The organism is Streptomyces sp. YJ-C3, assembly GCF_053891275.1.
Genome location: NZ_CM132685.1, coordinates 398687 through 511068 on the forward strand (window position 1 = coordinate 398687; position 112382 = coordinate 511068).

A 112382-nucleotide genomic window follows, 5' to 3' on the forward strand; every position below is an offset into this window, starting at 1 on the left:
GAGACGGTGACGACTCGGATGAGAGGGGTCACCGATGCGGCGGGGTGGGACCAGGGGGTGGCGGCGGCGGAGCGGGCCCGTGTCGGGGAGCCGTGAGCCGATCCACCCGCGAGGGATAGGCTGTTCGTTGCTCAGCGAACAGTCGATGAGGAGGCCGACATGACGACGCGGGTGACACAGGCGACGAGTCACCGCCCGGCGCCGGTGCACACCGACCCGGCCGACGTGCCCCTGGAGGCCGCGCTGCTCGCGCTCGCCGACCCGGTCCGCCGCACGCTCGTACGCGAACTGGCGGGCGCCGCCGACTGGGAGCGCGCGTGCGGCACCTTCGACGTGCCGGTCACCAAAGCGACGCTGAGCAGGCACTTCTCCGTGCTGCGCGAGTCGGGCCTGCTGGAGCAGCGGGACGCGGGGCCCAAGCGGTTCAACCGGCTGCGGCGCGCCGAGTTCGAGGAGCGGTTTCCCGGTCTGCTGGACCTGGTCCTCCGGGGCGACACGGAAGACTGACCGTATTGACGGGGAATGACCGTATTCTTACGGAGTGAGCTGGTTCCGGGCGCTGAAGGACACCACCCGCTCGGGCCTGACCGTCGAGCGGAAACGCCTGGAACCCCTGATCGCCCTGCGCGGCGCCGCCGGGCTCGCGATCGTCGTCGCCGTCAGCCTCACGCTGTTCGGGCCCGCGGTGGCGGCCGGCTCGGCGTTCGGCGCGTTCCAGGCGGCGATCGCCACGTTCCAGCGCAGCTGGCGGCCCCGCCCGGAACTGGCGCTGGCCTCCGGCGCGAGCCTCGGCATCTCCACCTTCCTCGGCTACCTCACCGGCTCCCACCTGGTGCTCTTCCTGCCGCTCCTCGCGGTCTGGACGTTCCTGGCGGGCCTGTCCTGGGCCGCGGGCCCGACCATCGGCATCATCGCCTCGTCGAACGTCGCGATGATGCTGGTCACCATCACCCTGCCGACGACGATCGGCGAGGCGGCCGGACACGCGGCGATGATGGTCTTCGGCGGCCTGGTCCAGGCGACCCTGGTGATCCTCTTCCCCGTACGCCGCTGGGGAGCGCACCGCGACGCCCTCGCCGACGCGCTCGCCGCCGAGGCCGACTACGCCCGCCGCCTGCGCCACGACCCGGTCGCCGAGTTCGACCCGGCCCCGCTCATGCTGGCCCGCAACGCGGCCGCGCTCACCCCGCGCCAGGCCCGCACCCGCCCCGCCCAGCTGCACGGCACCCGCGGCCTCGCCGAGCGCATCCGGCCGGTCCTCGCCTCGCTCGCCGACCCGGCGGTCGGCGTCCCCGCCGAGGGCCCCGAGCGCGACCGGGTCCGTGAGCTGCTGGCCGCCGCCGGTTCCATCCTGGACGCGGCGGCCCGCGCCATCCGCCACGGCACCCCGGTCGACCTCCCCTCGGGCGCGATCGCGGCCTTCCGCACCCCGGACACCGGGGCGATCCTCTCGGGCCCGGCGCAACGCGCCGCGACCCGGCTGGGCTCACTCCTGCGGGACGTGGTGGAGACGGCGGGCGGGGTCCCGGAGCGGGAGCCGGCGCCCTGGAAGCGGGTGACCATCGGCGCCGGACTGCGGGACCGGCTCTCCCCGTCCCGGCGGGTCCCGGACCGGCCGGCGCCCCCGGACCGGCCCGCCCGGCCGCTGAGCCGCCCCACCCTGCTCCAGCTGGTCCCCGTCGCCGTACGGGCCATCCGGCGGGAGGCCCGGCCCGGTTCACCGATCCTGCGGCACGCCACCCGCGTGTCCACGGTCGCCGTCGCCGGCTACCTCATCGGCAACGCCCTCCCCTTCGGCCACGGCTACTGGGCCCCCATGTCGGCCGTCATGGTCATGCGCCCCGACTTCTCGCAGACGTACTCCCGCGCGGTCGCCCGCTTCGGCGGCACCCTCGTCGGCGTCGCCCTGGCCACCGCCGTCGTCCAGCTCGCCCACCCCGGCACGGGGCTGTCCGCCACCCTGGCCGTCCTGTGCGCGGGCCTGATGTACCTGCTCATGCGCACCGGCCAGCTCGCGGCCCAGGCCTGCGTCGCCGCGTACGTCGTCTTCCTGCTCGGCATGGGCGGCCAGACCTGGGACCAGACCGTCCCCGAGCGCGTCGTGCTCACCCTCGTCGGCGGCCTCCTCGCGATGCTGGCGTACGCCCTCTACCCGGCCTGGGAGACCCCCCGGCTGCGCACCCGCCTCGCCGACTGGCTCGTCGCGCTCGGCGCGTACGCGGCCGTCGTCGTCGACCACTACGCCCACCCGGCCGGCAAGGCCTGCCCGGACGTCCGCGAGGCGCTGCTCAGGGCCCGGGACGCGCACATCGCCTGGCAGGACGCCGCGGCCCGGGCCAGGACCGAACCCGTACGCCACCGGGGCCTGTCCAACGCCGCCGCCGACGACGCCGCGCACGCCCTGCACCACCTGGGCCGCGTCGCGATGCTGATGGAGGCGCACCTCCCGGAGCGCGACGCCACCCCCGTCCCGGCCGCGGCCGCCCTCGCCGACGCGCTGCGCGCCGCGACCCGCGACGGCGCCCGGGCCATCCGTGAACGCCGCGTCCCCGGCTGGAAACCGGTCCGCGAGGCCCTCGACGCCTGGGACGGCGAGGGCGTCCCGGACCGCGTCGTCCGGCGCGGCGCGGGCATGCTCGTGGAGACCCTGGAGGAACTCTCCGACGCCCTCGACACCGTCGCACCGCCGATGACGCTGAAGCCCGCGGAGAAACCGGACGGGCCACAGCACCCCTAGCGCGTGCGCAGAGCCGTCCTCAGTTCGTCGGCAGCCCGCTCGGCAGGCCCGTCGGCAGCCCCGTGGGCAGCTTCCCGTCCGCCGACTTCGTGAACGTGTCCGTCGTCCCGGCCTTCCAGGACACCTTCATCGTCTTGCCGTCGTTGGACTCGATCGCCCCCGTGGTGCGGTCGGTGTTCCCGTCCGCGCACTTCAGGTCGAGCGTCGGCTTGCCCGCGGCGGTCACGGTCCCGCTGCACAGATGCCCGTCGCCCGAGCTCAGCGACGCCTGCTCGCCGCCGATGACGAGAACGACGGCCTGCCCGCCGGTGGTGGCGCTCCAGATGCCCTCGGCGTCCTTCGCGGACCCGGCCGAACCGGACGACCCGCCGTCGGGCGCCGCCGAGGACGACGAGCCGCCGTCCGACGCCTTGTCCTTGCCGTCCGTGCCGTCCGTGCCGTCCTTGGCGTCGTCACTGCTGCAGCCGCCGACGGCCAGCACCGCCACGACGGCCGCGGCCCCCGCCACGATCCGCACGTTCCTGCCGTTCCCGCTGCCGTTCCTGATGCGCACAACATCCCCCTACGTCACTGCTGTTGTCCTGAATCGCCGCTGCAAGTTACCAGCCGTCACACGGGCGGTTCGTCCGACCGGGGCAGGAAGTACCCGGACAGGGGAGTGACGCATCTCTCAGCGGGAGCGGCTCATCCCTTATTGAAAACGGTAGCCATTTTCATATAATGGCGGCATGGCTCGCAACGAACTCCGTCCAGTGATCAGGCTCAGGTCCACCGCGGGGACCGGCTACACGTACGTGACCCGCAAGAACCGCCGCAACGACCCCGACCGCGTGACCCTGCGCAAGTACGACCCCGTCGCCGGCCGTCACGTCGACTTCCGAGAGGAGCGCTGACCCATGAACAACGCCATCCACCCCGCCTACGGACCGGTCGTGTTCCGCGACCGCGCCGCGGACCACGCCTTCCTCACCCGCTCCACCATGACGAGCGAGCGGACGATCGAGTGGGAGGACGGGAACACGTACCCCGTCGTCGACATCGAGATCTCGAACGTCAGCCACCCCTTCTACACCGGCAACCAGCGGGTCCTGGACACCGCCGGCCGGGTGGAGCGCTTCGAGCGCCGCTACGGGAAGCAGTCCGGGGACGAGCCCGGGAAGACGTCCGGCCGGTGAGCCGGCTCCCCGTCGTGATCGTCGGCGGCCTGCACGCGGATGCGCGGCGGGCCGCCGTCGACGAGCTGCTCACCGCCGTCCCCGGCAGTGCGGCCCTCCATCACGACCTCTCCACCGCCGCGCGGGGCACGGTCCTGCGCACCCTGCGCGACGCCGACGGCACCTTCGCCACCGACGAGGTGCCGCTCGCCGGCGACTGCGCGTGCTGCACGCTGCGCGAGGACCTCGTCCCGGAACTGCGGCGCCTCGCCGACGACGGCCGCACCACGCTCGCCGTCGTCGACCTCTGGGACTCCGTCGAGCCGAGGGCGACCGCCGAGGCCGTCGCGGCGCACGGCCCGGACCTGCCGGTCATGACCGTCGTCACAGCCGTCGACCCGGCGCTGCTCCTGCCCTTCCTCGGCAACGGCGACGACCTCGCGGACACCGGACTCGCCGTGGCCGGCACCGACCGGCGCACCGTGGCCGACACCTGGGCCCGCCAGCTGGAGTACGCCCCCGTGCTCGCGGTCGCCGACTCCCCGGAGGCCGACGACGCGGACCGCGCGCTGCTCGCCCAGCTGCACCCCACCGCCCACCAAGTCGTCCTCGGCAGCGGCACGTTGGCGGCGGCCGCGCTCACCGGGACCTTCGACACCGAGGCCGCCGCGGCCGCCCAGCACCCGGCCTGCGCCCTGCTGCCCACCGACGCGGACGAGGCCGGGATCGGCACGCTGGTGTGGCACGCGCGCCGCCCGTTCCACCCCGAGCGCCTCTACGCGGCCCTGGAGGACCTCACCGTCGCGGCCGCCCGCAGCCGGGGCCGCTTCTGGCTCGCCGACCGCCCGGACACGCTGCTGCACTGGGACGCGGCCGGCGGCGCCCTGTGCGTGGAGAGCGCGGGCCCCTGGCTCGCCTCGCTGCCCGACGCGGCCTGGGACCTGGTCCCGCCGGTCCGCCGCGCGGCCGCCGCGCTCGACTGGCACCCCGAGCACGGCGACTGCTGCCAGCACCTGGTCTTCACCTCACCGGGCCTGGACCGCGACGGCCTCGAACTCCTGCTGTGCTCCTGCCTGTTGACGGACGCCGAGTACGCCTCCGGCCGCGCCGCCTGGCAGCGGCTGAAGACGACGCCCGCCTTCGACACGTTCCTGGGCGCGGCCTAGGCCGTGTGCCGAAAGTGGATCTTGGGCTGTGAATGATCACAGGTCATGGGACGGGGAGATCTCACGGACGAGCAGTGGGCGGTGCTGGGGCCGTTGTTGCCGAAGGGGACGAAGGCGGGGCGACCGCCTGTCTGGCCTCGGCGTCTGCTGATCGACGGCATACGGTTCCGGGTCCGGACCGGTGTTCCGTGGCGGGACGTGCCCGTCGAGTACGGTCCGTGGAACCGGGTCTACGACCTCTTCCGTCGATGGCAGCGGAACGGCACCTGGCACCGGATCCTCACCCGGCTCCAGTCCCTGGCCGATGCGAAAGGTGCGATCACATGGGACCTGAGCGTCGACTCCACGGTGTGCCGCGCTCATCAGCATGCGGCCGGTGCCCGCAAGCAGGGTGATCTACAGAAGGAACCGCCGGGTGGCGTGTTCACCGAGCCTCGTGATCACGGGCTGGGACGCTCGCGCGGCGGGTTCACCACCAAGCTCCACCTGGCCGTCGAGCAGGGTCAGAAGCCCCTGTCGATCGTGGTGACGGCAGGGCAGCGCGGGGACTCGCCGCAGTTCGAACCGGTGCTGGAGAAGATTCGCGTGCCCCGTCTCGGGCCCGGCCGGCCACGCGTTCGCCCCGACCGGGTGCGGGCGGACAAGGCGTACTCCTCCCGCATGAACCGCGCCTACCTGCGCCGCCGCGGAATCCGATGCACCATCCCGGACAAGGCCGACCAGGCGCGCAATCGCCAGAAGCTCGGCTCTCGCGGCGGTCGGCCGCCGCACTTCGACCCGGTCGACTACCGCGAACGTCACGCGGTCGAGTGCGGGATCAACCGGCTCAAGAGGCACCGCGCTGTCGCCACGCGATACGACAAGCTCGCGGTCCGCTACGAGGCGACTGTCCTTATCGCTGCCATAAGCGAGTGGCTGTGACCCTCGACCGTTACACGTTGGGATCCACGTTCCACGTCTCCGGCAGATCGTTGCCGCAGAAGACGCAGACGAAGTCGTCCTCGCGCACGATGTTGTGCTCCTGGCAGTCAGGGCACCGCCGGAACACCACCTCGTGGGTGAAGCCGGAGGGCCGCCCAAGCTCTACACGGTCCAGAGCACGGGCGACCGCCGACCAGGAGGTCACGTCCGGGCAGTAACCGGTGGACTGGTTGCTGACCTCGTCCACGGTCCACCAGTCCGCCTCACGCACGAAGCCGATCTCGCCGGCACTCAGAACCATGTCCCCGCCGGCGCAGGCCACGTGCTCGCTTCGCCGCGGCGCCAGCCGAAGGACACCATCCATGCCGACCACGAAGGTGAACGGTTCGGTCAGTTCTGCCGCCGATCGCCCAGCGATCCAGCCGTCGAAGTCAGCCGCCGAGCCGATCCGGCGCCCGCCGCTGCCAGGCCGGACCGCAGCTTTCAGCTCAACCGGTCCGACATATCGGTAACTCTGCCCCCGCGCACTCACGTCAGCCAACCTAAAGCACTTCCGACACACGCCCTAGGTCGTGTCCGCAAAGTCGTTGGCTCGTTGGTCTGTTCATGGTGCGTCGTCATGAACTGACCGATGAATCCTGGGCGGTGATCGAGCCGTTACTGGCTCCGCCCCGGATGGGCCGTCCGGTGCGGGACCGACGTCAGGTCGTCAACGGAATCCTGTGGAAGCTGTCGACCGGGGCGGCCTGGCGGGACCTGCCGGAACGCTATGGCCCGTGGAAGACGGTCTACGAACGCTTCCGCCGCTGGTCGGCCGATGGAACCTGGGACCGCCTGCTGGCCCACGTCCAGCAGCATTCCGACGCCGTGGGCGCTGTCGACTGGTCGATCGTGTGTGTCGACTCCACGACGGTGCGAGCCCATCAGCATGCGGCCGGGGCACGAAAAGGGGGCTCTGGCCGGGCGAGGCGATCGGCCGCTCCCGCGGCGGACTGACCACGAAGATCCACCTTGCCTGCGACGGACTCGGCCGGCCCCTGGCCTTCACCCTGACCGCTGGGAACGTCAACGACTGCACCCAGTTCGAGGCGGTGATGGCCCGCATCCGGGTCGCCCGATGCGGTCCGGGCCGCCCACGCACCAGACCGGAGCGGGTGGCCGCAGACAAGGGTTACTCGTCCGTCAAGATCCGCGCCTACCTGCGCGGACGCGGCATCAAAGCAGCGATCCCGGAACGAATCGACCAGATCAACGGCCGCATCCGCAGAGGCCAGAGCCGATGCAGACTCAACCGGGCCGCCTACCGGCGCCGCAACCTCGTCGAACGCTGCTTCAACAAGCTCAAGCACCACAAGGCCCTGGCCACCCGCTACGACAAACGAGCCCGCCACTACCAAGCCATGGTCACCCTCGCCTGCCTACAACTCTGGCTCCCATGACTTTGCGGACACGACCTAGGGCCCGGCCCGCCGGACAGGTCCTAGAACGGGAACCGGCTCCGGCCGTGCTGCACCGAGATCCACTTCTGCGTGGTGAAGGACTCCACGGTCGCGTCGCCGTTGAGGCGGCCGAGCCCGGACCGCTTCTCGCCGCCGAAGGCGACGAGCGGCTCGTCGTGCACGGTGCCGTCGTTGACATGGATCATGCCCGTGTCGATCTGCTGGGCGAACGCCACGCCCCGCTCGATGTCGCCGGTGTGCACGGCCCCGCTCAGCCCGTACGGGGTGTCGTTGGCGATCCGCACCGCCTCCTCGTCGCCGTCGAACGGGATGAGGAGCGCCACCGGGCCGAAGATCTCCTGGCGCAGCACCGGTGAGTCGGCGGGCAGCCCGGTCAGTACCACCGGCTCCACCAGGTTCCCGTCCACGGTGCCGCGCAGCAGCGCCGTCGCGCCCTCCGCGAGCGCCTGCTCGACGACGCCCGAGACCGCTTCCGCCTGCGTGGAGTTGATGACCGGGCCGATGACCGTCTCCGGGTCGCGCGGGTCGCCCGACTTGAGCGTCGCCACCTTCGCGACGAACTTCTGCGTGAACTCCTTCTCGACCTTGCGGTCCACGAGGATCCGGTTCGCGGCCATGCAGACCTGGCCCTGGTGGACGAACCGGCTGAAGACCGCCGCGTCCACGGCGTAGTCGATGTCGGCGTCGTCGAGCACGGTCAGCGCGCTGTTGCCGCCGAGTTCGAGCACCGCGTGCTTGAACTGCGAGGCGCACACCGTCGCGACGTGCTGGCCGACCTTGTCGGAGCCGGTGAAGGAGATGACCTTCGGCACGGGGTGCGTCAGCAGCGCGTCGCCGATCTCCGCGATGTCGGTGATGACCACGTTCAGCAGGCCGGCCGGCAGCCCCGCGTCCTCGAAGATCTTCGCGACCAGTGAGCCGCCGACGATCGGCGTGTTCTGGTGCGGCTTCAGCACGACGCCGTTGCCCAGCGCCAGGGCCGGGGCGACGGACTTGAGGGACAGCAGGAACGGGAAGTTGAACGGCGAGATCACGCCCACCACACCCACCGGCACCCGGTACAGGCGGTTCTCCTTGCCGTCCACGGGGGAGGGGATGACCCGGCCCTGCGGACGCAGCGCCAGCTGGATCGACTCGCGCAGGAACTCCTTGGCGAGGTGCAGCTCGAAGCCCGCCTTGGTGCGCGTGCCGCCGAGCTCGTCGACGATCGCCTCGGCTATCGCGTCCTCGCGCTCCTCTATCAGCCGCAGCGCCCGCTCGAAGACGAGGCGCCGCGTGTACGCGTTCGTCCTCGCCCAGTCCTTCTGCGCCCGCTCGGCGGCCCGGTACGCCTCGTCGATCTCCTCGACCGAGGCGACGGTGATGGAGGCGAGCTTGTCACCGCTGTACGGATTGAAGTCGATGATGTCCCACGACCCGCGCCCGGGGCGCCACGACCCGTCGATGTACTGCCGGTCCAGTTCCGAGAAGTAGACCTGTGAGGACTGTGACGACTGTGACGTCATGGGGAAATCCCTTGCTGCAGCGCCGGACACCTGATGTGACGTCATGGTACGGGCGGTACCTGTCAGCTGCCGTAAGGGGATCGTTCAACTGCCTTTGTATTTAAGCGAATTCGCTCAGAATGCGACGCAGCAGCGTCCGGCTCTCCTCCGGGGAGGGGCATTCGTCCTGAAGCTGGGCCATCGCCTTCTCGTACTGGGCGACGTCCTCGCGCTTGTCCAGGTACAGGGCGCTGGTGAGCTGTTCCAGGAACACGACGTCCGAGAGGTCGGACTCCGGGAAGGTGAGGATCGTGAACGTGCCGGACTCGCCGGAGTGCCAGCCGTGGCTGAACGGCATGATCTGCAGCGTCAGTTGGGGCAGCTCGGACACCGTGACGAGATGCTCCAGCTGTCCGCGCATCACCTCGGGGCTCCCGTGCACCCGGCGCAGCGCGGCCTCGTCCAGGACGATCCGGATGTCCGGCGCCCGCTCCGCGACCAGCAGCTTCTGCCGCTCCAGGCGCAGCGCCACGCGGCGGTCGATGTCCTCCCGGGCCGCGCCCCGCATGCCGCGCGCGACGACCGCGTGGGCGTACGCCTCGGTCTGCAACAGGCCGTGCACGAACTGCGCTTCGTACCCGCGGATCAGCGACGCGGCGCCTTCGAGGCCGATGTACGTCTGGAACCAGCCGGGCAGCACGTCGGAGTAACTGTGCCACCAGCCGGCGACGTTGGCCTCTTTCACGAGGGACAGCAGCGCCCCGCGCTCGGCCTCGTCGGTCACCCCGTACAGGGTCAGCAGGTCCTCGACGTCTCTCGCCTTGAAGCTCACCCGTCCCAACTCCAAGCGGCTGATCTTCGATTCGGAGGCGCGGATCGAGTAGCCGGCGGCCTCTCTCGTGATGCCGCGCGATTCCCTCAGGCGCCTCAGTTGTGAGCCCAGCAGAATGCGCCGCACCACCGAGCCGCTCGACTCCCCAGCGGTCACGTCTCTTCCTCCCCATCCGTTCAGGGGCCGAAGTCTGCCACTAAAACGCTCCGGCCCGTACTCGTTCGGTTACAGAAACGGAAAGATCACGAAAGACCTCCGCAAGAAGTCGTAGGAAGAAATGAGCAAGAAGCGGTGCGGGAACGTCCAAGTCGGGCGCGTGCACGTGCATCTGCCCTTGCATCCGGTGTACGCATTCGGAACGATGGTCGTCACCACCGCTCGCTACGTACTGCGAATCTGGGGAGTGCCTCGCATGGGGACGAACGGATCGACCATGCTCGAGCCATTACGGCAGGGCCTTCCCCCTCTCGACCCCTCGGCCGTCTCCAGTGCCGCCTCGTGCGCCCTGCCCGCCCGGTACGAAGCGGTGCGCAGCGCACGGGACTTCACGCGCAGGACACTCGCCGACTGGGACGTCCCCGAGCGCTTCGACGACATCTGTCTGGTGGTCTCGGAACTGGTCACGAACGCGCTGCGGCACGCACTGCCCGCGGGCACCCCGCACGACCAGGACCCGCCCGTGCGGCTGCACTTGATGCGCTGGGCGTCGCGGGTGGTGTGCGCGGTGCGCGACCCGAGCGACGAGAGTCCGGTGGCCCGGGAGACGGAGGACGACTTCGCGGCGGAGTCCGGGCGCGGCCTGTTCCTCGTCGACTCGTTCAGTGACAGCTGGGGCTGGCATCCGCTGGCCGGCGCGCTGGGCGGGAAGGTGGTCTGGGCCCTGTTCAGACTCTGAATACAGGCCCGTCCCGCCGTACGGACGGGTAGGCGGCGGCAGGTCCGGAATCTACGCGCGTCGGAGTCCTGTCGTCACGCGCCGGCTATCAGATGGTCGAACTCGCCGTCCTTCACGCCGAGCAGCATGGCCTCTATCTCGGCGGGCGTGTAGACGAGCGCGGGCCCGTCCGGGAAATTCGAGTTGCGCACGGCCACCGCGCCGCCGGGCAGTTTGGCGAACTCCACGCAGGATCCCTGCGAGTTGCTGTGCCTGCTCTTCTGCCAGACCACTCCGTGCAGGTCCGCGGCCGCCATGCCGTTGTACACGTGATGCACGGTTCGCTCCCCGGTGGTGCTGTAGCTGTGAACTGACCCGGTGACAGGTGAGAAAGCGGAGATCAACTGCCGCAACTGTCCAGGAGCATAGCTTCGTTCATCTGGCCATGCATGGGCAGATGCACGTGCACGCGGGGTGTTCCCCTGGTTACAGCCCCGCTGTCATCTGCCCCGACGGTCGCATGCCATGCAAACGCCGCGTCCGCCCATGGCCTTCCCGGCCATCGCCGGTAGGACGCCCCGCATCGAACATCGAGGAACTTTCCTCCGCGGACGAGATCCGAAGCGGTCAGCATCTGGCCTATATCCCCCGTACCTTCATCTGTGTCGGAACGCGACGTACCGGCACATTACGGAGACGAGAGGTGGCCGCCATGGTCATGCACGTGAACCCCGAGGCCCGCGGCGACGAGCGCGGGGCGCTGCTCGCCTTCATCGCCGAGCAGCGCGGCGGCATTCGCCGGGCCCTGCTCGGCCTGAGCGAGGAGCAGGCCACGTCCCGGCCGAGCGCCAGCGAGCTGTCCCTCGCGGGGCTGCTCAAGCACGTGGCCGAGGTCGAGCAGGGCTGGATCGCCCGGGCCCAGCAGATCGCGCCGGACACCGAGCGTGACGCCACGACCTGGGGCGACAGCTTCCGCCTCGTCGGTGACGAGTCGGTGAAGGAGGTCCTGGACTACTACGAGGACGTGGCCCGCCGCACCGAGGAGTTCTTCCACGCGGCGCCGAGCCTGGACGACACGTTCCCGCTGCCGGACCAGCCCTGGTTCCACGGCTGTCCCGCGGTCTCGCTGCGCTGGCTCGGGCTGCACCTGATCCGCGAGACGGCCCGGCACGCGGGTCACGCCGACATCATCCGCGAGTCCCTGGACGGCAAGACGGCCTTCGAGCTGGTGGCGCTGGCGCAGAACTGAGGTCCTACGCTGGGCGCATGTCAGCGATCCGCCTCCTGGTCCTCGGGGCCGTACGCCAGCACGGCCGCGCACACGGCTACCAAGTGCGCAACGACCTGGAGTACTGGGGCGCCCACGAGTGGTCGAACGCCAAGCCCGGTTCGATCTACCACGCCCTCAAGCAGATGGCGAAGCAGGGACTGCTGGTCGCGCACGAGATCGCCCCGTCGACGGCCGGCGGCCCGCCGCGCACCGAGTACGAGATCACGGAGCAGGGCACCGAGGAGTACCTCGCCCTGCTCCGTGAGTCCCTGACCGCGTACGACCAGCGCCCCGACATCCTCACCGCGGCGCTCGGCTTCATGGTGGACCTGCCGCGCGGGGAGGCCGTCGCCCTGCTCGAGGAGCGGGTGCGCCGGATCGAGGAGTGGCGCGGCTCCGTCACCGGCTACTACACACCCGAGGGCGGCCCCGGACAGCTCGGCCACATCGGCGAGATCATGAACTACTGGGTGTACTCGGCCGACACCGGCGCCGCGTGGACCCGGGGCCTGATCGGCCGCATCGAGGGCGGCGCCTACACCTTCGCGGGCGAGGGCGAGCCGTTCGTGGGGGTGCTCGCGGAGGGACAGGAGAACCCGTACGCGACGGGGGAGCGGCTGCCGGAGGACGACCGCTAATCAAGTTTGACGAATCGCATCGGCGGCGTTACTTTTGCTTCCTAGTCAAGTTTGACTAGGAAGTGTCAGGGGTGCCGGGAGCGAAGGAGTCGGATGACGGACGCGATCGTGACCGAGGGTGTACGCAAGCGGTACGGCGACAAGGCGGCGCTCGACGGTCTCGACCTGACGGTCGGCCGGGGCACCGTGCACGGCGTGCTCGGGCCGAACGGCGCGGGCAAGACCACCGCCGTGCGGATCATGACGACCCTGCTGCGCTGGGACGAGGGCCGTGTCGAGGTCGCGGGCCACGACGTGCGGCGCAGCCCCGACGCGGTGCGCCGCCGGATCGGCCTGCTCGGCCAGCACGCGGCGCTGGACGAGGAGCTGAGCGGGCGGCAGAACCTGGAGATGTTCGGCCGCCTCCACCATCTGGGCGCGCGGCGGGCCGGGGCCAGGGCCGACGAGCTGCTGGCCCGCTTCGGCCTCGAGGACACCGGCCGCAAGGCGGTCACGGCGTACAGCGGGGGCATGCGGCGCCGCCTCGACCTCGCGGCGTCGCTGATCACCGAGCCCGAGGTCCTCTTCCTCGACGAGCCCACGACGGGCCTCGACCCGCGCGGCCGCGCCGAGGTCTGGGACGCGGTGCGCTCGCTGGTCGGCGGCGGTACGACGGTGCTGCTCACCACGCAGTACCTGGAGGAGGCGGATCAGCTCGCCGACCGGATCTCGGTGGTCGACCGGGGGCGGGTCGTCGCGGCCGGCACCCCGGACGACCTGAAGGCGCGGCTCGGCGGCGACCGGATCGACGTCGTGGTCCGGGACGCCGGTCACCTGCCGCTCGTGGCGGGCCTGCTGCCGCCCGGAGCGACGGCCGACGCGGACCGGCGCCTGGTCAGTGCCCCGGTGACCGACCGGATGGCCGCGCTCGCCGACGTCGTACAGGCCCTGCGGGCGGCGGGGATCGACGTGGAGGACGTGGCGCTGCGGCGCCCCACGCTGGACGAGGTGTTCCTGCACCTCACGGACCGGACGACGGCGGAGGTGGCTGCATGAGCACGTCGTGGGGCTGGGCGGCCGGCGACTCCTGGACGATGACCCGGCGCGAACTCGCGCACTGGGCACGGCAGCCGGTGCGGATCGTCGTCGGCCTCGTCTTCCCCGTGATGCTGCTGGTGATGTTCGGCTACCTCATCGGCGGCGGCAAGGGCGTCGAGGGCGATTACGTGGACTTCCTGGTCCCCGGGATGCTCGCGCTGACCATGGCGTTCGGCCTGGAGTCGACGATGCTGGCCGTCACCCAGGATCTCAACAAGGGCGTGATCGACCGGTTCCGGTCCATGCCGATGGTCGACGGGGCGGTCCTGGTGGGCCGTTCGGTCGCCGACATGCTCCAGTCGGCGGCGGCCCTCGCGGTCATGGCGGGGGTCGGGTACGCGCTGGGCTGGCGGGCGCACGGGTCCCTCGGCGCGCTCGCCGGCGCCTTCGGACTGCTGTTGCTGCTGCGGTTCGCGATGCTGTGGATCGGTATCTGGCTGGCGATGGTGGCCGGCAAGCCGGAACTGGTGCAGGCCGTGCAGATCCTGGTGTGGCCGGTCGGGTTCCTCTCCAACGCGTTCACGGTGCCGGCGACCATGCCGGACTGGCTCGGCGCGGTGGTGGAGTGGAACCCGATGTCGGCGACGGCGTCCTCGGTGCGCCATCTCTTCGGCAACCCCGGCGGCGCGGACGAGGTGTGGCTCGCGGTGGTGTGGCCGGTCGGACTCCTCGCGGTGTTCTTCCCGCTGGCGGTACGGAGGTTCGCGTCACTCAGCAGGTAGACGCGTCCCGTCCGCCGGGTCCGGCTTCGTCGGCGGGTGCGGGTCGCGTTGTGCCCGGTCGCGCGACCAGGCCCCGCTCACCCGCACCCGGCAATGAGCCAGCAGCCCTATGGCGAGCTGCGCCTAGGGACTGTCCGGCGGATCGTGTCGCGGGCGCGGGGTCTGGCACGCCGACCTGCGGCACAGAAGAGCACGGGCCACCCGGACGCGACCTGACCCGCCGGACAGGCCCTAGTGATGGAACCCGGTGGCCGCCTCCCGGTCGCTCGTGAAGGGGTGCGGCTGGCTGCGCAGTTCCGGCAGCAGGCGGTTCAGGTCCTCGATCAGGAGCTGCGCCAGATCCGCCGAGAACCCGTTGCGGCACACCACCCGGAGCACCGCAAGATCCTCCCGGTGCGCCGGGAACGTGTACGCCGGGACGAGCCAGCCCCGCTCCCGCAGCCGCCGCGACACGTCGAACACGTCGTACGTCGTCACCTCCGGCGCCGTCGTGAACGCGAAGACCGGCAGATCGTCGCCCCGCGTGATGAGCTGGAAGTCGCCCAGCGCCTCGATGCGTTCGGCCAGGCCCCGGGCCACGTCGCGGGTCGCCTGCTGGACCGCGCGGTAGCCCTCGCGGCCCAGGCGCAGGAACGAGTAGTACTGCGCGACCACTTGGGCGCCGGGCCGCGAGAAGTTCAGCGCGAAGGTCGGCATGTCGCCGCCCAGGTAGTTGACCCGGAAGACGAGCTCCTCGGGCAGCGCCTCCGTGTCGCGCCACAGCGCCCAGCCGACCCCCGGGTACACCAGCCCGTACTTGTGCCCCGAGGTGTTGATGGACGCGACCCGCGGGAGCCGGAAGTCCCACACCAGGTCCGGGTCGAGGAACGGCGCCACCATCGCGCCCGACGCCCCGTCCACGTGCACGGGGATGTCGAGCCCCGTGCGCTCCTGGAGGGCGTCGAGCGCCGCGCACAGCTCGGCGATCGGCTCGTACGACCCGTCGAAGGTGGAGCCGAGGATCCCGACGACGCCGATCGTGTTCTCGTCGCACAGCTCGGCGGCGGCCGCCGGGTCGAGGTGGAAGCGGTCGCCCTCCATCGGCACCTGCCGCGCCTCCACCTCCCAGAAGTTGCAGAACTTCTCCCAGCAGACCTGCACGTTCACGCCCATGACGAGATTGGGCCGGGCCTCGCGCGAGGGGTAGCGGTCCGCGTTCTTCTGCGCCCAGCGCCGCTTGAGCGCCATCCCGGCGAGCATGCACGCCTCGCTGGACCCGGTCGTCGAACAGCCCACGGCGGCCGACGGGTCCGGTGCGTTCCACAGGTCGGCGAGCATCGCCACGCAGCGCCGCTCCAGCTCGGCGGTCCGCGGGTACTCGTCCTTGTCGATCATGTTCTTGTCCCGGCACTCACCCATGAGGACACCGGCCTGCGGCTCCATCCACGTGGTGACGAAGGTGGCCAGGTTCAGGCGCGCGTTGCCGTCCAGCATCAGCTCGTCGTGCACGAGCTGGTACGCCGTCATCGGCGCGAGCGGCTTGTCCGGCAGCCGGTGCTTGGGCGGCGCGTCCGCCATGCCGGCCGTCGGATCGGCCTCGGCGTAGAAGGGGTTGACGGCGAGGGTGTGCTCGCCGGGTTTCTCCGAAGGACTCTGATGCAGCGGCGACATGTCCGTGACTCCTTTGTCCGCTCCGAGAGTTCGTGAGGGCTCAGCGCAACGAGGCGCCGTCTTCCGACAGTTGCATCTGCGGCCGTCCGGTCACCAGGAGCCAAGCGGGCAATGACGCGATGCACATGAGGGCGATGATCGCGGGCGAGGCGACGAGCACGGCGGCCGTGAAGAGGCTGACCCAGCCCGACCGGGTGACGGCGAGCAGGACGCCCAGGACCCCCGCCGCGACGCCCACCGAGGCGTTCACGCCCGGCACCAGCGCGTGCGCGCACAGGCCGAACGCGGCGCCGACGAACACCGCCGGGAAGATCCGCCCGCCGCGGAACCCGCACGACGCCGCGATCAGCAGCGCCGCCAGCTTCACCACGGTCAGCACGGCGAACTCGCCGGCCGACCGGCCGTCCGGGTCCGCGGCGATCTCCTTTACCTCCTCCAGGCCCTTGAACAGCGTCAGATGGCCGCCCAGGGCGCCGAGCAGGCCGAGCACCAGTCCGCCGAGCGGCAGGATCAGCATCGGGTGGCCCAGGCGGCGGAAAGCGCCGTGCACGTACGGGAAGGCGTACACGGCGGCCATGGTGAGCGCGGCCGCCGCGCACGCGACCACGATCGCGGACAGCAGATCCGCCCAGCCCGGGTGATCGAACGGCGCGAGCCCCAGATCGAAGGAGGGGGAGGCGACCAGCGTGGTGGTCAGCGCGCCCGCCGAGGCGGCCAGCAGCGGCCCGAAGAGGTTGTCCCACAGCGAGCCCTTCAGCGGCATCGGCCGCCCCGCCAGCGCCTCGGAGACGAGCAGCGCGGCGGCGACGGGCGTGCCGAACAGGGCGCCGATGGTCGCGGCCGAGGCCAGGTTCGGCCACAGCGCGCCGGGCGACCTCGGCAGGAGCTTGCGGCCCAGCCAGAACGTCAGGCCCACGTTCACGGCGATGATCGGGTTCTCCGGACCGAGGCTCGGCCCGCCGGCCAGCATCAGGGCGGCGGCCAGCGCCAGCCCCGGCAGGACGTACGGCGGCAGCGGCTCCTCGCCGCCGAGCCCCATCGTCGCCGGGTCGGGGCCCGCGTGCCCCGGCACCTGCCAGATCACCAGGCCCACCAGGACGCCCGTCAGGGTGAGCATGACGATGATCCACAGGGATGAGTAGCGGCCGATCCCGAGCGCGTCGGGCAGATTCCCCCACAGCACGTCCTGCAGCCGCTCGGCGATCCAGCTGAGGGCGAGGAACAGCAGACTGCACGCGACCCCCACGACGAGCGCGGGCACGACCAGGGGCAGCAGGGCGCGAGCGGAAACAGCGGGGGGAGCTGCGGGGGCGGGCGGCGACGCCGCGGCGGCTTCATTGCTCACGTCGTCACCCTAAGCGGACATGCGCGGCATAACACCCGGAAGGGTCCTCGCCGTCCCGGCTTGCACCTCACGTGACGTGAGGGCCCAAGCTGATGCCCGTACGGCACGGAACGCACGCATCAGGAGGCGCGGCGGATGAGCTACGCGGTGGGCCAGGTGGCCGGATTCGCCGGCGTCACGGTGCGCACCCTGCACCACTACGACGAGATCGGCCTGCTCGTCCCGAGCGAGCGCAGCCACGCGGGCCACCGCCGCTACAACGAGGCCGACCTGGACCGGCTCCAGCAGATCCTCTTCTACCGGGAGCTCGGCTTCCCGCTGGACGAGGTCCAGACCCTGCTCGACGACCCGGCGACCGACCCGCGCGCCCACCTGCGGCGCCAGCACGACGTCCTGATCGCCCGCATCGAGAAGCTGCAGAAGATGGCCGACGCCGTCGAACACGCCATGGAGGCACAGAAGATGGGAATCCAGCTCACCCCCGAGGAGCGGTTCGAGGTCTTCGGGGACAAGGACCCCGAGCAGTACGCCGAGGAGGCCGAGCGGCGCTGGGGCGGCACCGCGTCGTACGCCGAGTCCCAGCGGCGGGCCGCGCGCTACACGAAGGCCGACTGGAAGCGCCTGCAGGCCGAGGTCGACGACTGGAGCGCGCGCTACGCCGCCCTCGTCGCGGCCGGCGAGCCCGCGACCGGCGAGCGGGCCATGGACCTCGCGGAGGAACACCGCCTGCACATCGACCGCTGGTTCTACGACCTCGCCTACGAGATGCACGTCTGTCTCGGCGACATGTATGTGGCCGACGAGCGCTTCAAGGCGTTCTACGACTCCCTGGGCGAGGGCGTCGCCGAACACCTGCGGGACGCGATCCACGCGAACGCGGCCCGCCACCAGGAGACGTGACTCACACCATCGGCTCCTGGGCGATGACGACGGCCGTCCCGTACGCGCACACCTCCGCGGCCCCGTCCAGCGCCTCGGTCACGTCGAAGCGGAACATGAGCACGGCGTTGGCGCCCCGCGCCCGCGCCTGCTCGACCAGCCGCTCCATGGCCTGATTGCGCGTCTCGACGAGCGTCTTGGTCAGGCCCTTCAGCTCGCCGCCGATCATCGACTTCAGACCGGCGCCGATCTGACTGCCGAGGTGACGCGAGCGCACGGTGAGGCCGAAGACCTCGCCGATGACCTGCTGGACCCGGTACCCGGGGACGTCGTTCGTGGTGACGACGAGCACATCCGCCTGCGGATTCTGGCCGCCGCCGAAGTCTTCGATACCCATACCGACAGGTTTGCCACAGATACGGCACAGTGCATCCTGAGAGGGCCACTGGAACCTGGCACGGACAACCGGCGTTGATAACTTTGCACCGCCATTGCTTTGCCACGCCTCTGTTTCTCAAGCCCCTCAGGAGCCCGGACCCGTGATGACGCTTGCTCTCGGACCAAGCTGGCTGGACCCGGACTACCTGCTGAACACGTTCGGCATCTGGGGCCTGCTCCTGATCGTCTTCGCCGAGTCCGGCCTGCTGATCGGCTTCTTCCTGCCGGGCGACTCCCTGCTCTTCACCTGCGGCCTGCTGATCACCTCGAAGCAGCTGGACTTCCCGCTGTGGGGCGCGATCGGCCTGATCTGCCTCGCCGCGATCCTCGGTGACCAGGCGGGCTACATGTTCGGCAAGAAGGTCGGTCCTTCGCTGTTCCGGCGCCCGGACTCCAAGCTGTTCAAGCAGGAGAACGTGCAGAAGGCGCACGAGTTCTTCGAGAAGCACGGCCCGAAGTCCCTGATCCTGGCCCGCTTCGTGCCGATCGTCCGCACGTTCACGCCGATCATCGCGGGCGTCTCCGGCATGAAGTACCGCTCGTTCATCACGTTCAACGTGATCGGCGGCGTCCTGTGGGGCGCGGGCGTGACGCTGCTCGGCTCCTGGCTGGGCAACATCGAGTTCGTCCACAAGAACATCGAGATGATCCTGATCCTGATCGTCCTGATCTCGGTGGTGCCGATCGTGATCGAGTTCCTGCGGGCCCGGAGCAAGTCCAAGAAGGCCGAGGCGGCGGAGCCGGGGGCGGTGCCGTCCGGCCAGGCGCCGGCGCAGCGCGGGCGGCACGCCAAGCGGTAGCGCTCCGCTCGGTGCGGGGTCGGTCGGTTCGGGTCGGTTCGGGTCGGTTCGTGTGCGTCGCCCGGTGCGGGGTGCGTCGTGGCTGGTCACGCAGTTCCCCGCGCCCCTCAGGGGTGCGGGGAACTGCGCGAGAAGACCCACCGGACCCTCACTCGGCGACGCGACAGCTACCCGGCAGACGAGAACTCCGGACCTAGAAGCCTCGCGTCCGCTTGGCCGCTCGGCGGTTCGAGGCCCCGGGGGAGCGGATGAACAGGCGGGCCATCTCGCCCCCCAGGTTCACCCCGATCGCGATGGCCATGGCGAGCGCCGCCGCCGTCGACAGCGACACCAGCCCCCGGACCACGTCGTTCTGGGCGATCGCCAGCAGCCCGAAGTACGTCGCGGAACCCGGTAGCAGCGGCCCGATCGCGGCCGTGACGTACGGCAGCGCCGAGGCGAACCGGTACCGCGAGAACAGCTGCCCGAACAGGCCGACGAGCCCGGCCGCCGCCGCGGTCGACGCCACCGGTGAGATCCCGCCCGTGTAGTGCATCGCCCCGTAGACGACCCAGGCGACACCGCCGTTCAGCGTCACGGCGAGGACCGTCGACCGCTCCTGCTGCAACAGCACGGCGAACGCCAGGGACAGCCCCATCGACGCGGCGATCTGCCACAGCCGCACGGGCTGCTCGATGACCTGCAGCCCGCCCTCGGGATTGAGGCTCGCGTGCAGCTGGACGCCCACGTACAGCATGATCAGCACGCCGATGACGATGCCCACGAAGAAGTACATGACTTCCAGCAGGCGGGCCGCCGCCGTGATGTAGAAACCGGTCAGACCGTCCTGCACTCCGGCCACGAGGGCCCGCCCCGGCAGCAGCGCGAACAGTCCACCGGTGATCACCGCGGACGCCCGCACGTCCACGTAGTCGTGCGCCAGGGTCAGCAGGATGCCGATCGCGGCGGGCGGCATCGCGGCCACCGTGAACTGGTAGAACTCCGGGAACCCGCGCCCCGCGCACAGCCACGCGAACCGGTCGCCCAGCATCGCGCCGATCGCCGCCGCGATGAACACGATGACGTCACCGCCGACCAGGATCGAGGCGGACCCGGCGAGCAGCCCGCTCGCCGCGGTGAGCGCCCAGCCGGGGTAGGGGTGCCGGTTGCGTCGGATCTCCGCGAGCCGCCGGTACGCCTCCTCGAGGGTGACCTCGCCCTCCTCGTCGCTGATGTCGTCCACCAGGGCGAACACGGCGGCGAGCCGCGTGTAGTCCGTCCCGCGCCGCCGCACCGTGCGCGAGGCCGTCACCGGGTCGTCCACGAGGGACGGCTGGAAGGTGATCGAGAGCAGCGTGAACGTCACCGTCGGCTCGCACCGGTCGAGCCCGAAGGACCGGCACACGGCGAACATCGCCGCCTCCACGTCCTCGGCGCCCTCACCGCCGGCCAGCAGCAGCTCCCCGATACGCAGCGTCAGGTCGAGCACGCGCGGCACGGCGGGCCCGGCGTCGTCCTGCTTCTGCGGGAGTTCGGGCGCGGGCCGCTCGGCGACCGGCATCCGCAGCATCGTGCGCATCCGGTCCTGCCACGGCGCCTCCTTGGTCAGTCTGACCATGGGGATACCGTGCGCGGGCGTGAACGCGGCCGGCGACTGCCGGGAGCTGTAGGTCTTCGGCGGCGTGAACGCGGAGCCCTCCGCGTCGGCCGCCTCGGACGCCTGCACGCTCAGCCCTTCGGGGAGCGCGAACTCCGACGTGGTCGACGACTCCTCGTCCACCACCGGAGGCGGCGACACCACCCCGATGGGCTGCGTGAACGCACTGCGGGCCTCGTCGGACTGCGGCTTGCGGTCCTCCGGGGCCTCCGACTCCCGCTCCGTCACGTCTGTGGCACCTCTGTGCTTCCTCGCCCTTCGCTCGACCGGGTGGGCGTCCGCCTCGTATGCGTCTGCCTCCCGTACGCCTCAGTATGCGCACGAATACGCGAACGGGCCGCACGACCCCGGCAGGGAGCGTGCGGCCCGTTCATGAACGCTCGGGGTCAGTGACCGCCCTGGTCCTGAGCGCGCTTGTAGGAACGCTCGATCTCGGCCTCGGCCTCGGTGCGGCCCACCCAGTCGGCGCCCTCGACGGACTTGCCGGGCTCCAGGTCCTTGTAGACCTCGAAGAAGTGCTGGATCTCCAGGCGGTCGAACTCGGAGACGTGGTGGATGTCGCGCAGGTGCTCCATCCGCGGGTCCGTCGCCGGGACGCACAGCAGCTTGTCGTCGCCGCCGGCCTCGTCCGTCATACGGAACATGCCGATGGCGCGGCACTTGATGAGGCAGCCCGGGAAGGTCGGCTCGTCCAGGATGACCAGCGCGTCCAGCGGGTCGCCGTCCTCGCCGAGAGTGTTCTCGACGAAGCCGTAGTCCGTCGGGTAGGCGGTCGACGTGAACAGACGACGGTCGAGACGGATGCGCCCGGTCTCGTGGTCGACCTCGTACTTGTTCCGCGATCCCTTCGGAATCTCGATCGTGACGTCGAACTCCACCGGTGGCTCCTCCATGATCAACACATACGACTGGTGATTAAGTGTCCCTCACGCAGGTGTGTGATCGCGAAAGGGGCTGGTCCGCGGTGCCGGAGCTGAAGGCTTCGCAGCTCTTGACGAGCGCGGCGAAGACCGCTGCCACGTCGGCTGCGAAGGCCAAGACCAAGCACGTCACGGTAGGTGCGACGGCGGTGGGTCTCGTCCTCGCGGCTGTCGTGGTGGCCACGGCCGGTCCCTGGGACGCTTCGGGTCAGCGTAAGGCCGAGGCGGACCGGGCGGCTTCCCAGGAGGCCGGGGGTGGCGCAGATCACGGGCGTACGCCCGCCGGGGCGCCGTCCGCGGCGCCCAGCGCCCCCGCCGTCCTCGCGGCCCCCGGGGCGTCCGTCCCGGGCCCGACGAAGCACGCCCTCGCCGACGTCCTGGACCCGCTCCTGAAGGACCCGGCGCTGGGCCCCCGCCGCACGGCCGCGGTCGTCGACGCCGTCACCGGAAAGAGGCTGTACGGAAAGTCCGCGGGTGACGCGCTCACCCCGGCGTCCACCATCAAGCTGGCCACGGCGGTCGCGGCCCTCACGGCGGCGGGCCCCGAGCACCGCATCGCCACCCGCACGGCCCTGGAGAAGGACGCGAAGGAACTCGTCCTCATCGGCGGCGGCGACCCGACCCTGACGGCCCGCGAGAAGAACCCCTACGGCGCCGCCAGCCTGCGCACCCTCGCCGACGAGACGGCGGCCGCCCTCAAGAAGAGCGACACCACCGAGGTCACGCTCTCCTACGACGCCTCGCTGTACTCCGGGCCGTCCACCCACCCCATCGGCCCCAACGAGAACCTCGCCCAGGTCACCGCCCTGATGGCCGACGAGGGCCGCACCGACGACTCCACCAGCGGACCGGCGCCGCGCGCCGCGGACCCGGCGGCGTCGGCGGCGCAGAAGTTCGCGGACCTGCTGCGCGAGCGCGGCATCCGGACCAAGGGCGGCGAGCCCGGCCCGAGCAAGGCCTCCGGACAGGCCGAGGACGTCGCGAAGGTCGAGTCCCCGCCGCTGTCCGCCCTCGTCGAGCGGATGCTGACGCACAGTGACAACGACATCGCCGAGGCGCTCGCCCGGCAGACCGCCGTCGCCGCCGACGAGAGCCATGACTTCGACGGCGCCGGCCGGGCCGTCAAGAAGGAACTGCACAAGCTCGGACTCCCGCTCTCCGGCGCCCACTTCTCCGACGGCAGCGGCCTCGACCGCACCGACAAGGTCTCCGCGGACCTGCTCACCGGACTGCTCGCCAAGGCCGCCGAGCCCGACAGCACCGCACTGCGCTCCGTCCTCACCGGCCTGCCCGTCGCCGGCTTCACCGGCACCCTCAGCAACCGCTACGGCGACCCGGCCGACGCCTCGGGCACCGGCCTCGTCCGCGCCAAGACCGGCACCCTCACCGGTGTGAACACCCTCGCGGGCACGGTCGTCGACGCCGACGGGCGGCTCCTCGTCTTCGCGTTCATGACGCAGGGCGCGCCCGGCCCCCAGTCGGCCCAGGCCGGCCTGGACCGCCTCGCCTCGTCCGTCGCCAACTGCGGCTGCCGCTGAGCCCCGCCGTCCCCCAGGGGACAGCCGGGGCCGAAGTGGGGGTCCGGTCCGGGTCCAACCCCCTCCGCGCAGGGAGGGGGTCACGTACCGTTGACGCATGACGAGCATCGGTGGTGTGGAGATGGTCGACTGGAACCTCGCGGTGGCGACCGCGACCCGACTCGTACGACCCGGCCCAGAGGTCAGCCGGGACGAGGCACGCGCCGTCGTCTCGGAGCTGCGCCGGCACGCCAAGGCCTCCGAGGAGCACGTGCGCGCCTACACGCGCATGGCCACGGAGGACGTGCACGACACCCCGATCCTCGTCGTGGACCGGCCCGGCTGGGTGAAGGCCAACGTCGCGGGCTTCCGGGAGATCCTCAAGCCCCTGCTCGACAAGATGCAGGAGCGCCGGTCGGGACCCGGCGGCGCCGTGCTCGGCGCGGTCGGCGGCAAGGTCACGGGCGTCGAGCTCGGCATGCTGCTCTCGTTCCTGTCCTCCCGGGTCCTCGGCCAGTACGAGACCTTCGCCCCCGCCACCCGCGACCTCCCGGCCGCCCCCGACGGCGGCGGCCGCCTCCTCCTCGTCGCGCCGAACATCGTGCACGTGGAGCGTGAACTCGACGTGGACCCGCACGACTTCAGGCTCTGGGTCTGCCTGCACGAGGAGACGCACCGCACCCAGTTCACCGCCGTGCCCTGGCTGCGGGACCACCTGGAGGGCGAAATCCAGTCGTTTCTCGGCGAGACCGAGGTCGACCCGACGACCTTCCTGGAGCGGATCAGAGAGGCCGCCCAGTCCCTCGCCGGCGGCCGCCCCGAGGGCGAGGAGGACGACGGCGGACGGTCCCTCGTGGAGCTCGTCCAGTCCCCGGCCCAGCGCGAGATCCTGGCCCGCCTCACCGCCGTCATGTCCCTGCTCGAAGGGCATGCGGACTACGTGATGGACGGCGTCGGCCCCGCGGTCGTACCGACGGTGGGGGAGATCCGCGAGAAGTTCCAGCAGCGCCGCCAGAAGGGCGCCTCCCGGCTCGACATGGCCCTGCGCAAGCTGCTCGGCCTCGACGCCAAGCTGCGCCAGTACCGCGACGGAGAGCGCTTCGTGCGCGCGGTCGTCGAGGAGGTCGGTATGGACGGCTTCAACCGGATCTGGACATCGCCCAACACGCTCCCGACCAAGGCGGAGATCGCCAAACCGGCGGACTGGGTCGCGAGGGTGCACAACAAGACAGGCGGCGCTCACGACGCCCCGTAAGCCACGCCCAAAATTGCTCAGGATCACCCATCCGAGGGACCGTAGGCCGTGGGCAGGCGTGCAATGCTCAGGGAATGGCTCGGCTCTGTCACCATCGACACACTCTGCGTGACCGAATTCACTGGATCACCGTTGAGCGACTGAGCCGTTTCAATTTCTGGCGCCCACCCCCCTAGACAACGGAATGAAGGGAACCGGACATGGGTCCCCATCCTGCGGTCGCGGCGATACGCCTGGCGGTCCGCCGCGTCCTCCACGACATCCTCAGCGCACATCCCCACGAGCCTCCCTCCGGTGAGCAGCCACTCGTGCTGGTCGCCTGCTCGGGCGGCGCCGACTCCATGGCGCTCGCCTCGGCCCTCGCCTTCGAAGCCCCCAAACTCGGCATCCGCGCCGGTGGCATCACCGTCGACCACGGTCTGCAGCCCGGCTCCGTGACCCGCGCCGAGGATGTCGTCCTGCGCCTGACCGCCCTCGGCATGACCCCCGTCGAGTCCGTCGCCGTCCAGGTCGGCCGCGACGGAGGCCCCGAGGCCGCCGCCCGCGACGCCCGCTACGCCGCCCTCGACGCCGCAGCGGAGCGCCACGGCGCCGCCGCCGTCCTGCTCGGCCACACCCGCGACGACCAAGCCGAAACCGTCCTGCTCGGCCTCGCCCGCGGCTCCGGCATCCGCTCCCTGTCCGGAATGGCCGCGGTCTCGGGGGCCGGCGGCCGTTACCGCCGCCCCTTCCTCCAGCTCGACCGGCAGACGGCCCGCAAGGCCTGCCTCGTGCAGCACCTGCCCGTCTGGGACGACCCGCACAACACCGATCCGGCCTATACGCGATCACGGCTGCGCCACGAGGGCCTGCCCGCCCTGGAGAAGGCGCTCGGCAAGGGCGTCGTCGAGGCCCTCGCCCGTACGGCCCAGTTGTCCCGCGACGACGCCGACGCGCTGGACACCTGGGCCAGGGAGGCCGCCGACTCCGTGCGGGACGCGGCCGGTCTCCTCGAATGCGCCAAGCTCTACGCGCTGCCGCCCGCCGTCCGCCGCCGCATCCTGCGCAAGGCGGCCATCGAGGCCGGCGCCCCCGCCGGAGCGCTCTTCGCCCGCCACATCGAAGAGGTCGACCGCCTGATCACCGGATGGCGCGGCCAGGGGGAGATCAATCTCCCGGGCAAAGTCGTCGCCCAGCGGCAGGGTGGCAGACTGGTCATCCGGCAAGGCTGAGTTCGCGGCTCACGTCGCGGCGGCCGGTGGGACGACCGAAAGTGATGCGGGTGGACGCGAAAGACATGGGCACCGACCTCAAGTCGGTGCTCATCACCAAGGAAGAGATCGACGCGAAGCTGGCCGAGCTGGCCGCGAAGGTCGACGCGGAGTACGCGGGCAAGGACCTGCTGATCGTCGGGGTGCTCAAGGGCGCCGTGATGGTCATGGCGGACCTGGCGCGTGCCCTGTCCACCCCCGTCACGATGGACTGGATGGCCGTGTCCTCGTACGGCGCGGGCACCCAGTCGTCCGGCGTCGTGCGGATCCTCAAGGACCTCGACACCGACATCAAGGGCAAGCACGTCCTGATCGTCGAGGACATCATCGACTCCGGTCTGACGCTGTCCTGGCTGCTGACCAACCTGGGTTCGCGCGAGCCCGCCTCCCTCGAGGTGTGCACGCTGCTGCGCAAGCCCGAGGCGGCCAAGGTCGACATCGACGTGAAGTGGGTCGGCTTCGACATCCCGAACGAGTTCGTGGTCGGGTACGGCCTGGACTACGCGGAGAAGTACCGCAACCTGCCGTTCGTCGGCACGCTCGCGCCGCACGTCTACGGCGGCTGAGTACGCGTCAGCCCCGCTCCGGCGGCCGGGAACCCTTGCGGGGTTCCCGCCGTTGGAGCATGCGAAGGCGCGTTTGTCGGTCGTCCCCTGCGGCGTCGGGTGACAATGCTGGGGTACCGTCCGAAGAACAGTTCTTCAAACAGCTTCAAACAGCCTTATCAAACTCACTATGGCAGGAGGGACGGGGCGGCACCGCTCCGTATGGATGGACGTGAAGCGATACTTCCGTGGGCCGGTCATGTGGATCGTGCTGGCCGTCCTTGCCGTGGTCGTGTTGATGCAGGTCGTCGGTTCGTCCGGCGGCTACAAGACGGTGGACACCGGCCAGGTCATTCAGGCCATTCACGACAACAAGGTGCAGTCGGCCAAGCTGACCACCGGCGATGAAAACACCATCAAGGTCGAGCTGAAGGACGGCCAGAAGGTCGAGGGCTCGGACAAGATCCAGGCCAGCTACATCGGCGACCAGGGCGTCGAGGTGGCCAAGGACCTGCAGGCCAGGTTCGAGGACAAGCAGATCACCGACGGGTACACCGTTTCCCCGTCGAAGCAGAACCCCTTCGTGGGCATCCTGCTGTCCCTGCTGCCCTTCGTCCTCATCGTGGTCGTCTTCCTGTTCCTGATGAATCAGATGCAGGGCGGCGGCTCCCGAGTGATGAACTTCGGGAAGTCCAAGGCCAAGCTCATCACCAAGGACACCCCGAAGACGACGTTCGCCGACGTGGCGGGCTCGGACGAGGCCGTCGAGGAACTCCACGAGATCAAGGAGTTCCTGCAGGAGCCGGCCAAGTTCCAGGCCGTCGGCGCCAAGATCCCCAAGGGCGTGCTGCTGTACGGCCCGCCCGGTACCGGTAAGACGCTGCTCGCGCGCGCCGTCGCCGGTGAGGCCGGGGTGCCGTTCTACTCGATCTCCGGTTCCGACTTCGTCGAGATGTTCGTCGGTGTCGGTGCCTCCCGTGTCCGTGACCTCTTCGAGCAGGCCAAGGCGAACGCTCCGGCGATCGTCTTCGTCGACGAGATCGACGCGGTCGGCCGTCACCGCGGCGCCGGCCTCGGCGGCGGTCACGACGAGCGCGAGCAGACGCTGAACCAGCTGCTCGTCGAGATGGACGGCTTCGACGTGAAGGGCGGCGTCATCCTGATCGCCGCCACGAACCGGCCCGACATCCTCGACCCGGCGCTGCTGCGTCCCGGCCGCTTCGACCGCCAGATCGCGGTCGACCGCCCGGACATGCAGGGCCGTCTGGAGATCCTCAAGGTTCACCAGAAGGGCAAGCCCGTCGCACCCGACGTCGACCTGTCGGCCGTCGCGCGCCGCACCCCGGGCTTCACGGGTGCCGATCTGTCGAACGTGCTGAACGAGGCCGCGCTGCTCACGGCCCGCTCGGACAAGAAGCTGATCGACAACGTGATGCTCGACGAGGCGATCGACCGTGTGGTCGCGGGCCCGCAGAAGCGGACCCGGATCATGTCGGACAAGGAGAAGAAGATCACCGCGTACCACGAGGGCGGTCACGCCCTGGTCGCGGCGGCTTCGCCGAACTCCGACCCGGTCCACAAGATCACGATCCTCTCCCGAGGCCGTGCTCTGGGCTACACGATGGTGCTGCCGGACGAGGACAAGTACTCGACCACGCGCAACGAGATGCTCGACCAGCTCGCCTACATGCTGGGCGGCCGCGCGGCCGAGGAGCTCGTCTTCCACGACCCGACGACCGGCGCCGCCAACGACATCGAGAAGGCCACCGGTACGGCCCGCGCGATGGTCACGCAGTACGGCATGACCGAGCGGCTCGGCGCGATCAAGTTCGGCGGTGACAACACCGAGCCCTTCCTGGGCCGCGAGATGGGTCACCAGCGCGACTACTCGGAAGAGGTCGCCGCGCTCGTCGACGAAGAGGTCAAGAAGCTCATCGAGACCGCGCACAACGAGGCCTGGGAGATCCTCGTCGAGAACCGCGACGTTCTCGACAACCTGGTCCTCGCGCTGCTCGAGAAGGAGACGCTGAACAAGGAGCAGATCGCCGAGATCTTCGCTCCGATCGTGAAGCGTCCGGCCCGCCCCGCGTGGACCGGCTCCTCCCGCCGCACCCCCTCGACCCGCCCGCCGGTGCTCTCCCCCAAGGAGCTGTCGCTGACGAACGGGGCGAACGGATCGGCGCCCGCCATCGAGACCACCACCCCGGTGGACACGGTGAAGGAAGAGCGTCCCGAGAGCTGACTCAGGGCCCGGAATGCATGCCGCGTCCCCCACGCTTTACGGTGTGGGGGACGCGGCTTTTTGCGCTGCCGCGCCGGTTCATACGAGAAGAGGCACCAGATGACCGACCCGGTGACGCTGGACGGCGAGGGCCCGATCGGCGAGTTCGACGAGAAGCGGGCCGAGAACGCTGTGCGCGAGTTGCTCATCGCGGTCGGTGAGGACCCGGACCGTGAGGGTCTGCTGGAGACCCCGGCGCGCGTCGCTCGCGCGTACAAGGAGATCTTCGCCGGTCTGTGGCAGAAGCCCGAGGACGTCCTGACGACGACGTTCGACCTGGGCCACGACGAGATGGTCCTGGTGAAGGACATCGAGGTCCAGTCGAGCTGTGAGCACCATCTGGTGCCGTTCGTGGGTGTCGCGCACGTCGGCTACATACCGTCGACCGACGGCAAGATCACGGGGCTGTCGAAGCTGGCCCGCCTCGTCGACGTCTACGCCCGCCGCCCGCAGGTCCAGGAGCGGCTGACGACGCAGATCGCGGACTCCCTGATGGAGATCCTGGAGCCGCGCGGCGTCATCGTCGTCGTGGAGTGCGAGCACATGTGCATGACGATGCGCGGGGTACGGAAGCCCGGCGCCAAGACCATCACGTCGGCGGTCCGCGGTCAGCTGCGTGATCCGGCCACTCGGGCCGAGGCGATGAGCCTGATCATCGGGCGCTGAGCGGAACCAGCCCCGCCGGCGCTTGAGGAGCGAGGGTCCGGGGCCGCAGCCCCGTCTCGCTCGCCGTCTCGGCGCCGCCGGGGCTGCTCACGCCGTCAGCCGCGCCCCTTCAGGGCGCGGCTCACGCAGTCGGCGCCGCGCTCTCCGTGTCGTCGTCCTCCGGCAGCCTGCACACCCGCTCCAGGAAGAGCGCGGCCGCTATCACCGCGATGCCGGCGAGGACCGAGAAGCCGGCGTAGATCGCCTGGTCGCGGCGGGACGGGATGTCGAGGGACTCCAGCAGGAACGCCCCGGCTCCGCCGTACATCCCCGCCACCAGCGCCGCGACCAGCGCGCTGGCCTGTCCGAAGACGAGCGCCCGGGCGGCCATCATCGGGTCGACGCCCTTCGCCTCCGGCCGGCGCTCGCGCTGGGCGCGCAGCCGGGAGCGGATGGACAGGGCCGTCGCGAGCAGCACGGCGGCGATCACCGCCAGCACGATGGGTGCCGCGAGCGGGACCCGTGGCAGTGTGCCGAGCGAGTCCCACAGCCGGGCGCCGGCCCAGGACAGGACCCCGGCGACCACGAAGAGGCCGGCCAGAGTCCTGATGCGCAGTTGCTTCATCCCCGTTGGTCGCCCCTCACGTGTGTCCTCGGCCCTGCCCGCTAGACCTTAACGATTACTCGGGCAGCCGGAGTTCCAGGTCGGCGCGCGGCGCCACCCCGTCGCGGGTCACGACGCCGAGCAGCTGGGCGACGGCGCCGCGGCCGGGCAGCTGGGCCTCCGGCTCCACGTCGTGCCAGGGCGCCAGCACGAACGCCCGCTCGTGGGCCCGCGGGTGCGGCAGCGTCAGCGTCGGGTCGTCCGAGACCACATCGGCGTACGCGACGATGTCGACGTCGATGGTGCGCGGTCCCCAGCGCTCGTCGCGCACGCGGTGGAAGGCCTCCTCGACCGCGTGGGCGCGCTCCAGGAGCGAGACGGGCGGGAGCGTCGTCTTCAGGACCACGACCGCGTTGAAGTAGGACGGCTGCGAGCCCGGCTCGACGCCCCAGGGCTCCGTCTCGTACACGGGGGAGACGGCTTTGACGCGGACGCCGGGGGTGTCCTCCAGGGCGTCGACGGCGCCCTGGAGGGTCTCCAGGCGGTTGCCCAGGTTCGAGCCGAGGGAGAGCACGGCCCGCTTCGGGTTGGAGAGCGTGGTGTCGGCGGCATCCACCTGCTCCACCACGGAGGTTGGAACCGGCTGGACGGTCGGGTCGCTGTGAGTCATGTTCATACTCGGCTCCGGGTGATGGTGACGGTCACGTCGTCGAAGGGCACGGTGATCGGTGCGTCCGGCTTGTGGACGCAGACCTCGACCTCCTGGACCCCTTCGTGCTTCAGGCAGGTCTGGGCGATGCGCTCGGAGAGCGTCTCGATGAGGTCGACGGGCTCGCCCTCCACGACGGCCACGACCTCCTCCGCCACGATGCCGTAGTGCACGGTCTTCGCCAGGTCGTCGTCGGCCGCCGCCGCCCGGGTGTCCAGTCCGAGCACCAGGTCCACGATGAAGGTCTGGCCCTCCTCGCGCTCCTTCGGGAAGACGCCATGGTGCCCGCGGGCCTTGAGGCCGCGCAGCGCGACACGATCCACGCGAATCACTCCTGCAGTCGTCGGTAGAGGCCGGTCCTGTCGATGTGCGGTCGACACGACGGCCTTCGATCGAATCTACCTGCGAGCACTGACATCGCTCGCCCGCGGGGGCTATGGACAAAGGCGGCCCCCGGCTGGTAGCCGCCCATACCCCTGCGTGCGGGAAACCAACCTCGCGCCGGGATTTCGGGCCCCTCCGGGGGCGCTTACCCACTCAGCCGGGTGACCCGTCGTCCTCCGCGTTGTCGGCGGTGTCGGATTCGTCATCCGCGTCCGCGAGCACCGGCGAGGCGTGGTGCGACCACAGCTTCCAGCCGTCGCGGGTGCGCCGGAACACATTCGTCGCGACGACGCGCTGGCCGACGAGCGGGCCGAGCTCGTCGCCCTCCTCGGGGGCGGGGCCGCCGCTGAGGATGTTCTCCGTGCAGGTCACCAGCGCGGTGTCGGCGACGACGCTGATGTGCACATCGGTGAGGAAGAACTGGATGTACTCGGTGTTCGCCATGATCAGCGCGTAGCTGCGCAGCACCTCGCCGCGTCCGGTGAGCACCGGCCAGCCGGGGTGGACGCAGCTGATGGAGGTGTCCTCGGCGTCGTCCGGGTCGGCGTCCTCGGCGTACGCGACGTCCTCGGGGGCCAGCCACAGGGACGTCAGCTCCTCGAAGTCGCCGCGCTCCATGGCCTCGTAGTAGGCGCGGTTGGCGTCGTCGACGGCCTGGGTGTCGGTCCCGGTCACAGGGCTCCCTCGACGGCGCGGGCCACCCTGACCGCGTCGGCGGTGGCCCGCACCTCGTGGACGCGGACCGCCCAGGCGCCGGTGTGCGCGGCGATCGCCGAGACGGCGGCGGTGGCGGCGTCGCGCTCGCGCGCGGGCGGCGGGGCGCCCTCCTCGCCGGCCAGTACGTGGCCGAGGAACCGCTTGCGGGAGGCCGCGACCAGGACCGGGTGACCCAGCGCGCGGAGCCGGTCGAGGTGGGCGAGGAGGGCGAGGTCGTGGTCGGCCTCCTTGGAGAAGCCGAGGCCCGGGTCGACGACGATGTGGTCGGGAGCGATGCCGCCCTCGATGATCGCCTCCACGCGCGCGTGCAGCTCGTTCACGACTTCGGAGACGACGTCCTTGTAGGTGCCCCGTACGGTGGCGCCCTCCAGGAAGCCGCGCCAGTGCATCACCACGAAGGGCGCGCCCGCCGCGGCCACGGTCGGGATCATCGCCGGGTCGGCGAGGCCGCCGCTGACGTCGTTGACCAGGGCCGCGCCCGCCGCGAGGGACTGTTCGGCGACGCAGGCGCGCATCGTGTCGACCGAGACCGTGACGCCTTCGGCGGCGAGTCCGCGGACGACGGGGATGACGCGCTTGAGCTCCTCGTCCTCGTCGACGCGGGTGGCGCCGGGGCGGGTGGACTCGCCGCCGACGTCCACGAGGTCGGCGCCCTGGGCGACCAGGTCCAGGCCGTGCTTGATGGCGGCGGTGGTGTCGAACCAGCGGCCCCCGTCCGAGAAGGAGTCGGGCGTCACATTGACGACTCCCATGACCGCGCAGCGGTCCCAGACGGGGAGGTGGGCTACGTGGCCGCGGTGGACCTGCGACGTGCTCATGTCTTCCAGCCTAGAGCCGGAAACGGGGTGCCTGCGCCGTGCGGGCGGCTTCCGGCTCGGGCGGTGGCCCCGCGTCACCGCCCGCGGATTCGTCGTGGTCGCTCACGCGGTTCCCCGCGCCCCTGAGTGACGCCTTCGCTCAGGCGGCCCGTACCTCGCGCTCCTGATGGTCGTGGGCGCACGGCCGCGGCTCCGGGGTCCGGCGGCGCAGCGGCCGCGGCAGCCGCAGGTGCACGAAGCCCTCCGCCTGCATGGCCGCCCAGCCGATCCTCGGCAGGTCCTTCGGGGAGCGGTAGACGACGAAGCGGGGGTCCCAGCGGGGCCGGAACTTGGCGTTGAACTTGTAGAGCGACTCGATCTGGAACCAGCGGGAGAGGAAGACGAGCAGCCCCCGCCAGGCGCGCAGGACCGGGCCGGCACCGATCTTCTCGCCGCGGGCGAGCGCCGAGCGGAACATCGCGAAGTTGAGCGAGACGTGGGTGATGCCCAGTTTCGGGGCGGCCTGGAGGGCGGCCACGATGAGCAGCTCGTTCATCCCGGGGTCGGCCGTGCGGTCGCGGCGCATCAGGTCGAGGGAGACGCCGTCGGTGCCCCAGGGGACGAAGTGGAGGACCGCTTTGAGGTCTCCGTAGGGGCCGGATCCGTGCGCGTCGCTCTTGTGGGCCGTCGCGATCAGACAGGAGCCGTCCGTCTCGTCACCGATGCGGCCGAGCGCCATGGAGAAGCCGCGCTCGGTGTCGGTGCCGCGCCAGTCCTCGGCGGCGCGGCGGACGCGGTCCAGTTCGGCGGGGGCGAGGTCACGGATGCGCCGGACCCGTGTCTCGTAGCCATTGCGCTCGATCCTTTTGACCATCTGGCGCACGTTGCGCATCGCCCGCCCGGTCAGGGAGAAATCCGCGACATCCACCACCGCCTCGTCACCCAGTTCGAGAGCGTCCAGGCCGGTCTCGCGGGTCCACACCTCGCCGCCCGTCTCGGAGCAGCCCATGACGGCCGGGGTCCAGGAGTGGGCCCGTGCCTCGTCCATGAAGCGCTCGATGGCGCCGGGCCACGCCTCCACGTCGCCCACGGGGTCGCCGCTGGCGAGCATCACGCCGGAGACGACGCGGTAGCAGACGGCCGCCTTGCCGCTGGGGGAGAACACCACCCCCTTGTCGCGGCGGAGCGCGAAGTGCCCCAGGGAGTCGCGGGCGCCGTGCTTGTCCAGCAGGGCGCGCAGTTTCGTCTCGTCGTCCTCGGTCAGACGCGCGGCCGGGTGCTCGGGGCGGAACGCGAAGTACATCGTGGTGAGGGCCGTGACCATGCCGAGCGCGCCGAGCGAGACGGCGACCGTGTGCGAGGTGCGGCCCGCGTAGTCGAGGGGTCCGTCGATGCCGAACAGGCCGTACAGGACGTGCTCCAGACGGTCGGCCAGGCTGGGGTCGCCGACGAGCCGGCGCGGGTGGGCGCTGACGACGGCGAGGCCGAGCAGGATCGAACCGGCGCCCATGAGGACGAAGTTGGCGAGGGCGCGCCAGCGGCTGCGCGGGTCGGGCAGCGCGGCGAACTGGTCGCGGTGCCGGGTGAGCAGCCACAGGAGCAGCAGCGGGATCACGACGCCCGCGAACGAGTGCCGGTACGCGAACTGCGCGCAGGCCCCGAACGGCAGCAGGACGACGGCCGCCCGCCAGGCCCGCCGCTTGCGGCGCCGCAGGCCGTGCGCGAGCAGGAGCAGCAGGACGCCGCTGCTGAGCGCGAGGGCCGCAGCGAACGGGCCGAGCGTGCCCGGCAGCACCTCGGCGAGGGTGTGCATCCGGCTGTGCCGGAAACGGGGGAAGACGCCGGCCGCGATGTCCAGGAGCCCGACCAGGATGCAGGCTCTGGCGATCAGGGCCGGCACTGCCTCCGGACGGGGGCCGCGCACCATGCGCCGCACCCGGCCCGGAACCCCTCGCGAGCTTTCCGCATCTATCCTGACGAACATCGCATTCCCGTAGTTCTGCGAGAAACGTGAACGCGGTGCCAAATCCGGCATCCCGCGACTTGCGACCTCTAGGACGAGGGGAGGGGGAGCCGGGTTCACTCCCAGCCGGAAAATCACCGCAAAGGGTGCGGCAAGGGTGGGGAAAGCCGTCCTCGGCGTCCGCACGGGCGGCCGTCAACTCGTAGGCAGGAAACGTCCCATGGGTCTCACGAGCCACACAGCGCTGGGTCTCGCGGTGCTGCTCGCCGTGGTCCTGTTCTTCGGCACCGTGCTGCTCTGGCCGCGTCTGGCGAATCGTTCCTGGCGGTCCGTCACCGGACGTGTGGGCCTGCTCCTCGGCACTCAGGTGGCGATCTTCGCGGCGGTCGGGCTCGCCGCCAACCAGGCGTTCGGCTTCTACGCGACCTGGGCCGACCTCTTCGGACAGGAGCAGGGGCAGGGGGTGGTGAGCGACCACGACGTGGCCGCGAGCGGCGGACCGGTGCAGGTCCGCTCCACCCAGGACATGGCGGTGTCCGGCGGAACGCGGCCGAGCGTCGGCGGTCAGCTGCAGAAGGTCGACCTCGTCGGCCGGGTGTCGCACATCGCCGCCCCCGCGTACGTCTACCTGCCGCCGGAGTACTTCCAGCCGCGGTACGCCCACCGCACGTTCCCCGCGTCCGTCGTCCTGACCGGCTACCCCGGGACCGCCCGGGCGCTCGTCAAAGGCCTGCACTATCCGCAGACCGCCCAGGCGCTGGCGAAGGCGGGCAGGATGCCGCCGATGATCCTGGTGATGCTGCGGCCGACCGTGGCGCCGCCGCGCGACACCGAATGCGTGGACGTGCCCGGCGGACCGCAGACGGAGACGTTCTTCGCCAAGGACCTGCCCGACGAGGTGGCGGCCCACTACAGGGTGGGCAGGAAGCCCGGCGGCTGGGGCATCGTCGGTGACTCCACAGGCGGGTACTGCGCCTTGAAGGTGGCCATGCACCACCCCGACGTCTACGGAGCGGGCGCCGGCCTGTCCGCGTACTACAAGGCACCCCTCGACCCGACGACGGGCGATCTCTTCCACGGGAACGTGCCGCTGCGGAACCGGGCGGACCTCATGTGGTCCCTGGACCACCTGCCGCCGCCCGCGACGTCCCTCCTGGTGACCAGCAGCAAGCTCGGCGAGAGCAACTACAAGGACACGCTGCGGTTCATCGACAAGGTGAAGTCGCCCACGCGCGTGTCGTCGATCGTCCTCGACAGCGGTGGGCACAACTTCAACACGTGGCGCCGGGAGATCCCGGCGACGCTGGAATGGCTGGGCCGGCGCATCGGCGACAAGTAGGCGCCCAGGTGAGCGACGTACGCGGACGCCTACTCCTTAGGCACCTACTCCTTAGGCACCGACTGCTTACTTGAGGAGTGGCTCCACCGTCTCCAGTTCGACCTCCGCGCGCGGGATGTCCCGCGCGTCCGCGGCCGTGGAGCGGCGCAGCGCCTCGTGCAGCCTGGCCGGCGTCAGGACCCCCAGGAAGCGGCCCTCGGAGCGCTCGTCGATCACCGCGATCCACCCCGCGTCGTGCTGGAGCATCGTGGCGAACGCCTGCTTGAGGGAGGCGCCGACCGGCAGCCAGGCCTCCATGCGGCGGGCGTGGTCGCGGACGGTGTCGCCCTTCGCGCCGCCCGCGCGCGCGTGCTCGGCGGAGATCCAGCCGTGCAGGTTGTTGTCGTGGTCCAGGACGACGGCCCAGCGGGCGTCGAGGTCCGTCGGCAGCGGGTCGTCGAGGTGCACGACGGGCGGCTGCTCCAGATCGCCCTCCTCGATGGGCGTCACGGACAGACGCTTCAGGCCCCGGTCGGCGCCGACGAAATCGGCCACGTAGTCGGTGGCGGGGGCGCCCAGGACGGCGGAGGGGGTGTCGAACTGCTCGATGCGGCCCTGCCCGTAGACGGCGATCCGGTCACCGAGGCGGACGGCCTCCTCGATGTCGTGCGTGACGAACAGGACGGTCTTGCCGAGCGTCTGCTGCAGGCGCAGGAACTCGGTCTGGAGGTGGTCGCGCACCACCGGGTCGACCGCGCCGAACGGCTCGTCCATCAGCAGCACCGGCGGATCCGCCGCCAACGCCCGGGCCACCCCGACCCGTTGCCGCTGTCCGCCCGAGAGCTGGTCGGGGTAGCGGTCGCCGAACGTCTTCGGGTCCAGGCCGACGAGGTCGAGCAGCTCGGCCGCCCGCTCGCGGGCCGTGGCGCGCTTGACGCCGAGCAGGTGCGGCACGGTCGCCGTGTTGTCCAGCACGGTCTTGTGCGGGAACAGGCCGACCTGCTGGATGACGTATCCGATCCGCCGCCGCAGCTGGACCGGATCGATGGCCGATATGTCGTCGCCGTCGAGGAATATCCGGCCCGCGGTGGGTTCGATGAGCCGGTTCACCATTTTCATCGTCGTGGTCTTGCCGCAGCCCGACGGGCCGACGAGCGTGACCAGTTCGCCCTCGTTCACCTCGAATGACAGGTCGTCGACGGCAGTGGTGCCGTCCGCGTACTGCTTGCTGACGTGCTCGAACCGGATCATGAGACCCCATTCTGCCGGGACAGGGCCGGGTTGGGGACGGCCGGGCAAGGCAGTCATGTGAAGGGAATGTTGCGGGGAGGGGGCGGGTCTCGGCCATTGTCAGTGGTGGCCGCTAGGGTCGTCGGCAGTCGGAACGTGCGTGCGCAGGTACGGACGACTGACATACGTTCGGGGAATCGGGGGAGGCGGGGCGGGGTGAGCGAGCAGAACTGCCTGGTGGCCAATGACTGGGTGTGCGGGGCGTATCTGCGCACCCGCAGCCAGGAATTGGTGGACGCGACCGTCCAGCATGTGGGGATCACGGTGTCCTCGGTGGCGATCGGCGTCCTGATCGCCTTCCCGCTCGCGCTGCTCGCGCGGCGCAAGCGGGCATTCGCGGGACCGGTGCTCGGTCTGACGACCGTGTTCTACTCGATTCCCTCGCTGGCGATGTTCTCGCTGCTGCTGCCCCTTTTCGGGCTCTCGATCTCCTTGGTGGTCACCGGGCTCGTCCTGTATTCGCTGACGATTCTCGTGCGCAACATATTGGCGGGACTGCAGTCCGTGCCCGAGGAGGCCAGAGAGGCCGCGCGCGGCATGGGATACGGGCCGGTGCGGCTGCTGTGGGAGGTCGAACTGCCACTGGCGCTGCCGGCGTTGCTGGCCGGCGTGCGCATCGCCACGGTCTCCACGGTGGCGCTGACGACAGTCGGCGCGATCGTCGACTACGGCGGCCTCGGCACGCTGATCCTCGACGGCCTCGACAGTGACTTCAAGGCCCAGGTCCTCACCGCCTCGGTGCTGTGCGTGGTGCTCGCGATCCTCGCCGACCTGCTGCTGCTCGGCGTGCAGCGCCGGCTCACGCCGTGGACGCGGGTGGCGGCCGCGAAGCCGTCGCGCAGGTCCCGCGTCCGCGCGGACGCGACCCCCGCAGAGCCGGAGAAGGTGGCATGAACGCGATATCGGGGGCCTACGACTGGCTGACCACGGGGACCAACTGGCAGGGCGAGAAGGGGGTCTGGCACCGTCTCGCCGAGCACCTGTACTTCAGCGGTGTCGCGCTCGGCATCGCCTGCCTCATCGCGCTGCCGCTCGCCCTGTGGCTCGGGCACATCGGCAAGGGCGGCGCCCTCGCGATCAATGTGTCGAACGTGGGGCGCGCGGTGCCGACGCTGGCCGTCCTCGTGCTGCTGACCCTCACCCCGCTCGGCCGGCACGGAGACATACCGACGCTCATCGCGCTGGTGCTGTTCGCGGTGCCGCCACTGCTGACGAACGCGTACGTGGGCATGCGCGAGGTCGACCGCTCGGTGGTGGAGGCCGCGCGCGGCATGGGCATGAGCGGCCGTCAGGTGTTCGCCCGGGTCGAACTGCCGCTGGCGTACCCGCTGGTGATGACCGGCCTGCGGTCGGCCGCGGTGCAGGTGATCGCGACGGCGACGCTGGCCGCGATGGCGGGCGAGGGCGGGCTCGGACGGATCATCACGGCCGGGTTCAACCTTCAGGACACACCGCAGGTGGTGGCGGGCGCCCTGCTCGTCGCCGCGCTCGCGCTGCTCGTGGAGGGCGTGTTCGTGGCGGTGGGGCGGGTGCTCGACCCCATGCGGGGGCGGGCGTGACGACGGATTCCGGGCCCTTTCGCGGGTAGCGGTTCTGTTCTTTGGTTTTGTTCTTGGGTTCGGTTCTTGTCCCTGGATTCCGGCAGTGCGATCAGTGCAACTAGGAGAGCGATGAACAGCAGAGCGCGTCGAATGGCCCTGGCGGCCGTGGCCGTGGGAGCACTGACCGCGGGACTCACCGCGTGCGGTGGCGACAGCCTCGAGGGCAAGGACGATTCGGGCAGTTCGGGCGGCGGTGGCAAGAAGGGCAAGGTCGTCGTCGGCGCCGCGAGTTTCACCGAGGCCAAGGTGCTCGGTGAGCTGTACCGGCAGATATTGGACGACGCCGGGTACGACGCGTCGGTCAAGACGGTCGAGAACCGTGAGATCTACGAGCCGCAGCTCGCCAAGGGCGCCATCGACGTGGTGCCCGAATACGCGGCGACGCTCGCCGAATTCCTCAACCTGAAGAAGAACGGCGCCGACGCGAAGCCCGTCGCGTCCAGCGATGTCGAGGCCACGGTCACCGCTCTGCGGGAACTCGCCGAGCCGGAGGGCCTGAAGGTCCTGGACGCCGGCGGCGCAGTCGACCAGAACGCGTTCGCGGTGAGCGAGTCCTTCGCCAAGAAGCACAACCTCAAGACGCTTTCCGATCTCGGCAAGTCGGGCGAGAAGGTCAAGATCGCGGCCGGTGACGAATGCGAGGAGCGGCCGTTCTGCGCCCCGGGCCTCAAGAAGACGTACGGGATCGACGTCACCGGAATCGACCCCAAGGGCGTCGGCACCACGCAGTCCAAGCAGGCCGTGAAGAACGGTACGGATCAGCTGGTCCTGACGACCACGACCGACGCGACGCTGAAGAACTTCGGTCTCGTCCTGCTGGAGGACGACAAGAAGCTCCAGAACGCGGACAACATCATTCCGGTTGTGAACGCGAAGGACGCCGGCGACAAGGGGATTGCCGACGTTCTCGGGAAGCTGACGAAGACGCTCACGACGGACGATCTGGTCGAGTTGAACCGCAAGGTCGACGCCGAGCGCCAGAAGGAAGCGGACGTCGCGAAGGACTATCTGGAGTCCAAGGGCCTGATCGGTAAGTGATCTTGGCTGAGGTCCGGTGAAGGGAGTGGGGAAGCGAGCGCGGAAGAGGGGCGGAGGAGTAAATGAGCCTCTTCTGGCGTGAGTTCGGTGGTTTCTGTGCCGCCTGTGCCCGTATTTTGCCGGGCGGGGCTTCGCGATTCGCCTACGCGCGGTAAGTTTCTGGCCATGCCACGTGGACGTCACCGCCATTCCCCACCCCTGCACCGCCTGCTGCCGCCCTCGGTGATCGCCGGTGTGCCGCTCGTCTGCGCGGGCGGCGTCTGGCTGTCCGACGATCCGCTCGTGCTGCGCGGCGTCACCGCCGCCGCGGCCGCCGCGGCCGTGATCGGCGCCGTCGTGATGCGCCGCTGGGACCGGCTCGCGGGCAAGCAGGTCGCCGAGCTGACCCGGGGCGCCGCGAGCGAGCGCTGGCGGCACGAGGAGGCCGTGGCGGAGCTGGAGGGCGACCTCGACGAGTCGCGGGAGCTGCGCACCAGGCTGGAGAGCAAGCTGCGCGCGAAGCGCTCCGAGCTGGCGGCGCTGCGCAACGAGCACGCGGCGCTGCTGCGCCGGTACGCGACCGCGGAGACGGAGCGGGCCACCGCCCTGGAGGGCCGCCGTCAGCTCGCGATAGAGGCTGCCGCCCCGCCCAGGGCGCTGCCGCCGGCGCCGGCCCGGCCGGGCCCCGGAGGCGGGGCCACACCTGCTCTGTACCTGCGGGCGAACGCGGCGCTCGACCGGCTCGCGCGGCCGGAGCGGCCCGTCGCCGAGGAGGCCGATTCCCAGGGGAAGTCCCACGCGGCGTCCGGCCACTTCACCGTGCCGGTCGCCGCGGCCGTGGTGCCCGCGGCGCCCGCGCGGAAGATCCCCGAGGGCGGGTTCGACTTCTTCGGGACGAGCGGCGCCGCCGTGGGCCAGGACGAGGATCTGGCCGATGTCGTGGGCGAGGAGGCACTCGCCGAGCAGGAGGTCATCGACCTGACCGCTCATGACGAGACCGAGCAGATCGATGTGGCCGGCCTGAGGTCCGCGCTCCAGGCCTGAGGCCGGCGGTTCAGGCCTGAGATCCGTGAGCTGCTCGCCCCGGGTCCGCGCTGTCGGCCTGAGGTCATGGGCCGTGTGAGGCCATCGGTCGTGCAAGAGGGCGCCCCGCTTCGGCAGGGCGCCCTCTCGTCGTCCGCTCGCGCCTCCTTACGGCGCTTTGCTCATCCAGCGGTCCGGCCGCGCGTCCCTGCGCCCCGTCCGCGACCGGTCGGCCTGCGCCCGCAGCAGCTCCGACGCCTCCTGGACGTCCCTGAGCCGGGCCGTGACCGTCTTGTTGGCGCCGGTGTCGAGGTGCAGATCGGCGACCCGCCAGTACCGCTCCCAGGGGCCCTGGGCGAGGCGCACGCTCTGCACCTTGGCGTGCGGGACCAAGGAGAGATGGCGCCGCAGGAGGCCCTGGCGCGCGGCGAACACCGTCTCCGTGACGGCGACTCCGTAGCCCCGCCACCACAGCGGTACGCACCAGTGGCCCCGGCGGGGCGACGGCGCGAAGTCGGCCGGCTTGGGCACCGCGACGCCCGGCAGGATCCGCGCGATGACGTCCTCGGCGTGCGCGCGGGGAGCCACCGGGACCAGCACGGAGTTCGCGGAGCCCGCGACGTGCAGCTCGACGCGGACCCAGCCGCGGCGCCGCCACAGCAGCGGTTCGACGATGCGCACGGTCTGCACGCGGCCCGGCGGCACCGTCTCGTGCACCCGGTCGAGCAGCCCGTGGTCGATGCGCAGCCCGTCCGGGGACTCGCCGACCGTCCAGTCGTACTCCTTGATGAACCGGCCCGCGCTGTTGGTGAACGCCCCGCCGACCAGCGGCACCCCGACCGCGATCACTGTCCACAGGTTGTGGGTGGCGAACCACAGGAAGGCCGGGACGACGACCGCGGCCAGCAGCATCGCCCAGGGCGCGCCCGTCAGCATCAGGGCCACCGCCAGCATGCGCGGCGGCGTGTGCAGGATCTGCTGCGACGGGGCCTCGCCCACCTCGTGCGCCGACTCGGGCGCGAACCCGGCCGCGCGGGCCAGAAGCTCGGCACGGAGGTCGCGTGCTTCCTTCTCGCCCAGGTAGGAGAGCTCGTCCTTCTTGTCGGCGCCCACTACGTCGAGTTTCAGCTTGGCCACGCCTACGAAGCGGGCCAGGAGCGGCTGGGTGACGTCGACGGCCTGAAGGCGGTCGAGCCGGATGTGGGCGGTGCGGCGGAACAACAGGCCCGTACGGATGCGCAGTTCGGTGTCCGTCACCGCGAAGTGCGTGAACCACCAGGTGAGGAAGCCGTACAGGGCGGCGGTCGGGACCAGCACGGCCAGGCCGATCGCCAGGGTCGTCGCGGTGAGGTGGGCCAGCTGGCGCTGCGCCTGATCCATGTCGTGGACGGCCCAGCCGAGCAGGACGGCGATCGGCGCCCAGGCCCGGCGCAGCGGCGTGACGGGGTGCAGACGCCGCTCTCGCACGGTGTCGGCGGGTGGCCCGGCCGCGATGTCCTCGGGGACGCGGGAGGCCGTCACAGGCCCGCCGATCGGGCCTCGCCGAGCTCGGTGAGGCGGTCGCGCAGCCGCTCGGCCTCGGCCGGGGCCAGGCCAGGGATCGTCGCGTCGGTGGCGGCTGCCGCGGTGTGCAGCTGCAGGCTGGCCAGGCCGAACTTCCGCTCCAGGGGACCCGAGGTCACCTCGACCAGCTGCATCCGCCCGTACGGCACGATCGTTTCCTCACGCCACAGGACACCGCGGCTGATGAGCAGGTCGTCGGCCCGCTCCGCGTACCGCCACGAGCGCCAGTTGCGGCCCAGCATCGGCCAGCCCCACGCGAGCACGGCCAGCGGCAGCAGCGCGAGGGCCGCCCACGCCGGGCCCGCGAAGAGCCACAGGAGCACCCCGACCGCCGCCGCCAGCGGCACCAGCCAGAGCACCAGCAGCAGGCGGCGCAGGTTCAGCAGGCCCGGCGGCAGCCCCGTCCAGACCGGCTCGGCCTCGGACCGCGCCTCGGCGCCGTCCGCGGGCCCTTTGGCCCCCGTAGTCCCCGTTTCCATACGACCACCCTACGTAGGAGAGACTGTGCGCATGACGCCCACGACTCAGGCCACGGTCGGCATCGGTGGTGCCGCGGAGAGCACCGACATGGTGCTCAACATCGGTCCGCAGCACCCCTCCACCCACGGAGTGCTGCGCCTGCGTCTCGTACTGGACGGCGAGCGGATCCAGCATGCCGAGCCGGTCATCGGCTACATGCACCGCGGCGCGGAGAAGCTCTTCGAAGCGCGCGACTACCGGCAGATCGTGATGCTCGCCAACCGTCACGACTGGCTGTCCGCCTTCTCGAACGAGCTGGGGGTCGTGCTCGCCGTCGAGCGGATGCTCGGCATGGAGGTCCCGGAGCGCGCCGTCTGGCTGCGGACCCTGCTCGCCGAGCTCAACCGTGTGCTGAACCATCTGATGTTCCTGGGTTCGTACCCGCTCGAACTGGGCGGAATCACTCCGGTCTTCCACGCCTTCCGTGAGCGCGAGGAACTCCAGAACGTCATGGAGGAGGTCTCCGGCGGGCGCATGCACTACATGTTCAACCGCGTCGGCGGCCTCAAGGAGGACCTGCCGCTCGGCTGGACGGGACGCGCGCGTGCCGCCGTCGCGGACGTGCGCTCCCGCATGGACGTCTACGACCGCCTGGTCCTCGGCAACGAGATCTTCCGGGGCCGCACGCGCGGTGTCGGTGTCCTGTCCGCCGAGGCCGCGCACGCCTACGGGGTCAGCGGTCCGATCGCCCGTGCCTCCGGCGTCGACTTCGACCTGCGCCGCGACGAGCCGTACCTCGCCTACGGGGAGCTGCAGGACACCCTGAAGGTCGTCACGCGACAAGAAGGCGACTGCCTGGCGCGCTTCGAGTGCCTTCTGGAGCAGTCCCACATCGCGCTCGACCTCGCCGACGCCTGCCTGGACCGGCTCGCCGAGCTGCCGCCAGGACCGGTCAACCAGCGCCTCCCGAAGGTCCTCAAGGCGCCCGAGGGCCACACGTACGCGTGGACGGAGAACCCGCTCGGCATCAACGGCTACTACCTCGTCAGCAAGGGCGAGAAGACGCCGTACCGGCTCAAGCTGCGCTCCGCGTCGTACAACAACATCCAGGCACTGACCGAGCTGCTTCCGGGGACTCTGGTCGCCGACATGGTGGCGATCCTCGGGTCACTGTTCTTCGTGGTCGGCGACATCGACAAGTAGGGCCCCCTCGGGCAGGCCCACCGGCTCCATGAGCCAGCCGAAGTCGCCGAGCCCGCCGCGGGCCGTCAGCTCCGCGGCCTCTCCCGCCCGCGTGAGCGCCCGGACGTACGCGGCCGGGTCCTGGGACGCGAGCGCGAGCGGCGGGCGCCCCGCGCCGACGCCCAGGGCGCGCAGGGCGGCACGCTGCGGGACGACGCGGGCCCCGGAGGTCACCGCGCAGGCGTCCAGGGCCACATGGGCCGTGATGTCGCGGGAGCCGTCGGGCACGGGCGGGGTCTCGCGGCCGGCCCGGAAACCCGTGAGCGTGCCGAAGGGCGGGCGCGTCCCGCGCGTGTGGGCGTAGTCGACGGCCACCGCGAGGCCGCGCTCCACGGTGCGCACGGCCGCCGCCCACGCCTCGTCGCGGGGCAGCCCCACCTCGGCGCGCAGGCCCTGCTCGGCGGGCAGCGGCCACCAGGCGTCCAGCCAGCGGCGCAGCCGGTCGTCGAGCGGCGCCGCGTCCAGGCTCTCCTCGCCGTCCGCCCGGACGAGCACCAGCCGGGCCGTGCCGTCCGCGTCGGTCTCGACGACGTCCAGGGGCACGTTGTCGAGCCACTCGTTCGCGAAGAGGAGGCCGCGGATCCCGGCCGGCGGCTCGGACCGCCACTCGATCCGGTGATCGAGATCCGCGGGGCGGTCGGCCTTCTCCACCGCGAGGGCACGCACGCGTGCCGCCACGTCCTGCGGCAGCACCTGGAGGACGCCGGAAACCAGCTCGCCGCGCCCCGCCGCCATGTCGACGAACGCCAGCTCGGCCGGTTCCCCGAGCGCCGCGTCGACCCGGCACAGCAGCTCGGCCACGGCCTCCGCGAACAGCGCCGACGCGTGCACCGACGTACGGAAGTGTCCGGCCGGTCCCTCGGGCCTGCGATAGAAGCCGTCCGGGCCGTACAACGCCTCTTCCGTGGCCTCGCGCCACCCGCTTCCCGCGCCCTGTTGTGCGTTCCTCACGACCGAAGGCTATGCGCAGGGGGCGCATGCGCCTCCACCTTGGGGAGTACGCGCGCCGGGCGCGGATCGGTCCTCCGGTTGACCCCCGCACGCCGAAGCCTTACCTACTCTGGGTTACGTGCAGCGCCTCTACGACTTCCTCCGCAGACACCCGACATGGGTCGACGGCTTCTGGGCCGTGATCCTGTTCGGGATCACGGTCGTGAGCGCCGTCAGTCTGAACGGGCCGACGCTGTACGGGAACATCGCGGCGGGGATCGCGTTCGCCGCCGTGCTGAGCGTGGTCGTCGCGCTGCGCCGCCGGATGCCCGAGCGGATGCTCGTGCTCACGATCGCCGCCGGCCTGGGCCAGCTGGTCTTCGACGCGCAGGTCAACCCGTCGGACTTCGCCATGCTGGTGATCGTCTACACGGTCGCCGCGACCGGTGCCCGCTGGGCGTCCCGGCTCGCCCTGGCCGTGGGCCTGTGCGCGGCGCCGCTGGCGGAGGTGCGCTGGCCCTCGGAGCAGGGCAGCGGTCTCGGGCACATCGCGGTCACCGTCTTCCAGATGGTGCCCTTCGCCCTCGCCTGGGTCCTCGGTGACTCGCTGCGCACGCGCCGCGCCTATCTGGCACAGCTGGAGGAGCGCGCCGCCCGCCTGGAGCGAGAGCGCGAGGCCCAGTCGAAGGTGGCGGTCGCGGCCGAACGGGCGCGCATCGCCCGCGAGTTGCACGACGTCGTCGCGCACAACGTGTCGGTGATGGTCGTCCAGGCCGACGGCGCCGCCTACGTCCTCGACCAGGCGCCCGACCAGGCGAAGAAGGCCCTGGAGACCATCTCCGGCACCGGCCGGCAGGCGCTCGCCGAGATGCGCCGGCTGCTCGGCGTGCTGCGCACCGGCGAGCACGAGGAGGGCGGCGAGTACGTGCCGCAGCCCGACGTCGACCAGATCGAGGACCTCGTCGAGCAGGTGCGCACCGCGGGCCTGCCGGTCGACTTCAAGGTGGAGGGCACCCCGCGCCCGCTGCCCAGCGGCGTCGAGCTGACCGCGTACCGCATCGTGCAGGAGGCCCTCACCAACACCCGCAAGCACGGCGGTCCGAACGCCGGAGCGAGCGTGCGCCTCGTCTACTTCGACGACGGCCTCGGCCTGCTCGTCGAGGACGACGGGAAGGGCGCCCCGCACGAGCTGTACGAGGACGGCGGCGCGGACGGCCGGGGGCACGGCCTGATCGGGATGCGGGAGCGCATCGGTATGGTCGGCGGCACGCTGGACGCGGGCCCGCGCCCCGGCGGTGGCTTCCGTATCAGCGCCCTGCTGCCTTTGAAGCCCGCTCACTGACACGTACCAGCAACTCAGCCCGCACAAGTCGCCACGAGATGTGAGGACCCGCCCGATGTCGATCAAGGTCATGCTCGTCGACGACCAGGTGCTGCTGCGCACCGGCTTCCGGATGGTGCTCGCCGCGCAGCCGGACATGGAGGTCGTCGCCGAGGCGGGCGACGGCGTCGAGGCCATCGAGGTGCTGCGCGCGACGCAGGTGGACGTCGTCCTCATGGACGTCCGCATGCCGAAGCTGGACGGGGTCGAGACGACGCGGCGGATCTGCGCGGACCCGAACCCGCCGAAGGTGCTGATCCTGACGACGTTCGACCTCGACGAGTACGCGTTCTCCGGGCTGAAGGCGGGCGCCTCCGGCTTCATGCTCAAGGACGTGCCGCCCGGCGAGCTGCTCACCGCGATCCGCTCCGTGCACAGCGGCGACGCGGTGGTCGCGCCGTCGACGACGCGGCGGCTGCTCGACCGGTTCGCGCCGATGCTGCCCAGCGGCGCCAAGGAACCGCAGCACAAGCAGCTGGAGCGGCTCACCGAGCGGGAGCGCGAGGTGATGGTCCTGGTCGCCCAGGGCCTGTCGAACGGCGAGATCGCGGCCCGCCTGGTGCTGTCCGAGGCCACCGTGAAGACGCACGTCGGCCGCATCCTCACCAAGCTGGACCTGCGCGACCGCGTCCAGGTCGTCGTCCTCGCCTACGAGACGGGGCTCGTCCGCGCCGGCGGCCACGGCTGAGCCCTCCGGGCGCGCTAACGCAGCACGCCCTCGATGAAGTCGCCGCCGAGCCGTGACACCACGCTCAGGTCCAACTGGTGCTGTACGTAACGGCCCTGGCGCCGCGTCGTGATCAGCCCCGCCTTCTTCAGCACCGACAGGTGCCGGGATATCTCCGGCGCCGACATCCCGTGCGCGTCGGCCAGCTCGCCGGTCGTGTACGAGCCCCGCGCGAGGTGGCGGCACAGCCGCATCCGGACCGGGTGGGCCAGCGCCGACATGCGCAGCGTCAGCTGCTCGACGGACGGCGGCGCCGCGAGCCCCGGCGAGGAGACGGGGTACATGATCACCGGCTGCCACTCGACCCGGTGCAGCACCCACAGATGCGGCCAGCCGAGGCTGGTCGGCGTCAGGACGAGGTCGCCGTCCCCCGTGGCCGTGTGCCCGTCGGAGATCTTGTCGACGGTGATGCTGCGGCCCGGCCCGTCGAGCGAGACGGCCGGCGAGGTCGCCGCGAGGGCCTCACCGAGGCCCTTGCGGCGCAGCAGCTCCGTCTTGTGCCGCGCGTCGGCCGCCAACTGGTGCTGCACACGCGACCACACGTCGGAGAAGAACGCCTCGTCGCAGTCCCGCATCAGCTCGCGGAACCAGGCCCTGATGGCGGGCGGGTCGTCCAGCAGGCGCTTGGTGAACCGCACTTGATGGGTCCCGCGCGCGGCCGCCAGGTCGAGCGCGCGCTCCCGGGCGCGCGGGTCACCGAGCCGGTTCGCGAGCCGGCTCGCATAGGTGGACTGGCAGGTGAACTCCAGGGCCGCGTCCACGAACTGCTCGTCGGACAGCTTGTCGAGCAGGTCGAGCTCCTCGGTGAGCGTGGCGCCGGGGCGGGTGCGCCGCCCGGGGATCCCGGCCGACGGCGTGAAGATGTCCGAGAACGTCGTCCGCCACAGGAAGTCCGCCTCGCACAGCCGGTCCGCCAGGCACGCGTCCAGGCGCGCGGACACACTCGTCGTCCACCCCTGGAGCCCCGGGTGGTGCGCGGGCTCGGCCAGCGCGTGCAGCGCCATGCCGAGCTCGGCCAGGGGCGAGGGCACGACGCCGATGCGCTCGGGCGTCAGGCCCGTGATGTCGATGCTCACGCTCATGCCTCCATGGTGCACGCCGCCACCGACAGCCGGATCGTCGATTGACGGGAGCCGTCAATCGACGTGACCGGCGCGCGGCGCGGGGCGCACTCTCATGGTCGTAGGCCTCGAAGCGCAGCAAATGAGCTGATTCCGGGGCGAAGCATGACAATCAAGGGGAGAGGTGTTCGCCATGAACGTCCACCAGCAGTACGCCCTCGACGTGTACCGCGCGGCCCGGCGCGGCGAGCAGCCCGGACCGGTGCCCGGCCTGCACGACCTGGACGCCGTCCGTGAGCTGCGCGACTACCGCCAGTTCCGGGCGGTCCTGGCCGGCCGCCCGGCCCGCGGCCGCATCCGCACGGCCCTGGCCCGCCGCTTCTCTGCCCACCGCGGGCACGCCGCGGGGTGCTGAGCGGCGGCTACGGCCGGCCCGGCAGACGCCGTACGAAGTCCGCGACGGCCGCGCGGACGTCGTCGGCGCTCCACTCCAGGCCGGGACCCGCGACCGTCACCTCGGTGACCGAGAGCCCCGGCACCCTGTCCGACGGCCACCAGCGGCCGAACAGCAGCGTCCGCGTCTCCTCCGCCTGCGCGACCGCCGCCTCCTGGAGCGCGTCGGCGTCGTGCGGCAGCCAGACCCGGAACTCGTGCGTGTGCGGCACCTCCGGGTGGATCCGCACCCACGGAACCCCGGCCTGCGCGAAGCCCTCCCGCATCGCCCGCGCGACCACGCGCGCGTGCCGCACGTACTCCGGCAGCCTCGGCAGCTCCCGCTCCAGGCCGGCCAGCGCGGCGAGCACCTGCGGGAACTGCGTGAAGACCTGACCCCCGTAGCGGTGCCGCCAGGCCCTGGCCTCGTCGACGAACGACCGCGGGCCCGCGAGCGCCGCTCCGCTCAGCCCGCCGAGCGTCTTGTAGAACGACACGTAGACGCTGTCCGCGAGCTCCGCGATCTCGTCCAGGGGGCGCCCGAAGTGCTCCGTGCACTCCCACAGGCGGGCCCCGTCGAAGTGCACGACGGCGTCACGCGCGCGTGCCGCCTCGCAGACCTCCTCCAGCTCCTCCCAGGTGGGCAGCACGAAACCGGCGTCCCTGAGCGGCAGTTCGAGCATCAGCGTGCCGAAGGGCTCGCCCAGGGCGTGCACCTCGTCGGCGGTGATCTGGCGCGGCTCGCCCGTGGGGTGCACCGTGCGCAGGCCCGTCACCTGGGCCAGAGCGTCGCGCTCGTGCACCTCGGGGTGGCTCAGCGGGTGCAGGGCCACGGCCGGGTTCCCGGTGCGCCCCGCCCAGCAGCGCAGCGCCACCTGCTGCGCCATCGTGCCGGTCGGGAAGAACGCCGCCGCCTCCTTGCCGAGCAGCCCGGCGACCTTCGCCTCCAGGTCGGCGACGACCCCGTTGCCGTAGAAGTCGAGGTCGCCGTCCAGGTCGGTCACCGTCCCGGCGGCCTGCGTGAGCTGCGCGAGCCGTTCACCCAGCGTCGCCTCGTTCGGCCGCCGCGCCAGCCTGCGCTCCGCGCCCCGCCAGGCCGCGAGCCGCCGCGCGGCCTGCTTCTCTTCCTCGGTCCCGTCCGTGTCGCTCATCCATGGATCATGTCGCACGCGCGTGCGCTTGCCCACAGCCTGTGGACGGCCGAGGCCCGCCCGCCCAGATAGCGTTAACATGACGAGAAATCGTCCGGTACCCCGAGCGGACTGGAACGGAAGGCCGTCGCCCCGTGTCACTTCCCTCCCCGAACCCCCGATCCGAGCCCACCGATCCCAAGGACCGCCCCGCCCGCCTCACCGTGGGCGTCGTCGGCGCGGGACGGGTGGGTCCCGTGCTCGCCGCGTCCCTGCAACTGGCCGGGCACCGCCCCGTCGCCGTCTCCGGAGTCTCCGACGCCTCCGTGCGCCGGGCCGCCACTTTGCTCCCCGACGTCCCCCTGGTGACGCCCGCCGAGGTCCTCGCGCGGGCCGACCTGGTGCTGCTCACGGTCCCCGACGACGTGCTGCCGAGCCTCGTCGAGGGCTTCGTCGAGACCGGCTCGATCCGCCCGGGGCAGCTGCTCGTGCACACCTCCGGCCGGTTCGGCACCAAGGTCCTCGACCCGGCCCTGCGCGCGGGCGCCCTGCCGCTCGCGCTGCACCCCGCGATGACGTTCACCGGCACCGCCGTCGACGTCGAGCGGCTGGCCGGCTGCTCGTTCGGCGTGACCGCGCCCGAGGAGCTGCGCCTCGCCGCCGAGGCCCTGGTCATCGAGATGGGCGGCGAGCCCGAGTGGATCGCCGAGGAGAACCGGGCGCTCTACCACGCGGCCCTCGCCCTCGGCGCGAACCACCTGGTCACGCTGGTCGCGGAGGCCATGGAGCTGCTCCGCGACGCGGGCGTCTCCGCCCCCGACCGGATGCTCGGCCCGCTGCTCGGCGCGGCCCTCGACAACGCGCTCAGGTCCGGCGACGCGGCCCTCACCGGACCGGTCGCGCGCGGCGACGCCGGCACGGTCGCCGCGCACGTCTCGGAGCTGCGCAAGCACGCCCCGGGGACCGTCGCCGGATACCTCGCGATGGCGCGCGCGACCGCCGACCGCGCCCTCGCCCACGGCCTGCTGAAGCCGGAGCTCGCCGAGGACCTGCTCGGCGTCCTCGCGACCGGTGCGGAGGAGACGCGATGACCACGGCCGTGCTGCATGAAGGCGAGGAACTGCGGGCACGCACGCGTACCGGGCAGCGGGTCGTCGTCATGACGATGGGCGCCCTGCACGAGGGCCACGCCACCTTGATCCGTACGGCACGCGAACGCGCGGGCGCCGGCGGCGAAGTGGTCGTCACCGTCTTCGTGAACCCGCTGCAGTTCGGTGCGGGCGAGGACCTCGACCGCTACCCGCGCACCCTCGACGCCGACGTCAAGATCGCCGAACAGGCGGGCGCCGACGCCGTGTTCGCGCCCTCCGCCGACGAGGTATACCCGGGCGGACAGCCCCAGGTCCGCATCACCGCCGGACCGATGGGCGAGCGCCTCGAAGGAGCCTCGCGCCCCGGCCACTTCGACGGCATGCTCACCGTCGTCGCCAAGCTGCTGCACCTCACGCGCGCCGACGTCGCCCTGTTCGGGCAGAAGGACGCCCAGCAGCTCGCCCTGATCCGCCGCATGGTGCGCGACCTGAACTTCGACGTGGAGATCGTCGCCGTGCCCACGGTCCGCGAGGACGACGGCCTCGCCCTGTCCTCCCGCAACCGCTACCTGTCGCCGGAGGAGCGCCGCAGCGCGCTCGTCCTGTCCCGCGCCCTGTTCGCCGGCCGCGACCGGCACGCCGCGCAGGAGGCCCTTCGCGCGCGTGCCGCACAGAACCCGGCCACGCGCGCGCGGGCCCAGGCACTGGGCGCGCTCGGCGAGGCCCGCGCCGCCGCCGACGCGCACGCCGTCGCCTTCCCGGGCGGCCCCGCGGCCGTCCTCGCCGCGGCCCGCCAGGTCCTGGACGGCGCCGCGCGTCTCCAGCCCCCCGTCGCGCTCGACTACCTGGCCCTGATCGACCCGGCCGACCTCACCGACGTACCCGACGGCTTCGAGGGCGAGGCCGTCCTCGCCGTCGCCGCGCGCGTGGGCACGACCCGGCTGATCGACAACCTGCCCCTGACCTTCGGAGCCCGCCAGTGAACTCCACCGGTATACGCCTGCACGCACCTGCCCCCGGCTGGTCGATCGAGGCCGATGTCGTGGTCGTCGGCTCCGGCGTCGCGGGCCTGACCGCCGCGCTGCGCTGCGCGGCCGCGGGCCTGACCACGGTCGTCGTCACCAAGGCCCGCCTCGACGACGGCTCCACGCGCTGGGCCCAGGGCGGCATCGCGGCCGCGCTCGGCGAGGGCGACACCCCCGCACAGCACCTGGACGACACCCTGGTCGCGGGCGTGGGCCTGTGCGACGAGGACGCCGTGCGCACCCTCGTCACCGAGGGCCCCGACGCCGTACGCCGCCTCATCGCGACCGGCGCCCGCTTCGACGAGACCGCCGACGGCGCCCTCGACCTCACCCGCGAGGGCGGCCACCACCGCCGCCGCATCGCGCACGCGGGCGGCGACGCGTCCGGCGCGGAGATCTCCCGGGCGCTCGTCGAGGCGGTGCGCTCGGCCACGGACGGCGACGGCCGCCCGGCGGGCCTGCGCACGATCGAGAACGCCCTGGTCCTGGACCTGCTCACGGACGAGGACGGCCGCACGGCCGGCGTCTCGCTGCACGTCATGGGGGAGGGCCAGCACGACGGCGTCGGCGCGGTCCTCGCCCCCGCCGTGGTCCTCGCGACCGGCGGCATGGGCCAGGTCTTCTCGGCGACCACGAACCCGCACGTGTCCACCGGCGACGGCGTGGCCCTCGCCCTGCGCGCGGGCGCCGAGGTCAGCGACCTGGAGTTCGTCCAGTTCCACCCGACCGTGCTCTTCCTGGGCGCGGATGCCGAGGGCCAGCAGCCGCTCGTCTCCGAAGCCGTGCGCGGCGAAGGTGCCCACCTCGTGGACGCGGACGGCGTGCGCTTCATGGTGGGGCAGCACGAACTCGCCGAGCTGGCCCCGCGCGACATCGTCGCCAAGGGCATCACGCGCCGCATGCAGGAGCGCGGCACCGAGCACATGTACCTCGACGCACGGCACTTCGGCGCCGACATGTGGGAGCACCGCTTCCCCACGATCCTCGCCGCCTGCCGCGCCCACGGCATGGACCCGATCACCGAGCCGATCCCGGTCGCCCCGGCCGCGCACTACGCCTCCGGCGGCGTCCGCACCGACCTGCACGGCCGCACCACGGTGCCGGGCCTGTACGCGTGCGGAGAGGTCGCCTGCACGGGCGTCCACGGCGCGAACCGCCTCGCCTCCAACTCCCTCCTGGAGGGGCTGGTCTACGCGGAGCGCATCGCGGACGACATCAAGAAGCAGCACGCCGAGAACCACCTGCACGCGCGCGTACCGGCACCGGTCCCGCACCCGCAGACCCCGACCCACCCCCTCCTGCCCGCCGAGGCCCGCTTCGCCATCCAGCGCGCGATGACGGCCGGGGCCGGCGTCCTGCGCTCCGCCGACTCCCTCGCCGAGGCCGCCGCCCAGCTCGGCCGCATCCACGCGGAGGCCGCCGACGCCCTCGCGGAGAACGGCAAGACGGCCGTCCCCGGAGTCGACACCTGGGAGGCCACGAACCTGCTGTGCGTGGCCCGCGCCCTGGTCGCCGCCGCCCGCCGCCGCGAGGAGACCCGCGGCTGCCACTGGCGCGAGGACCACGCCGACCGCGACGACACGAACTGGCGCCGCCACATCGTCGTACGCCTGAATCCCGACCGGACTCTGGCCACGCACACCACACAGACCGCAGACTTCCCGGCAACGACCCTTCAGGAGCAGTGACCGACGTGAGCGCCACCCCCGACCTCCCCCTGGCAGACGCCGACAGCGGCGGCTGCGGCGACAACTGCGGCTGCGCGCACGCGTCTTCCGAGGACGCCATGGAGTGCGGCCTCGACCCGTCGCTCGCCCAGCTCCTGCTCGACGCGGGCCTGCACCCGGTCGAGATCGAGGACATCGCCCACATGGCGATCGCCGAGGACCTCGACGGCGGCGTCGACGTGACGACCGTCGCCACGATCCCCGAAGAGGCCGTCGCCACCGCGGACTTCACCGCCCGCGAGGACGGCGTCGTGGCGGGCCTGCGCGTCGCCGAGGCGGTCATCTCCGTAGTGGCCAGCGACGAGTTCGAGGTCGAGCGGCACGCCGAGGACGGCGACCGTGTGACGGCCGGGCAGAAGCTGCTGTCCGTCACCACCCGCACCCAGGACCTGCTCACCGCCGAGCGCAGCGCGCTCAACCTGCTGTGCCGTCTCTCCGGTATCGCGACCGCCACGCGCGCGTGGGCGGACGCCCTGGACGGCACCAAGGCCAAGGTCCGCGACACCCGCAAGACCACGCCGGGCCTGCGCTCCCTGGAGAAGTACGCGGTCCGCGCGGGCGGCGGCGTCAACCACCGCATGTCCCTGTCGGACGCGGCCCTGGTCAAGGACAACCACGTGGTCGCGGCCGGCGGCGTCGCCCAGGCCTTCCAGGCCGTCCGGGACCGCTTCCCCGGCCTGCCGATCGAGGTCGAGGTCGACACCCTGCACCAGCTGCGCGAGGTCCTCGACGCCGGCGCCGACCTGATCCTGCTCGACAACTTCACGCCGAGCGAGACCGAGGAGGCCGTGGCCCTCACCGCCGGCCGCGCGCTCCTGGAGTCCTCCGGCCGCCTGACGCTGGAGAACGCGGCGGCGTACGCGAAGACCGGCGTCGACTTCCTCGCCGTGGGCGCCCTGACCCACTCCTCGCCGATCCTGGACATCGGCCTCGACCTGCGCGAAGCGGAGTGACGCGGACGCCATGCTCCTGACCATCGACGTAGGCAACACCCACACCGTCCTCGGCCTGTTCGACGGCGAGGAGATCATCGAGCACTGGCGCATCTCCACGGACGCCCGCCGCACGGCCGACGAGCTGGCCGTCCTGCTCCAGGGCCTGATGGGCATGCACCCGCTGCTCGGCGACGAGCTCGGCGACGGCATCGACGGCATCGCCATCTGCTCGACCGTCCCCTCGGTCCTGCACGAACTGCGCGAAGTCACCCGCCGCTACTACGGCGACGTCCCCGCCGTCCTGGTCGAACCCGGCATCAAGACCGGCGTCCCGATCCTCATGGACAACCCCAAGGAGGTCGGCGCCGACCGCATCATCAACGCGGTCGCGGCCGTCGAGCTCTACGGAGGCCCCGCGATCGTCGTGGACTTCGGTACGGCGACGACCTTCGACGCGGTCTCCGCGCGCGGCGAGTACGCGGGCGGCGTGATCGCCCCCGGCATCGAGATCTCCGTCGAGGCGCTCGGCGTGCGCGGCGCGCAGCTGCGCAAGATCGAGCTGGCCCGGCCGCGCAGCGTCATCGGCAAGAACACGGTCGAGGCCATGCAGTCGGGCATCGTCTACGGCTTCGCGGGCCAGGTCGACGGGGTCGTGAACCGGATGGCCAAGGAACTGGCGACCGACCCGGAGGACGTCACCGTCATCGCGACGGGCGGGCTGGCGCCCATGGTGCTGGGTGAGGCCTCGGTCATCGACGAGCACGAGCCGTGGCTGACCCTGATCGGACTCAGGCTGGTGTACGAGCGGAATGTCTCGCGCCTTTGAGCGCGCGCGTAAGTACGCGAGTAAGCAGGCGAGCGAGGGCGCGCCGGTAATTGCCGGTTAAGCGGATTTTGTCCGTAATGGTGCGTATTGTCGGTCCATGCCCACGCCCTACGGAAACCGCGGCGGCATGGCGTTCGGTGCAGAAGAGCTGCGTGTGCTCCGACGCGCCCTCGCCCTCGCCCTCCACCCCAGCCCTGCCTCGGACAAGGACGTCGGGGACTGCCTCCGACTCGCGGAGTCGGTCGACGAGGCCGTTCAGGAGAGCGCCCGCATGCGGGCCTTCCTGCTCGCCGACCTCGACCGGTACCGGGCCGCCCTGCCCGGCTCCGTCACCGGCTATCTGAGCCTCCTCGAGGACGCCCTGGCGGCGGGCCACCAGCCCGGCGTCGACGACCTCGCGGCGCTGCGCGCACTGCGCGGCAACCCCACCGCGGCGGCCCTGCTCGACCGCTGCCGCGCCCTGGCCGAACAGGGCGTGCGGGACCGGCTGGAAGCGCGCCACCGCCGCCGCGTCCCGGCCTCCCGTACGCATCTGCTCGCGCTGCCCGGCGGCCTGGCCGGCGCCGACCAGCAGCCCGCGAAGCCCCGGCCGGGCGACGCGCCGAAGCCCGTGCCCACCCCGGCCGAGGTCTTCCCGCCCAAACGCAGGCCGGCGCAGCCACCGGCCCCGTCGCAGCGGTTGGCGGCGGGCTAGCTACTCTGGGGGCATGGACTACGTCTCCGCGCTCGTGCCCCCGGTAGTGATGGCCGTGTTCTTCATCGGTCTGATCGTGACGATCGTGAAGTCGCAGGGCGGCGACAAGAAGGCCAAGGAGGACGCGGCCGTCGACGCCGCCCTCGCGCGCGCCGAGGCCGCCCAGCAGAACGGCGGCGTGCGGCACGAGGCCGGCGCCTGAGCGCACCGCGGCAGGCGCGACCGGGATCACGACCGGGATCAGGGGCACCCACGGGGTGCCCCTTTTGTCATTGATTGAAGCCGTTCGCCACGTCCGGCGTTGAATTACGGACTTCTCCCACTATTGTGCTGCTCGTGCCGCGCCCCTTGGGAGAACTCGAAGACGCAGTGATGACGCGGGTGTGGAAGTGGAACCGCCCGGCGACGGTGAGGGAAGTCCTGGAGGACCTCCAGCAGGAACGGTCCATCGCCTACACGACGGTGATGACCGTATTGGACAATCTCCATCAGAAGGGCTGGGTGCGCCGCGAGGCGGAAGGCCGGGCCTATCGATATGAGGCCGTCTCCACTCGGGCCGCCTACTCGGCCGCACTGATGAACGAGGCGTGGGCGCAGAGCGACAACCCGGCCGCCGCCCTCGTCGCCTTCTTCGGCATGATGTCGCCCCAGCAGCGCGAGGCGCTCAGGGACGCGATGCGGATCGTTCAGCCGGAAGTGCCCGCCGATGTGCCCGCCGAAGTACCCGCCGAAGTGCCGTCCGAAGTACCGGCCGAAGTGCCGCCGGGACCCGAGGAAGCGGACGAGGGGCCCGGGCGATAGCGTCCGTTCATGCCAGCAGAGCTCCCCGAAGTCTCCACACGCTCCGAATCGACCGCAAAAGCGGTCACCGTCCGCCGGGCCAGGACCGCCGATGTACCGGCGGTACGTCGACTGCTCGACGCGTACAGCCGACAGGGGATCCTGCTCGACAAAGCCACGGTGACGCTTTACGAGGACATCCAGGAGTTCTGGGTGGCGGAACGCGACGACAACGCGGAGGTCGTCGGCTGCGGTGCTCTGCACATCATGTGGGAAGACCTGGCGGAAGTCCGCACTCTCGCGGTGAATCCACAGGTCAAGGGCTCGGGCGTCGGCCACAAGGTGCTGGAGAAGCTGCTGCAGACCGCGCGCTGGATCGGGGTTCGCCGGGTTTTCTGTCTCACCTTCGAAGTCGAGTTCTTCATGAAGCACGGCTTCGTGGAGATCGGCGAGACGCCCGTCGATACCGTTGACACCGATGTCTACAGCGAGCTGCTGCGTTCCTATGACGAGGGCGTCGCGGAGTTCCTCGGTCTCGAACGAGTGAAACCGAACACCTTGGGCAACAGCCGGATGCTTCTGCATCTGTGATCGACCCGGACGGTATTCCGGCAACGCTCCCCGAGCGGGGTTCCCTATGTCCGAAACGCGCATGTTTTCGGCCGGGCCGGGCAGCGTACAACTCCGGGATCTCTCCCTGATCTCAGCCAGGGGTTTGTGTTTTCCCGGCAAAAGCGGTTTGCTTTCCGACGTACTGCAGTACTGCATATAACAAGGGGACGGCGAAACAGCGGCCGCGGTCGCAGGGGGGCCGGCCCTTCAGATATCGATGAAAGGAAATCCGGTGGCACAGAAGGTTCAGGTCCTTCTTGTCGATGACCTCGACGGTGGCGAGGCGGACGAGACCGTGACGTTCGCGCTCGACGGCAAGACCTACGAGATCGACCTCACCACCGCCAATGCGGACAAGCTCCGTGGCCTCCTCGACCCGTACGTCAAGGGTGGCCGTCGCACCGGTGGCCGTGCCGCGGGTGGCCGGGGCAAGGCGCGCGCCGCGTCCGGCGGTAACCAGGACACCGCGCAGATCCGCGCCTGGGCGAAGGAGAACGGCCACGACGTGAACGACCGCGGCCGTGTTCCCCAGGCGATCCGTGAGGCCTACGAGAAGGCCAACGGCTGATCTTTCGGCACGGCCGATGCGCGGCGCAGCCGGGCCCGGTGGCACTGTGTCGCCGCCGTGTCCACGAGTCGTACGAGATCGGGGGCGCCCCCACCGCCCCCCACGACCGACCAGGTCGAGACGGCCGTCAGGGTCGTCAGAGCCGGAAGTACTTCTTCCACCTCGCGCCCGGGCTCGGGGGGCCGCACCCATACCGCGGCCTCCTGCGAGCCGGTCCACCCCGGAGGTGTCGGCGCGTCGATGAACCCGTCCGCGCCGACCGCGACGAGGTCCAGGGGCAGCGCCCCCCACTCCAGCCAGTCGAGCAGCCCCGGCAGTTCGTCCGCGCTGCCCGCGGCGACCAGCAGCTGCATCGTCTCCCCCCGCACGGCCACCGGTGACCGGGGGTCGCATCTGCCCAGCATCGCGAAACCGGCGTCGGCCGGCAGCTCCAGGACGTCGAACCGCAGCCCCGTGCGCAGCCGGACGCCCTCGGGGCCGGCCGTCACGGCCCAGCCGAGCTCGTCCTCGTACCACTGCTGGACCGGGTCGGATCCGGCCGCGTCGAGCGGACGACGCGGCGTGGGGACGGTGCCGGAGGCGGAAAGGGGGGCGACCATGCCAGGAGCAACCGCCGCGAGCGCTTCAGGGTTACGCAGTGTGGCACTGTGTAAGCGCAGAGTGTCCGGATTGGGGGCGTACGGGGGTGTTCGGCGGTGCAAGGGTGTTCGCCCGTAGCGGAGGGAACCGGCGCGCGCCGCATGGAGTGTCAGTCCGTGCGGGTAAGACATCCCTAGTGGGAGGGGCGACACGTGGTCGCCGGGCATCTCGCGTTCGCCATCGGCGTAGTGATGGTGGGGGTATCTGCCTGGCCTGCGGGAACATCGTCTCGCACCATCGGGTTGGAGCAGTTGTCGGCGTTCGGGGGCAGGAGGCCATGAACGGGTGTCGGCAGTTGGAATGAGCGGTCCCCGCTTGCGGGACTAAGCTGCGGAAGGACAGGGAGGGGACCGACCCCTTACTGCCTGACCGCTCTGAGGAGCGATTAACGATGTTCGAGAGGTTCACCGACCGCGCGCGGCGGGTTGTCGTCCTGGCTCAGGAAGAAGCCCGGATGCTCAACCACAACTACATCGGCACCGAGCACATCCTCCTGGGCTTGATCCACGAGGGCGAGGGTGTCGCCGCTAAGGCCCTGGAGAGCCTCGGGATTTCGCTCGAGGCGGTCCGCCAGCAGGTGGAGGAGATCATCGGTCAGGGCCAGCAGGCCCCGTCCGGCCACATCCCCTTCACCCCCCGTGCCAAGAAGGTCCTGGAGCTGTCGCTCCGCGAGGCCCTTCAGCTGGGCCACAACTACATCGGCACGGAGCACATCCTGCTCGGCCTGATCCGTGAGGGCGAGGGCGTCGCCGCCCAGGTCCTGGTCAAGCTGGGCGCAGACCTCAACCGGGTGCGGCAGCAGGTCATCCAGCTGCTCTCCGGCTACCAGGGCAAGGAGACCGCCACCGCCGGCGGTCCTGCCGAGGGCACGCCCTCCACGTCCCTGGTGCTCGACCAGTTCGGCCGCAACCTGACGCAGGCCGCTCGTGAGTCCAAGCTCGACCCGGTCATCGGGCGCGAGAAGGAGATCGAGCGCGTCATGCAGGTGCTGTCGCGCCGCACCAAGAACAACCCGGTCCTGATCGGTGAGCCCGGCGTCGGCAAGACCGCCGTCGTCGAGGGCCTCGCCCAGGCCATCGTCAAGGGCGAGGTGCCCGAGACCCTCAAGGACAAGCACCTCTACACCCTCGACCTCGGCGCGCTGGTCGCCGGTTCCCGCTACCGCGGTGACTTCGAGGAGCGCCTGAAGAAGGTCCTCAAGGAGATCCGCACCCGCGGCGACATCATCCTGTTCATCGACGAGCTGCACACGCTCGTGGGTGCGGGTGCCGCCGAGGGCGCCATCGACGCGGCTTCCATCCTGAAGCCGATGCTGGCCCGCGGTGAGCTCCAGACCATCGGTGCCACCACGCTCGACGAGTACCGCAAGCACCTGGAGAAGGACGCGGCTCTCGAGCGCCGCTTCCAGCCGATCCAGGTCGCGGAGCCGTCGCTGCCGCACACCATCGAGATCCTCAAGGGTCTCCGTGACCGGTACGAGGCCCACCACCGCGTCTCGATCACGGACGAGGCCCTCGTCCAGGCCGCGACCCTGGCCGACCGGTACATCTCGGACCGCTTCCTGCCGGACAAGGCGATCGACCTGATCGACGAGGCCGGTTCCCGGATGCGCATCCGCCGGATGACCGCGCCGCCGGACCTCCGCGAGTTCGACGAGAAGATCGCGGGCGTGCGCCGCGACAAGGAGTCGGCCATCGACTCCCAGGACTTCGAGAAGGCGGCGTCTCTCCGCGACAAGGAGAAGCAGCTGCTGGCGGCGAAGGCCAAGCGCGAGAAGGAGTGGAAGGCCGGCGACATGGACGTCGTCGCCGAGGTCGACGGCGAGCTGATCGCCGAGGTCCTCGCGACCGCCACCGGCATCCCGGTCTTCAAGCTGACCGAGGAGGAGTCCTCGCGTCTGCTGCGCATGGAGGACGAGCTCCACAAGCGGGTCATCGGCCAGAAGGACGCCGTCAAGGCGCTCTCGAAGGCGATCCGTCGTACGCGTGCGGGCCTCAAGGACCCGAAGCGTCCGGGTGGTTCGTTCATCTTCGCCGGTCCGTCCGGTGTCGGTAAGACCGAGCTGTCCAAGGCGCTCGCCGAGTTCCTCTTCGGTGACGAGGACGCGCTGATCTCCCTCGACATGTCGGAGTTCAGCGAGAAGCACACGGTCTCGCGTCTCTTCGGTTCGCCCCCCGGTTACGTGGGCTACGAAGAGGGCGGCCAGCTGACCGAGAAGGTGCGCCGCAAGCCGTTCTCCGTCGTCCTTTTCGACGAGGTGGAGAAGGCCCACCCGGACATCTTCAACTCGCTGCTGCAGATCCTGGAGGACGGTCGCCTGACCGACTCCCAGGGCCGCGTCGTGGACTTCAAGAACACGGTCATCATCATGACGACCAACCTTGGAACCCGTGACATCTCGAAGGGCTTCAACCTGGGCTTCGCGGCCACGGGTGACACGAAGACCAACTACGAGCGCATGAAGAACAAGGTGTCGGACGAGCTCAAGCAGCACTTCCGTCCCGAGTTCCTCAACCGTGTGGACGACGTCGTCGTCTTCCCGCAGCTGACCCAGGAAGACATCCTCGCGATCGTCGACCTGATGATCGGCAAGGTGGACGAGCGCCTCAAGGACCGCGACATGGGCATCGAGCTCTCGCAGTCCGCGAAGGAGCTGCTGTCGAAGAAGGGTTACGACCCGGTTCTCGGCGCGCGGCCGCTGCGTCGCACGATCCAGCGCGAGGTCGAGGACACGCTCTCCGAGAAGATCCTCTTCGGCGAGCTGCGTCCGGGCCACATCGTGGTCGTCGACACGGAGGGCGAGGGCGAGAACAAGACCTTCACCTTCCGCGGCGAGGAGAAGTCGGCACTGCCCGACGTCCCGCCGATCGAGGACGCGGCCGCGGGTGGATCCGGGCCGAATCTGAGCAAGGAGGCGTAACCCCTTCGGGGTGAGCCTGATACGGGTGGGCCCGGACCGTTCTTCGTGAACGGTCCGGGCCCACCCGTTTGTGTCGCCCGTCGGCCCCTCAGCGGGTGTGGACGGTGACGTCGGCGTGCGGGAAGAGCCCGGTGTACCCGGCGGGGTCCTGGGTGGCCTGCCGGCCCGGATGGATCTCGACGGTGCGTACGGCCGGGAAGAGCGGCGCGTGGGCGGCGAACTGGTCCGGGCCGCCGGGCAGGTGCAGGCTCAGGGCCGTCACCCGGGGGAGTTCGGGCAGCGGTGCGGGCGGGAGGATCTCGCCAGCCAGGAAGAGCTCGGTGAGCGCCGGGTGCGCGGCGATCCGGTGCCAGTCGTCCGGCGCCAGCGGGCCCAGGCGGGCGCTCAGGCTGAGGAACTCCAGCCCGGACAGGGCGTCGAGGCCCCGCAGCCCGGTCGTGGCCACGGCACCCCGGGTGAGGTAGAGGCGCCGCAGGCCGCCGTGCACGGGCAGGCTGTCGGCCAGGGAGGCGCCGGGCAGCGCCTGGCCCACCGTGAGGGAGCGCAGCCCGCTCAGGGAAGCGAGCACCCGCAGGTCCGTCGACGGATCGAGGCCGGAGACACCGACGTGGTCCAGGTCCAGGCCGGTGAGCGGCGCCAGGTCCGCGACGCCGGGGCACCGGTCCAGGGAGAACGTGCGCAGCGCCGGAAGATCGCGCACCGGACCCAGCCCGTCCACCTCCGGGTTGTCGATCAGCGTGAGCGACGTGAGGACCTCGGGGTCCGTGCCGGTGCGGACGTCCTCGAACGAGAACGGGCCGTGCAGGTCGATCCGCCGCCACGGCGCCGTGCGCCGCGCCGCCTCCCACTGGTCCCGGCCGGTCACGGTCAGGTCCAGCCGGTCCCGGTCCAGGTGGGCCAGCACCTCGTCGGCGTACTCCTGCGCGTCGAACCGGTGCCATGTCCCGACCAGTTGCCGCCGTACGTCCAGCGACGGGTGCTCCCGGTATTTCTTCAGGACGGGCAGGGCGCCCTCCCGGCCGAGGAGCGACGCCGTGATCACCACGCAGTGCGCCTCGGCGTCCGTCAGGCCCGCGGGGCCGGGCAGGAGCTCCAGGACCAGCGGGCCCGCGAGCGCCAGCCGCTCGGCCGCGTTCCGGCCCCGCGGCGGGATCAGGTCCCGGGCCCGGTCCCGCACCTCCTCGACCACCTCCTGGTCGACCGACGACGCGTCCTGGAGGCAGGCCAGCGCGAGCAGCGTCAGCCGGGGGACATCCGCGGCCAGCAGGCCGCGCAGCAGGCGGGAGCGTTCGCGGGTGCGGGCGTGGGCGACGGCCATGCGCAGCACGTCCTCCCACTGGGGGTCGTCGGCGTGGCCCAGCAGGACGTCGAGGTGGCCCTCCTCGACCGCGTACCGGGCGGCGAGGTGGTCGAGGAAGGTGCGGTGCGCGAAGCCGATCACCTCGGGCGCGGGGCTGCGCAGCACTCCGCTGCGCAGCAGCAGATGGCGCAGGATCGCCGGTGCGTCGCCCTGGGCGGCCGCGGCGGGGACGGAGGGGAGGGCGCGCCCGAGGAGGGAGAGGGCGGTCTCCTCGTCCATCTCGGTGCGGCCCGCGAGGACGAGGGCGTAGGCGAGGCGCTGGAGCAGTTCGGTCCGGTCGTCGGTCTCCAGGGTGACGCCGTCGAGCCCGTCCATGCCGCGCTGCCGGCCCCGCTCGGTGAGGATCATCTGGAGCGCGGCGTCGTACAGGGCCTTGCGGCGTGGCGGCAGATAGCCGCGGCGGGCGCGGTGCAGGGCGCAGATCAGGCCGCACATCAGCGGGTTGGTGGCGAGCCGGGACAGGTCGGGCTTGGTGCGCAGCGCGTCCAGGAGCGGCTCCTCGTGCTCAGGGGCGCGGGCCGCCGCGTGCCAGCGGCGGACGAAGGCGGTGACGCGGGGGCGGTCCATCGGCGCGAGGGCGAGTTCGCCGAAGCCGTCGACAGCCAGCCAGCCGGTGCGCACGGCGGTGGGGCGGGCGGTGAGCAGCCAGCGGTTGCCGGGAAAGGCGTGGACCAGGGCGAGGAGCCAGTCGCGTACCCGGGCGCGGTCGGCGGAGGGGACCTCGTCGAGGCCGTCGACCATGACGAGGGCGCGGCCGTCGGCCAGGACGCGCTCGGCCCAGCCGTCGGGCGGGGTGTGCGGGCAGTCGGAGGCGGCGGACAGGAACTCGGCCGGTGCGGGCAGCCGGGGCAGCCGGACGAGGGTGCGCAGCGGCAGGACGTAGGGGACGTGGCCCTCGGAGGTGACGGCCAGCCACTGGACGAGGGTGGTCTTGCCGGAGCCCGCCTCGCCGCGCAGCAGGACCCGGTCGTGCCGGGCGAGGGCGTCCTCGGCGTCGAGCCGTGACGGGGCGGCCGGGGAGCCGTCGGGCAGCGGGTCGGTGTCCGCGGTGTCGGCGATCTCCAGGCTGAGGTAGGCGACGTCCAGGGGCCAGGTCTCGTCGCCGGCGTGCGGGTCGAGGCCGAAGATGGTCAGCCGGCCGTGGCGTCCGGCGAGATAGGAGCGGTAGCGCGCCTCGAAGTCGGCGTCCGCCGACCCCGCCGGGGGCAGCCGTCTGATCAGTTCGTCGGTCCTGGCGAGCAGGTCGGCCTGTCCGCGGCTCTGTTCCACGAGGGTGCGGGCCACGAAGGTCGACCGCTGGGTGAAGAAGTGCAGGATGTGCAGGCACGCCCACTCGGTGAGCGAGTCGAGGAAGTAGGCCGCGTCCGCGGACAGGCCGGGGGCCGGGGCCGCGCGGCGCAGGGTGCGGGCCAGTTCGTGGTGGCCGAGCCGGACGGCCTGGACGTCGTCCATGCCCAGGTCGCCCAGGGAGCGCAGGGTCCGGGTGAGGGCGTGGACCACGGCCTCGCGCTCGTCGTACGGGAACGGGGCCTCGCCGGGGCCCTCCACGGCGCCGGCCACCAGTTTCCCGGCCAGCCGCGCGAGGTCCTGGTCGGTCAGGGTGCGCTTCTCGCCCCGGAAGGAGACGAGGGCGGACAGCCGCACGGGCCGGTCGGTGAGGCCCGCGCCGGGGCCCTCCTGAACCAGCAGTTTCTTGAGTGCCGGGACGAGCACGCTCGATGCCAGACGGGTGCCGAGGACTGCGGGATCCATGGCCCGGGAGCGTAGCCCCGATCACACTCGCCGGGGGTTGGATCTTGCCGCCCGGTGACATGCCGCACAGGCGATTTGTCCGGTACTAGGCGAAATAGTGGAGCAACGGGGTCGCGGGACGACTGTTACGCGGTTGATGGGTTCTGGTGTTTTGTCCGTTTTGGGAATGAGGCGGGGTTCGCGGCCCGGAACGGCTTGGGGTCGGGGGTGCGAAGTGGGCCTAAACCTTGGATCGGCGGATAAATCCGACAATCTGCGATCCGTTGATCCGGGGTGTCAAGGGGACTTCCGGCCCGAGGAACGGTACGAGGCCGGGTAGTAGAAGGGCTGTTTGGGCCGGGGTGGGGGCGGGGGTTACCAAGGGATGGCCGACCCGGTGACACGAGGACGTGTGCCGGGTCCCTTCTTGCCCGCCGGTGCCGCTCATGTCCCGGAGGGCGAACAGGACCCCCGACGTCCCCCACCCCGAAGAGGTCTCCCGCATGTCGAAGCGCACCAAGTCCCTGTCGTCCGGTACGTCGATCCTCCGCAAGCGTGCCGCCGTCGTGGCCGCCGGATTCGGAGTGTCCGCGGTGCTGGGCACCGGGGCCGCGTTCGCCGCCGACACCGCTCAGGCGGGCGCGCTGCCCGGCGTCGCCGCCGCGTCCCTGGACGCCCAGGCCACCGCCCAGGCGAAGGCCGCCTCGTCCGCCAAGCAGGCCGCCGCCAAGAAGGCCGCCTCCTGGATCGACCCGGTCGCCAAGTACACGCTCTCCGCGGGCTACGCCCAGGGCGGCAGCATGTGGTCCACCGGCAAGCACTCCGGCCAGGACTACGCCGTGGCGATCGGCACCAACGTCATGGCCGTGCACGGCGGCACCGTCGTCAAGACCGGCCCGAACGGCGCCGGCGACGGCCCCGCGTACGGCAACGCCATCGTGATCAAGCACGCCAACGGCACGTACTCGCAGTACGCGCACCTGTCCCGGATCGACGTCCGCGTCGGCCAGAACGTGTCCACGGGCCAGCACATCGCGCTGTCCGGCAACACCGGCAACTCCAGCGGCCCGCACCTGCACTTCGAGATCCGTACGACGCCGAACTACGGCTCGGCCGTGAACCCGGTCGCGTTCCTGAACTCGAAGGGCGTGCGCGTCTGACGCAGCCCGCTCAGCCCTTGTGGGCCTGGGTGATCAGATCGGTGGCGACCTCGAGGATGGCCTTGCGCTTCTCCTCGGGGTCGCCTTCGACGTCCCTGAGCACGAACATCCCCGCGTGCATGGAGAACAGCGCACTGAAGCAGCGGACCCGCTCGGTGAGGGTGACCTCCTCGGGCAGCAGGTCGTCCAGCAGGGCCGTCATCCGGTCCTTGAAGTTCTCGCCGATGCTCAGCTCGCGCATCGTGGCCTGGTTCTCCTGCATGAACCGGAAGAGCGGGGCCGCGCCGGCCAGGGCGAGGCTGTAGCGCCGCAGGATCTCGTGCTTCGTCTCCAGGGTGGGCGGCTGTTCCTTCGCCCAGGCGATCAGGTCGTCGATCGGCGTCATCAGGTCGGTGAAGAGGCTGACGACGATGTCTTCCTTGGTCTTGAAGTGGTAGTAGAGCGCCGCCTTCGTGACGCCCAGCCGCTCGGAGATCTCCCGGAGCGAGGTCTTCTCGTACCCCTGCTCGGCGATGAGTTCCAGGGCAACGTCCTGAATGCGCTGGCGGGTGTTCCCGCGGCGCTGCTGTGGCTTGCTGCTGCCCGTGACCATCGCGTGCCCCTCGTGCTCCTCGAGTTCTCTTGGGAGAAAACTTACTTGACGCCCGGCTAGTTCGGGTTCTACCTTCCCCAGTGTAAGCAACTAGCCGGGCGACAAGTAAGTCCCGGAATCTCTGAATCGGCTTCTGGGGGAGTTGAGGGTCATGGCGCAAGCAGCGATACAGGACAAAGAGCAGGTGAAACAGCCGCGCAGCGTACGCGTCGTGCTGATGGCGCTGATGATCGCCATGCTGCTCGCCATGCTCGACAACATGATCGTGGGCACCGCGATGCCGACGATCGTCGGCGACCTCGGCGGCATCGAGCACCTGTCGTGGGTGGTCACCGCCTACACGCTCGCGACCGCCGCCTCCACTCCCCTGTGGGGCAAGGTCGGCGACATGTACGGCAGGAAGGGCGCCTTCCTGACCTCCATCGTGATCTTCCTGGTCGGCTCCGTGCTCAGCGGCATGGCCCAGAACATGGACCAGCTGATCGCCTTCCGGGCCGTCCAGGGCCTCGGCGCCGGTGGTCTGATGGTCGGCGTCATGGCGATCATCGGTGACCTGATCCCGCCCCGGGAGCGCGGCAAGTACCAGGGCATGATGGCCGGCGTCATGGCGCTCGCGATGATCGGCGGACCGCTGGTCGGCGGCGCCATCACCGACCACCTCGGCTGGCGCTGGACCTTCTACATCAACCTGCCGATCGGCGCCGTCGCGCTGGTCATGATCACCGCGGTGCTGCACCTGCCGAAGAAGCGCTCCTCGGGCAAGATCGACTACCTGGGCGCGGCGCTCCTCACCGTCGGCATCACCTCGATCGTGCTCGTCACGACGTGGGGCGGGTCCGAGTACGCCTGGGGCTCCGCCGTGATCATGGAGCTCATCGGGATCGGTGTCGCCGCCCTCGTCGGGTTCGTGTTCTCGCAGACCAAGGCGGCCGAACCGATCGTGCCGCTGCACATCTTCCGCAGTGGCAACTTCACGCTGATGTCCCTGATCGGGTTCATCACCGGCTTCGTGATGTTCGGCGCGGTGCTCTTCCTCCCGCTGTACCAGCAGTCCGTGCAGGGCGCGTCCGCGACCAACTCCGGTCTGCTGCTGCTCCCGATGCTGCTGTCGATGATGGCCGTCTCGCTGGTCGCCGGCCGGGTCACCACGAACACCGGCAAGTACAAGGTCTTCCCGATCGTCGGCAGCGTGCTGATGGTGACCGGTCTGTTCCTGCTGGCCCAGATGGACACCGAGACCTCGCGCTTCATGTCCGGCGTCTTCATGGCCGTGCTCGGTGCCGGTATGGGCTGCCTGATGCAGATCACGATGCTGGTCGCGCAGAACAGCGTCGAGATGAAGGACATGGGCGTCGCGTCCTCGTCCACGACCCTGTTCCGCACGCTCGGCTCGTCGTTCGGTGTCGCCATCATGGGCGCGCTGTTCAACCACAAGGTGCAGGACGTCATGGCCGCGAAGGCCGGAGCGCTCGGCGGAAAGATCACCGAGCAGTCGGCGCAGCTGGACGCGGCGAGCCTGGCGAAGCTGCCGGAGCCGGTCCAGGAGGCCTACAAGGTCGCGGTCTCCTCCGGTACGCACAACGCGTTCCTGCTGGGGTCGATCGTGGCGATCGGCGCGCTGATCGCGGCGCTGTTCGTGAAGGAGGTCGCGCTGCGCGGAGCCGGTCCGCAGAAGCCGGCCGACGACAAGCCGGTCGAGGGCGGTGCGGCCGGGGACGCCGCACGGAGCGGTGTGACGGTGCCGGACACCGTCTGAGCGGACCGCTCCCTCAGCCACCCTCGGCTTTTGCGGCCCCGGCGCTTCGGCGCCGGGGCCGTTCCCTTCGCCCGTACGGATCGGCTGTGCGCTCCGTGCCCGTACGGGTTCGTGCTGACGATCCCTGTCAGGGGACGAGGCGGCGCCGGTGTCCCGGCGCCTCCGCCACGACCGAGGCCGCGAGGAGCGCCGCCGGGGCAGCCAACGTCGCCGCCACCGGCAGCCGGCCGACCGCGGGCAGCAGGCAGAGGGTGGCCGCCGCCGTCACGAACCGGATCAGGACCACTGGTTCCCGCAGACCGGTGAAGGAGGCCCTGACCAGGGCCGTCGAGGTGAGGAACACGGCCGTACCACCCAGGACGCAGGCGGCCAGCGCCGTGTTCAGGTGGGACGTCGTGGTGGCCACGGCCGCGCCGACCGCACCGCCCGTGACGGCCAGGGCGAGTTGGATGGGCAGGTGCCCGAAGACGTAGACGTGCATGTGGCGGCCGCCGGAGGCCACTGCGTCGTGGGCGCCCGGGCGGGTGCTCGACGCGCTGAAGTACGACCACCACAGCCCGGCGGCGAGCGCGAACGCGGCGGCGCCGGTGAGTGCCGCGGCCGGGGCCGTCTCCGCGGTGACCAGGCCGTTGGTGAAGCCGAGCACGGTCTCGCCGAGGACGATGATCGTGAACAGGCCGAACCGCTCCCGCAGATGCTCCGCGTCGCTCGGGCTGTCGGTGAGCCGCCGCCCGGCGAGCAGCGGCAGGGCCAGTTCCGCCGTCATGGCGACGCCCCAGGCGACGTAGCGGGCCGGGCCGTCGAGAGCGAAGGTGGCGGCCAGCCAGATCGCCGCCGTGACCGCCGAACCCGTCAGGTACGACGCCGCGATGCGGCGCAGCCGCGGCTCGTGGCGCAGGTCCCGGAGGTAGAGCGCGGCGACGCCCGCGCGGGCGCACAGGTAGGAGACGACGAAGCCGGCGTCGGCGCCCCGGTCGTGGCCGACGCCGCCGAGGTGGACCGCCATCCCGGTCACCGCGGCGAGGCCCGCCGTGGTGAGCAGCCGCTGGACGGTCAGGTCGCGGTCCGCGCGGTTGGCGCGGACCGCGTACAGGACCCAGGTCCACCACAGCGGGACGAACAGGGCAGCCGCGGCGGCGATCGAGGCCGCGTGCGGATGGCCGCCGATGCGGTGGGTGGCCTGGCCGACCGCGGCCACGAACACCAGGTCGCCGAAGAGCTCGAACCAGGTGGCGCGGCGCGGTAACTCGCCTGCGAGAACGGGCTGTTGGGGAGTCTCCAGGGCGGGACGGGATACGGTCATGGGCGCGAGATTAGCCCGGGTGTTCGTCGCTCAGCGGCCCGTTGCGAGGTTCGCCCCGCCGGTGCAGTCCAGGACCGTGCCGGTGATGAATCCGTTCGTGGCAAGGGCGTTGATGGCCGCCGCCACCTCCCCGGCGGTACCGACGCGGCCCACGGGGGTCGTCGCCGCGAGCCCCGCGAACAGCTCCTTGCGCTGCTCGGCCGGTACGCGGTCCCACCACGGGGTGTCGATGACACCGGGGGAGACGGCGTTGATCCGGCGTGGGGCGAGCTCGACGGCGAGCGGGGGGACCATCGACTCGAGCGCGCCGTTGATCGCGGCCAGGCCCGAGGTGCCGGGGAAGGCGGCGCGGGCCGACGCGGCCGTGACGAAGGTGACCGAGGCGTGCTCGGTGAGATGATCCAACGCCGCCTGCAGGACGCGCAGTTGGGGCCAGAACTTGGCGTCGAAGCCATGGGCGAGATCGGCCAGGTCCAGGCCGGCGAAGGGGCCGCTGCCCGCCGCACCGCTGATCGCGATGACCAGGTGGTCGATCGGGGCGGAGGCGGCGAAGAAGGCGTCGATGTCCGCCTGATCGGTGGCGTCCATGCGGTACGTGGAGGTCTTGCCGCCGATCCGGGCGGCCGCCTCGTCGAGCTTGGTCCGGTCGCGTCCGGTGATCGTCACCTCGGCGCCGCCCCGGGCGAACAGTGCGGCCGTGGCCTCGCCGATGCCGGAGCTGCCGCCCATGACGACGGCGTGGACGGGGGAGTCGGCGGAGCTGCTGGAGTCGATGGGGGTGCTGGAGGGTGTTGCAGAAGTCATGGTGACCCTGTCCTCGTGTTCCCGTGCCTCTTGAGTTATTGACGAGACTGTCGGTCTCGGTAAAGTAAGTGTTGTCGAGACTGGCGGTCTCGTCAAGTGGGTGCAGCAGGATACGGAGAGGTTGAGAAGACAGGTGCAGGGACGGAAGCAGGGAGAGGGGATGGCGATGAGCGTCGAACGGGCCCACACCGGGCGTCGCCGCAACGAGGAGGCGCGCCGGGCCGTGCTCGACGCGGCGCTGCGGCTGCTCGCGGACGCGGACGGCGCACCGGTCGGCGTGGACGCCATCGCGCGGGAGGCCGGGGTCGGCAAGCAGACGCTCTATCGGTGGTGGCCCTCGAAGGGCGCTGTCCTGCTCGACGCGCTGACCGACCGCGCCGAGCAGGATGTGCCGGCGCCGGCCGCCGGGTCGTTGCGCGAGGAGCTGCGGGCGGTGGTCGCCGCCACGTTCGAGGGCGCGCTGTCGACGCCCGTCGGCCCGGCCCTGCGCACGCTGGCGCGAGAGGCCGCCCGCGACCCCCATCTCGCCGATCTGATGCGGGAGTTCACCCAGGCGCGCCGAGCCGTGCTGCGCGAGGTACTCGCCCGCGGGCAGGAGCGCGGCGAGCTCGCCGCCGGCCGCGACCTCGACCTGATGGTGGATCAGGTCTACGGGGTCTTCTGGTACCGGTTCCTGCTCGGACATGCCCCGTTGGGTGAACGGGAGGCGACGGAACTCGCCGACTCCCTCGTACGGCAGGGGAGTTGACGAGCGTACGGCAGGAGAGGCGAGCCGGTATCACTTCCCGCCGTCGGGCAGCCGCAGCATCGGGAAGCTGCCGGTGCTCGTCGGCGCGTGCTCGGGCAGCCACAGTACGGCCACCGCGCCCTCCGCCGGGGTGCCGTGCTCGGTGCCCGGCGGGCGTACGTTGCGGAACGTGAGGCGGGCGCCCAGGACCTGCGCCTGGCCCGCCGCGATCGTCAGGCCGAGGCCGTGGCCGTGGCCCGCGCGGTCGGCGGCGCCGGTGCGGAAGCGGCTCGGGCCGTCCTCCAGGAGCTCCTCGGGGAAGCCGGGGCCGTGGTCGCGGACCCGGATGACGCGGCCCTCGACGCTGACCTCGATGGGGGGCCGGGCGTGCTTGGACGCGTTGGCCAGGAGGTTGATCAGGATGCGCTCCAGGCGGCGCGGGTCCGTGGTCACCTCGGACTCGTGGATGACGTGGACGGAGACGCCGTCGGCGGCACGGGCCGCCATCCGGCGCTCCACGAACTCGCCCAGCATGATGTCCTGCAGCTCGGCCCGCTCGGCCGCGCTGTCGAGACGGGCCACCTCCAGCACGTCCTCGACGAGCGTGCGCATGGCCTGCGCGCGGTCCTTCACCAGCTCGCTGGGCCGGCCCTCGGGCAGCAGCTCGGCCGCCGTGAGCAGACCGGTGACCGGGGTGCGCAGCTCGTGCGCGATGTCCGCGGTGACCCGGCGCTCGGCCTCGAGCCGCTGCTTGAGCGCGTCGGCCATCGCGTCGACGGCCCGCGCCAGGTCGTCGGTCTCGTCGCGCACGACACCGCCGATGGCGTCGCGGACGCGGACCTCGGTGCGGCCCTGGGCGACCTCGCGGGCCGCGCCAGCCGCCTTGCGCAGCCGGCGCGAGAGCTGACCGCCGATGAGCACGCCGAGCGCGCTGCCGCCGAAGACCACCGAGATCGCGCCGATGATCAGGGCCTGGTCGAGGTCCTTCATGACCGTGGCGCTGCGGTCGGTGAACCGGGTGTGCACCGAGAGCAGGTCACGGTTGCTCAGCGGCACCGCGGCCCAGATGTCGGGCACGCCGTTGGACGGCTCGGAGACGAAGGTGGCGCGGCGGCCGGACAGCGCCTTGACGCGCAGCTCACGCGGCATGTCCGGATCGTTGACCTTGAAACCGACGGGCAGATTCCCGCCGCGTGCCTCGTACTGCCGCTGCACGAACTGGATCCGCTCGTCCTGGACGTCGCGCGCGTTGTCCAGCATCGAGACGCGGGCCGCGTTGTGCACCACGAGACTGAGCGCGACGGCCACGAGCGCGCCGACCAGCGCGATGGCCACGCTGATCTTCCACCGCACCCCGGTGCGCAGGCTGCGCCGCAGCCGCCGCGGCAGCAGGGTGCGCAGCGTGACGCGCGAGCGCGGGACGGCCGCCGCCGGGCCGGGGGTGCCGGTCGCGCGGGGCTCGCCGAGCGCCGAGGCCGGGCCCGGCGCACCGGCCCGGCCGCTGGAGCCGACCGGCTCGCGTGGGTGCGGGGTGTCCGCCGTCCCCCTCATATCCGCTTCCCCATCAGCCCGATCAGGCCTTCAGTTTGTAGCCGAAGCCGCGGACCGTCTCGATGCGGTCCTGGCCGATCTTCGTACGCAGTCGCTGGACGTGGACGTCGACGACGCGGGTGTCGCCGCCCCAGCCGTAGTCCCAGACGCGCTCCAGGAGCTTGTCACGGGACAGGACGGTGCCGGGCGCCGAGGAGAACTCCAGGAGCAGCCGCATCTCGGTCGGCGTCAGCGCCACCGGGGCGCCGTCCTTCCTGACCTCCATGCCCTCCGTGTCGATCTCCAGGTCGCCGAAGTGCAGGACGCCCGCGTCCGCGCCGACCGGCTCGTCCGCCGCTCCGGAACCCGCCGCCGACGGGCCGCCCGCGTGCCCGAAGCGGCGCAGCACGGCCCGGATCCGGGCCACCAGCACGGCCCCGTCGAACGGCTTGGTCACATAGTCGTCGGCCCCGGCCTCCAGGCCGAGCACGACGTCGATGGAGTCCGCGCGCGCGGACAGCATGATCACCGGGACCGTCGACTCGTCGCGGATGCGCCGGCACAGCGAGACCCCGTCGAGCCCCGGGACCATGACGTCGAGCAGCGCGATGTCCGGCCGGTCCGCGCGGAACGCCTCCAGGCCCGCGAGCCCGTCGGGCATCGCGGTGACCACGAAGCCGTCGCGCTCCAGGGCGAGCTGGGTGGCCTCGCGGATGACGTCGTCGTCCTCGACGAACAGCACGTGGGTCTGCTCACCCTTGCGCTCGCCCATGGCGCCCATGCGGTCTCCCATCCGTTCTTCTCGTGCTCTGGCTCAGCCGTCGTCCGTGGGGGCGGGGGACTCCCCGTCCACGGCGTGGCTGTAGTCGTTGTGCGTGCGGCTCTCCTGGACGAAGCGGCCCCCGCTCCAGCGGTAGGTCAGGATCTCCTCGCCCGACGGAGAGGCGACCGAGTCACCCTTCTCGTACACCTGCTTGGTGACCACCAGATCACCCCGGTCTATCTCCGCGTAGACCGGGGGTTCCTCGGCCTGGAAGACATTCTGGTACTTTCCGTCCTCGTCGCGATACACATACGTCCCGATGCCGACGGCGTCACCGCAGGTCATGACATTGACCACGACATCGCTCGACGCTCCGCCGGTCAGGTTGCCGTAGCTCACGTCGACCGGGTACTCGTTCGCCACGCACGGCTTCAGATCACGCTTGATCTCCGTGCTGACCTTGGGATCGGCCTTCACCAGACGCACCGCGTTCACGGGCTTCGGGGACGTGGACGGTCTCGGCGCAGGGGACGCGGTGGCGGCCGACTCGGTGGAGCCGACCGGGTCCGTCCGGGCGGGACCCTCGTCGCGGGCACCCGTACCGCCGGCCGAGCAGGCGGCGAGCGAACCGGCACAAAGGGCGATGGCGGCGAGCCCGGCGACCGCCGAACTCCCCGCCTTCAGGACCTGCGCGGTCCTGCGGATCCGAGAGGCACGTATGCCTAGGCCGCGCAACGCTCCCGCTCCTCACGTTCGAGCGCGCGAGCGACGAGTTCGTCGCGGTCCCGGCTCTCCAGCTCCTCACGGAGCCGGGCGAGGGCCCGGTGCAGCGTGCTCTTCACGGTTCCGGCCGACATTCCGAGGGCGGCGGCCGTCTCCTCTGTGGACATCTGCTCCCAGTGTCGCAGCACCACGACACTGCGCTGCTTCGGAGCCAGCACCTTCATGACGTCCATCAGCAGTGCGCGGTCGGCGTGCTGCTCGGTCGAGTCGTCCACGACGGACTCCGGCAGCTGCTCGGTCGGCACTTCCTCCAGCTTGCGGGCCCGCCACCACTCGGTGCGGGTGTTGATCATGACGCGGCGCAGATACGCGTCCGCGAGCCGCTTGTCCGCTATGCCGTCCCACCGGCCGTACGTCCGCACCAGCGCGGTCTGCAGCAGGTCCTGGGCGTCGACCGGGTCCGGCACCAGGCGCCGGGCGCTGCGCAGCAGAGCGTCCTGCCGCGTCCTGACGTACTCCTCGAACTCGAGCACCTCGCCGCCGTGCGCCATGATCAACCGCCTCCCGCTTCCTGCCGGTTCCCCGTTCGCCCGCACCGGTCAGGTGCGGTTACGTGGAAGAAGCTACGGAGGGGTTGTCACGGCGTTGTCCGTTCCAGCCTGCGAGGAACGCACGGCTGTCCGTCGGTTGTGTAACGAACCTAAGGACCGCCTGAAAGAGCGACCCGGTCAGCCGACCGGAAGCCGGTACAGACCGCCCGCCAGCGGCTCCACCAGCCCGTCGTCGACCAGACCGTCCAGCGCACGGGCCCGCTGCACCGGCTCGTCCCACACCCGGTCCAGCGCCGCCTGCGGCACCGGGGTCACCGCCTCGCGCAGCACCGCCAGCAGCTTGCCGCGCACCTGCCGGTCCGTCCCCGCGTACGTCTGCCCGCGCCGCGGCGGCCCGTCGTGCGCGGGCTTCCCGGCCAGCCGCCACGCGCACTGCGCGGCGATCGGGCACCGGTGGCACTCCTCGTTCTTCGCCGTGCACACGAGCGCGCCCAACTCCATCGACGCGGCCGCCCACTTGGCGGCGACCTCGTCCTCGTCGGGGAGCAGCGCGCGGGCCAGCTTGCGCTCGGCCGCGGTGGTGGCGTTCGGCGGGTACTGCACACCGGTCACGACCCGGGCGAAGACGCGTCGCACGTTCGTGTCGAGCACGGCGTGACGTTGCCCGTACGCGAACGAGGCGACCGCGGCCGCCGTGTACTCGCCGATGCCGGGCAGCGCGAGCAGCTGCGCGTGGTTCGTCGGTACGTCGCCGCCGTGCCGCTCCGTTATGGCGACGGCCGCGCCGTGCAGCCGCAGGGCGCGCCGCGGATAGCCGAGCCGGCCCCAGGCGCGGACGGCCTCGCCCGGCGCGTCCGCGGCGAGGTCGGCGGGCCGGGGCCAGCGCGCCAGCCACTGCTCGTACACGGGCAGCACCCGGCTCACCGGCGTCTGCTGGAGCATGAACTCGCTGACCATCACGCCCCACGGGCCCGCGTCGGGGCGCCGCCAGGGCAGGTCTCGGGCGTGGTCGGCGAACCAGTCGATGACGGGGTCGTGAAGATCGGAGCGACCGGGGACGTTCTCGGGGGTCTTCGTGAGCGCAGTCATGGCACTGCCGATCCTGCCACGTCGGACACCCGTGCCGCGCAGACGCTCCGCTCGGGCGGGCGGGCCCGGCGCGTCCCCGCCCGCACCCCTGACGATCGGCAGGGGCGCCGGGACCCCCGCCGCTTGTACCGTCGACGAGGTGACCCCCCGTCGCCGCTCCGCCCTCGCGGACCTGTCGCTCTGGGCGGCGCTGGCCCTGCCGGTCCTCGCCGTCGAGCACCTGCACCTGCACGAGCCCGCCGCCGCCTGGCAGCAGCTCGCCGGACTCGCCGTGCTCGGCGCGGCGACCGCACTGCACCGCCGGCTGCCCGCCACCGCGTTCGTCGTCGCGGCCGCCCCGGGCCTCGCCGTCGCGTCGTCCCTGTTCACCCTCTCCTACGGGCCCGCCCTTGCCGCCTTCGCCTACCTCATGGGCCTGCGCTCCCGCGCCGCCCGCCCCTCCCTGCTCGCCTTCGCCGCGCTCGCCGCCGTCGGCACCGCCGAGATCGCGATCCGCCAGGTCGACCCGGCCGCGGAGTGGCTCGTGCTCATGGGCACCCTCCTGTTCGGCGCGGTCTTCCCCTGGCTCATCGGCCGCTACTGGCGCCAGAGCCGCGAGCTGACCGCCGCCGGCTGGGCCAGGGCCGGGCAGCTGGAGCGCGAGCACCGCATCGTCGCCGACCGCGCCCGGCTGCGCGAACGGGCCCGCATCGCCCAGGACATGCACGACTCCCTCGGCCACGAGCTCAGCCTCATCGCCGTGCGCGCGGGCGCCCTCCAGGTCGCCCCCGGCCTCGCCGACGCGCACCGCACGGCCGCCGCCGAACTGCGCGCCGCCGCCTCCGACGCCACCGACCGGCTGCACGGCATCATCGGCCTGCTGCGCGAGGAGGACGACGAGCCGGCCCCGCTCGCCCCGGCCGGCGAGAGCGTCGCGGAACTGGTGGAACGGGCCGCCGAATCGGGCCTCCCCGTCCGCCTCGTGGGAGCACCGGCCCCCGACGACCGCACCGCCTACCGCGTCGTCCAGGAAGCCCTGACTAACGCGGCGAAGCACGCGCCCGGCGCCCCCGTCACCGTGGAGGCGCACCGGCGGGCCGACGCGACCACGCTCACCGTCACCAACGGCCGCCCCCGGCACACGCCCCCGCCCCCGCCGGGCAGCGGCACCGGCCTGATCGGACTGCGCGCCCGGATCACCGCGCTCGGCGGCACCTTCGACGCGGGCCCGCACGAGGGCGGCTTCCGGGTCACGGCCCTCCTGCCCGCCCCCGGCACCGCGCCCGCCCGCCCCGCCCGCGACGAGGGGCCCATCGACTTCGCGTACGCGCGGCGCAGCGCGCGCCGCCGGGTGGGCCTGGCGTTCGCCGCGGCCGCGGTCGCGGGAACCGTCCTGATCGGCGGGGCGTTCACCTGGTACGCGTACACGAAGACGCACGCCGTCCTCACCCCGCAGGCGTACGCGCAGCTGCGCACCGGCACGCCCTTCGCCGAGGCCGCCGCCCGGCTGCCCGACCGCACGATCAGCGACCCGCCGGTCGAGCGCGCGCCCACACCGCCGCCCGCGCACACGGACTGCCGCTACTACCGCGCCAGCGGCGAACTCTTCGTACCCGTCGAGCACTTCAGGCTCTGCTTCGGAGACGACCCGGCGCACACCCTCGTCGACAAGGCAGTGATCCCCAAGGCGGGCACCGCCGACCAGATGGTGGAAGAGGAGCACGAATGGGCCCGCTGACCGAACCGGCGCCGCGCCGCATCAGGGTGCTGCTCGCCGACGACGAGGCGATGATCCGGGCCGGCGTCGGCGCGATCCTCGCGGCGGGCGGCGACTTCGAGATCGTCGCCGAGGCCGCCGACGGCCGTGAGGCGCTCGCCCTCGCCCGGGCGCACCGCCCGGACGTGGCGCTGCTCGACATCCGCATGCCGCGCCTGGACGGCCTGGCCGCGGCCGAGGAGATCACGGCGACGGTGCCCGGCACGGCGGTGGCGATGCTGACGACGTTCTCCGAGGACGCCTACGTCGCGCGGGCGCTCGGCGGCGGCGCGACCGGCTTCCTGCTCAAGTCCGGCGACCCGCACGAACTGATGGCGGGTGTACGGGCGGTGGCGGACGGCGCCGCGTTCCTGTCGCCCAAGGTGGCCCGGCACGTCATCGACGGCCTCGGCGGCGGCCGGCTCTCGCGCGAGGCCTCGGCCCGGCAGCGCGTGGCGACGCTCACGCCGCGCGAGCGCGAGGTCCTCGGCCTGGTCGGCGCGGGGCTGTCGAACCCGGAGATCGCCGGGCGCCTGCACCTCGTGGAAGGCACCGTGAAGGCGTACGTCAGCGCGGTCCTCGACCGGCTGGAGGTCAAGAACCGCGTACAGGCCGCGATCGTGGCGTACGAGGCGGGACTGCTGACGTAGCGACAGTTCCGCCGGACCCGGCGGAACGTGAGGGGGCGTCAGAAGGCGTGTCAGAAAGGGAGGTCAGAAAGGGAGGTCGGAAAGGGGTATCGGAAGCGGTTGCCGGAAACGGTTCAGCGCCGGTGCGCGCCTCCGCGCGGCCGCCCGTCGTGCGCCGACGCGTATCCGCCACCGGCCGGCCCCGGGCCCGCGAACCACCGCACGAGCCCGTTCCCGGACCCGCGCATCGCCTCGGTCACCCGCGCCCCCGGACGCGTGACGAGCCGTACGACGAGCAGCGCGACCAGGGTGCCGAGCAGCAGGCCCACCGCGACGTCGTGCGGGTAGTGCACGCCCACGAAGACCCGGGAGAACGCCATGAGGATCGCCATCGGCACGGTCAGCCAGCCGATCTTCGGCCAGGCCAGCGCGAGCCCGACGGCCGCCGCGGCGGCGATCGTGGCGTGGTTGCTGGGGAACGACCAGTCGCCGTAGACCGGGCAGTCCACCAACGACGGCAAGGCACCCGCGACGGCCCGGCACGGCCGCTCCTCGTCGACCCCCGACTTGATCAACTCGCTGCACACATAGGCCACGGCGGTGGCCAGCGGCGCGAGCACCGCGACGGCGAAGGCTCGCGGGTCACCGCGCCGCGCCCGCCACCAGGCGACGACGAACAGCACGGCGAACAGCAGCAGGCCCAGTTCCGTCCACACCTCCATCAGGTGCTGAAACCACGAAGGAGTGTCGTGGGCGAATTCGGTGATGTCGCGATAGAGATCGGAGTCGATGGTTCCCATGGTGACGGACAGTACGCAATGACCGGGTGCTGTCACATCTTGCGATGGTCGCGGACCGCACCTGACGAAAGACAGGGGTCGGGGACCCCGCCGGACGGCCGCGCATGATGATGATCCGGAAAACTTGATGTGCGGGGCGGCGGGTGGGCGCGGGACAACGGCCGGATCTCTCGTAAGGTTTGGGTCGTGGGATCACTGCGCAATCCGATCGGGCCGCTTCCCTCCTCCATCTACTGGCGCCGGAGGGTCGTACTGGCGTCTGTCCTCGCGCTGCTCGCGCTGCTGGTCGTGTGGGTCGTGAACCTCGGCGGCGGCGGCGCGAACAACGGCGCGGACGGGTCCAACGGCAAGCATCCGACCGATGCCATCACGCCAGGACCGTCCGGTACCGGGCCCGCGATCAGCGAACACCCGGGCGGGCGCGACGAGTCGGGCGGTTCCGGGTCGGGCGACGGCTCCGGTTCCGGTGACGGCTCGGGTGACTCCGCGGGCTCCGGGGGCGGCTCCGACGACGCGGCGGGCGGCGACAAGGGCGACGGCGGCGACGGCGGTTCGGCCGCCGGCGGCCAGGCGGCGGCGGTCGTCGGCCTGCCCGACTGCACCGCGGGCGGCACGTCGCTGGCGGTGCGCAGCATCCACAACTCGTACGCCCCCGGGGAGAAGCCGAAGCTCGAACTCGTCGCCAAGAACACGACGGACAAGGCCTGCAAGGTCGACCTCGGTCCGAAGACGGCGGTCGTCACGATCACCAAGGCGGACGGCGACACGAAGTACTGGTCGTCCGGGGACTGCCCGGCCGGTCCCGGCAGCCGGGTGCTCCGCGTGCCGGCGGGCGGCAAGGTCACCCAGTCGCTGACCTGGGACCGCAAGCCGAGCGTCCCGCAGTGCGCCACGCCTCCGGCGGGGTCCGCGGGCGCCGGTACGTATCTGGTCGAGGTCAAGGGGGCCCAACTGACCGGGACCCGGACGTCGTTCGTGCTGAAGGCCGACTGAGTTCCGGGCGTCATCGGCGGGTGGGCGTCACGGGGCTCCGCCCCGGACCCCGCTCCTCAAGCGCCAAAGCCGCTTGATGTGCCCAGCGGCTCGAGCTAGACGTACCGCTCCAGGATCGACGACTCCGCCAGGCGCGACAGGCCCTCGCGCACGCTGCGCGCCCTGGCCTCGCCGACGCCGTCCACCGTCTGCAGGTCGTCGACGCTGGCGGCGAGCAGCTTCTGCAGGCCGCCGAAGTGCTCCACCAGGCGGTCGATGATCGCCCCGGGCAGGCGCGGCACCTTCGCCAGCAGCCGGAAGCCGCGCGGTGACACCGCCGAGTCCAGCGCCTCCGGCGAACCGGTGTAGCCCAACGCCCGCGCCACGATGGGCAGTTCGAGCAGCTCGCCGTGGTGCAGGGAGTCCAGCTCGGACAGCGCCTCGTCGACCGTGCGCGAGCGCTTGGCCGTCGGCTCGGGCACATAGTCCCGTACGACCAGCTCGCGCTCGGGCTCGACGCCCGCGATCAGCTCGTCCAGCTGCAGCGCCAGCAGCCGGCCGTCCGTGCCCAGCTCGACGACGTACTCGGCGATCTCGGTCGCGATACGGCGCACCATCTCCAGGCGCTGGGCGACCGCGACGACGTCCCGGACCGTGACCAGGTCCTCGATCTCCAGCGCGGAGAGCGTGCCCGCGACCTCGTCGAGACGCAGCTTGTAGCGCTCCAGGGTCGCGAGGGCCTGGTTGGCGCGGGACAGGATCGCCGCCGAGTCCTCCAGGACGCGGCGCTGACCGTCCACGTACAGGGCGATCAGGCGCATCGACTGGGAGACCGAGACGACCGGGAAGCCGACCTGCTTGCTGACGCGGTCGGCGGTGCGGTGCCGGGTGCCCGTCTCCTCGGTCGGGATCGTCGGATCCGGCACCAGCTGCACACCGGCCCGCAGGATCTTGTCGAGGTTCGAGGAGAGCACGATGCCGCCGTCGAGCTTGCACAGCTCACGCAGGCGCGTGGCCGAGAACTCGACGTCGAGGACGAAGCCGCCCGTGCACATCGACTCGACCGTCTTGTCGGAGCCGAGGACGATGAGCCCGCCGGTGTTGCCACGGAGGATCCGCTCCAGACCGTCCCGCAGGCCGGTGCCGGGCGCCACCGCGCTCAGCGAGGCGCGCATCAGACCGTCCGTACCGGAACTCCCGGACTTGCCGGGAGCTGCCGCCCGGTCATTGGCTGCCACTGCACTCCTCCGGATCGCAGACTCTCTTGGGAGGCCCTGTCGCGTTCGTACGCACGGGCGAGACCAGGGCAAAGTCTACCGGCGCTCCTCCGTCTCCCGCGGGGCCTCTCGGCGACGGCTCTTCGGCAGCACCCGCAGCGCGTCCCCTATATCGGCGACTTCCAGGACCTTCATACCGGGCGGGATCTTTCCGGGATCGGCCGGCACGAGGGCGTGCGTGAACCCGAGACGGTGTGCTTCGGCCAGCCTGCGCTGCACGCCCGTGACCCGTCTGACCTCGCCCGCGAGGCCTACTTCTCCGATCGCCACCAGGTTCTTGGGCAGCGGGGTGTCGCTCGCGGCGGAGGCGAGGGCGAGCGCGATGGCCAGGTCCGCGGCCGGCTCGGAGAGCTTCACGCCGCCGACCGTCGCGGAGTAGATGTCCCTTTTGCCCAAGGCGCTGATCCGGCCACGCTGTTCGAGTACCGCCAGCATCATCGAGACGCGGGACGTCTCCAGGCCGGACGTGGTGCGGCGGGGCGAGGGGATCTGGGAGTCGACCGTCAGTGCCTGGACCTCGGCGACCAGCGGGCGGCGGCCCTCCAGGGTCACCGTCAGACAGGTGCCGGGGACCGGCTCGTCGCGGCGGGTCAGGAACAGGCCGGACGGGTCGGCGAGCCCGGTGATGCCCTCGTCGTGCAGCTCGAAGCAGCCGACCTCGTCCGTCGTCCCGTACCGGTTCTTCACGCCGCGGACCAGGCGCAGGCGCGCGTGCCGGTCGCCCTCGAAGTTCAGCACGACGTCGACCAGGTGCTCCAGCAGGCGCGGGCCCGCGATCGCGCCCTCCTTCGTGACATGGCCCACGAGCAGGGTCGACATGCCGCGCTCCTTGGACGCGCGGATCAGCGCCCCGGCCACCTCGCGGACCTGCGCCATGCCGCCCGGCGCCCCGTCGATCTCCGGCGACGCCACCGTCTGCACCGAGTCCATGATCAGCAGCGAGGGCTTCACCGCGTCCAAGTGACCGAGGACGGCGGAGAGATCGGTCTCCGCCGCCAGGTACAGATGGTCGTCGATCGCCTTGATGCGGTCGGCGCGCAGGCGGACCTGGGACGCCGACTCCTCGCCCGTCACATAGAGGGTCCGGTGCTCCTCGTCGGCGGCCTTGGCCGCCACGTCCAGGAGCAGCGTGGACTTGCCGACGCCGGGCTCGCCCGCGAGCAGGACCACCGCACCCGGTACGAGTCCGCCGCCGAGCACCCGGTCCAGCTCCGGCACCCCGGTGCTGCGGGCCGTGGCCTGCTTGCCGTCCACCTGGCCGATGGGCACGGCGGATGTCGTGACGCGGCCGGGGGCGGTCGTGCGCACGGCGGGCGCGCCGTACTCCTCGATCGTCCCCCACGCCTGGCACTCGGCGCAGCGGCCCAGCCACTTGGCCGTCTGCCAGCCGCATTCGGTGCAGCGGTAGGACGGACGGTCCTTCGCGGATTTCGTACGGGCAGCCATGCACGAAACCGTAGCGGGCCCCACTGACATCGCCGACATCGGCGGTATTGCCCCTGTCGGTTGCCCCGCGTAGCCGTGCTGGCCACGGAATATGGGCTTCCTGTCCCCTTTTGAGGGATCGTTTCACCCGTAAGGATTAAAAGTGCTCAAGGGGCCGGAAGGGCCCCGCGCGCGCCGCCTACGGTCGCACGGGTGATGAGCAGCAGGCCGGAAACCCCCACGCACACCACCGGCGCACACCGGGCGCACCGCCCCGGGGCGAGGCGGCCGGTGCCGCGCGCTGTTCCGCAGCGCCCGCCCGCTCGCTACGAGCCGTGTCTGGACGGCTTGTTCACCTACTGCCTCTCCGTGCTCTGCGACCACGAAGAGGCGACCGCCGCCCTCGGTGACGCCCTCGCGCTCGCCGAGCGCCGCGGCTCGCGCGCCCCGGCCGCCGACTCCGAGGCCGACCGCAGGGCCTGGCTGTACGCGCTCGCCCGCTGGGCCTGTCTGCGCCGTCTCGCCGAGGCCAAGCGCAGGCGGCAGGGCGCGCACGCCACGGGCAAGCGCCCGCCCGAGCCCGCCGAGAAGGGCCCCTCCGAAGACGTCCTCCTCCAGGAGGAGCGCCGCCGCCAACTCGCGCTGCTCGCCTGGCCGGAGGCAGCCGGCACCACCCCCGAGCAGCGCGAGGCGCTCGAACTGGCCGTGCGGCACCAGCTGTCGCCGCGCGAGGTCGCGGCCGTCCTCGGCACCGACCCCGGCGTCACCCGCGAGCTGCTCGCGGCCGCCGCCTGCGAGGTCGAGCGCACCCGCGCCGCGCTCGCCGTCGTGGAGACCGGCACCTGCCCCAGCGTCGCCCGCCTCACCGGCGACAACCAAGTGCTCCTGTCCGCCGCCCTGCGCCGCGAGCTCGTCCGGCACGTCGACGACTGCCCGCGCTGCCGCCGCACCGCCGAGCGCGCCGCCCCCGGCAGCTGGCCCGGCACCTCCGTGACGCCCGCCGCGCTGCCCCTCGTCGAGGCCCCGCGCCCCGCCCTGCACCGCGCGATGCACGCCCCGCACCCCGGCGGCGCGCCCCGCTTCGACCGGCGCGGGTTCCCCATGGATCCCAAGGACCGGGCGGCACGGCGGGACCGGCTGCGCTCGCGCGCGGTCACGACGACCGTGGTCGCCACCGTGGTGGCCGCTCCCGTACTCGCCCTGTGGGCCGCCTACCGCGGAGCCCCGCTCACCGGCGAGGGCACCGACGGCCGCTCCATCAGCGCCAGCGAGGCGGGCGGACCCGACGGGCTGAGCGGCGAGCGCACGGACGACACGTACGAGAACGCGGGCAACGCCAGCACCACCCCCGACCCCCGCTTCACCGCGGGCAGCCGCTCGCCCGACGTCTCCGTCGAGGTCATCTCGCCGCGCGCGGGCACCGGCCCCGGGCGGCTGACCGTCGAGGCCCAGCCCAGCGGCGCCTCGACGCTCATCACCCTGACGGCGTCCGGGAGTTCGGCCGTCCACTGGTCCGCGCACACCGGGGCGTCCTGGCTGTATCTGAGCCAGGCGTCGGGGACGCTGCGGCCGGGCGAGTCGTTCACGATCCGGGTGTACGTCGATCATGACCGGGAGCCGTCCGGGCACTGGAGCGCCCGCATCGGCATCGATCCGTCCGGCGCCGTCATCTCCCTCGACGGGTACGGGAGTTCCGGCGGTGCCCGGCCCACCCCCGGGCCGGGCACCAGCGGGCCCGGCACCGGCGGGCCGGACCCCACGCCGTCCGACCCCTCGCCCTCCGAGCCCTCGTCGGGGCCGAGCGATCCCTCGCCCTCGGACCCCGACCCGAGCTCGCCGGACCCGGACCCCACGACCTCGGAGCCCGACCCGACGCCGACCGGCTCGTCGCCCGCGCCCTCCGACCCGTCGAGCCCCGGGGACTCGACGTCGCCGCAGTCCCCGTAGGCACTTCCCGTGTCGCTACGCCGGGTCCGGGTCCGCCGGGTGCGGGGCGAGCAGCGGCAGGCCCTTCGGGGCGGACGCCAGCCGCTCCTCGCAGAGCTCGACCAGCTTGTCGTAACCGGCCTTGCCCATCAGCTCGGTGAGCTCCGGGCGGTACGAGACGTACACCGGGTCGCCCGCGCCGTGCGCCGAGGTCGCCGAGGTGCACCACCAGTGCAGGTCGTGGCCGCCCGGGCCCCAGCCGCGCCGGTCGTACTCACCGATCGAGACCTGGAGCACCCGGGTGTCGTCGGGGCGGTCGATCCACTCGTAGGTACGGCGGACCGGCAGCTGCCAGCACACATCCGGCTTCGTCTCCAGCGGCTCGCGGCCCTCCTTGATCGCCAGGATGTGCAGCGAGCAGCCGGCGCCGCCCTCGAAGCCCGGGCGGTTCTGGAAGATGCACGAGCCCTTGTACGGGCGGGTCTGGCGCTCGCCGTCCTCGTCCTTGGAGACCCAGCCGGTCTCCGTACCGACGTCGTGGTGCTGCCAGATGTCCGGCGTGAGGCGCGCGACGTAGCCCGCCACGCGCTTCTCGTCGTCCTCGTCCGAGAAGTGCGCGCCCAGCGTGCAGCAGCCGTCGTCCGCGCGGCCCGCCTGGATGCCCTGGCAGCCGCTGCCGAAGATGCAGGTCCAACGAGAGGTCAGCCATGTCAGATCGCACCGGAAGATCTGCTCGTCGTCCGCCGGATCCGGGAACTCGACCCAGGCGCGCGGGAAGTCGATTCCCTTCTCGTCCGGCTGGGCCGCCTTCGGCTGCTGCTTCGCCTGCTGCTTCGGCTTCTGCTTCTGCTTCGGCTCCAGGTCTGGAGTCGCCGACTTCGTCTTCTTGTCGCTCTTGTCGGCCTTGGCCTTTTTCGTCTTTGGCACGGCTCCAGAGTAAGGGCGTCGTGGAGGTGGGCGAGACTCCCGCTTCCACGACGGTCCAGGGGCCGGCTCGGCTCCCCGCTCAGGTCACGGGTCGGGTCTCGGCAGGGGCCTTGGCGGACGGAGCGCGGGGTCGGCGCAGTAGCGTTCCGTATATGAGACTCGGTGTCCTCGACGTGGGTTCGAATACGGTTCATCTGCTTGTGGTGGACGCGCACAGGGGTGCCCGCCCGCTGCCCGCGCACTCGCACAAGGCCGATCTGCGGCTCGCCCAACTCCTCGACGAGCGGGGCGCGATCGGGGCCGACGGGGTGGAACAGCTGGTCGGCACGGTCAGAGGGGCCCTGGAGGCCGCCGAGGACAAGGGTGTCGAGGACCTGCTGCCCTTCGCCACGTCGGCCGTGCGCGAGGCGAGCAACGCCGATGAGGTGCTGGCGCGGGTGAAGGACGAGACCGGGGTCGAGCTGCGGGTGCTCACCGGGGCGGAGGAGGCGCGGCTCACGTTCCTCGCCGTGCGGCGGTGGTTCGGCTGGTCCGCGGGGAAGCTGCTGGTGCTCGACATCGGTGGCGGGTCGCTGGAGATCGCGTACGGGATCGACGAGGAGCCCGACGCGGCGGTGTCGCTGCCGCTGGGGGCCGGGCGGTTGACGGCCGGGTGGCTGCCCGGGGATCCGGCCGATCCGGCGGACGTGAAGGCGTTGCGGCGGCATGTGCGGGCGCAGATCGCGCGGACCGTGGGGGAGTTCAGCCGGTTCGGGGCGCCGGATCATGTGGTGGCCACGTCAAAGACGTTCAAGCAGTTGGCGCGGCTTGCGGGAGCCGCTCGGTCCACCGAAGGGCTGTACGTGCAACGGGACTTGAAGCGGGAGTCGTTGGAGGCGTGGGTGCCGCGGCTCGCCGGGATGACGGTGGCTGAGCGGGCGGAGCTGCCCGGGGTGTCGGAGGGGCGGGCCGGGCAGTTGCTCGCGGGGGCGCTGGTGGCCGAAGGGGCGATGGATCTGTTCGGGGTGGAGACGTTGGAGATCTGTCCCTGGGCGCTGCGGGAGGGTGTCATCCTGCGGCGGCTGGATCATCTGGCCTCGCCCTGAGTGGTCTGAACGGCCTGAACCGCCTGAAGGGAGGGTGGCCGTCTGGGCTTCGGTTGGCGGCTTTCCGTTTCGATCCGACAGGTGTGTGGGTGGGTACGGGGCCGCCCTGGGCATGTCCGTGCTCGCCATCTTGATGGCCTCGCCGGTTGCTTCGCGCTTCGTCACCGCGTGGTCTGTGCTGCGCGCGCACATACCCAGACCGGCCCCTCCCGTCTCGTACGCGAGTGATCGCCGGTGGATCCATGTCAAGGATCCGTCGGCGCGGGGACGATTCACCCGGCCTCCCCGCGGGATCGCGAGGGCCCGTACTCTGTCCCCGTGGCAGAACCAGTGGTGCGCATCCCGGATGCGAAGGTCGCCCTGTCGACCGCCTCGGTGTATCCGGAGTCGACGGCGACGGCCTTCGAGATCGCCGCACGCCTGGGCTACGACGGCGTCGAGGTCATGGTGTGGACCGACCCCGTCAGCCAGGACATCGAGGCGCTGCGGCGGCTCAGCGACTATCACCGGATCCCGATTCTGGCCGTGCACGCACCATGTCTGCTGATCACGCAGCGGGTCTGGTCGACGGACCCATGGGTGAAGCTGCAGCGGGCGAAGGCCGCGGCGGAGAAGCTCGGGGCCTCGACCGTCGTGGTGCATCCGCCCTTCCGGTGGCAGCGGCAGTACGCCCGGGACTTCGTCAGCGGCATCTGGCGGATGGCCGGCGAGACCGATGTGCGGTTCGCCGTCGAAAACATGTACCCGTGGCGCTACCGGGACCGGGAGATGCTCGCGTACGCCCCCGACTGGGACGTCACGAAGGACGACTACCGGCACTTCACCGTCGACCTGAGCCACACCGCCACGGCCCGGACCGACGCGATGCAGATGATCGACCGGATGGGAGACCGGCTGGGGCACGTGCACCTGGCCGACGGGAACGGGTCCAACAAGGACGAGCACCTGGTGCCGGGGCGCGGCACGCAGCCCTGTGCCGAGCTGCTGGAGCGGCTGGCCGTCAGCGGGTTCGACGGGCATGTGGTCATCGAGGTCAATACGCGGCGAGCGATGTCCAGCGCCGAGCGTGAGGCAGACCTCGCCGAGGCGCTCGCCTTCACACGGCTGCATCTGGCGTCCGCGATGCGGGTGCCGCGTTCATGAGCGAATCCGCGCGGCGCCGGGGACGGCCCTCGCGTACGGCGGGCGGGGACGGGCCCGGGACGCGTGAGCGGATCCTCGCCGCGGCGCGCGAGGAGTTCGCCGAGCGGGGGTACGACAAGACCTCCGTGCGGGGGATCGCCAAGGCGGCCGGGGTCGACTCGGCGCTGGTGCACCACTACTTCGGCACCAAGGAGCAGGTGTTCGCCGCCTCCGTCGAGATGGCCTTCGCGCCCGCCCTGGAGGCTCCGGCCGCCGTGGAGGACGGGCCGCTGGACGGGGTCGGCGAGCGGCTGACCCGGTTCATCTTCGGCGTGTGGGAGAACCCGGCGACGCGGGCACCGCTGCTCGCCATCGTGCGCTCCGCCGTCAACAACGAGGTGGCCGCGGGCGTCTTCCGGCGGCTCATCGCCGCCCAGCTGCTGTCGCGCATCGGGCGGCGCCTCGACCTGCCGGAGCAGGAGGCCGAGCTGCGGGCCTCGCTGGCCGCGGCCCAGCTGGTGGGGACCGCGATGCTCCGGTACGTGATCAAGGTGGAGCCGCTGGCCTCGGCGGACGTCGAGGTCCTCGTGGCCCGGCTCGCGCCCGTCGTGCAGGGACATCTGACCGGCTCCTGACCCGGGACCATGAGACGGGCGTCCCGGTATCTGGACAGGGTGTCCGGATCTTGGAGGGGCGGCGTAGGCTCGTACGCAGTCTTTTCTGCCTGAAGGAGCGAGCGACGATGCCCGAGCTGAGGTCCCGCACAGTCACCCACGGCCGCAACATGGCGGGCGCACGCGCCCTTATGCGCGCCTCCGGTGTACCCGGTGCGGACATCGGCCGGAAGCCGATCATCGCCGTGGCCAACTCGTTCACCGAGTTCGTGCCCGGGCACACCCACCTGGCCCCGGTCGGCCGGATCGTCAGCGACGCCATCACGGCCGCCGGCGGCATCCCCCGGGAGTTCAACACCATCGCCGTCGACGACGGCATCGCCATGGGGCACGGCGGCATGCTGTACAGCCTGCCGTCGCGCGATCTGATCGCCGACTCGGTCGAGTACATGGTCGAGGCGCACTGCGCGGACGCCCTGGTGTGCATCTCGAACTGCGACAAGATCACCCCGGGCATGCTGATGGCCGCGCTGCGCCTCAACATCCCGACGGTCTTCGTCTCCGGCGGCCCGATGGAGTCCGGCCGGGCCACCCTCGTCGACGGCACGGTCCGCACGCTCGACCTGGTCGACGCGATGTCCGAGGCCGTGAACGAGAAGATCTCCGACGAGGACATCCTCCGTATCGAGGAGAACGCCTGCCCGACCTGCGGCTCGTGTTCCGGCATGTTCACCGCCAACTCGATGAACTGCCTGACCGAGGCCATCGGTCTGTCCCTGCCGGGCAACGGCTCGGTCCTCGCCACGCACACCGCCCGCAAGGCGCTGTACGAGCGCGCGGGCGCGACCGTCGTCGAGCTGACCAAGCGCTACTACGGCGAGGACGACGCCTCGGTCCTGCCGCGCAACATCGCCACCCACGCCGCCTTCGAGAACGCGATGGCGCTCGACATCGCCATGGGCGGCTCCACGAACACGATCCTGCACCTGCTGGCCGCCGCGCAGGAGGCCGAGGTCGACTACAACCTCGACCACATCAACGCCGTCTCGCGCCGCGTCCCCTGCCTGGCCAAGGTCGCGCCGAACGTCGCGGGCTCGAAGACGTACTACATGGAGGACGTGCACCGCGCCGGCGGCATCCCCGCCCTCCTCGGCGAGCTGTACCGCGGCGGTCTCCTCAACGAGGACGTGCACACGGTCCACTCGCCCTCCATCAAGGAGTGGCTGGACGCCTGGGACGTCCGTTCCGGCGCCGCGTCCGACGAGGCCGTCGAGCTGTGGCACGCGGCCCCCGGCTGCAAGCGCTCCGCCGAGGCCTTCTCGCAGTCCGAGCGCTGGGACACCCTCGACACGGACGCGGCGAACGGCTGCATCCGCGACGTCGCCCACGCCTACTCCAAGGACGGCGGCCTCGCGGTCCTGAAGGGCAACCTGGCCGAGGACGGCTGCGTCGTGAAGACCGCCGGTGTCGACGAGTCCATCTGGGTCTTCGAGGGCCCGGCCGTGGTCTGCGAGTCGCAGGAGGAGGCCGTCGAGAAGATCCTGCTCAAGCAGGTCAAGGAGGGCGACGTCGTCGTCATCCGCTACGAGGGCCCCAAGGGCGGCCCCGGCATGCAGGAGATGCTCTACCCGACCTCGTACCTGAAGGGCCGCGGTCTCGGAAAGGTCTGCGCGCTCGTCACGGACGGCCGCTTCTCCGGCGGTACGTCGGGCCTGTCCATCGGCCACGCCTCGCCCGAGGCGGCCGCCGGCGGCGCCATCGCCCTCGTCGAGGACGGCGACCGCGTCCGCATCGACATCCCGAACCGGTCCATCGAACTGCTCGTCTCCGACGAGGAGTTGGCCGCGCGCCGCGAGGTCCTCGGCGGCGTCTACGCCCCCAAGGCGCGCGAGCGCAAGGTCTCCGCGGCCCTGCGCGCGTACGCGGCGATGGCGACCAGCGCCGACAAGGGCGCGGTCCGCGACGTCTCCAAGCTCGGCTGACCCCGCTGCTTCACCAGTCCTCGGGGTGACGTCCGTCCACCCCGAAGACCGTGCCGTCCGGCGCACTCCCGTACACCCGGCCCCCGACCACGACCGGCTCCGCCAGCTCGGCGACGACGCGGTCGGGGCGGGCGGCGGAGCGGGGGCGGGTCTGGCCCAGGGGAGCGCCGGTACGGGCATCCGTGGCGAGGAGACGGCCGTCGGGCGCCGTGAAACAGAGCCGTCCCTCGGCGGCCACCGGACGGGACGGGCGGCTCACCGCGGTGTCCTGCTGCCAGCGCACGGCGTCCGCCGCCTTCGTCGTGGGACGCGTGTCGACCGCGAGAAGCATGCCGCCGGCCCCGTAGACGAACACGGTTCCGGCGCTCTCCGTGGCCTCCGCCTGATCGATCCGCAGGGGTAGCGGGACGCGGTGCGCCGACCTGGTCCGGGTGTCGAGGCGGACCACCGCGTCGGTCAGCTGGTCCGCGTTCAGGGACAAGAGGTGCAGCGCGTCGTCCCCGGCGGCGACGGGGCGGAGATCTCCGTCCGCCCGGGCTGACCACAGGGAGCGCCCGTCGTCCGCCGCCACCGCCCGGATCGTGGTGGCGGAACCGTCCGGAGCCGGCGTGACGGCATAGAGGGTCCGCTGGTCACCGGCCACCCACTGGGTGCCGACCCCGCCGACGCCGCGCTCCCACAGCTTTCGTCCGGTCGCGCTGTCCAGCGCCCGGACCGCCCCTTCGGAACCGACGAGCAGGGTGGTCCCCGCGGAGTGCCGGACCGCGGAGCTGCCCGCGGTGTCCGCGCTCCACCGCGCCGCACCGGTACCGAGGTCGAGCGCCTGCAGGCGGTGGCCGGTGACGAGGTGCAGCAGGCCACCGGAGACCGTCGGCGGCGCACCGGACGGCCGGCCCAGGGCGCGGCGCCACACGACAGCGCCGTCCGCGGGGTCGAGGCGGGCCGTGAGGCCCGTCCCGGTGACGCAGTACAAGGCGTCCGCGGTGGCCGTGCACGCGGGCGGCGTGCCGCTCCCGGTTCCGAGACGGGTGGCCCATGGCGTGAAGTCGGCCCGGTCGGAGGGCTGCCGGTGCGCCGCGGGCCGCTCGTCGTCCGGGAACAGGGTGCCCGTGGCGAGGGCCGCGCCCGTCGCGATCAGCAACGTACCGACGGCGGCCGCCAGGACCAGCCGGGAGCGCCTGCCGCGCCGTGGCGCGACGGTGCCGCCGGACGCCGTACCGGGCTCGGGACGTGACACGGGGCGGGCGGCGTCCGCCGAAGAGGAGTGCTCCGGGATCCGCTCACGGCGGTCGGGCTCACGCTGGGCCGGTATCAGCGGCGCCGTCGCCGGCTGGCGCAGCATCTCCATGACCTCGGCGGGGGAGGGCCGTTCGTCCGGATCCTTGGTCAGGCAGCGGCGGACCACGGGCAACAGCTCGTCCGGCACGCCGGTCAGGTCCGGTTCGTTGTGCACCACTTGATAGGCGACGAGGTACGGGCTGTCGGAGTCGAACGGACCGCGACCCGTTGCCGCGTGGGCGAGCACCGCGCCCATCGCGAACACGTCCGCGGCCGGCCCCACTTCGCGCGGCCGCTGGAACTGCTCCGGAGCCATGAACGGCGGCGACCCGATCAGCCTGCCGGTCTCCGTGCGCAGATCGCTGTCCACCGGACGGGAGATGCCGAAGTCGATGACCTTGGGCCCGTCGGCCGCGAGCAGCACATTGCTCGGCTTCAGATCGCGGTGGACGACCCCCGCGCGATGGATGTCGCGCAGCGCCTCGGCCAGTCCCGCCCCGAGGCGGCGTACTTCCGCGACCGACAGCGCGCCGTTCCGCTTCACCCGTTCCGACAGGGTGTCACCGGGGATGAACAGTGTGGCCATCCAGGGCAGTCCGGCATCCGGGTCCGCGTCGACGACGGGCGCCGTGAAGGCACCGCTGACCCGGCGCGCGGCGCTGACCTCCTGCCGGAAACGCGCCCTGAATTCAGGATCCGTGGCGATCGGGGCATGCACGATCTTGATCGCGAGCCGCAACCCCGAAGCGGACGTGGCCAGATGGACCACCCCCATGCCGCCGGAACCGAGACATTCCTCGAGCCGATAGCGACCGGCGTACCCCGGACGTTCCGCTTCCGGCCCGGGTCCGGTGCTGCGCAGCGGCGGCATCGCCCACCCCCGTGTTCTGAGTCCGCAAGCGCGACGCACGGAGCCTAGTCGATGGTGCGTGCGATACCGGAGGGGCTTGCTAGCCTGCGCGAGTCGCACGGGGCGATGCCGGTGCCGGACACACACCGACGGCATCGGACGACATCAACGGGGGAGGCCTCCATGGCTGTTGAGGAAACATCGGGCGCGGTCGAGGGCATAGCCGCCGCGGCGGCGACCCGTTACGCGGTCGCACCCGGAATCCGGCTCAAGGTGCGCAGCGGCCCGGGAACCCAGTACGCGTTGGTCCGGGTGCTGCCGCTCGGCGCGAGCGTGCCGATCAACTGCCAGAAGCCCGGCGAGTGGGTCACCGGCACCTACGGCACGACGAACATCTGGGACAGCATCGGCAACGGCCAGTACGTCTCGGACGCGTACGTGAAGACGGGCAGCGACGGATACGTGGCACCACGCTGCGCCTGACCCACCCCGGTCCCCGGTGATAATCGAACCGTGAGCGACGAAACCGGCACCGGCACCCCCAGCACCTCCCCGGCCCCCGGCCCCCGTCCCGAGGAGATCCGTTTCTTCGGGACGAGCTGGGTCGACCACAGCGGCACCTACCTGCTGCGCCGCGCCGCCGTCGGCGTGGGCGCGCTCCTCGCCGCGGCGGCCGGCTGCTTCGTGCTGCGCTTCGCCTACGAGGGTCTGGCCGTCGCGGACGTCGGCGCGTTCGTGAACATCCTGGTCGTCGCCATGTTCGCCATCTGCAGCGCGTTCGCCTTCAACCGCACCTGGAGCGGCTTCTCCCAGCGCCACGACCCCGAGCGCCAGGCGTCCCTGCGCGGCTTCCTGACGATCGGCTTCGTCGGCGTCCTCGTCGCCCACGCCCTGCGCTGCCTGACCGAGGCCCCGGGCGAGAAGCTCCGCAGGCAGGAGTACGAGACCGCCCGCGAGCAGTACGAACGCCGCACCACCCGCCGCACCCGCAACCCCGCGAAGAAGTCCTCGGGGAAGAAGAAGAGCTGAGCCGGGACGAAGCCGCGCCGAGCCTGGCAGGCCGGCCCCCGCACGGCCAGGATGAACCCATGACGGAGCAGCCCCCGGGCGCCGAGTTCGCGCTCTCCTTCGACACGGTCGCCGCCCAGTACGCCTCGGCCCGCCCCGGTTACCCGCCCGAACTCTTCGACACCGTCGAGCGACTGGCGGCCCTCGGCCCCGGCGGCCTGCGCGGCACCCGCGTCCTCGACGTGGGCGCGGGCACCGGTATCGCCACCCGCCTGCTGCGCGAGCGCGGCGCCCGCGTCATCGCCGTCGAGCCGGGCCCCGGCATGGGCGCCGAGCTCCGCCGGACCCTCCCCGACGTCCCGCTCGTCCGCGCCGTCGGCGACGCCCTGCCGTTCGCGGACGCCTCCGTCGACCTGGTCACGTACGCCCAGTCCTGGCACTGGACCGACCCGGCCCGCTCGGTCCCCGAGGCGCTGCGCGTCCTGCGGCCGGGCGGCGCGCTCGCCCTGTGGTGGAACGTCCCGGATCCGGACGTCGAATGGACCCGCGCCCAGGAGACCCGCCTCCAGGCCCGGCTGCCCGGCTACCACCGCCACGGCGTCGCCGCCGACGCCCCCGGCATCATCACCGCCCTCGGCCCGACCCCGGCCTTCCGCCGCCTCCACTGGACCCGCCGCATCCCGGTCGACCTGCACCTGGCCCACCTCGGCAGCCGCTCCTACTTCGCGGTCATGGGCCCCGAACGCTCCGCCCCGGTCCTGGCGGACGAGCGCGCGCACCTGCTGCGCCACTTCCCCGACGGCATGGTGGAGGACGCCTACGCCCTGGACCTCACGATCGTCCGCCGCGCCTGAATCGCCGGCGGGGCTCGATCTGCGCAGCCCCCACCGGCGTCCGGTCGCGTACGAGACGGGAGGGGCCGGTCTGGGTATGTGCGCGCGCAGCACAGCTCACGCGGTAGCGAGGCCCGAAGCAACCAGGGACGCCATCAAGATGGCGAGCACGGACATGCCCAGGGCGGCCCCGTACCCGACCCGACACCTGTCGGAGACGAGGGAAAGCCGCCAAGACAACCCCCGACGGCCACCCTCCCTTCAGGCGAGGCCCCCGCCACGCTCCTTGACGCCGTCAACCCCCCCGGAGCAATATTCATCATGTGATGAATAAAACCTCGGACTCTCCCGGCCCCGCCCCCCGAGAACCCGTCACCCCCGCCGTCCACGCCACAGCCCTCACCGTCACCCGCGGCCCCCGCAGCGTCCTCCACGGCCTCGACTTCACCGTCCCCCGCGGCCAGATCACCGGCCTGCTGGGCCCCTCCGGCTGCGGCAAGTCGACCCTGATGCGCGCCCTCGTCGGCACCCAGGCCAAGGTCTCCGGCACCCTCCAGGTCCTGGGCCGCCCCGCCGGCCACCCGTCCCTGCGCTCCCGCGTCGGCTACGTGACCCAGGCCCCGTCCGTCTACCTCGATCTGACAGTGCGCCAGAACCTGGGCTACTTCGCCGCGGTACTCCTCCCGGGCCGCGCCGCGGCCCACCGGCGCGCCACGGACGTCGACCGCGTCCTCACCGACGTGGACCTCACCTCCCACGCCGACGCCCTCGCCGGAAACCTCTCCGGCGGCCAACTCGGCCGCGTCTCCCTCGCCGTCGCCCTCCTCGGCACCCCCGAACTCCTCGTCCTCGACGAACCCACCGTCGGCCTGGACCCGGTCCTGCGCCGCGACCTCTGGAACCTCTTCCATGACCTCGCGGCCGGCCGCGGCACCACGATCCTGGTCTCCTCCCACGTCATGGACGAGGCCGAGCGCTGCCACCGCCTCCTCCTCATGCGCGACGGCGAACTCCTGGCCGACGACACCCCCGACGCCCTGCGCACGGCCACCGCCAGCCCCACCGTCGAACAGGCCTTCCTCCACCTGGTCGACGCCGCGAACGCCGCCCCCTGACCACCCCGGACGGACCCGCCATGAACACGTACCGCACCACCGCCACCGCGACCCGCGTCCTGCGCCAGCTCCGCCACGACCCGCGCTCCATCGCGCTCATGCTGCTCGTCCCGTGCGTGATGCTGTTCCTGCTCCGCTACGTCTTCGACGGCAGCCCCGGCACCTTCAACTCCATCGGCGCCTCGCTCCTCGGCATCTTCCCGCTCATCACGATGTTCCTGGTGACCTCCATCGCCACCCTGCGCGAACGCACCAGCGGCACCCTGGAACGCCTCCTGGCCATGCCCCTCGGCAAGGGCGACCTCATCGCCGGTTACGCGCTCGCCTTCGGCGCCCTGGCGGTCGTCCAGTCGGCCCTGGCCACCGGCCTCGCCCTCTGGGTCCTCGACCTGAACGTCACGGGGTCGGCCTGGCTGCTCCTCCTGGTGGCCCTCCTGGACGCCCTGCTCGGCACCGCCCTCGGCCTGTTCGTCTCGGCCTTCGCGGCATCCGAGTTCCAGGCGGTCCAGTTCATGCCAGCGGTGATCTTCCCCCAGCTCCTCCTCTGTGGCCTGTTCACCCCGCGCGACAAGATGCAGCCGGTCCTGGAAGCGATCTCGAACGTCCTCCCCATGTCCTACGCGGTCGACGGCATGAACGAGGTCCTCCGCCACACGGACCTCACCGCCACCTACGTACGCGACGCCCTGATCGTGGCGGGCTGCGCCGCGCTGGTCCTGGCCCTGGGCGCGGCGACCCTGCGCCGTCGCACGGCCTGACCGCGCCGCCCGGACCGTCCGTCCACCGGACAACCCCCTGGCGCGCGGCCCGCCCGATGCGAGGATGCGTCCGGACGACGACGCACACGGAAGGCCCGAGCCACATGAGCCAGACGCCCCAGAGCCAGACCCCGCGCCACAAGGTCGCCGTACTCGGCACGGGCAAGATCGGCGAAGCCCTGCTCAGCGGCATGATCCGCGGCGGCTGGGACCCCGCCGACCTCATGGTCACGGCCCGCCGCCCCGAGCGCGCCGAGGAACTGCGCACCCGCTACGGCGTCACCCCGGTCACCAACCAGGAAGCCGCGAAGCAGGCCGACATCCTGATCCTCACGGTCAAACCCCAGGACATGGGCACGCTCCTCACGGAACTGGCCCCGCACCTCCCGCAGGACCGCCTGGTCATCAGCGGCGCGGCAGGCATCCCCACCACCTTCTTCGAGGAGAAGCTGGAGCCCGGCACCCCGGTGGTCCGCGTCATGACGAACACTCCGGCCCTCGTGGACGAGGCCATGTCCGTCATCTCCGCCGGCACGCACGCGACCGCCGCCCACCTCACCCACGCCGAGGACATCTTCGGCTCGGTGGGCAAGACCCTCCGCGTCCCGGAATCACAGCAGGACGCCTGCACGGCCCTCTCCGGCTCGGGCCCTGCCTACTTCTTCTACCTGGTCGAAGCGATGACGGACGCCGGCATCCTCCTCGGCCTGCCCCGCGACAAGGCCCATGACCTCATCGTCCAGTCCGCCATCGGCGCGGCCACGATGCTCCGCGACAGCGGCGAGCACCCGGTGAAGCTGCGCGAGAACGTCACGTCCCCGGCAGGTACGACCATCAACGCGATCCGCGAACTCGAGAACCACGGCGTCCGCGCGGCCCTCATCGCGGCCCTCGAAGCGGCCCGCGACCGCAGCCGCGAACTGGCCTCCGGCAACAACAACTGACCGTCGCACGGCCCGGGGCACGAAGTTGACACGCCCCGGGCCGATACGTAGTGTTCTCCGAGTTGTCCGACGTGAGCGCCGACCCCGGTCGGTCCCCGGACAACCATTCCGCAAGACCCACTCAACAGCCCGACGGCAGATTTCTTCCGTCGTCGTGTCGTTTGTGCGCGCTTTTGCGAAATGAGGAATCCACGTTCGAAAGAGCGGGACCCCGATTAGGTCGGGGGCCAGGAATCCGCTAATGTCTCACTCGTCGGAACGGCCCAACAGCCGCGAAGACAAACCCGGTTGACAGGGAATCAGGCCCGAAAGGATCTGATAGAGTCAACACCGCCGGAAGGCCGAAAGGCCGGAAAGCGGAGCACGACCCCGAGGAAATCGGCCGGTGAAACGGTCTGATAGAGTCGGAAACACGCAGTAACATTAAAAAGAAGTACCGAAGGGAAGCGCCCGGAGGAAAGCCCGAGAGGGTGAGTACAAAGGAAGCGTCCGTTCCTTGAGAACTCAACAGCGTGCCAAAAATCAACGCCAGATATGTTGATACCCCGACTCACTTCGGTGAGTTGAGGTTCCTTTGAAAAAGTCCTGCCGGTCCTGGTGGCTGGTAGGCGCACAGCGAGGACGCTGTGAACAAGGGGATTATTCCTCTCCTTGTTCCGCTCTCGTGGTGTCACCCCGAGTACGGGGAAACATTCACGGAGAGTTTGATCCTGGCTCAGGACGAACGCTGGCGGCGTGCTTAACACATGCAAGTCGAACGATGAAGCCCTTCGGGGTGGATTAGTGGCGAACGGGTGAGTAACACGTGGGCAATCTGCCCTGCACTCTGGGACAAGCCCTGGAAACGGGGTCTAATACCGGATGACACTCCTTCAGGCATCTGAGGGGGTTGAAAGCTCCGGCGGTGCAGGATGAGCCCGCGGCCTATCAGCTTGTTGGTGAGGTAGTGGCTCACCAAGGCGACGACGGGTAGCCGGCCTGAGAGGGCGACCGGCCACACTGGGACTGAGACACGGCCCAGACTCCTACGGGAGGCAGCAGTGGGGAATATTGCACAATGGGCGAAAGCCTGATGCAGCGACGCCGCGTGAGGGATGACGGCCTTCGGGTTGTAAACCTCTTTCAGCAGGGAAGAAGCGAAAGTGACGGTACCTGCAGAAGAAGCGCCGGCTAACTACGTGCCAGCAGCCGCGGTAATACGTAGGGCGCAAGCGTTGTCCGGAATTATTGGGCGTAAAGAGCTCGTAGGCGGCTTGTCGCGTCGGTTGTGAAAGCCCGGGGCTTAACCCCGGGTCTGCAGTCGATACGGGCAGGCTAGAGTTCGGTAGGGGAGATCGGAATTCCTGGTGTAGCGGTGAAATGCGCAGATATCAGGAGGAACACCGGTGGCGAAGGCGGATCTCTGGGCCGATACTGACGCTGAGGAGCGAAAGCGTGGGGAGCGAACAGGATTAGATACCCTGGTAGTCCACGCCGTAAACGGTGGGCACTAGGTGTGGGCAACATTCCACGTTGTCCGTGCCGCAGCTAACGCATTAAGTGCCCCGCCTGGGGAGTACGGCCGCAAGGCTAAAACTCAAAGGAATTGACGGGGGCCCGCACAAGCAGCGGAGCATGTGGCTTAATTCGACGCAACGCGAAGAACCTTACCAAGGCTTGACATACACCGGAAAGCATTAGAGATAGTGCCCCCCTTGTGGTCGGTGTACAGGTGGTGCATGGCTGTCGTCAGCTCGTGTCGTGAGATGTTGGGTTAAGTCCCGCAACGAGCGCAACCCTTGTTCTGTGTTGCCAGCATGCCCTTCGGGGTGATGGGGACTCACAGGAGACCGCCGGGGTCAACTCGGAGGAAGGTGGGGACGACGTCAAGTCATCATGCCCCTTATGTCTTGGGCTGCACACGTGCTACAATGGCAGGTACAATGAGCTGCGATACCGCGAGGTGGAGCGAATCTCAAAAAGCCTGTCTCAGTTCGGATTGGGGTCTGCAACTCGACCCCATGAAGTTGGAGTTGCTAGTAATCGCAGATCAGCATTGCTGCGGTGAATACGTTCCCGGGCCTTGTACACACCGCCCGTCACGTCACGAAAGTCGGTAACACCCGAAGCCGGTGGCCCAACCCCTTGTGGGAGGGAGCTGTCGAAGGTGGGACTGGCGATTGGGACGAAGTCGTAACAAGGTAGCCGTACCGGAAGGTGCGGCTGGATCACCTCCTTTCTAAGGAGCACTTCTTACCGAGTCCTTCGGGGCGAGGTCAGAGGCCACTACGTCGGCAAACGTTCGACGGTGGTTGCTCATGGGTGGAACGTTGATTATTCGGCACACTTGACCTGCTCTGGTCGCGAGTACTGCTTCGGCGTGGAAAGCGAGATGGAGGGGCGAGGGTGTCGGGCACGCTGTTGGGTATCTGAGGGTACGGACTTGTTCCTGACCTCAATGCCGGCCCCGGTAAAAATCTGCTTCGGTGGGTTGTGACGGGTGGTTGGTCGTTGTTTGAGAACTGCACAGTGGACGCGAGCATCTGTGGCCAAGTTTTTAAGGGCGCACGGTGGATGCCTTGGCACCAGGAACCGATGAAGGACGTGGGAGGCCACGATAGTCCCCGGGGAGTCGTCAACCAGGCTTTGATCCGGGGGTTTCCGAATGGGGAAACCCGGCAGTCGTCATGGGCTGTCACCCGCTGCTGAACACATAGGCAGTGTGGAGGGAACGCGGGGAAGTGAAACATCTCAGTACCCGCAGGAAGAGAAAACAACCGTGATTCCGGGAGTAGTGGCGAGCGAAACTGGATGAGGCCAAACCTACGACGTGTGAGACCCGGCAGGGGTTGCGTCGTGGGGGTTGTGGGATCTCTTTTCTACGGTCTGCCGGCCGTGGGACGAGTCAGAAACCGTTGATGTAGGCGAAGGACATGCGAAAGGTCCGGCGTAGAGGGTAAGACCCCCGTAGTCGAAACGTCAGCGGCTCGTTTAAGAGACACCCAAGTAGCACGGGGCCCGAGAAATCCCGTGTGAATCTGGCGGGACCACCCGTTAAGCCTAAATATTCCCTGGTGACCGATAGCGGATAGTACCGTGAGGGAATGGTGAAAAGTACCGCGGGAGCGGAGTGAAATAGTACCTGAAACCGTGTGCCTACAAGCCGTGGGAGCGTCGGATATGTGCTTGCACATATCTCGTGACTGCGTGCCTTTTGAAGAATGAGCCTGCGAGTTTGCGGTGTGTTGCGAGGTTAACCCGTGTGGGGAAGCCGTAGCGAAAGCGAGTCCGAATAGGGCGATTCAGTAGCGCGCTCAAGACCCGAAGCGGAGTGATCTAGCCATGGGCAGGTTGAAGCGGAGGTAAGACTTCGTGGAGGACCGAACCCACCAGGGTTGAAAACCTGGGGGATGACCTGTGGTTAGGGGTGAAAGGCCAATCAAACTCCGTGATAGCTGGTTCTCCCCGAAATGCATTTAGGTGCAGCGTCGTGTGTTTCTTGCCGGAGGTAGAGCACTGGATAGGCGATGGGCCCTACCGGGTTACTGACCTTAGCCAAACTCCGAATGCCGGTAAGTGAGAGCGCGGCAGTGAGACTGTGGGGGATAAGCTCCATGGTCGAGAGGGAAACAGCCCAGAGCATCGACTAAGGCCCCTAAGCGTACGCTAAGTGGGAAAGGATGTGGAGTCGCAGAGACAACCAGGAGGTTGGCTTAGAAGCAGCCACCCTTGAAAGAGTGCGTAATAGCTCACTGGTCTAGTGATTCCGCGCCGACAATGTAGCGGGGCTCAAGCGTACCGCCGAAGTCGTGTCATTGCAGCAAGAGGGCCAACGCCTGCTGTGATGGGTAGGGGAGCGTCGTGTGCCGGGTGAAGCTGCAGCGGAAGCTAGTGGTGGACGGTTCACGAGTGAGAATGCAGGCATGAGTAGCGATACACACGTGAGAAACGTGTGCGCCGATTGACTAAGGGTTCCTGGGTCAAGCTGATCTGCCCAGGGTAAGTCGGGACCTAAGGCGAGGCCGACAGGCGTAGTCGATGGATAACCGGTTGATATTCCGGTACCCGCTGTGAAGCGTCAAACATCGAATCCAGTGATGCTAAGGCCGTGAAGCCGTTCCGGACCCTTCGGGGAATGGAAAGTGGTGGAGCCGCCGGCCCAAGTTGGTAGTAGGTGAGTGATGGGGTGACGCAGGAAGGTAGTCCAGCCCGGGCGGTGGTTGTCCCGGGGTAAGGGTGTAGGCCGTGCGATAGGTAAATCCGTCGTACTTGTGGCTGAGACCTGATGCCGAGCCGATTGTGGTGAAGTGGATGATCCTATGCTGTCGAGAAAAGCCTCTAGCGAGTTTCATGGCGGCCCGTACCCTAAACCGACTCAGGTGGTCAGGTAGAGAATACCGAGGCGTTCGGGTGAACTATGGTTAAGGAACTCGGCAAAATGCCCCCGTAACTTCGGGAGAAGGGGGGCCATTCCTGGTGATGAGTCTTGCACTCTGAGCTGGGGGTGGCCGCAGAGACCAGCGAGAAGCGACTGTTTACTAAAAACACAGGTCCGTGCGAAGCCGTAAGGCGATGTATACGGACTGACGCCTGCCCGGTGCTGGAACGTTAAGGGGACCGGTTAGTCAAGATTCGTCTTGGCGAAGCTGAGAACTTAAGCGCCAGTAAACGGCGGTGGTAACTATAACCATCCTAAGGTAGCGAAATTCCTTGTCGGGTAAGTTCCGACCTGCACGAATGGCGTAACGACTTCTCGACTGTCTCAACCATAGGCCCGGTGAAATTGCACTACGAGTAAAGATGCTCGTTTCGCGCAGCAGGACGGAAAGACCCCGGGACCTTTACTACAGTTTGATATTGGTGTTCGGTTCGGCTTGTGTAGGATAGGTGGGAGACTGTGAACTCTGGACGCCAGTTCAGGGGGAGTCGTCGTTGAAATACCACTCTGGTCGTGCTGGATGTCTAACCTGGGTCCGTGATCCGGATCAGGGACAGTGTCTGATGGGTAGTTTAACTGGGGCGGTTGCCTCCCAAAGGGTAACGGAGGCGCCCAAAGGTTCCCTCAGCCTGGTTGGTAATCAGGTGTTGAGTGTAAGTGCACAAGGGAGCTTGACTGTGAGACCGACGGGTCGAGCAGGGACGAAAGTCGGGACTAGTGATCCGGCGGTGGCTTGTGGAAGCGCCGTCGCTCAACGGATAAAAGGTACCCCGGGGATAACAGGCTGATCTTCCCCAAGAGTCCATATCGACGGGATGGTTTGGCACCTCGATGTCGGCTCGTCGCATCCTGGGGCTGGAGTCGGTCCCAAGGGTTGGGCTGTTCGCCCATTAAAGCGGTACGCGAGCTGGGTTTAGAACGTCGTGAGACAGTTCGGTCCCTATCCGCTGTGCGCGTAGGAGTCTTGAGAAGGGCTGTCCCTAGTACGAGAGGACCGGGACGGACGAACCTCTGGTGTGCCAGTTGTCCTGCCAAGGGCATGGCTGGTTGGCTACGTTCGGAAAGGATAACCGCTGAAAGCATCTAAGCGGGAAGCCTGCTTCAAGATGAGGACTCCCACCCCCTTTGAGGGGTTAAGGCTCCCAGTAGACGACTGGGTTGATAGGCCAGATCTGGAAGCACCGTAAGGTGTGGAGGTGACTGGTACTAATAGGCCGAGGGCTTGTCCTCAGTTGCTCGCGTCCACTGTGTTGGTTCTGAAACCACGAACAACCGTCGAAGCCGATTGGCTACGGCTCCGGTTGACAGTTTCATAGTGTTTCGGTGGTCATAGCGTGAGGGAAACGCCCGGTTACATTCCGAACCCGGAAGCTAAGCCTTACAGCGCCGATGGTACTGCAGGGGGGACCCTGTGGGAGAGTAGGACGCCGCCGAACTATTGTTGAGAAAAGCCCCGGACCGGGATACGGTCCGGGGCTTTTCTGCGTTTAGGGTCATGACTATGCGCTATGACCTCGTCATCTTCGACAACGACGGCGTGCTCGTCGACAGTGAGCCGATCTCCAATACGCTGCTGGCCGGCTATCTCACCGAGCTGGGGCACCCGACGTCGTACGAGGACTCCCTGCGGGACTACATGGGCGCCGCCATGCACCGCGTACACGACCTTGTGTACGAGAGGACGGGAGAGCGGCTGCCCGCGGATTTCGACGACGTGTTTCATCAGCGGGTGTTCGCCGCGTTCGAGCGGGAGCTGAAGCCCGTGCCTGGCATCGTCGACGTCCTGGAGCAGCTGACCGCCGACGGGGTCCCCTACTGCGTCGCGTCGTCCGGAAGCCATGAGCGGATCCGGGTCGGGCATCGGACGACGGGGCTCGACGCATGGTTCGACGACCGGCGGATCTTCAGTTCGCAGGATGTCGGGCGGGGCAAGCCGGCGCCCGATCTGTTTCTGTACGCCGCCGAGCAGATGGGCGTCCCGCCCGAGAAGTGCGTGGTCGTCGAGGACAGTCCGCTCGGGGTGCAGGCCGCTCGCGCCGCGGGGATGGCCGTGTACGGGTTCACGGCGATGACGCCCGCCGACCGGCTGCGGGGGACCGACGGACTCTTCGCCGACATGCGGGAACTGCCGGGCCTGCTCGGCTGAGGTCACGGTCGTCTTTTGCTTTCGAGATCCATCTACCCACCGGTAGGGCGGGGCCTTACGCTGTGCCGCCATGAGCGATGGCATAGCAGGGGTGACGGGGGCGCTGCGCCGGGGGCGGAGATCGCTGGGGTTCAGCTTCTTCGCGCAGGGGGCGGCGTTCGCGCTGCTGGTGACGCGGATCCCCGCCATTCAGGACCAGTACGGGATCTCGGACGGGCTGCTGCCCGTGTTCCTCGCCGCCGTACCGATCCTGGCCGGTGCCGGCAGCGTGGGCACCGAGCAGCTGGTGAAGCGGGTGCGGCCCAGCCGGGTGCTGCGGTGGTCGCAGCCCGTCGTGCTCCTGGCGCTGCTCGGCGTCGGCGCGGGGAACACCCTGTGGCAGGTGGCCGTCGCGCTCGGTGCGTTCGGGCTGTCCGTGGGCGCGCTCGACGCCTCCATGAACATGCTCGGGGTGAGCCTCCAGCGGGCGTACGGGCGCAGCATCATGCTCGGGTTCCACGCCGCGTACAGCTTCGGCGGCATCGTCGGCGCCTCGCTCGCGTGGGCCGGGGCGCACTGGGACCTGTCGCTGTTCGTGTCCTATCTGCCGGTGGTCGTCGTGCTGCTGCCCGCGGCGCTGGCCGGGAGCCGGTGGTACGTCGACGGGAGCGTGGGCGCCGAGGGGGAGGCTGCGGCGCAGCAGGCGGGCGGTGTCGTCTTCAAGATGCTGCTACCGCTGTGCCTGGTGATGGCGTTCGCGTACATCGGGGACTCGACCGTCTCCAACTGGAGCGCGAAGTATCTGCAGGACGTGCTGGGCAGCTCCGAGCAGATGTCGACGGTCCCGTACAACGTCTACATGGTGATGACCCTGGTGGGCCGGGCCGTGGGCGATGTGGGCGTGCGGCGGTTCGGGGCGGTGCTCGTGGTGCGGCTGGGGACGCTGGTGGCCGCCGCCGGTTTCGCTGTCGTGGCGGTGGCGCCGGGGCCCTGGGTGGGGATGCTCGGGTTCACGCTGCTCGGGCTCGGGCTCTGTGTGATCGTGCCGCAGACGTTCGCCGCCGCCGGGCGGATGTTCCCCGGTGCCTCGGACGCCGCCGTCGCGCGGCTCAATATCTTCAACTACGTGGGTTTTCTGGTGGGTTCGCCGCTTGTGGGGGCTCTGGGCGATGCGTGGAGCTATCGCTGGGCGATGCTCGTGCCGATGGCGTTGGTGCTGGTGACGCTCGTGTACGCCCCTTCGTTCGGTTCCGGGACGGACCGATACGGTGGCAAGCATGAGCGGCCGCGCGCAGTTGATGTGGGACCCGGCGGTAACGAGCTATGACTTCGGTCCGGGGCATCCGATGGACCCGGTCAGGCTGGACCTGACCCGGCGTCTCGTCGGGGCTTTCGGGCTCGAGCGGGACATCGAGGTCGTCGCGGCCAAGCGGGCGGGCGACTCGACGCTGCGTCTGGTGCACCGCGAGGACTACGTGGAGGCGGTCAGGGCCGCGTCCGCCGACCCGGCCGCCGCCGACCAGGCGTACGGGCTCGGGACCGTGGACGATCCGGCCTTCGCCGGTATGCACGAGGTGTCCGCGCTGATCGCGGGGCAGTCGGTGGGGGCCGCGGAGGCCGTGTGGCGCGGGGACGCCCTGCACGCCGTGAACTTCGCCGGCGGGCTGCACCACGCGATGCCCGGTGCCGCCTCCGGGTTCTGTGTGTACAACGACGCCGCGCTCGCCATCGCCAGGCTGCTGGAGCTCGGCGTGGAGCGGGTCGCGTACGTGGATGTGGACGTGCATCACGGGGACGGGGTGCAGGCCGCGTTCTGGGAGGACCCGCGCGTGCTCACCGTGTCGCTGCACGAGCATCCGCGGACGCTGTTCCCGCAGACCGGGTGGCCCGAGGAGACCGGGGCGGACGGTCCCGCCGAAGGGACGGCCGTCAATGTCGCGCTGCCGGCCGGGACCGGGGACGCGGGATGGGTGCGGGCGTTCCACGCCGTCGTACCGGAGCTGCTCGCCGAGTTCCGGCCGCAGGTGCTGGTGACACAGCACGGGGCCGATACGCACTTCGAGGATCCCCTCGCGCATCTCGCGGTGTCGCTCGACGCGCAGCGGGCCGTGCAGGTGGCCTGTCACGAGCTGGCGCACGAGTACGCCGACGGACGCTGGGTCGCGCTCGGCGGCGGGGGATACGCCGTGGTGGATGTGGTGCCGCGGTCGTGGACGCACCTGGTCGCCATCGCGGCCGGGCGGGAGATCGCGCCCGAGACCGTGATCCCGGACGGCTGGCGGCAGGAAGTCTTCGCCCGTACCCGGCAGTTGGCGCCCGGGCGGATGACCGACGGGCGCTGGCCCGTCGGGCATCAGGAGTGGGAGTCGGGGTACGACCCCGCGGACCGGCTCGACCAGGCGATCCTGGCCACCCGCAAGGCGGCGTTTCCGCTGCGGGGGCTGCTGCCCTAGGTCGGGTCCGGCGGATCAGGTCGGGTGTCCGGGTATTACTCCAACTGTGGGGTGTTCGGGTGTTTCCGGGGTATTCGGCTGCCCAATGCACCAGCATCACAAGCGTGTTGAGCACCGGCGCCCTGCGTGCGCACCTGTTGGCGGCTCGGCTTGCCGGGCCCGTGGCGACCTCACGTGAGGAGAGTCTGCGCAGTTACCGGCTTTTCGAGGCGCGTGATCCGCGTGTGCTGCTCGGGCTCGATCCCGAATGGGCTTGGGGGCAGCGGGACTTGCTCGCGCTCATGGCCGACAAGTGCGGAGTGTCGGGCGACCCGGCCCACACCTCGGGGCACGACGTCATCGACCCGGAGCGGACCCTGGCGGCGCTCGACGCCTTCGCGGACCGGCTCGGCCGGGCCGCCCACTCGCTCTCCCCGGTCCTCTTCGGGACCGGTCATCCGCACCGACTGCTCGGCTTCTACGCCGCGTTGGCGGACGCTTTGTCGGCGATGGGATGCCCCGTCCTCACCCCGGCGCAGGGCCACAGTGTCGACATAACGACCCGGTTCGGTCTACGTACCTACAACCTTGACTACGTACGAGGAGTCGCGCTGGTGCGGGAACCCGGCGCATGGCCGGCCGGGAGTGAGACCGGCGCGCACAGCCACTCACCACTCCCGGTTCGCACCGCTCTGGCCGCCTGTGCGGAGGCCGGCGGACCGCTTCCGCGCCTTGTCGTGGGGGACCACGGATGGGTCTGCGGTGCAGGTCAGTTGGGGTTCGACGCCATCGGCCTGGCCGATACGGATGATCCCGCACTGTTCGTCGGTGAGGCCGAGGGGCAGGTGTCCGTCGTCGTTCCGCTTGATGACGCTGTGCGGTCTGATTACTACCGACCGCTTACTCGCTATGTACTCAATCGAGCGTGTCTGTCACAGTAGGCGGCCGATCGCTGCTCCTCTTCCCCACTCGCACCACACGCCCCTAGTCTGGGAGTGAGCACGCAACGACGTTGAGTCACCGGAAGGGGAAGCCGGTGACCGTCGAGTGCGGAAGGTTCAGGTGTGTCATGGCTGCTGGTGAAGGTAGGCCTCTGAACGAGGTGCAGTTCCTGACCGTGGCGGAAGTCGCTTCGGTCATGCGAGTGTCCAAGATGACCGTGTACCGCTTGGTGCACAGCGGTCATCTGCCCGCGATCCGGGTGGGGCGGAGCTTCCGCGTTCCGGAGCAAGCGGTTCACGAGTACCTCCGCGAGTCCTACGTGGGGGTGGAAACCGCCTGATCGATACCCCTCGGGAGCTCCCTCGGGAGAGCCCGGGGGCCCTCGATTTCTAGCTCGGCGCCCGGGCGGGGTACGCTGGCCCTCCGTAGGTCGTGTGGGCCCCAATGCAGCCCCGCACCGAGTGATTGTCCCCGCAATGCGGGGGTTGTCCGAGAAGTGAGCGAGGGTAGTCGTGGGCTCTGTTATCAAGAAGCGGCGTAAGCGGATGGCGAAGAAGAAGCACCGCAAGCTGCTGAAGCGCACCCGCGTGCAGCGTCGCAACAAGAAGTAAGCGATCTGCTGCGCAAGCGCGGTCTGTGGCCCTCTCACCGTTCGGTGGGAGGGCCACAGTTCGTTTACGGGCCGTTTCCCACTCGGTCCCGCCCGCCAGGCGTGGTCGTGCGACCGGCGGGCAGGAGGCCCAGGTCTGTACGTACGCCTGTGGCTGTCGTCACTTCCTGCATCGTGCGGTCATCACAGCGCAACATCGAACCGCTAACGTGACCTGCAGGCAATGATTGCGGAGCGCGGCGGGCTGGGACGGAAGGTAGGCGCTGATCTTGGGCAAGGTCGTGCTCGTGACCGGGGTGGCCCGTCAGCTGGGGGGCCGTTTCGTACGACGGATCCAGCGGGACCCGGAAGTGGACCGGGTGATCGGCGTGGACGCGGTACCGCCTGCCCATCATCTGGGCGGCGCCGACTTCCTGCAGGCCGACATCCGGCAGCCGGCGATCGCGCGGGTGCTCGCCGAGCACTCCGTGGACACCGTCGTGCACATGGACGTCACCGGGACCCCGCTGGCCAGTGGCGGCCGCGGCTCGGTGAAGGAGACCAACGTCATCGGCACGATGCAGCTCCTCGGCGCGTGCCAGAAGTCGCCGAGCGTGAAGCGGCTCGTGGTGAAGTCGAGTACCAACGTGTACGGGTCCGCGCCGCGTGACCCGGCCGTGTTCACCGAGACGACGCCGCCCAAGTCGCTGCCGAGCGGCGGCTTCGCGAAGGACGCGGTGGAGGTCGAGGGATATGTGCGGGGCTTCGCCCGGCGCCGTCCCGATGTCGCCGTGTGCGTGCTGCGGTTCGCCAACATCCTTGGCCCGACCGCCGATTCACCGCTCGCGGAGTACTTCTCGCTGCCAGTGCTGCCGACGGTGTTCGGCTATGACCCGCGGCTGCAGTTCGTGCACGAGGACGATGTGATCGAGGTGCTGCGGATCGCCTCGCACGATCCCGCGCGCGGCACGCTCAACAGCGGCACCTTCAACGTCGCGGGCGACGGTGTGCTGTTGCTGTCCCAGTGCTCGCGGCGGCTCGGCCGGCCGACCGTCCCCGTACTGCTGCCCGCCGTCACCTGGGTGGGCGGCGCACTGCGTACGCTGGGTGCGACGGACTTCTCGCCCGAGCAGATCAGGCTGCTCACGCACGGGCGGGTGGTGTCGACGGCCCAGCTGCGCGACACCCTGGGGTACCGGCCGAAGTACACGACCGCGGAGACCTTCGCGGACTTCGTCGGCGGCCGGGGCCCCGGACTGCTGCCGCCGCAGGCACTGTCAGGAGCCGTGGACCGGATCGCGTCGCTGCCGTTCCTGGGCGGGCGGACACCCGGCCACCCCTCGACGCAGAGCGCCAACTGAGGAGCGCAGGAACGATGGCGGATGCCAAGGTCATTCCCTTCGACGACGACCGGTCGCGGGGCGCCACCGGGAAGGGTGCCGCGCGCCGCAGGGGCCCGGGCGGCAGCGCCCGGCGCAAGGGCGAGCCCTCGGCCGCCCGGGACATGCACGAGGTCAAGCCGCTGCCGGTGCAGCAGCCGGAGCCGGCCCCCGAACCGCAGGAGCCGCCGGCGCCCGAGGAGCGCGGCGGCTGGGAACGGCGGATCGCGGGCGGGCTGTCGTTCCTGCGCCGGCGGATCACCGGGGACTACGACGTCGACGAGTTCGGCTACGACAAGGAACTCACCGACCAGGTCCTGATGTCGCTGCTGCGACCGATCGCGGAGAAGTACTTCCGGGTCGAGGTGAAGGGCGTCGAGAACATTCCGACGGACGGCGGCGCCCTGATCGTCTCCAACCACTCGGGGACGCTGCCGCTGGACGGACTGATGCTCCAGGTCGCCGTGCACGACAACCACCCGACCGGACGCCATCTGCGGCTCCTCGCGGCCGACCTGGTGTTCATGCTGCCGGTCGTCAACGAACTGGCCCGCAAGGCCGGGCACACGCTGGCCTGCGCGGAGGACGCGCAGCGGCTCCTGGAGGGCGGCGAGCTGGTCGGGGTGATGCCGGAGGGCTTCAAAGGCATCGGGAAGCCGTTCAGCGAGCGGTACAAGCTGCAGCGGTTCGGCCGGGGCGGTTTCGTGTCGACCGCACTGCGCGCCGGTACGCCGATCGTGCCGTGCTCGATCGTCGGGGCCGAGGAGATCTACCCGATGATCGGCAACGCGAAGACGCTGGCCCGGGTGCTCGGATTCCCGTACTTCCCGATCACGCCCACGTTCCCCTGGCTGGGACCGCTGGGGGCGGTGCCGCTGCCGACGAAGTGGACCATCCAGTTCGGGGAGCCCATCCCGACGGACGGGTATCCGCCGGAGGCCGCCGAGGACCCGATGCTGATGTTCAACCTGACCGACCAGGTGCGGGAACAGATTCAGCACACCCTGTACAAGCTGCTGGTGCAGCGCAGGTCGGTGTTCTTCTGACGGCTCGACAGCGCACGACCACCGACAAGCGATGAGCGACAGCAGTCAGGGCCCGGAGACTCGCTCCGGGCCCTGACTGCTGTCGCGTGCTGCTACGGGGCGTCCTCGCCGTCGATGCCGAGGCCGGGCAGCAGGCCGGGCAGCAGCGGGGGCAGCGTCACGTCGGGCTTCGCCGAACCCGTGTCGCCGGAACCGGACTTGCCGGCCGACGGGGTCGGGCTCGACTCGTCCTTCGGCGGGTCCAGGAGGCCGCCCGTGGTCTCGCCGAGGAGGCCGTCCTTGTCCTTGCCGCTGCCCGAGCTGGAGGGCTTCGGCTTGGTGGAGCTGTCGCCGCGGTGCTCGGTGCCGGACGAGCCGGACGGTGTCGAACGGTCGGTGCCGGACGCCCCCGGTGACGAACCGCCGCCCTGGCCGGTGCCCGCGGAGCCGCCCGTCGTGGGGGCCTGCGGCAGCAGGGAACGCAGCGGCTCGACCTCTTCGTCTATGGCGGCGAAGACCGAGCTCACCTGGTCCCGGACGTCACCGAGCTGGACCGGGAGCCGGTCGCTCAGGGCGCTCCAGCTCTGCCGATGCGACTCGGAGAACGCCGAGAGCATCTGGATCGGGCCGAGCGAGCCGTCCCGCTTGTACGCCGCGCTGAGCAGCCGGTGGCCCTCGGACGCGTCGTACTGCATGCCGGAGAGCGCGCGCCTGATCTCGCCCAGGGACTCGTGGTCGAGGTGACCGGCGCGGTCGCGCTCCATCAGCCGGCGCGCCTCGTTGAGCCGCGTCGACGCCTGGTCCAGATAGACCTGCCCGCGGTCGGAATCGCCGTCGGCCATACCGAGCTTGAGGTCCTCCATGCCCCGCTTGAGGCCGTAGAGGTGGTCGCCGGGCAGGGCGTCCGAACTGGCGGCGGCCACTCCGCTGAACGCGCCCGCGGCCACACCCACCGTGAGCCCGCCCGCGGCGATGCCCTTGGACAGGCGGGAGCGGGGCCGCAGCTTCCGCAGCGGACTCGCCCGGTGTGCTCCCTTGGCCCGGGACCGCTGCTCCGGTACGGAGGTGCCTGCCGCGCCCTCCTGGAGCATGGCCTCCATGGCGGCGACGAGCTGAGCCCGCTGCACCACCTTGACCTCGGGGTCCATCTCCGGCTTGGGCAGTTCACCGAGGCCTGCGGCCAGGGACAGCAGCGTCCCCTGATCGGTCCGATCGGCCTGGTCGCTCTGCTGAGCGGCCGGATCATCCGGCTGCTGCACCGCCGGGTCCCGGTCGGACTGGTCCTCCAGGGCCTGGGCGAAGGCGTCCGCCCGCCGGTGTGCCGATACGTTCGCGATCACTGGCGGCACCTCCTCTCGTCATGACGGTCGACTCCCATGTCGACTCCCCAAGGGGTCCTGAGGGTTGCACGCCCTGCCGAAGTGCACACGATCGAGTGAGCGAAGCCGGTTCAGGAGTGACCACAGGGAGCCTGCATCCCGCACAACGAGCGGCGCGGCACTTGGGTTACGGACGAAAGATGATCCGACCGCGATCGCATCTCACTTTCACGGAAGGTGAGTTGAGCGTCGCGGGCGGTGACGGAAAACGGTCAGCGGGCGTCGTCCGGGAGCAGCCGGGCGAGAGTGCGCACGGCCCGGTACTGAAGGGTTTTGATCGCCCCCTCGTTCTTGCCCATCACGCGAGCGGTCTCGGCGACGGACAGTCCCTGCAGGAAGCGCAGCGTGACGCACTCCTGCTGCTGCGGGTTCAGCCTGCGCACGGCGTCGAGCAGGGCCGCGTTCGACAGGGACTCCAGGACCGAGTCCTCGGGGGAACGCTCCACCTCGTTCGCGTCGAGCATTTCGCCGGTGGTCACTTCGAGGCGGAAACGGCTCGACTTGAAGTGGTCGGCGACCAGGTTGCGCGCGATCGTGACCAGCCAGGCGCCGAAGTCGCGGCCCTGCCAGGTGAACGTGCCGATGCGGCGCAGGGCGCGCAGGAACGTCTCGCTGGTGAGGTCCTCGGCCGTGGCCTTTCCGCCGACGCGGTAATAGATGTACCGGTACACGGTGTCGCTGTACTGGTCGTAGAGGCGCCCGAAGGCATCGGCCTCGCCGGCCTGGGCACGCTCGACCAGGTCCATCATGCGGGCGCTGTCACTGTCCGCTGCGGGACGGCGGGCAGTGGACGTACCGGCGGCTCCGGAACGTGCGCGTCTGCCGACGGTGGCGGCGCCGCTCTCGGCCATGGCGAAGCAGGCACCGGCGGATCCGGTCGCGGCGGGCGCGGCGACGGCGAGGGCGGGGACGGCGTACGCGGTGGGGACGAAGCCGCGCAAGCGGTCTACGACCGTTGCGCGCAGCGTAGCCAGGCCCGAGGCGTCAACCCCGACGTGTTGAAACACGGGACTCCCAGAGGCAGAGCTTCCATCACGTGCAGTGCGGGACCGTTCACCCGTCGT

103 protein-coding genes, 3 rRNA genes and 2 pseudogenes (1 of these 108 cut by a window edge) are annotated in these 112382 nt (G+C 70.7%); 69 read left to right on the top strand and 39 right to left on the bottom strand.

What is annotated here, in order from left to right; all coding sequences use genetic code 11:
• The 3 genes from ACVHNB_RS01750 to ACVHNB_RS01760 form a co-directional block, all read left to right on the top strand.
• Window positions 1-96 carry the 3' end of a DUF2786 domain-containing protein gene (locus tag ACVHNB_RS01750; protein WP_456227270.1) on the top strand. 1005 nt of this gene lie to the left of the window's left edge, so the window shows 96 of its 1101 coding nt (coding positions 1006-1101); the start codon falls outside the window, past its left edge; it ends in the stop codon at window positions 94-96.
• A gap of 63 nt (window positions 97-159) precedes the next feature.
• The gene (locus ACVHNB_RS01755; RefSeq protein ID WP_428953228.1) at window positions 160-507 is read left to right on the top strand and encodes an ArsR/SmtB family transcription factor; all 348 of its coding nucleotides are present in this window, start codon (window positions 160-162) and stop codon (window positions 505-507) included.
• A 34-nt stretch (window positions 508-541) separates the two neighbouring features.
• Window positions 542-2737 (top strand): FUSC family protein, encoded by a 2196-nt coding sequence (locus ACVHNB_RS01760; RefSeq protein ID WP_456227271.1) that lies wholly within the window; start codon window positions 542-544, stop codon window positions 2735-2737.
• Window positions 2738-2756: 19 nt separating this feature from the next.
• Here ACVHNB_RS01760 and ACVHNB_RS01765 read toward each other — a convergent pair whose 3' ends face one another.
• Entirely contained in the window at window positions 2757-3290 is a 534-nt protein-coding gene (locus ACVHNB_RS01765) for a hypothetical protein (RefSeq protein WP_456227272.1), read from the bottom strand.
• A 175-nt stretch (window positions 3291-3465) separates the two neighbouring features.
• On the opposite strand from ACVHNB_RS01765, the gene rpmG reads away from it, so the two are divergent.
• The 4 genes from rpmG to ACVHNB_RS01785 are packed head-to-tail and all read left to right on the top strand — an operon-like array spanning window position 3466 to window position 5978.
• Window positions 3466-3630, top strand: coding sequence for a 50S ribosomal protein L33 (gene rpmG / locus ACVHNB_RS01770; RefSeq protein WP_428953225.1), 165 nt, complete (start codon window positions 3466-3468; stop codon window positions 3628-3630).
• Window positions 3631-3633: 3 nt separating this feature from the next.
• A complete protein-coding gene (locus tag ACVHNB_RS01775; RefSeq protein ID WP_428953224.1) occupies window positions 3634-3912 on the top strand; it encodes a type B 50S ribosomal protein L31 in 279 nt (92 codons plus the stop codon).
• A complete protein-coding gene (locus tag ACVHNB_RS01780) occupies window positions 3909-5057 on the top strand; it encodes a CobW family GTP-binding protein (protein ID WP_456227273.1) in 1149 nt (382 codons plus the stop codon). Before ACVHNB_RS01775 ends, ACVHNB_RS01780 begins: the two co-directional genes overlap by 4 nt.
• Before the next feature lie 45 nt (window positions 5058-5102).
• Window positions 5103-5978, top strand: a complete 876-nt coding sequence (locus ACVHNB_RS01785) for an IS5 family transposase (RefSeq protein WP_456227274.1) — start codon at window positions 5103-5105, stop codon at window positions 5976-5978.
• Between the two features lie 10 nt (window positions 5979-5988).
• Here the strand turns inward: ACVHNB_RS01785 and ACVHNB_RS01790 are convergent, their stop codons facing one another.
• Window positions 5989-6510: a hypothetical protein gene (locus tag ACVHNB_RS01790; protein WP_456227275.1), complete on the bottom strand. Its 522-nt coding sequence runs from the start codon at window positions 6508-6510 to the stop codon at window positions 5989-5991.
• Between the two features lie 143 nt (window positions 6511-6653).
• Between ACVHNB_RS01790 and ACVHNB_RS01795 the strand changes: the two are divergent.
• Window positions 6654-7417: pseudogene (locus tag ACVHNB_RS01795) on the top strand (IS5 family transposase).
• 41 nt (window positions 7418-7458) lie between these two features.
• On the opposite strand, the gene ACVHNB_RS01800 reads toward ACVHNB_RS01795, so the two are convergent.
• The gene (locus ACVHNB_RS01800; protein ID WP_456227276.1) at window positions 7459-8943 is read right to left on the bottom strand and encodes an aldehyde dehydrogenase family protein; all 1485 of its coding nucleotides are present in this window, start codon (window positions 8941-8943) and stop codon (window positions 7459-7461) included.
• A 100-nt stretch (window positions 8944-9043) separates the two neighbouring features.
• Window positions 9044-9910 carry a helix-turn-helix domain-containing protein gene (locus tag ACVHNB_RS01805; RefSeq protein WP_456227277.1) on the bottom strand — a complete coding sequence of 289 codons (867 nt, stop codon included), beginning with the start codon at window positions 9908-9910 and terminating at the stop codon, window positions 9044-9046.
• Between the two features lie 256 nt (window positions 9911-10166).
• On the opposite strand from ACVHNB_RS01805, the gene ACVHNB_RS01810 reads away from it, so the two are divergent.
• Window positions 10167-10649: an ATP-binding protein gene (locus ACVHNB_RS01810; protein WP_428953220.1), complete on the top strand. Its 483-nt coding sequence runs from the start codon at window positions 10167-10169 to the stop codon at window positions 10647-10649.
• 74 nt (window positions 10650-10723) lie between these two features.
• Here the strand turns inward: ACVHNB_RS01810 and ACVHNB_RS01815 are convergent, their stop codons facing one another.
• On the bottom strand, window positions 10724-10966 hold the full coding sequence (locus ACVHNB_RS01815) for a DUF397 domain-containing protein (RefSeq protein ID WP_428953219.1): 243 nt from the start codon (window positions 10964-10966) through the stop codon (window positions 10724-10726).
• A 374-nt stretch (window positions 10967-11340) separates the two neighbouring features.
• Here ACVHNB_RS01815 and ACVHNB_RS01820 point away from each other — a divergent pair, with 374 nt between their 5' ends.
• The 4 genes from ACVHNB_RS01820 to ACVHNB_RS01835 all read left to right on the top strand — a co-directional run bounded on the left by ACVHNB_RS01820 (window position 11341) and on the right by ACVHNB_RS01835 (window position 14335).
• Entirely contained in the window at window positions 11341-11877 is a 537-nt protein-coding gene (locus ACVHNB_RS01820; protein WP_456227278.1) for a DinB family protein, read from the top strand.
• A gap of 17 nt (window positions 11878-11894) precedes the next feature.
• On the top strand, window positions 11895-12536 hold the full coding sequence (locus tag ACVHNB_RS01825) for a PadR family transcriptional regulator (RefSeq protein WP_428953217.1): 642 nt from the start codon (window positions 11895-11897) through the stop codon (window positions 12534-12536).
• A 93-nt stretch (window positions 12537-12629) separates the two neighbouring features.
• The gene (locus ACVHNB_RS01830; RefSeq protein ID WP_456227279.1) at window positions 12630-13571 is read left to right on the top strand and encodes an ATP-binding cassette domain-containing protein; all 942 of its coding nucleotides are present in this window, start codon (window positions 12630-12632) and stop codon (window positions 13569-13571) included.
• A complete protein-coding gene (locus ACVHNB_RS01835) occupies window positions 13568-14335 on the top strand; it encodes an ABC transporter permease (protein ID WP_456227280.1) in 768 nt (255 codons plus the stop codon). The genes ACVHNB_RS01830 and ACVHNB_RS01835 overlap by 4 nt, the downstream gene beginning before the upstream one ends.
• Before the next feature lie 231 nt (window positions 14336-14566).
• On the opposite strand, the gene ACVHNB_RS01840 is transcribed toward ACVHNB_RS01835, so the two are convergent.
• Both ACVHNB_RS01840 and ACVHNB_RS01845 read right to left on the bottom strand, forming a co-directional pair.
• Window positions 14567-15985 carry a glutamate decarboxylase gene (locus ACVHNB_RS01840; RefSeq protein WP_428953214.1) on the bottom strand — a complete coding sequence of 473 codons (1419 nt, stop codon included), beginning with the start codon at window positions 15983-15985 and terminating at the stop codon, window positions 14567-14569.
• A gap of 40 nt (window positions 15986-16025) precedes the next feature.
• Entirely contained in the window at window positions 16026-17330 is a 1305-nt protein-coding gene (locus ACVHNB_RS01845) for an ion channel protein (protein WP_428953213.1), read from the bottom strand.
• Window positions 17331-17465: 135 nt separating this feature from the next.
• On the opposite strand from ACVHNB_RS01845, the gene ACVHNB_RS01850 reads away from it, so the two are divergent.
• A complete protein-coding gene (locus ACVHNB_RS01850; protein ID WP_428953212.1) occupies window positions 17466-18230 on the top strand; it encodes a MerR family transcriptional regulator in 765 nt (254 codons plus the stop codon).
• Window position 18231: 1 nt separating this feature from the next.
• Here ACVHNB_RS01850 and ACVHNB_RS01855 read toward each other — a convergent pair whose 3' ends face one another.
• Entirely contained in the window at window positions 18232-18606 is a 375-nt protein-coding gene (locus ACVHNB_RS01855; protein WP_428953211.1) for a YbjQ family protein, read from the bottom strand.
• Between the two features lie 142 nt (window positions 18607-18748).
• Here ACVHNB_RS01855 and ACVHNB_RS01860 point away from each other — a divergent pair.
• A pseudogene (locus ACVHNB_RS01860) lies at window positions 18749-19423 on the top strand (DedA family protein); the annotation flags it as partial.
• Between the two features lie 217 nt (window positions 19424-19640).
• Here ACVHNB_RS01860 and ACVHNB_RS01865 read toward each other — a convergent pair.
• Window positions 19641-21311, bottom strand: a complete 1671-nt coding sequence (locus tag ACVHNB_RS01865; RefSeq protein WP_428953210.1) for a threonine/serine exporter family protein — start codon at window positions 21309-21311, stop codon at window positions 19641-19643.
• 158 nt (window positions 21312-21469) lie between these two features.
• Window positions 21470-21961, bottom strand: coding sequence for an inorganic diphosphatase (locus ACVHNB_RS01870; RefSeq protein ID WP_111662754.1), 492 nt, complete (start codon window positions 21959-21961; stop codon window positions 21470-21472).
• 86 nt (window positions 21962-22047) lie between these two features.
• Here ACVHNB_RS01870 and dacB point away from each other — a divergent pair, with 86 nt between their 5' ends.
• The 6 genes from dacB to folE all read left to right on the top strand — a co-directional run bounded on the left by dacB (window position 22048) and on the right by folE (window position 29517).
• Complete coding sequence (gene dacB / locus ACVHNB_RS01875) at window positions 22048-23541, top strand: D-alanyl-D-alanine carboxypeptidase/D-alanyl-D-alanine endopeptidase (RefSeq protein ID WP_456227281.1); 1494 nt, start codon at window positions 22048-22050, stop codon at window positions 23539-23541.
• 97 nt (window positions 23542-23638) lie between these two features.
• Window positions 23639-24775 (top strand): zinc-dependent metalloprotease, encoded by a 1137-nt coding sequence (locus tag ACVHNB_RS01880; RefSeq protein WP_428953208.1) that lies wholly within the window; start codon window positions 23639-23641, stop codon window positions 24773-24775.
• A 200-nt stretch (window positions 24776-24975) separates the two neighbouring features.
• Entirely contained in the window at window positions 24976-25986 is a 1011-nt protein-coding gene (gene tilS / locus ACVHNB_RS01885) for a tRNA lysidine(34) synthetase TilS (protein ID WP_428953207.1), read from the top strand.
• Window positions 25987-26030: 44 nt separating this feature from the next.
• Window positions 26031-26591, top strand: coding sequence for a hypoxanthine phosphoribosyltransferase (gene hpt / locus ACVHNB_RS01890; RefSeq protein ID WP_428957597.1), 561 nt, complete (start codon window positions 26031-26033; stop codon window positions 26589-26591).
• A 205-nt stretch (window positions 26592-26796) separates the two neighbouring features.
• On the top strand, window positions 26797-28812 hold the full coding sequence (gene ftsH, locus ACVHNB_RS01895) for an ATP-dependent zinc metalloprotease FtsH (RefSeq protein ID WP_428957596.1): 2016 nt from the start codon (window positions 26797-26799) through the stop codon (window positions 28810-28812).
• A gap of 99 nt (window positions 28813-28911) precedes the next feature.
• Window positions 28912-29517, top strand: a complete 606-nt coding sequence (gene folE / locus ACVHNB_RS01900; RefSeq protein WP_428953206.1) for a GTP cyclohydrolase I FolE — start codon at window positions 28912-28914, stop codon at window positions 29515-29517.
• A 121-nt stretch (window positions 29518-29638) separates the two neighbouring features.
• Here the strand turns inward: folE and ACVHNB_RS01905 are convergent, their stop codons facing one another.
• The 6 genes from ACVHNB_RS01905 to ACVHNB_RS01930 form a co-directional block, all read right to left on the bottom strand.
• Window positions 29639-30121, bottom strand: coding sequence for a DUF3180 domain-containing protein (locus ACVHNB_RS01905; protein WP_456227282.1), 483 nt, complete (start codon window positions 30119-30121; stop codon window positions 29639-29641).
• 55 nt (window positions 30122-30176) lie between these two features.
• Entirely contained in the window at window positions 30177-30776 is a 600-nt protein-coding gene (gene folK, locus ACVHNB_RS01910; protein ID WP_428953204.1) for a 2-amino-4-hydroxy-6-hydroxymethyldihydropteridine diphosphokinase, read from the bottom strand.
• The gene (folB, locus tag ACVHNB_RS01915) at window positions 30773-31132 is read right to left on the bottom strand and encodes a dihydroneopterin aldolase (protein ID WP_428953203.1); all 360 of its coding nucleotides are present in this window, start codon (window positions 31130-31132) and stop codon (window positions 30773-30775) included. The genes folK and folB overlap by 4 nt, the downstream gene beginning before the upstream one ends.
• 214 nt (window positions 31133-31346) lie before the next feature.
• Window positions 31347-31811: a nuclear transport factor 2 family protein gene (locus tag ACVHNB_RS01920; protein ID WP_456228829.1), complete on the bottom strand. Its 465-nt coding sequence runs from the start codon at window positions 31809-31811 to the stop codon at window positions 31347-31349.
• A 53-nt stretch (window positions 31812-31864) separates the two neighbouring features.
• Window positions 31865-32728, bottom strand: coding sequence for a dihydropteroate synthase (folP, locus tag ACVHNB_RS01925; protein WP_428953201.1), 864 nt, complete (start codon window positions 32726-32728; stop codon window positions 31865-31867).
• Between the two features lie 139 nt (window positions 32729-32867).
• Window positions 32868-34634, bottom strand: coding sequence for a phosphatidylglycerol lysyltransferase domain-containing protein (locus tag ACVHNB_RS01930; RefSeq protein WP_456227283.1), 1767 nt, complete (start codon window positions 34632-34634; stop codon window positions 32868-32870).
• A gap of 256 nt (window positions 34635-34890) precedes the next feature.
• Here ACVHNB_RS01930 and ACVHNB_RS01935 point away from each other — a divergent pair, with 256 nt between their 5' ends.
• Window positions 34891-36009, top strand: a complete 1119-nt coding sequence (locus ACVHNB_RS01935; protein ID WP_456227284.1) for an alpha/beta hydrolase — start codon at window positions 34891-34893, stop codon at window positions 36007-36009.
• A gap of 66 nt (window positions 36010-36075) precedes the next feature.
• On the opposite strand, the gene ACVHNB_RS01940 is transcribed toward ACVHNB_RS01935, so the two are convergent.
• Window positions 36076-37239, bottom strand: a complete 1164-nt coding sequence (locus ACVHNB_RS01940) for an ABC transporter ATP-binding protein (protein WP_428953198.1) — start codon at window positions 37237-37239, stop codon at window positions 36076-36078.
• A 195-nt stretch (window positions 37240-37434) separates the two neighbouring features.
• Between ACVHNB_RS01940 and ACVHNB_RS01945 the strand changes: the two genes are divergently transcribed.
• The 4 genes from ACVHNB_RS01945 to ACVHNB_RS01960 all read left to right on the top strand — a co-directional run bounded on the left by ACVHNB_RS01945 (window position 37435) and on the right by ACVHNB_RS01960 (window position 40940).
• A complete protein-coding gene (locus ACVHNB_RS01945) occupies window positions 37435-38172 on the top strand; it encodes an ABC transporter permease (protein ID WP_456227285.1) in 738 nt (245 codons plus the stop codon).
• Entirely contained in the window at window positions 38169-38837 is a 669-nt protein-coding gene (locus tag ACVHNB_RS01950) for an ABC transporter permease (protein WP_428953196.1), read from the top strand. The genes ACVHNB_RS01945 and ACVHNB_RS01950 overlap by 4 nt, the downstream gene beginning before the upstream one ends.
• Window positions 38838-38948: 111 nt before the next feature.
• Complete coding sequence (locus tag ACVHNB_RS01955; protein WP_428953195.1) at window positions 38949-39917, top strand: ABC transporter substrate-binding protein; 969 nt, start codon at window positions 38949-38951, stop codon at window positions 39915-39917.
• A 165-nt stretch (window positions 39918-40082) separates the two neighbouring features.
• Window positions 40083-40940, top strand: coding sequence for a hypothetical protein (locus ACVHNB_RS01960; protein WP_428953194.1), 858 nt, complete (start codon window positions 40083-40085; stop codon window positions 40938-40940).
• 147 nt (window positions 40941-41087) lie between these two features.
• Here ACVHNB_RS01960 and ACVHNB_RS01965 read toward each other — a convergent pair whose 3' ends face one another.
• Together ACVHNB_RS01965 and ACVHNB_RS01970 are read right to left on the bottom strand one after the other, a co-directional pair.
• Window positions 41088-42440, bottom strand: a complete 1353-nt coding sequence (locus tag ACVHNB_RS01965; RefSeq protein WP_456227286.1) for a PH domain-containing protein — start codon at window positions 42438-42440, stop codon at window positions 41088-41090.
• Window positions 42437-42961 (bottom strand): PH domain-containing protein, encoded by a 525-nt coding sequence (locus ACVHNB_RS01970; protein WP_456227287.1) that lies wholly within the window; start codon window positions 42959-42961, stop codon window positions 42437-42439. The genes ACVHNB_RS01965 and ACVHNB_RS01970 overlap by 4 nt, the downstream gene beginning before the upstream one ends.
• Window positions 42962-42992: 31 nt before the next feature.
• On the opposite strand from ACVHNB_RS01970, the gene ACVHNB_RS01975 reads away from it, so the two are divergent.
• Window positions 42993-44144 carry an NADH-quinone oxidoreductase subunit D gene (locus ACVHNB_RS01975; RefSeq protein ID WP_428953191.1) on the top strand — a complete coding sequence of 384 codons (1152 nt, stop codon included), beginning with the start codon at window positions 42993-42995 and terminating at the stop codon, window positions 44142-44144.
• On the opposite strand, the gene ACVHNB_RS01980 is transcribed toward ACVHNB_RS01975, so the two are convergent.
• Window positions 44109-45134, bottom strand: coding sequence for an SAM-dependent methyltransferase (locus ACVHNB_RS01980; RefSeq protein WP_456227288.1), 1026 nt, complete (start codon window positions 45132-45134; stop codon window positions 44109-44111). The genes ACVHNB_RS01975 and ACVHNB_RS01980 overlap by 36 nt on opposite strands.
• Before the next feature lie 118 nt (window positions 45135-45252).
• On the opposite strand from ACVHNB_RS01980, the gene ACVHNB_RS01985 reads away from it, so the two are divergent.
• Window positions 45253-46455 carry a sensor histidine kinase gene (locus tag ACVHNB_RS01985; RefSeq protein ID WP_428953189.1) on the top strand — a complete coding sequence of 401 codons (1203 nt, stop codon included), beginning with the start codon at window positions 45253-45255 and terminating at the stop codon, window positions 46453-46455.
• Between the two features lie 55 nt (window positions 46456-46510).
• Window positions 46511-47182, top strand: coding sequence for a response regulator transcription factor (locus ACVHNB_RS01990; RefSeq protein WP_428953188.1), 672 nt, complete (start codon window positions 46511-46513; stop codon window positions 47180-47182).
• A gap of 14 nt (window positions 47183-47196) precedes the next feature.
• On the opposite strand, the gene ACVHNB_RS01995 is transcribed toward ACVHNB_RS01990, so the two are convergent.
• Window positions 47197-48303, bottom strand: a complete 1107-nt coding sequence (locus ACVHNB_RS01995) for a DUF5937 family protein (protein WP_428953187.1) — start codon at window positions 48301-48303, stop codon at window positions 47197-47199.
• Between the two features lie 172 nt (window positions 48304-48475).
• On the opposite strand from ACVHNB_RS01995, the gene ACVHNB_RS02000 reads away from it, so the two are divergent.
• On the top strand, window positions 48476-48697 hold the full coding sequence (locus ACVHNB_RS02000) for a hypothetical protein (protein WP_428953186.1): 222 nt from the start codon (window positions 48476-48478) through the stop codon (window positions 48695-48697).
• Window positions 48698-48704: 7 nt separating this feature from the next.
• Here the strand turns inward: ACVHNB_RS02000 and ACVHNB_RS02005 are convergent, their stop codons facing one another.
• On the bottom strand, window positions 48705-49865 hold the full coding sequence (locus tag ACVHNB_RS02005) for a threonine aldolase family protein (RefSeq protein WP_428953185.1): 1161 nt from the start codon (window positions 49863-49865) through the stop codon (window positions 48705-48707).
• 134 nt (window positions 49866-49999) lie between these two features.
• Between ACVHNB_RS02005 and ACVHNB_RS02010 the strand changes: the two genes are divergently transcribed.
• From ACVHNB_RS02010 to ACVHNB_RS02055, 10 genes are all read left to right on the top strand, one after another.
• Window positions 50000-50935 (top strand): Rossmann-like and DUF2520 domain-containing protein, encoded by a 936-nt coding sequence (locus ACVHNB_RS02010; RefSeq protein ID WP_456227289.1) that lies wholly within the window; start codon window positions 50000-50002, stop codon window positions 50933-50935.
• Complete coding sequence (gene panC / locus ACVHNB_RS02015) at window positions 50932-51918, top strand: pantoate--beta-alanine ligase (RefSeq protein ID WP_456227290.1); 987 nt, start codon at window positions 50932-50934, stop codon at window positions 51916-51918. The genes ACVHNB_RS02010 and panC overlap by 4 nt, the downstream gene beginning before the upstream one ends.
• Window positions 51915-53648 carry an L-aspartate oxidase gene (locus ACVHNB_RS02020; RefSeq protein WP_456227291.1) on the top strand — a complete coding sequence of 578 codons (1734 nt, stop codon included), beginning with the start codon at window positions 51915-51917 and terminating at the stop codon, window positions 53646-53648. The genes panC and ACVHNB_RS02020 overlap by 4 nt, the downstream gene beginning before the upstream one ends.
• Window positions 53645-54640: a carboxylating nicotinate-nucleotide diphosphorylase gene (gene nadC / locus ACVHNB_RS02025; RefSeq protein ID WP_456227292.1), complete on the top strand. Its 996-nt coding sequence runs from the start codon at window positions 53645-53647 to the stop codon at window positions 54638-54640. Before ACVHNB_RS02020 ends, nadC begins: the two co-directional genes overlap by 4 nt.
• Before the next feature lie 10 nt (window positions 54641-54650).
• A complete protein-coding gene (locus ACVHNB_RS02030) occupies window positions 54651-55448 on the top strand; it encodes a type III pantothenate kinase (protein WP_428953180.1) in 798 nt (265 codons plus the stop codon).
• A gap of 97 nt (window positions 55449-55545) precedes the next feature.
• A complete protein-coding gene (locus tag ACVHNB_RS02035; protein ID WP_428953179.1) occupies window positions 55546-56142 on the top strand; it encodes a hypothetical protein in 597 nt (198 codons plus the stop codon).
• 13 nt (window positions 56143-56155) lie between these two features.
• Window positions 56156-56344: a hypothetical protein gene (locus tag ACVHNB_RS02040; RefSeq protein WP_428953178.1), complete on the top strand. Its 189-nt coding sequence runs from the start codon at window positions 56156-56158 to the stop codon at window positions 56342-56344.
• Between the two features lie 74 nt (window positions 56345-56418).
• Complete coding sequence (locus ACVHNB_RS02045) at window positions 56419-56943, top strand: BlaI/MecI/CopY family transcriptional regulator (protein ID WP_428953177.1); 525 nt, start codon at window positions 56419-56421, stop codon at window positions 56941-56943.
• Window positions 56944-56952: 9 nt separating this feature from the next.
• On the top strand, window positions 56953-57513 hold the full coding sequence (locus ACVHNB_RS02050) for an amino-acid N-acetyltransferase (protein ID WP_428953176.1): 561 nt from the start codon (window positions 56953-56955) through the stop codon (window positions 57511-57513).
• A 253-nt stretch (window positions 57514-57766) separates the two neighbouring features.
• Complete coding sequence (locus ACVHNB_RS02055; RefSeq protein ID WP_428953175.1) at window positions 57767-58102, top strand: histone-like nucleoid-structuring protein Lsr2; 336 nt, start codon at window positions 57767-57769, stop codon at window positions 58100-58102.
• On the opposite strand, the gene ACVHNB_RS02060 is transcribed toward ACVHNB_RS02055, so the two are convergent.
• On the bottom strand, window positions 58081-58701 hold the full coding sequence (locus tag ACVHNB_RS02060; RefSeq protein WP_428953174.1) for an SCO3374 family protein: 621 nt from the start codon (window positions 58699-58701) through the stop codon (window positions 58081-58083). The two genes, ACVHNB_RS02055 and ACVHNB_RS02060, sit on opposite strands and share 22 nt — an antisense overlap.
• Window positions 58702-59132: 431 nt before the next feature.
• Here ACVHNB_RS02060 and ACVHNB_RS02065 point away from each other — a divergent pair, with 431 nt between their 5' ends.
• A complete protein-coding gene (locus ACVHNB_RS02065; protein ID WP_428953173.1) occupies window positions 59133-61661 on the top strand; it encodes an ATP-dependent Clp protease ATP-binding subunit in 2529 nt (842 codons plus the stop codon).
• Window positions 61662-61749: 88 nt separating this feature from the next.
• Here ACVHNB_RS02065 and ACVHNB_RS02070 read toward each other — a convergent pair whose 3' ends face one another.
• Window positions 61750-64773: an NACHT domain-containing protein gene (locus ACVHNB_RS02070; protein ID WP_456227293.1), complete on the bottom strand. Its 3024-nt coding sequence runs from the start codon at window positions 64771-64773 to the stop codon at window positions 61750-61752.
• A gap of 482 nt (window positions 64774-65255) precedes the next feature.
• Here ACVHNB_RS02070 and ACVHNB_RS02075 point away from each other — a divergent pair, with 482 nt between their 5' ends.
• Window positions 65256-65912 (top strand): M23 family metallopeptidase, encoded by a 657-nt coding sequence (locus tag ACVHNB_RS02075; protein WP_428953171.1) that lies wholly within the window; start codon window positions 65256-65258, stop codon window positions 65910-65912.
• 10 nt (window positions 65913-65922) lie between these two features.
• Here the strand turns inward: ACVHNB_RS02075 and ACVHNB_RS02080 are convergent, their stop codons facing one another.
• On the bottom strand, window positions 65923-66504 hold the full coding sequence (locus ACVHNB_RS02080; protein ID WP_428953170.1) for a TetR/AcrR family transcriptional regulator: 582 nt from the start codon (window positions 66502-66504) through the stop codon (window positions 65923-65925).
• 151 nt (window positions 66505-66655) lie between these two features.
• Between ACVHNB_RS02080 and ACVHNB_RS02085 the strand changes: the two genes are divergently transcribed.
• Window positions 66656-68260, top strand: coding sequence for an MDR family MFS transporter (locus ACVHNB_RS02085; RefSeq protein WP_428953169.1), 1605 nt, complete (start codon window positions 66656-66658; stop codon window positions 68258-68260).
• 127 nt (window positions 68261-68387) lie between these two features.
• Here the strand turns inward: ACVHNB_RS02085 and ACVHNB_RS02090 are convergent, their stop codons facing one another.
• Together ACVHNB_RS02090 and ACVHNB_RS02095 are read right to left on the bottom strand one after the other, a co-directional pair.
• A complete protein-coding gene (locus ACVHNB_RS02090) occupies window positions 68388-69563 on the bottom strand; it encodes a low temperature requirement protein A (RefSeq protein WP_456227294.1) in 1176 nt (391 codons plus the stop codon).
• Between the two features lie 30 nt (window positions 69564-69593).
• Window positions 69594-70367: an SDR family oxidoreductase gene (locus tag ACVHNB_RS02095; RefSeq protein ID WP_428953167.1), complete on the bottom strand. Its 774-nt coding sequence runs from the start codon at window positions 70365-70367 to the stop codon at window positions 69594-69596.
• A gap of 166 nt (window positions 70368-70533) precedes the next feature.
• Between ACVHNB_RS02095 and ACVHNB_RS02100 the strand changes: the two genes are divergently transcribed.
• The gene (locus tag ACVHNB_RS02100; protein ID WP_428953166.1) at window positions 70534-71115 is read left to right on the top strand and encodes a TetR/AcrR family transcriptional regulator; all 582 of its coding nucleotides are present in this window, start codon (window positions 70534-70536) and stop codon (window positions 71113-71115) included.
• A gap of 30 nt (window positions 71116-71145) precedes the next feature.
• On the opposite strand, the gene cseC is transcribed toward ACVHNB_RS02100, so the two are convergent.
• From cseC to ACVHNB_RS02125, 5 genes are all read right to left on the bottom strand, one after another.
• Entirely contained in the window at window positions 71146-72645 is a 1500-nt protein-coding gene (cseC, locus tag ACVHNB_RS02105; protein ID WP_456227295.1) for a two-component system sensor histidine kinase CseC, read from the bottom strand.
• 22 nt (window positions 72646-72667) lie between these two features.
• The gene (gene cseB, locus ACVHNB_RS02110) at window positions 72668-73396 is read right to left on the bottom strand and encodes a two-component system response regulator CseB (protein WP_428957595.1); all 729 of its coding nucleotides are present in this window, start codon (window positions 73394-73396) and stop codon (window positions 72668-72670) included.
• A 42-nt stretch (window positions 73397-73438) separates the two neighbouring features.
• Entirely contained in the window at window positions 73439-74122 is a 684-nt protein-coding gene (locus ACVHNB_RS02115; protein WP_456227296.1) for a hypothetical protein, read from the bottom strand.
• On the bottom strand, window positions 74110-74661 hold the full coding sequence (locus ACVHNB_RS02120) for a SigE family RNA polymerase sigma factor (RefSeq protein ID WP_428953163.1): 552 nt from the start codon (window positions 74659-74661) through the stop codon (window positions 74110-74112). The genes ACVHNB_RS02115 and ACVHNB_RS02120 overlap by 13 nt, the downstream gene beginning before the upstream one ends.
• 177 nt (window positions 74662-74838) lie before the next feature.
• Entirely contained in the window at window positions 74839-75750 is a 912-nt protein-coding gene (locus ACVHNB_RS02125; protein WP_428953162.1) for an HhH-GPD family protein, read from the bottom strand.
• 139 nt (window positions 75751-75889) lie between these two features.
• Here ACVHNB_RS02125 and ACVHNB_RS02130 point away from each other — a divergent pair, with 139 nt between their 5' ends.
• Window positions 75890-77467: a sensor histidine kinase gene (locus ACVHNB_RS02130; RefSeq protein ID WP_456227297.1), complete on the top strand. Its 1578-nt coding sequence runs from the start codon at window positions 75890-75892 to the stop codon at window positions 77465-77467.
• Window positions 77455-78135 (top strand): response regulator, encoded by a 681-nt coding sequence (locus ACVHNB_RS02135; protein ID WP_428953160.1) that lies wholly within the window; start codon window positions 77455-77457, stop codon window positions 78133-78135. The genes ACVHNB_RS02130 and ACVHNB_RS02135 overlap by 13 nt, the downstream gene beginning before the upstream one ends.
• 113 nt (window positions 78136-78248) lie before the next feature.
• Here the strand turns inward: ACVHNB_RS02135 and ACVHNB_RS02140 are convergent, their stop codons facing one another.
• Window positions 78249-78914, bottom strand: coding sequence for a phosphatase PAP2 family protein (locus tag ACVHNB_RS02140; protein ID WP_428953159.1), 666 nt, complete (start codon window positions 78912-78914; stop codon window positions 78249-78251).
• Window positions 78915-79100: 186 nt separating this feature from the next.
• Between ACVHNB_RS02140 and ACVHNB_RS02145 the strand changes: the two genes are divergently transcribed.
• Window positions 79101-79907: a hypothetical protein gene (locus ACVHNB_RS02145; RefSeq protein WP_428953158.1), complete on the top strand. Its 807-nt coding sequence runs from the start codon at window positions 79101-79103 to the stop codon at window positions 79905-79907.
• A gap of 95 nt (window positions 79908-80002) precedes the next feature.
• Here the strand turns inward: ACVHNB_RS02145 and disA are convergent, their stop codons facing one another.
• Window positions 80003-81124 (bottom strand): DNA integrity scanning diadenylate cyclase DisA, encoded by a 1122-nt coding sequence (gene disA, locus ACVHNB_RS02150; RefSeq protein ID WP_428953157.1) that lies wholly within the window; start codon window positions 81122-81124, stop codon window positions 80003-80005.
• 75 nt (window positions 81125-81199) lie between these two features.
• The gene (gene radA / locus ACVHNB_RS02155) at window positions 81200-82609 is read right to left on the bottom strand and encodes a DNA repair protein RadA (RefSeq protein WP_428953156.1); all 1410 of its coding nucleotides are present in this window, start codon (window positions 82607-82609) and stop codon (window positions 81200-81202) included.
• Between the two features lie 192 nt (window positions 82610-82801).
• Here radA and ACVHNB_RS02160 point away from each other — a divergent pair, with 192 nt between their 5' ends.
• The gene (locus tag ACVHNB_RS02160; RefSeq protein ID WP_428953155.1) at window positions 82802-84535 is read left to right on the top strand and encodes a BACON domain-containing protein; all 1734 of its coding nucleotides are present in this window, start codon (window positions 82802-82804) and stop codon (window positions 84533-84535) included.
• Window positions 84536-84550: 15 nt separating this feature from the next.
• Here ACVHNB_RS02160 and ACVHNB_RS02165 read toward each other — a convergent pair whose 3' ends face one another.
• On the bottom strand, window positions 84551-85441 hold the full coding sequence (locus ACVHNB_RS02165) for a hypothetical protein (RefSeq protein WP_456227298.1): 891 nt from the start codon (window positions 85439-85441) through the stop codon (window positions 84551-84553).
• A 152-nt stretch (window positions 85442-85593) separates the two neighbouring features.
• Between ACVHNB_RS02165 and ACVHNB_RS02170 the strand changes: the two genes are divergently transcribed.
• The 4 genes from ACVHNB_RS02170 (at window position 85594) to ilvD (ending at window position 90244) form a co-directional block, all read left to right on the top strand.
• A complete protein-coding gene (locus tag ACVHNB_RS02170; RefSeq protein ID WP_428953153.1) occupies window positions 85594-86526 on the top strand; it encodes a Ppx/GppA phosphatase family protein in 933 nt (310 codons plus the stop codon).
• Between the two features lie 318 nt (window positions 86527-86844).
• A complete protein-coding gene (locus tag ACVHNB_RS02175) occupies window positions 86845-87669 on the top strand; it encodes a sugar phosphate isomerase/epimerase family protein (RefSeq protein WP_428953152.1) in 825 nt (274 codons plus the stop codon).
• The gene (locus tag ACVHNB_RS02180) at window positions 87666-88283 is read left to right on the top strand and encodes a TetR/AcrR family transcriptional regulator (protein ID WP_428953151.1); all 618 of its coding nucleotides are present in this window, start codon (window positions 87666-87668) and stop codon (window positions 88281-88283) included. The genes ACVHNB_RS02175 and ACVHNB_RS02180 overlap by 4 nt, the downstream gene beginning before the upstream one ends.
• A gap of 107 nt (window positions 88284-88390) precedes the next feature.
• Entirely contained in the window at window positions 88391-90244 is a 1854-nt protein-coding gene (gene ilvD, locus ACVHNB_RS02185; protein WP_428953150.1) for a dihydroxy-acid dehydratase, read from the top strand.
• A gap of 10 nt (window positions 90245-90254) precedes the next feature.
• On the opposite strand, the gene ACVHNB_RS02190 is transcribed toward ilvD, so the two are convergent.
• Window positions 90255-92393, bottom strand: coding sequence for a protein kinase domain-containing protein (locus tag ACVHNB_RS02190; protein WP_456227299.1), 2139 nt, complete (start codon window positions 92391-92393; stop codon window positions 90255-90257).
• A gap of 162 nt (window positions 92394-92555) precedes the next feature.
• On the opposite strand from ACVHNB_RS02190, the gene ACVHNB_RS02195 reads away from it, so the two are divergent.
• The 17 genes from ACVHNB_RS02195 to ACVHNB_RS02275 all read left to right on the top strand — a co-directional run bounded on the left by ACVHNB_RS02195 (window position 92556) and on the right by ACVHNB_RS02275 (window position 109960).
• Window positions 92556-92855 carry a hypothetical protein gene (locus tag ACVHNB_RS02195; protein WP_428953148.1) on the top strand — a complete coding sequence of 100 codons (300 nt, stop codon included), beginning with the start codon at window positions 92556-92558 and terminating at the stop codon, window positions 92853-92855.
• A 30-nt stretch (window positions 92856-92885) separates the two neighbouring features.
• Window positions 92886-93401: an EamA/RhaT family transporter gene (locus ACVHNB_RS02200; RefSeq protein ID WP_428953147.1), complete on the top strand. Its 516-nt coding sequence runs from the start codon at window positions 92886-92888 to the stop codon at window positions 93399-93401.
• 59 nt (window positions 93402-93460) lie between these two features.
• A complete protein-coding gene (locus ACVHNB_RS02205; protein ID WP_456227300.1) occupies window positions 93461-94234 on the top strand; it encodes a class I SAM-dependent methyltransferase in 774 nt (257 codons plus the stop codon).
• Window positions 94235-94539: 305 nt separating this feature from the next.
• On the top strand, window positions 94540-95328 hold the full coding sequence (locus ACVHNB_RS02210) for an ABC transporter ATP-binding protein (RefSeq protein ID WP_428953145.1): 789 nt from the start codon (window positions 94540-94542) through the stop codon (window positions 95326-95328).
• Window positions 95329-95348: 20 nt separating this feature from the next.
• A complete protein-coding gene (locus ACVHNB_RS02215; protein ID WP_428953144.1) occupies window positions 95349-96086 on the top strand; it encodes an ABC transporter permease in 738 nt (245 codons plus the stop codon).
• A gap of 104 nt (window positions 96087-96190) precedes the next feature.
• Entirely contained in the window at window positions 96191-97030 is an 840-nt protein-coding gene (proC, locus tag ACVHNB_RS02220) for a pyrroline-5-carboxylate reductase (RefSeq protein ID WP_428953143.1), read from the top strand.
• A gap of 692 nt (window positions 97031-97722) precedes the next feature.
• Window positions 97723-99248, top strand: a 16S ribosomal RNA gene (locus ACVHNB_RS02225).
• Window positions 99249-99556: 308 nt separating this feature from the next.
• Window positions 99557-102677 (top strand): 23S ribosomal RNA (locus ACVHNB_RS02230).
• An 89-nt stretch (window positions 102678-102766) separates the two neighbouring features.
• Window positions 102767-102883, top strand: a 5S ribosomal RNA gene (gene rrf / locus ACVHNB_RS02235).
• Together the 16S, 23S and 5S rRNA genes form the textbook arrangement of a ribosomal RNA operon.
• Window positions 102884-102948: 65 nt before the next feature.
• On the top strand, window positions 102949-103593 hold the full coding sequence (locus ACVHNB_RS02240; RefSeq protein WP_428957594.1) for an HAD family hydrolase: 645 nt from the start codon (window positions 102949-102951) through the stop codon (window positions 103591-103593).
• 91 nt (window positions 103594-103684) lie between these two features.
• Window positions 103685-104899 carry an MFS transporter gene (locus tag ACVHNB_RS02245; RefSeq protein WP_456228830.1) on the top strand — a complete coding sequence of 405 codons (1215 nt, stop codon included), beginning with the start codon at window positions 103685-103687 and terminating at the stop codon, window positions 104897-104899.
• A complete protein-coding gene (locus tag ACVHNB_RS02250) occupies window positions 104850-106025 on the top strand; it encodes an acetoin utilization protein AcuC (protein WP_428953142.1) in 1176 nt (391 codons plus the stop codon). The genes ACVHNB_RS02245 and ACVHNB_RS02250 overlap by 50 nt, the downstream gene beginning before the upstream one ends.
• 104 nt (window positions 106026-106129) lie before the next feature.
• On the top strand, window positions 106130-106945 hold the full coding sequence (locus tag ACVHNB_RS02255; RefSeq protein WP_428953141.1) for a phosphatase: 816 nt from the start codon (window positions 106130-106132) through the stop codon (window positions 106943-106945).
• Window positions 106946-107073: 128 nt separating this feature from the next.
• Window positions 107074-107286 carry a helix-turn-helix domain-containing protein gene (locus tag ACVHNB_RS02260; protein WP_428953140.1) on the top strand — a complete coding sequence of 71 codons (213 nt, stop codon included), beginning with the start codon at window positions 107074-107076 and terminating at the stop codon, window positions 107284-107286.
• Window positions 107287-107458: 172 nt separating this feature from the next.
• Window positions 107459-107557, top strand: a complete 99-nt coding sequence (locus tag ACVHNB_RS02265) for a 30S ribosomal protein bS22 (protein WP_003948845.1) — start codon at window positions 107459-107461, stop codon at window positions 107555-107557.
• A 268-nt stretch (window positions 107558-107825) separates the two neighbouring features.
• Window positions 107826-108896, top strand: a complete 1071-nt coding sequence (locus tag ACVHNB_RS02270; RefSeq protein WP_428953139.1) for an NAD-dependent epimerase/dehydratase family protein — start codon at window positions 107826-107828, stop codon at window positions 108894-108896.
• 14 nt (window positions 108897-108910) lie between these two features.
• Window positions 108911-109960 carry a lysophospholipid acyltransferase family protein gene (locus ACVHNB_RS02275; protein WP_428953138.1) on the top strand — a complete coding sequence of 350 codons (1050 nt, stop codon included), beginning with the start codon at window positions 108911-108913 and terminating at the stop codon, window positions 109958-109960.
• A 92-nt stretch (window positions 109961-110052) separates the two neighbouring features.
• Here ACVHNB_RS02275 and ACVHNB_RS02280 read toward each other — a convergent pair whose 3' ends face one another.
• Window positions 110053-111279: a DUF5667 domain-containing protein gene (locus ACVHNB_RS02280; protein ID WP_428953137.1), complete on the bottom strand. Its 1227-nt coding sequence runs from the start codon at window positions 111277-111279 to the stop codon at window positions 110053-110055.
• A gap of 251 nt (window positions 111280-111530) precedes the next feature.
• On the bottom strand, window positions 111531-112325 hold the full coding sequence (locus ACVHNB_RS02285; protein ID WP_428953136.1) for an ECF subfamily RNA polymerase sigma factor, BldN family: 795 nt from the start codon (window positions 112323-112325) through the stop codon (window positions 111531-111533).
• Between the last annotated feature and the right edge of the window lie 57 nt (window positions 112326-112382).

What these genes read in the sequence shown, in the direction of transcription:
- ACVHNB_RS01755 (WP_428953228.1), top strand. Translation starts at nt 160, where the DNA reads ATGACGACGCGGGTGACACAGGCGACGAGTCACCGCCCGGCGCCGGTG.
- rpmG (WP_428953225.1), top strand. Translation starts at nt 3,466, where the DNA reads ATGGCTCGCAACGAACTCCGTCCAGTGATCAGGCTCAGGTCCACCGCG.
- ACVHNB_RS01775 (WP_428953224.1), top strand. Translation starts at nt 3,634, where the DNA reads ATGAACAACGCCATCCACCCCGCCTACGGACCGGTCGTGTTCCGCGAC.
- ACVHNB_RS01785 (WP_456227274.1), top strand. Translation starts at nt 5,103, where the DNA reads ATGGGACGGGGAGATCTCACGGACGAGCAGTGGGCGGTGCTGGGGCCG.
- ACVHNB_RS01800 (WP_456227276.1), bottom strand. Translation starts at nt 8,943, where the DNA reads ATGACGTCACAGTCGTCACAGTCCTCACAGGTCTACTTCTCGGAACTG.
- ACVHNB_RS01810 (WP_428953220.1), top strand. Translation starts at nt 10,167, where the DNA reads ATGGGGACGAACGGATCGACCATGCTCGAGCCATTACGGCAGGGCCTT.
- ACVHNB_RS01820 (WP_456227278.1), top strand. Translation starts at nt 11,341, where the DNA reads ATGGTCATGCACGTGAACCCCGAGGCCCGCGGCGACGAGCGCGGGGCG.
- ACVHNB_RS01825 (WP_428953217.1), top strand. Translation starts at nt 11,895, where the DNA reads ATGTCAGCGATCCGCCTCCTGGTCCTCGGGGCCGTACGCCAGCACGGC.
- ACVHNB_RS01830 (WP_456227279.1), top strand. Translation starts at nt 12,630, where the DNA reads ATGACGGACGCGATCGTGACCGAGGGTGTACGCAAGCGGTACGGCGAC.
- ACVHNB_RS01835 (WP_456227280.1), top strand. Translation starts at nt 13,568, where the DNA reads ATGAGCACGTCGTGGGGCTGGGCGGCCGGCGACTCCTGGACGATGACC.
- ACVHNB_RS01840 (WP_428953214.1), bottom strand. Translation starts at nt 15,985, where the DNA reads ATGTCGCCGCTGCATCAGAGTCCTTCGGAGAAACCCGGCGAGCACACC.
- ACVHNB_RS01850 (WP_428953212.1), top strand. Translation starts at nt 17,466, where the DNA reads ATGAGCTACGCGGTGGGCCAGGTGGCCGGATTCGCCGGCGTCACGGTG.
- ACVHNB_RS01855 (WP_428953211.1), bottom strand. Translation starts at nt 18,606, where the DNA reads ATGGGTATCGAAGACTTCGGCGGCGGCCAGAATCCGCAGGCGGATGTG.
- ACVHNB_RS01880 (WP_428953208.1), top strand. Translation starts at nt 23,639, where the DNA reads ATGACGAGCATCGGTGGTGTGGAGATGGTCGACTGGAACCTCGCGGTG.
- tilS (WP_428953207.1), top strand. Translation starts at nt 24,976, where the DNA reads ATGGGTCCCCATCCTGCGGTCGCGGCGATACGCCTGGCGGTCCGCCGC.
- hpt (WP_428957597.1), top strand. Translation starts at nt 26,031, where the DNA reads ATGCGGGTGGACGCGAAAGACATGGGCACCGACCTCAAGTCGGTGCTC.
- ftsH (WP_428957596.1), top strand. Translation starts at nt 26,797, where the DNA reads ATGGACGTGAAGCGATACTTCCGTGGGCCGGTCATGTGGATCGTGCTG.
- folE (WP_428953206.1), top strand. Translation starts at nt 28,912, where the DNA reads ATGACCGACCCGGTGACGCTGGACGGCGAGGGCCCGATCGGCGAGTTC.
- ACVHNB_RS01905 (WP_456227282.1), bottom strand. Translation starts at nt 30,121, where the DNA reads ATGAAGCAACTGCGCATCAGGACTCTGGCCGGCCTCTTCGTGGTCGCC.
- folK (WP_428953204.1), bottom strand. Translation starts at nt 30,776, where the DNA reads ATGAACATGACTCACAGCGACCCGACCGTCCAGCCGGTTCCAACCTCC.
- ACVHNB_RS01920 (WP_456228829.1), bottom strand. Translation starts at nt 31,811, where the DNA reads ATGGAGCGCGGCGACTTCGAGGAGCTGACGTCCCTGTGGCTGGCCCCC.
- folP (WP_428953201.1), bottom strand. Translation starts at nt 32,728, where the DNA reads ATGAGCACGTCGCAGGTCCACCGCGGCCACGTAGCCCACCTCCCCGTC.
- ACVHNB_RS01930 (WP_456227283.1), bottom strand. Translation starts at nt 34,634, where the DNA reads ATGGTGCGCGGCCCCCGTCCGGAGGCAGTGCCGGCCCTGATCGCCAGA.
- ACVHNB_RS01935 (WP_456227284.1), top strand. Translation starts at nt 34,891, where the DNA reads ATGGGTCTCACGAGCCACACAGCGCTGGGTCTCGCGGTGCTGCTCGCC.
- ACVHNB_RS01940 (WP_428953198.1), bottom strand. Translation starts at nt 37,239, where the DNA reads ATGATCCGGTTCGAGCACGTCAGCAAGCAGTACGCGGACGGCACCACT.
- ACVHNB_RS01950 (WP_428953196.1), top strand. Translation starts at nt 38,169, where the DNA reads ATGAACGCGATATCGGGGGCCTACGACTGGCTGACCACGGGGACCAAC.
- ACVHNB_RS01955 (WP_428953195.1), top strand. Translation starts at nt 38,949, where the DNA reads ATGAACAGCAGAGCGCGTCGAATGGCCCTGGCGGCCGTGGCCGTGGGA.
- ACVHNB_RS01960 (WP_428953194.1), top strand. Translation starts at nt 40,083, where the DNA reads ATGCCACGTGGACGTCACCGCCATTCCCCACCCCTGCACCGCCTGCTG.
- ACVHNB_RS01970 (WP_456227287.1), bottom strand. Translation starts at nt 42,961, where the DNA reads ATGGAAACGGGGACTACGGGGGCCAAAGGGCCCGCGGACGGCGCCGAG.
- ACVHNB_RS01975 (WP_428953191.1), top strand. Translation starts at nt 42,993, where the DNA reads ATGACGCCCACGACTCAGGCCACGGTCGGCATCGGTGGTGCCGCGGAG.
- ACVHNB_RS01990 (WP_428953188.1), top strand. Translation starts at nt 46,511, where the DNA reads ATGTCGATCAAGGTCATGCTCGTCGACGACCAGGTGCTGCTGCGCACC.
- ACVHNB_RS01995 (WP_428953187.1), bottom strand. Translation starts at nt 48,303, where the DNA reads ATGAGCGTGAGCATCGACATCACGGGCCTGACGCCCGAGCGCATCGGC.
- ACVHNB_RS02000 (WP_428953186.1), top strand. Translation starts at nt 48,476, where the DNA reads ATGAACGTCCACCAGCAGTACGCCCTCGACGTGTACCGCGCGGCCCGG.
- ACVHNB_RS02005 (WP_428953185.1), bottom strand. Translation starts at nt 49,865, where the DNA reads ATGAGCGACACGGACGGGACCGAGGAAGAGAAGCAGGCCGCGCGGCGG.
- panC (WP_456227290.1), top strand. Translation starts at nt 50,932, where the DNA reads ATGACCACGGCCGTGCTGCATGAAGGCGAGGAACTGCGGGCACGCACG.
- ACVHNB_RS02030 (WP_428953180.1), top strand. Translation starts at nt 54,651, where the DNA reads ATGCTCCTGACCATCGACGTAGGCAACACCCACACCGTCCTCGGCCTG.
- ACVHNB_RS02035 (WP_428953179.1), top strand. Translation starts at nt 55,546, where the DNA reads ATGCCCACGCCCTACGGAAACCGCGGCGGCATGGCGTTCGGTGCAGAA.
- ACVHNB_RS02040 (WP_428953178.1), top strand. Translation starts at nt 56,156, where the DNA reads ATGGACTACGTCTCCGCGCTCGTGCCCCCGGTAGTGATGGCCGTGTTC.
- ACVHNB_RS02050 (WP_428953176.1), top strand. Translation starts at nt 56,953, where the DNA reads ATGCCAGCAGAGCTCCCCGAAGTCTCCACACGCTCCGAATCGACCGCA.
- ACVHNB_RS02060 (WP_428953174.1), bottom strand. Translation starts at nt 58,701, where the DNA reads ATGGTCGCCCCCCTTTCCGCCTCCGGCACCGTCCCCACGCCGCGTCGT.
- ACVHNB_RS02065 (WP_428953173.1), top strand. Translation starts at nt 59,133, where the DNA reads ATGTTCGAGAGGTTCACCGACCGCGCGCGGCGGGTTGTCGTCCTGGCT.
- ACVHNB_RS02070 (WP_456227293.1), bottom strand. Translation starts at nt 64,773, where the DNA reads ATGGATCCCGCAGTCCTCGGCACCCGTCTGGCATCGAGCGTGCTCGTC.
- ACVHNB_RS02075 (WP_428953171.1), top strand. Translation starts at nt 65,256, where the DNA reads ATGTCGAAGCGCACCAAGTCCCTGTCGTCCGGTACGTCGATCCTCCGC.
- ACVHNB_RS02080 (WP_428953170.1), bottom strand. Translation starts at nt 66,504, where the DNA reads ATGGTCACGGGCAGCAGCAAGCCACAGCAGCGCCGCGGGAACACCCGC.
- ACVHNB_RS02085 (WP_428953169.1), top strand. Translation starts at nt 66,656, where the DNA reads ATGGCGCAAGCAGCGATACAGGACAAAGAGCAGGTGAAACAGCCGCGC.
- ACVHNB_RS02090 (WP_456227294.1), bottom strand. Translation starts at nt 69,563, where the DNA reads ATGACCGTATCCCGTCCCGCCCTGGAGACTCCCCAACAGCCCGTTCTC.
- ACVHNB_RS02095 (WP_428953167.1), bottom strand. Translation starts at nt 70,367, where the DNA reads ATGACTTCTGCAACACCCTCCAGCACCCCCATCGACTCCAGCAGCTCC.
- ACVHNB_RS02100 (WP_428953166.1), top strand. Translation starts at nt 70,534, where the DNA reads ATGAGCGTCGAACGGGCCCACACCGGGCGTCGCCGCAACGAGGAGGCG.
- cseC (WP_456227295.1), bottom strand. Translation starts at nt 72,645, where the DNA reads ATGAGGGGGACGGCGGACACCCCGCACCCACGCGAGCCGGTCGGCTCC.
- cseB (WP_428957595.1), bottom strand. Translation starts at nt 73,396, where the DNA reads ATGGGCGAGCGCAAGGGTGAGCAGACCCACGTGCTGTTCGTCGAGGAC.
- ACVHNB_RS02120 (WP_428953163.1), bottom strand. Translation starts at nt 74,661, where the DNA reads ATGGCGCACGGCGGCGAGGTGCTCGAGTTCGAGGAGTACGTCAGGACG.
- ACVHNB_RS02125 (WP_428953162.1), bottom strand. Translation starts at nt 75,750, where the DNA reads ATGACTGCGCTCACGAAGACCCCCGAGAACGTCCCCGGTCGCTCCGAT.
- ACVHNB_RS02135 (WP_428953160.1), top strand. Translation starts at nt 77,455, where the DNA reads ATGGGCCCGCTGACCGAACCGGCGCCGCGCCGCATCAGGGTGCTGCTC.
- ACVHNB_RS02140 (WP_428953159.1), bottom strand. Translation starts at nt 78,914, where the DNA reads ATGGGAACCATCGACTCCGATCTCTATCGCGACATCACCGAATTCGCC.
- radA (WP_428953156.1), bottom strand. Translation starts at nt 82,609, where the DNA reads ATGGCTGCCCGTACGAAATCCGCGAAGGACCGTCCGTCCTACCGCTGC.
- ACVHNB_RS02170 (WP_428953153.1), top strand. Translation starts at nt 85,594, where the DNA reads ATGAGACTCGGTGTCCTCGACGTGGGTTCGAATACGGTTCATCTGCTT.
- ACVHNB_RS02180 (WP_428953151.1), top strand. Translation starts at nt 87,666, where the DNA reads ATGAGCGAATCCGCGCGGCGCCGGGGACGGCCCTCGCGTACGGCGGGC.
- ilvD (WP_428953150.1), top strand. Translation starts at nt 88,391, where the DNA reads ATGCCCGAGCTGAGGTCCCGCACAGTCACCCACGGCCGCAACATGGCG.
- ACVHNB_RS02190 (WP_456227299.1), bottom strand. Translation starts at nt 92,393, where the DNA reads ATGCCGCCGCTGCGCAGCACCGGACCCGGGCCGGAAGCGGAACGTCCG.
- ACVHNB_RS02195 (WP_428953148.1), top strand. Translation starts at nt 92,556, where the DNA reads ATGGCTGTTGAGGAAACATCGGGCGCGGTCGAGGGCATAGCCGCCGCG.
- ACVHNB_RS02205 (WP_456227300.1), top strand. Translation starts at nt 93,461, where the DNA reads ATGACGGAGCAGCCCCCGGGCGCCGAGTTCGCGCTCTCCTTCGACACG.
- ACVHNB_RS02210 (WP_428953145.1), top strand. Translation starts at nt 94,540, where the DNA reads ATGAATAAAACCTCGGACTCTCCCGGCCCCGCCCCCCGAGAACCCGTC.
- ACVHNB_RS02215 (WP_428953144.1), top strand. Translation starts at nt 95,349, where the DNA reads ATGAACACGTACCGCACCACCGCCACCGCGACCCGCGTCCTGCGCCAG.
- proC (WP_428953143.1), top strand. Translation starts at nt 96,191, where the DNA reads ATGAGCCAGACGCCCCAGAGCCAGACCCCGCGCCACAAGGTCGCCGTA.
- ACVHNB_RS02240 (WP_428957594.1), top strand. Translation starts at nt 102,949, where the DNA reads ATGCGCTATGACCTCGTCATCTTCGACAACGACGGCGTGCTCGTCGAC.
- ACVHNB_RS02250 (WP_428953142.1), top strand. Translation starts at nt 104,850, where the DNA reads ATGAGCGGCCGCGCGCAGTTGATGTGGGACCCGGCGGTAACGAGCTAT.
- ACVHNB_RS02260 (WP_428953140.1), top strand. Translation starts at nt 107,074, where the DNA reads ATGGCTGCTGGTGAAGGTAGGCCTCTGAACGAGGTGCAGTTCCTGACC.
- ACVHNB_RS02275 (WP_428953138.1), top strand. Translation starts at nt 108,911, where the DNA reads ATGGCGGATGCCAAGGTCATTCCCTTCGACGACGACCGGTCGCGGGGC.